Source organism: Desulfosporosinus sp. HMP52 (assembly GCF_000765145.1).
In the GTDB taxonomy this organism is placed as follows: Bacteria; Bacillota; Desulfitobacteriia; order Desulfitobacteriales; family Desulfitobacteriaceae; genus Desulfosporosinus.
The window spans coordinates 1-115,343 of record NZ_JMGA01000057.1; the positions used below are offsets into that span (position 1 = coordinate 1).

A 115,343-nucleotide genomic window follows, 5' to 3' on the forward strand; every position below is an offset into this window, starting at 1 on the left:
CCCCCCGTGATCTACACCACAGCCTTCGTCGGCGGCGTCAGAGGGGTATAAGAGCCAGGTTCCCACCAGGTACTACCCAGAGGTTTGGCGGAGCTCCCGCCCAAGCGAGTAGGCAAGCCTCGGAGTGCTGGGTATACGGATGTGGGCGAAGCCGCCTGACCCGAACGCATATACAGGTTTAAGGGGAATCAGCTGATTCCCCTTAAACCTGGGTCTCTATCCTGAAATCGCTATTACCGCCTATATTACACCTTAAATTAGATCTTGGCGATTTTCTCACGATTTCTCAAAACATTTTTAGTGGCATTACGGGTGTCTACTACGAGCTTGGCCTTCTCAACTACCCTCTCATAATCCACATCAGTATGATCTGTTAAGATTAAAACTGTATCTGCATCAGCTAAGGCTTCATCTGTCAAAGGCACGCTTTCTAAGTGAATTGTGCTTCCTCCATGGGGCTCAATCACCGGAATATATGGATCATGATAAGTGATATTGGCTCCTTGCTTGCGCAAGAGTTCAATAATTTTTAAGGCTGGGGATTCACGCATGTCATCAATATCTTTTTTATAGGCAACTCCGAGGACAAAGATATTGGAGTCCTTTAAGCTCTTGTTAACACTGTTCAAGGCCCGCATGACCTTATTAATCACATAATAAGAGACTTCTACATTAATTTCCCCTGCCAGCTCAATGAAGCGGGTGTGAAAATCATATTCCCTAGCTTTCCAGGTGAGGTAGAAGGGATCAATAGGAATACAGTGTCCTCCCACTCCGGGACCGGGGTAAAAGGTCTGAATCCCAAAGGGTTTTGTTCCGGCAGCTTCCACCACTTCCCAGATATCAATCCCCATGCGGTCGCAAAGCATCATTAACTCATTCACCATGGCAATATTCACTGCCCGATAAGTGTTTTCAAAGACTTTTGTCAATTCTGCAGCAGCCGGCGAAGAAACAGGTACAACGTTGCTGATTGTTTGATTGTAAAGAGCATAAGCAATCTCTAAGCAATAAGGCGTCATGCCGCCAACCACTTTAGAGGTGTTTTTCGTAGTAAAGCGTTTATTACCGGGATCGACCCGTTCCGGTGAGAAGGCCAGAAAGAAGTCCTGTCCTACTTTCAAGCCGGTTTTTTCCAGCAAAGGAAGAATAACTTGCTCTGTGGTTCCCGGATAGGTGGTGCTTTCCAAGGTTATGATTTGACCGGGACGCAGGCATTTTCTGATTTCTTCTGTGGATGCCTGAATATAGGAGATATCCGGATCTCGGGTAACTGTCAGCGGTGTGGGAACACAGATAATTACTACATCACATTCTGCTAATCTTGAAAAATCCGTGGTTGCCTGTAACAACCCCTTATCAATCATTGCCTTGAGGTCTTCGTCTTTGACATCCCCGATATAGTTGTCCGCAGCGTTTACACGAGCAACCCGGGCCGAGTTAATGTCAAACCCTAGTACCGGAAAGCCAACCTTCCCTTTTTCAACAGCTAATGGTAGGCCCACATAGCCTAAACCGATAACGCCAATCTTTGCTTGATGTTTTTCTATTTTTTCTTTAAGAGTTTTGGCAATGACATCTTCATTGGTAATCACATTTTTAACGGTTAACATTTCTGTTTTCCCCCTTACTGATTAACGACTACTTTTTCTGTTTTCTTACGGAAGGCCGGAATAACTGTCTGCAACAGCTTGATGACTTCATCTCTGGTTAAAAAGCTACCCCGTTCTCGAATAATATGGGTTAACTCTTCCAGGAGCTTAACATCAATGTTATTGGGCTTGGCAACGAAGATTCTACTATGTTTAGTTGAAGTGACTCCCTCTTCAGCCGTCAACAACTCTTCAAAGAGCTTTTCCCCCGGCCGAATTCCTGTGAATTGTATCTTAATATCAACATCCGGTTCAAACCCAGAAAGCCGAATTAAGTCTTTAGCCAAGTCTACAATCTTAACAGGTTTCCCCATATCCAAGATAAAGATCTCTCCGCCCCGAGCCATAGCTCCGGCTTGGATAACTAACTGAGCTGCCTCAGGGATTGTCATAAAGTAACGCACCATATCAGGATGGGTGACCGTAACAGGACCGCCTTGGGCAATTTGCCGTTTAAAGGTAGGAATTACGCTGCCACGACTTCCCAATACATTCCCAAACCTAACTGCGACAAATTTTGTCTGAGAACGAAGGTCTAAACTTTGAATAATCATTTCTGACGTACGTTTTGTGGCCCCCATAACGCTTGTTGGGTTAACCGCCTTGTCTGTAGAAATTGAAACAAAAGTCTTTACTTTTACTTCGTCAGCAGCTTCCGCTAAATTTTGTGTACCGACAACATTATTTTTAAGCGCTTCCTCCGGGTTTCTTTCCATCAAAGGAACATGTTTATGAGCCGCTGCGTGGAAGACAACCCCGGGCTTATAGCGTTCGAAAATTAAGAAGACTTTTTCCCGATCTTTAATATCCAAGATCTCTGTAATATAGTCAATTCCAGGGTGCTCAGAGCGCAATTCTTGTTCGATGTCAAAAATGGTATTTTCCCCATGCCCCAGTAAGACCATCCTCCCAGGATTAAACCTGGCGATTTGACGACAGATTTCCGAACCGATTGAACCCCCTGCTCCGGTAATAATCACCGTCTCTCCTGCAACATAGCCAGCTACTTCCTCTAAATCGACTGAAACCGGGTCTCGACCAAGTAAATCCTCTACTTGAACTTGGCGAATCGGTTTAACATTCATGTCACCGCTGATAATGTCATAGACGCCGGGCATAATTTTTAGAATTACCCCTAATTTTTCGCAGATTTGGACAATCTCGCGAACCGCCTCCCCTGATGCAGAGGGCATAGCAATAATAACTTCATCCACATTATGTCCTTTTACAACCCGGGCAATATCTATACGGGTACCCAAAACAGGAATACCTAACAACTGGAGCTTCTGTTTTGAATGGTTATCATCGATAAACCCAATCGGACGCCCATCCCGATAGTTCCGGTTTTTTAATTCCCGAGCCGCTAATACCCCGGCATCCCCCGCCCCAACAATGAGCACCTGCTTTTGGGAGCCTGGAACATGGCGATCAAAGGCGTTTTCCTGCAAGATCCGCCAGATGAACCTGGATCCTCCAATTAAAAAGACCATAGCCAACCAAAGAAGCACCGCCGCAGTATGGGGCATCCTAACATAGGAAAGGGTGTCTGCATTTGATAAACCATAAAAATAAACTGCCGCAACAGTTCCGCCGGTTCCAACGGAAACCGCATAAACAATAGAGAGCAACTCCCCGGTACTTGCATACTGCCAGAGGCGGTTATATAGCCCAAAGACATAGAAAACAGCCAGATATAAAATAGTTCCCCCAATGGCTGTGTGATAATAGGTCTGATAATAATCTAGAGGTATGCCTTCTTCAAAGCGCAAATAAAAACTGCCGAAAGCTGCCAAGTTGATTAACAAAGCATCAATCAGCATTAAAATCAACGTTCGTTTGCGGAATAACACGTAGCTCAACCCTTTCTCGATAAACCAACATTAAACTTTATCGTTCTAAAGTTTACTACAACTTACCTGCTTTTACAACTAAAACAGAGGACCGGGGCGTAAGGACTGAATGCCAATTAGGTAATAAATTCAGGCATAAAGTTGATCAATCTACTATAAAAAACAATTATGTAAAAGCGATTTCAGAATCACGTAGATATGCATGTTTATGAACTATAGTTTATCATACCCCTTAGTTCTATGCATAGACAAATAAGAATGAGCTGCTTGTCATTAAAGACCGCAGCCCATTTTTCTTACTGTATTGTACTCTCGCCGGTAATCAACCACCGGGAGTTTTGTTTTATTAGATTGACCCGTACTTGGACAATCTGTTCATGCTCTTCTCCAACGGGAGTGCCATCCGTTAGACTATAATCTCTAGCTGTGTATCGATAATCGACTCTCAAGGTGGCTGTATTATCCGTGACACTTTCTACATCAATTTGATCAAAGACTATTTGGCTTACATCCAGCCCTATTCCCTGAACCAAATATTCTTCTGCCCGGCGGGCATGTTTCTCAAACAAATCCCCCGTATACGCTTTGCCAAGTTTCAGACGGAAGGTCGCCATATCCGTTGATTTCCAAGCTCCAAAAAAGGTTCCGATGTTTTGTTTATAGTCAGTGATAACTTGTTGGGTCAAAAGTGATTGTTTATTGGAAAGAGTATGTGAATCGCTTTCAGTTAAGTTATCTGCCGCCAAATTCGAGTCCGGGATTAATGTCTGATTCGGATCACTAACTGTACCGGAAACTGTTTGTATCTTATCTTGGCCACGTAATTTGGAGATGAATGAGGTTGGGGAACCCGAATTCGTGAGTAAAGACACACCCAGTGTCCCGAAAAGCACACCAACACCTAACGCCAATACTCCAATCAGATAATTCATTTTACGCATAAAGACCAGAATCTCCTTCAAATGATTTTTATTAGTATCTTGACCAAAGGAAGGAGATGTTAGACATTTAGCTGAGAATATTTGTTATTCTACTGAAAATGCCCTCCAAACAACAAGACCAGCCTGCTAAAGACTGGTCTTGGGTGATGAAACATATTCAGTTTTTGCCATCTTGTTAGTATAAACCTCGCCATAACCAGGTTAATTCCTACTAACCAAAATGTTTATTAATTTTTTAGATTTTCGAAATATTATTTTTTTCCGCTTTCCCCCCAGCTTTTACGGATCTGTTAATCCATAAACTAACCAATTTGATGGATCAATCTATCTAAAATCCGAGTATAGTGCTCATCGACTCCACTGATGAGCTTTTGACATAAAAATTAAATACAAGAGGCCATTGTGCACCTTGAATACAATTTAGTGTAGTCCTTTTAACCTATAGTGCTGCAGATAAGCTTCATACCATTCCTAGATTTCTTGCTTTAACAGATGCCTAAATTATGTTCGTTTGGTTGCAAATGGCGTCGCCCCGTATATTTTGGAACTTGTGTCATTACGCAATAGGTGAGCATCGAGATCATGAATTCCTTGGTGGAACTGTTCAATTCGAGTTTTATCCTTCGAATCAAAGGCATCGATTCCACTATTCAAAAGTACATCCAGATAGCCTGTAAAAGCTGCTGCCTTAGCAATATTCGCTTCGTTCTTATATTGCTTGTCCAATAATGTCTTATGGAAAACAATATACTTCTTAATATCTTCCTCATTCATCTGTGGACCTGCTGCCGGTCCATAGAGATAACCATCCACATACTGGTGGACATTCCATGCAGATCCAAAAGCTAATGTTTTAGCATCATTACTTAATGCAGCTTCTCCAAAGTAGCTAGCGATAGACGGCGCCATGTCTATCTGCTTAGTGTCCGGCTCTTTATACTTATTCTTTGATCCGGAATCATTTTGTGGAGGTGCATTGAGAGTATTAGGTACTGTTGTTGTAGGTGTTGTAGGTGTTGTTTCCGCCGCTCCTTGTGCTGTAGGTGGAGCAGTCCCTTCCGGCAACATTGTGCCATTACTACCGCTAATGTTTTTATCATCAACGGTTGGTGTTTGAATAACTACCTGATCTGTGATAGCACTTTGCTGCCGGAAAACTTTCCAGACGCTAGGGCCATATACCCCCGCTGCAACAACAGCTCCTGCAAGAACTAACGTTCCTGCTAAGGTTACTATCCTCTTTTTGTCGATTGGTATCATTAGTCTCTTCCCTCCTTTAGTCTTTTTTGGTACAAGTGCATTCTACCAATTATTGGAAGAAAAGAGTGTCGTTTTCGCTGTAGAGTTTGGTCCATTTTCCGTTCTGAATTTCCATTAAAATCCACAAGACCTCTTGCTGTCCATATAATTCGCGATTAAGGTCCAGCATTATTGAAAATAATTTGCTAATTACTCGCCTAAAGTGTTGACGTTAATATAGAAAACTTGACTGGCCCTAGGCGCAGGCGGCTGTCTTAGGTGCACTGATGCTTCAGACGACGACGAAGACACTGTCTTCGCACGGATTAAACCTTCTTGCAGCACCGTCTTCGCACGGATTAAGCCTTCTTGCAGCACCGTCTTCGCACGAATTAGCCTTCAATTTTTATTCATCATTGATGCCTCCTAGCGACATGAAAGTCTGGTAAGTAAATAGAAAAACCTCACCTTAAGCGGCGAGGTCATGATTTTGATAACTTTTGACTACTTTTAACTACTTTTAACTAGTTTTATCTGCTTTCCTAACAATGTCCCGCAGATAATTAATCAGATCCTCAGAAAGATCTCCTCGCCGCAAGGCATAATCGATGGTTGCTTCCACAAACCCCAGTTTGTCTCCAACATCATATCTGCGACCCTCAAACTCATAAGCGAGTATTTCCTGAAATCGACCGAGTTCTTTAATACCGTCTGTCAGCTGTACTTCTCCGCCCCTGCCCGCCGGTAATTCCTCTAGAATATTGAATATCTCCGGATTTAGGATGTAACGTCCCATGATGGCTAAACGAGTTTCCGGCGCTTCCTCCGGACGGGGTTTCTCCACCATATTCTTGGCTCTGTATAGTCGATCGGCGAATTTTTCTCCATCGACTATCCCGTATTTGATTGTGTCCTCATAGGGAACCTCTTGTACCCCGACAATACTTGCTCCGTAGCGCTGGTAATGATTAATCATTTGCTTTAATGCCGGTACTTCAGAGTAAATTACGTCATCTCCTAAGAGAACTGCAAAAGGCTCATTGCCAATAAATTTTCGAGCACTATAGATTGCGTGGCCTAAGCCTAAGGCTTCTTTTTGCCGAACGTAATAGATATCAGCCATTCGAGCAATATCCTGAACAAGGTCTAAGAGCTCATCTTTGGAGTTTTTTTCCAAAAACCCTTCGAGTTCCATAGAGCGGTCAAAGTGATCCTCTATAGCACGTTTGTTTCGTCCTGTTACGATAATTATGTCTTCTATGCCGGATTGGATAGCTTCCTCTACAATGTGCTGAATTGTTGGCTTATCCACAATCGGCAGCATCTCTTTCGGTTGGGCTTTAGTGGCCGGTAAAAATCGAGTTCCCAACCCAGCTGCCGGTATCACTGCTTTACGAATTCTACGCATGCTAATGTCTCCTTTCATCCACATTAAGCTTCCTCTTTATAGGGAGCCATCTGGCTTCAGTTACCCAAGCCTGATGTTAAAATAATCAAGATGATCACCAATAGTGCACTTATTAATTATATCTTTCAGTTGTAAAATAATTCGCTCTTTCTTTCACAGATAGAATTTCGACATAAGATATTAATTACCTTCCGTATTAGAAATATATGTAAAAATATATAAAATATGTGGTTTTTCATCATGATTCACCAAAATACACTGTGAATATTTCCCTAAGTCTAAGTTGACGGCAAAAGCGACCTCCTTACGATGAAACTGAAAGGCGACCGCTTTTTAAGATAATTTCTTATGAAGTTTTAGTGCACCTCGGTTTTGGGACCTCCAGCTTTGCGCAGACAAAAAAAACGCAAGGTCAAATCTAATCAGCACCTTGCGTTTTAATATAGTCTCTCTTGATTATTTACTTTTCTGTAGCAACTTCAAGCTTTTCCAGCACTTGATCCACCAGACCATATTCTTTGGCTTCTTCCGCAGTCATGTAATAATCACGTTCTGTATCCTTTTCAACCTTTTCAATAGGTTGACCGGTTCTCTCGGCAAGAATTTTATTCATTTTTGCTTTAGTTCTTAGCAGTTGCTTGGCATGTATTTCAATTTCTGTCGCTTGTCCGGAAAGTCCATGCCCGCCGATTAAGGGCTGATGAATCAAGACCTCCGAGTTTGGTAAAGCGACTCGTTTTCCCTTTGTTCCACTTGCCAGCAGAAAGGCCCCCATGCTTGCAGCCATTCCAATACAAATTGTCCGCACATCAGAGCGAATGTATTGCATAGTGTCATAAATAGCCATTCCCGCTGTGATAGAACCCCCAGGGCTATTAATATAAAGATTAATGTCCTTCTCCGGATCTTCAGCTTCGAGGAAAAGCATTTGTGCCACGACTAGGTTAGCAACATCGTCATCAATGCCACCCCCCAGGAAAATAATCCGATCTTTGAGAAGACGGGAGTATATATCGTAGGAGCGTTCCCCACGATTTGTTTGTTCAACTACCATTGGAACCAGATAACCCATTTTCAATTCCCCCTATTTACTCTTATTTAGGCGTCCTTACTTTAACTATTATATTCTTGCCGATTAACTTTATTTTAGTACAAAAGGTCAGTTAAGGTCAAATGATTTGTTGTAAAAACCTCCACTAACCATATATTTTATTAGTTTCGTCAAATAACCTACCGTGATCTCCGCCAAGGAGAAGAAGTTATCATCAACGCCTACTTGTTGTAATTCGCCCCTAAAGTAGTAGAAGTTTTTATTGAGTCGTTTCTGTTGTGCAGTTAAGTACTTTAAACTTAACCAAAAAGGTGGTCCCCTGTGGGCTTGTTTGGATAGTGATCCTTGCCTTGTGCCGTGCAGCAATTCCATAACAGACTGCTAGACCTAATCCGGTTCCTGATTCTTTGGTAGTGAAGAAAGGGGTTCCTAATTTATCAATTATCTCCGTTTTAATGCCCATTCCTTGATCTTCTATGGATAAGATCACTTCGTTGTTCAGCGTATGAGTTTTAATTTTAAGTAAACCGCCTTGGTTCATAGCTTCTAGCCCATTTCGAGCTAAGTTAAGAATCATCTGACGAATCTCCTTATCATCCAATCTTAGATCCGGTATCAGCTCTAATTCTGTCTTTACGCTTTTGTCATTTCTAATTGCATCTACCTGCACAAGAGGAAGGATGCTGTTAATGATGTCGTTAAGATTATGTAGGGCAACTTCAGTGACTTTAGTTCGGCTGATCGCCAGAAATTCGGTGATGATTTGATTAGCCCGATCAATTTCACTAATCATAAGCGGAATATAGTTAGAGTACTTTTCAGTATTCTTGCCACTACCTAAAAGTTGCAAAAATCCTCTGACAGTTGTCATAGGATTTCTTACTTCATGCCCAATACTAGCGGCCATTTCCCCGACGAGATTCATTTGTTCCATGCGCAACATTTCTTTCTCTATTTTCTTTTGTGCAGTAACATCTTTAACAATCGTTGATGCCCCTATAATCTGCTCAAGATGGTTTATGATGGGGGAAACTGTCAAATAAACATTAATGATTTGTCCGTCTTTTCTTACCCGAGTCGTCTCGTAATGCGAAACTGATCGCCCTTGAGAAATAGTTGACAAAATACCATCTAACTCATATTGATGATCCGGAGGAAATAATATTCTAACCGACTCTCCGAGGATTTCGTTTTTAGAATAACCATAAATGCACTCCGCTCCCCGATTCCAATCCGTAATTTTACCATCCAGGTCCATCCCAATAATACCGTCTTCCGTGGACTCCACTATGGAGGCCAGGCGATAAATTTTACTTTCTATTTGTTTGCGATCACTTACTTCACGCATGAGCTTTTGATTTATTTCTTCCAATTCCTTTGTGCGATCTTTGACTAACCGCTCCAAGGAGTTTTGATGTAAAAAGTCCTTAACTTGGGAATTATTAAGGGTTATTGATAAAAGCCAAGCTACAAATAAAACTAATAATGTATTAATATAATGTCCATTCTTAATTAAAGAGTCCGGTTGATAATACTGTATTCCTGCAACGACAACGACGTAAGATAGAAAATAAGCCCCAAAACTCAACTTCGGGCTCAAATTGAAGAAAACTGCAACTAAAAAACAACCAATGACGTAAACTGTTAGCTGCCCATGAATCCTCTGGTCAATCCATCCGGAGATAACCGCACACATGAATAAGCAAAAAAGGGCAAAAAAGATCTCATAAAGGTTATGATAAGGCTTAACATCCTTTACGGTTTGCAGATTAGTACTCCAATATAATATTGTAATTAAGATCATTACAAGGCCTAGTGTAATATGGGAATAAAAAAGCCACACATAACCGGGAGTGCTAAGCCATAAACCTTCTTGAAAATTTTTATAATCAGTAAACAGAAAAACAAAATCTAGGCAAAGAAGCACAATTGCTAAAATTCGCAGACGAAAATAATTATTTAGAACTTTAGTCTTAATAAATTCCTTTTGCAGTTCATGGGGAATAAAGTTCATATTTAATTTGTCATAAGTTACCATTATCGACTCCTTAAATTACAATAGTAATTGGTTATTATGATCGATCTTATTCTTTAATTCTCTAAAATCCCTAACAATCCTTCTTCGTTTCTTTAAATGAAACGATATTTTTACACCGCCAAAGCTTTAACCATCTGCTTTCTGAGGAATATAATGGAATATACTTTAGAAAGGCGGTCGAATCAGAAGTGGCTCAATCAAAAACCCAGCCTCCGCAAAATCCGCCCTATTTTATGCCCTATCCATTAAACTCTAATTCACGAACTTATAAACCTTTAAGCACACATAGTTCTCCAACTGTTTGTGCACCGCTTCGCCGTCCGATACCGGCGTTTGCGCCAGGATATTGGGAATTGTTAACACCCGCTTTTGGTGGAGCTGCGGTCGCATTCTTTTTAAGTCTTTTTACCGAGGGAAAGAAGGAAAATCATCATAATCCTTATGAAGGAACTCTTTTAAAAATCAGTCTGATTGGATATTCAATCTTTGCTTTGGCAGCAGCTTATTATGCAATTACAAAGGTCGTAAAAGAATCTCGGCCCTCTTATAATCATCTATTTACACCCATTGCTATAGTACTGGTGGGAGTCATACTACTTTTCACCTCTGAATACCTTCTTCTCTACCGATATTTGCCTTCCAGTTTTGAAGGCGAGGTGGGAGATGACTTATGCTTCCAATATCTCTCTTTCTTATATTTTAGCTCGACAACAATTGCTACCGCTGGTTTAGGTGACATTCAGCCGAGAAATTTAACAGCACGTGCCTTGATTGGTATCGAGATTATGTTCTACTTGTTTGTGATGGCAACAGCTCTGCCCCTCCTTCTAGTAGAAAAAATCAACTAGCAACAGACTGGCAAATTATTTCTCCTAAATACCTTTTTAACATGTATTCAGTATACATGTTAAAAAGGTATTTTTATTAAGGTGCCAATAAAGGTATCATTAGAAGGAATTTAATAAAAATTTTAAGGAGGGCATTAACGGATGTTACAATGGCGTAAATCTAATGATGTTTTAGGAACTGCAAATCGAGGAAATCCAAGTGAATCAGGACTATGTACTCTATGTCGGGCCGATTGCCAAGGGAAATGTGAAAACTGGATGTCAAGCCTCAAAGGCAGAAAAATGTTGTACCCACGGGATTTTGGTACAGTTACTGCCGGTAGTTCAAACACGACTCATATCGGCGTAAATTATAATTCCCTTCGTATTCAAGGGTTTAATTATGGGGCATATGGTTTACCAGGCGCTTTGACAAATAGTGCCGATGATTGCATTTTCCCTAATGTAACTACTGAAACAGAATTTGGTGCCCAAGTTAAGACTAAGGTTAGAGTACCTATTATGACCGGAGCTTTGGGCTCTACCTTCATTGCTGCCAAGTACTGGGATTCCTTTGCTATCGGTGCTGCCTTAGTCGGGTTCCCGATCGTTGTCGGCGAAAACGTTGTCGGGGTTGATAAAGAGTCTGTACTGGAAAACGGAAAAATTATCAAAGCCCCTGAATTAGACCGTCGAATTCAAACCTATCTCAATTATTACGATGGGTATGGAGCTATCATTGTTCAAATGAATGTTGAAGATACTCGCAATGGAGTAGCTGAATATATTATTAATAAATATGGGAACGATGTTATCCTTGAGTTGAAATGGGGACAAGGAGCAAAAGACATTGGCGGAGAAATTCAGGTAACCAGCCTAGACTACGCTCTGTTCTTAAAAAATAGAGGTTATGTGGTTGATCCCGATCCCACTAAACCCGAGGTGCAAGAAGCTTTTAAAAATGGTGCCCTTAAGTCTTTTGCACGCCACAGCCGCCTGGGGTATACCGATCTTTCCAATTATGATGAGGTTCGAGCCGATTTCATGAAATCCGTAGATTATCTCAGAAGTTTAGGTTACAAACGAATCTCTCTTAAGACAGGATCTTATGGGATGGAAGCTTTGGCTGCCTCTATCAAATTGGCGACTGACGCTCAACTTGATCTGTTAACTATTGACGGTTCCGGCGGCGGTACTGGCATGAGCCCATGGAATATGATGGAGACTTGGGGGGTTCCTTCCATCCTTCTCCACGCAAAAGCTTATGAATATGCCAGTATTCTCGCGGCTAAAGGCCACAAAGTTGTCGATATGGCCTTTGCCGGCGGTTTAGCGAGAGAGGATCATATCTTTAAGGCCTTAGCTTTGGGGGCACCCTTTACGAAATTAGTATGTATGGGTAGAGGGGTCATGATCCCAGCATTTGTCGGTGCGAACATTGAGGGAGCCCTTCATCCGGAACGTAAAGACCTATTGAATGGCAACTGGGATAGCCTGCCAAAGACTGTGCTGGAACACGGCTCGAAAGCTGAAGAAATTTTTGCGGGCTACTATGATATTCAAAATAAAATTGGTGCAGATGCCATGAAAAAGATCCCTTATGGTGCTATTGCAGTCTGGACATTAGCGGATAAACTAGCCGGTGGTCTGCAGCAATTCATGGCCGGAGCGCGCAAGTTTTCACTCAGTCAAATCGCTCGAACAGATATTTCCTCTGCTAACCGGGAGACAGAGATTGAAACAGGCATTCCTTTTATTACTGATTTCCAAGATGAGTTTGCTAAAAAAATCTTAAATAGTTAGTTAATGCTTTAATAGCTCTAGCTCCTACTCTAAGACGGGCAGGTAATACAAAAAGTTCTCCCAAATTGCGGGAGAACTTTTTTGTATTACGGTCGATTTTCACTATTAACTTTTTTTACGTGTAAATCGACTAAGGAACTCTTTAATTCCTCCCTGTTTTTCAGTTGGTTCCTGCACCTTAAGATCGCTCAATTGACCCCTGACCTCTCCTGGCATATTAGGGCCTGGGTAGTTTGAGTTTGGGAAGGTCATTCCTCTTTTCTGCATAAAGCGCTCCAGGCCTCTCATGGGCACTGGGCTTTGTCCCATAGTATGCCTAAGGTTTAAAGCATTAGGATTATCAAACAGCTTAAATCCTCTGATTGACATTCTTCACCCTCCTTCTTAATTAATCTCAGCTTACAAGGAATACAAAAACGGGCTCCCTAGCCATCAGGAAGCCCCGTCCTTTAGATAACTTAGAAGATAACTCATAAAGCAATGAGGATTAAAATCGTCATAGAGATAAGTTTGAGGCTAGAATACAATTCCCATTGCGATGAGGAGCAAAATAATAACAACTACAACCGCAATGCCAGCTCCCAGACCGCCAGTTCCGCCAGTTCCGAATGCCATTTTAAATCCCCCTTTCATTCTTTCTACAGTATACGAATCACTTTAGAAATTGTTAACATTTGGATATACTACATTTATTTTCTTTACACCATTTTTAGCTAGATTGCTTCTAAAGTTGAGTGCCTCCTATCCACCTAAAGCGGGAATCTTCGGATTAAATAAAAGACAAGACCGTTCCCATAATGAGAACGATCTTTACATCTCTGAACTATTTTTGCTCCAATTATTTTTATGATACCTTTGAACTCTGATAATATCCCCTTCTTGTTTAGCAATTAAAGTATTATAAAGCGTTTTCTCCACTCGCTCCCGTTCTTATTGTATAGACATTTTCGATTGAGGATACAAAGATTTTACCATCACCAATCTCCCCGGTTCGGGCTATTTTTGTAATTATTTCAATGACCTTATCAACATCCATATCTGGCACAACAACTTCTATTTTCACCTTTGGAATGAGGTGAATTGTATACTCTACCCCTCGATAGACCTGGGTATTCCCTTTTTGTTTTCCACATCCGATTACTTGAGTCACAGTTAAACCGTTGACCCCGTTAGACCCTAACGCATCCTTGACATTGTCTAATTTCCCGGGTCGTATAATAGCCTCAATCTTTTTCATACTAAATCCTCCATTGATTCATTTTGCTTGTAACCAAGCACTTAGGAATTTCCTAACTTAGAGGTTAAATAAACTCTGAATAAGCAGTTTCTCCGTGCAGTGATAGATCTAAACCATTGGCCTCTTGTTCTTCATTTACCCGCAGCTTGGTTACCAGACCAATAACTTTTAAAATTATGAATGTAGCCGCGATAGCAAACACTACTGTCACTAAAACACTTGTCGCTTGTATTCCTAACTGAGCAGGATTTCCGTAAAGCAGTCCATCAGCGCCGGCGGAATTAATTGTTTTCGTCGCAAAGATTCCTGTTGCCAGAGCTCCCCAGGTGCCTCCGATTCCATGACATCCAAAAGCATCTAGCGCATCATCATAGCCGAATTTTGCTTTGAGTATACTGATAGCAATGTAACAAACTAAGCCACCAATTAAACCTATTACTATTGAGGAGAGGGGGGTTACGAATCCGCAAGCCGGAGTGATAGCAACTAAACCGCTAATAGCTCCACTGGCTACACCGAGCATCGTGGTTTTTCCCCTATGCATTCGTTCTACTAAGGCCCACGAGACTGCAGCTGCAGCGGCAGCTGTATTCGTATTAACAAAAACCATACCTGCTAAACCATTAGCACCCAAGGCACTCCCGGCATTAAAGCCAAACCAGCCAAACCACAGGAGCCCGGCACCTAAAACCGTCATTGGCAGGTGATGGGGTGCCATGGATTCTTTACCCAGGCCTTTACGCTTTCCAAGGACTAAGGCAGCAATTAAGGCGGAGTATCCCGAGCTAATGTGAACCACATTTCCTCCTGCGAAATCAAGTGCTCCAAGATTTCTTAAGAAACCGCCAATACCCCAAACCCAGTGTGCTACAGGATCATAGACAAAGGTTGCCCATAAAAGAATAAATAATATAAATGCTGGAAACCGCATCCGTTCCGCAATTGAGCCGCTAATTAAGGCAGGGGTTATTACAGCAAACATCATTTGAAATGCCATAAAGACAATTGCGGGAAGAGTAGCAGCATAGTCTGGATTAGGATCCATTCCAACTCCATTTAACCCTAACCAATCCAGCCCTCCAATTAAACCATGTTGATCTGTTCCAAAAGCTAAGGTGAACCCTATTAAAATCCATTGCAGCGAAATAAGTCCGATAGTAATCCAACTATGCATAAATGTACCAAGAACATTCTTTTTACGAACCATACCTCCATAGAAAAGCGCCAAACCCGGGGTCATCAGCAAAACCATAGCTGAGGATAGTAGTATAAAGGCTGTATCTCCCGTATCCATAATTTCTCCTCCTTACTTAAGAAAACTAGTTACACCATGCCCACCCATAGGGGTATTCTTAGTCCCACTTAGTCCCACTTATTTTTCCAGAAAAAATCCGAGAATGACCAATACATTTCGATTGCCTAAGGCAATCTGACTTAATCTAGGCTTAAGAAACAGGCAATTACCCTGTCAAAACTAAAGGCGCTTTGAGAGTACTCTTTACGAGTATCTCAAAGCGCCATTGCTTTGCCTAACTTCTAGATATGATTTTTGGTTGTGCACAACCTTATGATAGGTATTCTAGCATAAAGGTCAAACCAATTACAATACTTTCTTCCTAAGAATCCTGTATACCTACCAGAACAGGGGTCAGATGCCGGAGGACAGAGGTTAATTATCTAGCGAACAAGAGAGTGGGCAAGGTCTCTATTTTAATTGCTTAATAGATGTGTGGTATATAATTCATCAATGCAGGCATGACGAAGGGGTTATAGATAAACTCTAAGAATAGAAATAAGATAAGCCCTACAAAGCCGCCGATCATTGAACCATTGATCCGAATCCATTGCAGGTCATTCCCGGCTTTATCTTGGACAAACTGATTGAGATCCTGATCCGTGTACTCTGCTAACGTCTCCCTTACCATGTTTCCGATGACATGATGCTCATTGTATATCACTCGACAAAGGATATCCACGAGAAAGGAATTGGCCTCCTGGCAAAAAGCTTGATCGTTTTGAAGGTTATACCAGATTTTTGCCATATAGTGCTTAAGCAAGTGCTCCAGCACAGTTGGCTCCATGGTTTTCGATGGGATAATTGCAGACTTTATGGCTGTACTAATAACAGTTTCTAAGAAGCGCTCTGTCAACGGGTCAGCTAAGACTGATTCTTTCCAAGTATCGACCCAAGTGAAAAATTCAGGATCCTTGGCCAACAACTCTATTTCTTCCATCAGCTTGTCCTTTAAACTAAGACGCAAAGGATTATTATGGTCTTTTAATCTGCGTAAGGTTAAAAGCAATTCAACCTGCAAAGCGTCGGCGGCTTCATCAAGATTTAAGCCGTCTGACATTTCAACAAAGCCTAACAGAGTACGAAATATTGCTCCTCCGTTGCTTACTTTCTCTTGTTTTATTTTTTCAAGGTATTTCACAATAATTTGCCGTGTTTCCACTTGAGACGCTTTATCCCATAATCCTTCTGCTATCTGATCCAGGATTTGATCCATATATCCTTTATTTAAAGCCCATCGGCTGCCATCCTGCAGCCTAACCGCTAAGTTCCAGGCCTGAGCATTAGCTTGTAAATAGGCTGTAAGCCTTTTTGCTAATTGATCGGGGGCTTGTTTCTCTAAATATCCCTGAAGATAGGGAGTCAGTTTCTCCGCCAGATATTCAGAACCACCTTGCCGATCAAGGTATTTAATAAGGGAATCCATAAAGGGAAGCTTTTCAATCTTCTGACGGATAAGATCCATTCGCAAAAGCTCAGATTGAACCATGGAAGCAACAGCTTCAATAACCTTTTCTCGGTTCCGAGGAATAAGCGCTGTGTGAAAACCCCAGCCCAGGGGCTTTTGAAAAATCGCTGTAACTGCAAACCAATCTGCAATTCCCCCTACCAATGCTGCTTCTAAAACAAAATTCACCAGCCTGATCTTCAAGTCATTGGGATTGTAGTGTTGGATTACTGCTGCAGTAATAAAGAGTATAAAAACCGTTGCTAAAGTGAGATTAGCTTTTTTGTGATAATTCATTATCGTAACACCATCCCAAGTATGTAAATCAACATTCCTGCTAAACCACCCACAACTGAACCATTAATCCTGATCATCTGCAGGTCGTTGCCTGCTTTATCCTCAATCAACTCAATCAGCTTGTCATCGGTCAAAGGGTCTAAGCCTTCACGAACAATGCGCCCGATGGCATTATGATGGATATTAATCTGTTTATCAAGGAAGCTCTTGACTTCTTGATTAACCATCCCTCTCAGATCATTATTTTGTTTAAACTTTTCCAGAAGTATAGGCCAGTTGTTGTTTAAATAGCCAGTTTCTAGGGGGCCAGCAAAAATATCTTTTACCGCTAAGGTTTTCAGCCCCGAATCTAAGGCTGCAAAAATCAAGCCATCAACTCGTTCTTGAAGTAAAGTCTTAGTTTTAAGTTCCAAAGCAAATTTAAGAAGTAAATCCCTTAACCACTTTTGCACTGTCCCATCCTCTAAAGTCACTTTAACCTTTGCTTGCAGCCCTTGGGCAAGCTCAGCTGAGGATGGGAGAAACATACCTATCATTTTTCTTGTTGAGTTATTATCTTCATACCTTTTCAAGGCTGCTTCAATCATATCTTTCAAGGTCTCTTGAACCGCAGGTTGATCTATGATGCCGGAGATTGTATGGCAAATAGATTGCAAAATATTATCTATATCCCGGTGTTCCATTGAAAACTCAATAACCTCGGCCAAGGTTGCGGATAGATTCAAATCTCTTAGGTTATCATTAAGCAATTCTTTAATTTGTCGTCTGAGTTCTTCTTGATCCTCCCGGTTCCGGATAGCTTGCAGCAAATTAACCAGCATATCACTCATCTTTGCTTGAACTTCCTGCTCCTGGAAAACATGCAGCAATACGCCGGAAAAATCCCAGGCCGAGAGTTTACGTTTAAGCAGCTCCTGTGAGATTAATTCATTTTGTACCATATCTGCTAAAGCTGCAAAAATGCGTTCTCGGTTCTGAGGAATAATCTCAGTCCGCAAAATCCTACTGGGGCGAATACCCAGCGGACGCCGAAAAAGAGCTGTTACCGCAAACCAATCAGCCAGCCCTCCAATCATCCCTGCACTGCAGCCACTTGAGATAAGTCCTCCAATAACGCTCCCTTGAAGATAAAAGGGATAGCTTACGAAGAAGCCTAGAGTAATACCTCCCAGAGTCAGATTTGCACTCCGAGTATTATTTTTCTTGATCATTTCTTTCACCTACAAAACTTTATCGACAATTCAAGGTTCTTCAACTTATTTTAATCTATTTTGCAATAGAGTACCAGTTGATCAAGGAAAAGGTTGATTACATTAGGTCTCTAGTCTAATCCCTCCGGTAAATATCCTTGACTGCGTTACAGAGTTAAGAGTTAATACTAGGCTTTCCTATCAGTAGCAATAACTTAGCTTGCAGTTCTCTTTCAGAGAAAAAAGACTCTAGCCTAATATTTAATTTAGCCAGAGTCTTTTTTGTGCTTTGTCTTTATTATGTTAAAAGCTTAAGCTTACTCATAAACCTTTTCTTCACTTAAATGGGCATTTAGGGCATCCTCTTCAATGAGCCGATGATTCAATAATTCTGTTTTTAATTCTTTATAATATTCATGTTGAATAATCAAATCCATAACTTCATTAGTTCCTGTCCATATCATGATTAGCCGTATATCCCGCAATAACCTTTCTATGGGAAATACATTTGTATAACCTATCCCTCCCATTATTTGCATAGCATTGTTGACCACATCCCAAGCTGTGCTTGTTGCAAATTTTTTGGCCTCTGAGACTAAGCGTCTGCCCTGAGCTGCAGGAACTCCAGAGTCAATAGCTCTGGCTGTCGTGTAAACTAAAGCACGAGCAGCATCCAAGCGAGTTATTGAATCCGCAACCTTAAAGCTCACTGCTTGAAAATCTTTGATTGTATGATTAAAGGCCTTACGCTTAGTACTATATGCCGTTGCTACTTGGAGTGCGGCTCTTGCCATTCCTAAAGCCCCCGCCGCACTTGTCATTCTTTCTGGAATCATCATCTGATAAAAGATCTCAGCGGCTCTGTTTTCTTGGCCTAAGAGATTCATGCCGGGAATCCGGACATCTTTAAAGATAACTCTCCCTGCTCCCCCACCTCTAGTACCCATTAGTCCATAAACATGCCCTACTTCTACTCCAGGGCCACGGTCAACGATGAAGGCACTCATGCTTTCATGAGATTTTCCCTCTGGGTTGGTCTTGGCATAAACCATGAAATAATCTGCACCTTCAGCACCCACCACAAATCTCTTTTGCCCGTTAAGAATAAAGTCTGCTCCATCGCGTACAGCCACAGTAGTAGCGCCAAAGAAGTCTGATCCCCCCCGAGGTTCTGTCAGGGCTTCGGCAGTATAGATTTTTCCTTCTAAGGTTGGCTTGAGGTACCGCTGCTTTAAGTCTTCCGAACCAAAACGAGCTAACGCCTCTCCAACAATGGACGGGAGTGAATAAAGGCACGCAAGGCTTGTTCCTAGAATCCCGATTTCCTCTAATACTCCAACTTCGTCAACCCAATTTAGGCCCCGGCCGCCATACTCCTGAGGAAAACGCAAGCCCAAGAGATTAGCCCGGCCCAGATCCTTTAGGTATTCTACCGGGTAGACGACTTTTTCTTCGTCCATATCCAGAATCAACTGCTTGGGAACTTTTTCTTTAACGAAGGCTATGGCCTCATTTTGTAGTTCTTTCTGGGCCTCAGTCAAGAGAAAATCAAACATTTGAATACCCTCCTTCTTTACAGATATTTACACAGATACCTTTCTCATTGATAAGTCCATTAGTCATAAAATTAATGACTGTCTGTTAGTCTTCCACGGCAACATTTGCGTTTTTGTCCTTACATTTCTTAAGTAAGTCCGTAAATTGTTGCTGATAGTCTAATAATTCTCCTTTCAAGAGAGTCATCTCTTGGATCTTCTCGTCAAGCTCCCGGAGCCGCTTTTCTCCGTAAGCTACAGCTCGTTCCAGCTGAAGCCCTTCTGTACGATCAATGTCATAGAGATCGATCATTTCCTTGATTTCGGCTAGAGAAAAACCTAGCCTTTTACCTCGCAGAATTAAGATTAAGCGGGCCCTTTCCCGTGGTCCATATAAGCGCTGGCTCATCTTTTCCAGGTGTACTGGAGTGAGCAAACCCATCTCCTCGTAATAACGAATAGTTCTGGGGGTAATACATAGTTCTTGAGCCAAACTAGAAATACTCACAAGGGGCTGACCAACCAAATAATTGCACTCCTTTCATAATCAATTAGGCGAGTAATATTATAAATATTCTGACACCAGTTTACGTTAACGTCAAGCGTTTTTTCTAGGCGGAAGCTGTCCTTCTCTCTCCGAGACAGGTGCCCGTTCTTGTGTCTGATTTTTGGGTCTCGGTGAAAGTAAGGGGCTAATTGCCCCATTGTATCTAACAGGTTATTTACAAAACCATCGGATGATTTTACTGATAAATATTTCATAATCAGTGCTTAACTTATACGTAAATCTTGGAAAATTGGGGAACTATAAATAAAGTTCTACCCCCAATGAAGCAGATTAACTAGCCTATTCACCTTTAACTAAGGAGGACATCATGTGTAACAACCCATTACTTAAGGATCCCTATCAGCAATTGGATGACTATATTGACAGCATCCCCTATAAAAAAGAAAACCTTATTCTAATTCTTCATAGAGCTCAAGAGATTTTCGGCTATTTACCCGATAAAGTTCAATGGCACATTGCTCAGAAGTTGGATCTCCCCTCGGCTAAAATTTATGGTGTTGTGAGTTTTTATTCCTTCTTTACTATGAAGCCCCGTGGGAAACATGTGGCGAATGTTTGTATGGGGACTGCTTGCTTTGTCCGGGGATCTGAAAAGTTGCAAAAGGAAGTTGAAAGCCAGTTAGGGATTAAAACCGGACAGACCACTGAGGATCAGCTTTTCTCTTTGGATTCGGTACGATGTATTGGGGCCTGTGGCCTGGCTCCTGTCATGACAGTGGACGGAAAAGTCCATGGACGATTAGAAACTACTGCAGACATAAAACAAGCCCTTGCCAAATATCGCCCTGAAGGAACGCCTGAAGAGGCAAAAGGCAGCAATAGTAATATTTGAGCGGGGTGCAATTCTTGGAATGGTAGAAGGAAGGGATCCAAATGAAACTCAAAGACACTGGAGAACTTAATGAATTGAAAAGGCAAAGCCTTGTTCTTCTTAAAAATCGGCGTATTTCCAGCCCCCTAACAACCCTTGAGGCCCTAGGAAAACCACGACACATTATGGTTTGCGGAGGAACCGGCTGCCATGCTTCTGACAGCCCGGAAATTGCAGCTTTACTTAAAGAGGAACTTAATCAACGAGGGTTATCTGATCAAGTTGAAGTACTGCAGACAGGTTGTTTTGGCTTCTGCGAAAAAGGCCCAATTCTTGAAATCCATCCTGACAATATTATGTATGTCCAAGTTTCTACCACAGATGTTGCTGATATTGTTGAGGAACACTTCATTCAAGGAAAACAAGTGGAACGTCTTCTCTATGTTGACCCCAGCTCGGAACAGCGTTTATCCTCAGATTTCCCCTTTTATCACAGTCAGCTTCGCATTGCCCTGCGCAATTGCAGCTATATTGCTCCTGAGGACATTCGAGAATATATAGCCGCCGATGGATACCAGGCCTTAGCTAAAGTCCTTTTCAACATGTCTCCTGCTTCAGTCATTGAAGAAATCAAAAAAAGCGGCCTCCGGGGGCGGGGTGGCGGAGGCTTCCCTACCGGGGTAAAGTGGGAATTGACCAGTCAAGGGGAAGCTGCTCAACGCTACATTATTTGTAATGCGGATGAAGGGGATCCGGGTGCCTTCATGGACCGCTCTATCCTGGAGGGGGATCCTCATAGCGTCTTAGAGGCCATGCTTATTGCCGGCTCAGCCATTGGGGCAACTCATGGGTTTATCTACATACGGGCGGAATACCCCCTGGCCATTCACCGCTTAGAAATTGCCATTAACCAAGCCAGAGAGTATGGCTTGCTGGGGGAAAAGATATTAGGCAGTGATTTCAGTTTCGATGTTGACATTAAATATGGAGCCGGGGCTTTTGTATGTGGAGAAGAAACTGCCTTGATTCATTCCATCGAAGGTGCTCGCGGAGAACCTTCTGTCAAACCTCCCTTCCCTGCTCAAGAAGGTCTGTGGGGTAAACCAACTTGTGTGAACAATGTGGAGACCTTTGCTAATATCCCTCCCATTATTTTAAGAGGTTCGGACTGGTTTGCAGGGATTGGCACGGAAAAAAGCAAGGGAACTAAGGTATTTGCCTTAGCCGGAAAAGTTAACAATGTGGGGCTGGTTGAAGTCCCGATGGGAACCACCCTCCGCCAAATAATTTTTGATATTGGCGGAGGAATCAAGAATCATAAGAGTTTCAAAGCAGCGCAAACCGGGGGGCCTTCAGGCGGATGTATCCCAACCAAATATTTAGACACTCCAATTGACTATGAGTCTTTAATCTCCATTGGCTCTATGATGGGTTCCGGGGGATTAATTGTTATGGATGATAGCGATTGTATGGTCAATATCGCTAAATTCTTTCTGGAGTTCACTGTAGACGAATCTTGTGGTCGATGTACGGCCTGCAGAGTAGGTACAAAACGCCTTCACGAAATTCTGACTAAAATAACGGAGGGCAAAGGGACTTTAGATGATTTAGATAGTTTAGAGCAACTTAGCAAAATTATTAAGGATACCTCTCTTTGTGGACTCGGCCAAAGTGCTCCTAACCCCATTCTTTCTACGATAGAGTATTTTAGAGACGAATACCTGGCTCATATAGTTGATAAATCCTGTCCGGCTGGAGTCTGTAAGAGTTTAGTCAAATATAAGATTACTGATAAATGCAAGGGTTGTACTCTTTGCACCAAACATTGTCCGGCAAATTGCATTAGCGGTTCCGTCAAGGAACCTCACATCATCGACGAAGAGCGCTGTCTCAAGTGCGGTGTATGTATGGAAAAATGCCGCTTTGGTGCCATTGTACACCATTAAGTTACCCCCAAAGGAGGACTCTGTCATGGATATACAACTTACAATCAATGACATATCGCTTACTGTTCCGGCAGGAATGTCCATCTTAGATGCAGCCAGAACTATTAACATTGATATTCCAACCTTATGCTATCTCAATCTTCATGAGATGAGACTAAATAATCATATTGCTTCCTGCCGAGTCTGTGTTGTCGAAGTTGAAGGCCGGCGAAATCTTGCGCCAGCCTGTTCTACTCCTGTATTTGACGGTATGGTGGTTAAGACAGATACTCAGCGTGCTATACTGGGCAGAAGAACTATGGTGGAACTCCTGCTCTCAGATCACCCAAAATCATGTTTAACTTGTCCTAAAAATCTGGATTGTGACCTTCAGGCTCTGGCTGCTGATTTAGGAGTCCGAAATATTACTTATGAAGGGGAAGAATCCGAATTTTCGATTGATAAATCCAGTCTGGCGATTATTCGAGACCCCAACAAATGTATTCGCTGTCGACGCTGTGAAACAATGTGCAACGACGTTCAAACTGTAGGGGTCTATTCAGCGGTAGGCCGGGGCTTTGAAACAGTTGTTAAAACCGCCTTTGATCTGCCTCTTCACGATACGTCATGCACATTTTGCGGACAATGTGTAGCTGTCTGCCCTACCGGTGCCTTAATGGAACTCGATCAAGTGGATAAGGTCTGGAAGGCCCTTAACGATCCAACCCGTTATGTCATTGTTGAAACAGCTCCTGCTGTCCGTGTCGCCCTTGGAGAAGGCTTCGGTCTGGAACCGGGAACCATTGTAACGGGAAAGATGGTCGCCGCACTTCGCCGGCTGGGCTTTGATAGGGTTTTTGATACGGAATTTGGAGCAGATGTGACGATTATGGAAGAAGCTACGGAGCTTATCCATCGTATAGAACACGGCGGACGCCTACCCATTCTGACAAGTTGTTGCCCCGCTTGGGTGAAATTTTTCGAACATCAATTCCCGGATTTATTGGACATCCCCTCAACCTGCAAATCTCCGCATCAAATGTTAGGAGTCTTATCTAAAAGCTATTACGCGGAAACTTATGGTATTGATCCTCAGAAAATCACCGTAGTCTCGATTATGCCTTGTATTGCAAAAAAATACGAAGCAGCTCGTCCTGAGCTGGGCCAAGACCCCGTCACCCCGGATGTGGATATTGTCATCACAACCCGGGAACTTTCCCGAATGATCCGGGAAGCGGGAATTCATTTTGATCTTCTTAAAGAAGAAGATTTTGATCATCCCTTAGGGGAATCCACCGGGGCTGCCGTGGTATTCGGAACAACCGGAGGAGTTATTGAAGCAGCTTTAAGAACTGCTTATGAATGGTTGACGGGAAAACCCTTAGAAAATGTGGAATTTGAACCTCTTCGAGGGATGGACGGAATCAAGGAAGCCGTTATTCCCATCGGGGAGCGTGACTTCCGCATTGCGGTTACTCATGGCCTAGGGAATGCTCGAACCATTCTTGAGAAGATTCAATCAGGGGAAAGTCATTATGATGCTATCGAGATAATGGCTTGCCCCGGAGGTTGTATCGGAGGAGGAGGACAACCCTATCACCATGGAAACCTGGAAATCCTTGAGGCCCGTGCTAATGCCATTTATCAAGAAGATCGCTCCAAACCTTTGCGCAAATCCCATGAGAACCCGGCAGTTCTCAAGTTATATCAGGATTATATCGGCGAACCTTATGGGGAAAAAGCCCATCAATTACTTCATACTAGCTTTACTAAACGCCCCAAAATCTAAAATCCCACCCTTAGACTGGCTGTCTCAAACTTGTAAAGCTTTAAAACTCATTTCACATCTCCCACATTTACTTCTATAACGTCAGCGCAAAAGCGGTCTCTTTCACTTCCCTAGTGTGAAAACAGACCGCTTTTTATTGAAATACTCGTTTTGAATTTTTGGAGTTAAGCTTTCGCACCCCCCTGTGTTTTTATATTTTTAAGGTTATGATAAACTCTAAGAGTAATTATTTGAAAAGTGGTGGAAATATGCAACACAAATTCTCTAGGACAGAGCTTATAATTGGCCCTTCCGGTCAAGAAAAACTACAGCAAAGCAGTGTGATGATATTTGGGATTGGGGGGGTTGGCTCATTTACAGTAGAGGCATTGGCCCGTGCCGGAATTGGTCACTTAATTCTGGTTGACTTTGATGATATATGTCTGACCAATATTAACCGTCAACTACACGCTCTCCATTCCACAGTCGGAGAGGCCAAAGTGGAGGTTATGAAACGTCGAGTGCTAGAAATTAATCCATCTGCCAAAATCGAAACTTTTAAAGAGTTCTATTCAGTGACAGATGCCGACCGTTTTCTGGATAGAAATCTAAGCTACGTCGTTGATGCAATTGACACTGTATCCAGCAAAGTTAGTTTAGCCAAAGAATGTATACTTCGGGGTATACCCTTCATCTCCAGTATGGGGGCCGGTAATCGCCTTACCGCCGAGAACTACAGAGTTGCTGACCTCTCTAAGACAAGCGGGGATCCCCTGGCTAAAGCTATGCGTAAACTTCTGCGTAAAGAAGGTATCACTAAAGGGGTAAAAGTTGTATTTAGTCCCGACCTGCCGTTAACCCCCTTCACTTCAGATGCCAATTGTACAACAAATTGTATCTGCCCAAGCGGAGATGCCCACTGTGCTGTGAAACGTCAGATTCCTGGAAGCATTTCGTTTGTCCCGTCTGTTGTGGGTCTCCTTATTGCTGGAGAGGTTATTCGGGATTTACTAAGCAAAGAGAAGACTGCCCAAGTTTAAGCCGTTGGAGAATTGTTTACGTTGGAGTTAAATTTGGCTTGTTTTCTCACCATAGTTTTAAATACCAAGAGAAAGATTCCTAAATCAACGAGTATATCCCCTATACTAAACACTTGTTTGCCTATTCCTATAATGGACAGATAAAAGCGATCCGCTAGGAAACTTAGGTGTGTCATTGAAGTCATCAGTCCATGAGTCCCCTGACCTTCCAGTAAGGCTTTGCGAATTTCTTCCGGAAGAAACGAAGGATCTACCGGCATTACCCCTCCATTCAGACCAATTACGATAGTATTCAAAAAAATACCTAGAGCAATCCAGTTCATACCCGGACATGCTCTATTTCGCCATGTGAAAAACAGTAATAAAGAATAGGATCCTGTACTAAGCAATTGAGTGAGCCAATTTGAAGCGAGCCCAATTTCTTTAACAGCGACCCAGTAGAGACCACTTTGAATTATAAGGGCGACAGGAACCAACCAAGATTCTCGTAGAGCAAGCTGACCTAAGCGACTAAGTTTTCCCCCTCTAAACAAACTGAATAACAAGGCAATAATTAAGGTTTCGATTAGCATATTTCACCTCTTGGACTAGGATAAAGCTGGTTGCACGTGTTCTGCATGAACTTTCAAGGCTACTTCATCTGTAACCACATCGCAGAAAATCTCTACAAGCTTGGGATCCAGCTGTGTTCCGGCAACTCGTTTTAATTCCGCTATTGCTTCAGAATGCGTACTTCCTTTGCGGTAACTACGATCCGAAGTGATCGCGTCATAGGTATCAGCAACTGCAATGACCCGTGATTCTAATGGAATCTCCTCACCTTGAATCCCATCAGGATACCCTTTTCCATCGAAACGTTCGTGATGATGACGTACAACTTGACCTATATCAAATAAGAATTTAATACCTTTAATAATTGTTTGTCCAATCACAGGATGACTACGAATTGCTTCCCACTCAGTATCAACAAGTTTTCCCTCTTTATTTAAGATCATTTCGCTAACGCCTATTTTGCCGACATCATGCAACACAGCAGCGTATTTAAGAAACTCAATTTTTTCCTCACTCATTTTGATTGCCTCTCCGATAGCAACGGCTAGTTTACCAACTCTCGCAGAGTGTCCACTGGTATATTTGTCTTTTGCCTCTAATGCTTGTACTAAAGCCTCGACTGTATCAAGATAATTTTCTCGCATATCGATATAGAGTTGAAAAGAGTGTCTAGACACTAAAAGTGGAATAAACAGCAAAAATAGCCCCAGCGGACCCCAGTTTTTGTAAAGTAATGCCAGTAAAAAACCCAGCGGAACGAGTGCCATAAAATTGGGGAGTGCCCATCTAATATTTACCAGCCAGATTTCCCAGGGAGATTTTCCGGTTGACAAACCTAAGATGATTGCTACAATAGTCATATTTATAATCATATAAACAACTGCTGCCATTAGATAAAAAAAGATTGCTTCAAAATTGAACTGAAACAACGGGTCTTTAGACAAACTAATTATTGCATAGGCCGCTGCAAAAGCTAAAACATATTGTGATGCATTGAAAACCCGTTTGTACAGCGGTTGTTCTAATCCCGCTTTTCCAAAAATAAGCAGGCATGATAACGTAATGATAATTAGAGTCACGCCTAGTGGAAATAAAATTAACGATGAAAGAAAGATGGAATAACTTACAGTTACGTACCCTCCTTTGGGGAGTGCAACAGGTAAAGACTCACATGCTACGGCGAGAATCCCAAAGACTAATAAATTTATTAGCTGAGTAATATTCCAATCAATATTAATCACATTCCAAACTAGAATTATGGTTGCAGAGGCAGTAATCACTGAAAAAAATGCTTTTACTCTCAAACTTTCCATTAGCCACCTCTAAAATATGTTTGGCCGACTACTCTACAACTAAAACTTACGGCGATTACCTGCAGTATAGAGTAATCTTGAATTGCTCAGTAGGATTACTATTCTACCACTTAAAGCTTGCGCCACCGGCGAGTACGAGAGTAACAAGAACAGAGATTGCTTTGAATAATTTGCTCATATCGGTAAACCTCCTTGATTTTTTTATCAAAAGGACAGTATTACCGCTTCGCTCTCTTTCCGTTCCGCTGTTTTTTTCGCTTCGCTATAGTGAAATAAAACAGATGTACTCTAGAATCTAATTGTTAAGTTGGTCGGCCAAAATTAGTAAATTAATTGCCGCTGAGAAACCTCAGCTTTCGATTAACAGCGTCAAGAGTCGCCTTAACGACGGCTTCTCGATCATCATTTTTAACTAAGGCACATCCCGTAAGAGATTGTTCACCTGTAGAAGCAATTAAAGTTATTGAGACCAGGGCAATCTGTTGTTTGGCAAGTTGGGTTATCCCAACATCTTCAGTGACAAATAAAAGTTTCCCTAAAGTGAGGGGCTCTAAAGCCTTTAAGGTAGCCTCAACAAACAGCCGCAATTTATTATGTGCGGAAGAAGGACCTTCAGCCAACCCTTCAATTAACTTATCTCCCTTTAGCAATTCCACTTTCACTTCTGCCATGCCGTTAACAGTTCTAAGGGTTACACCTACCAATTTAGGGCGGGCAGAAACTTCTACAACCGAAGTCCCTTCTTCATCCTCTTCTACTTGAGCTACACTTATTTTCTTATGGTCAATTTGCAAATCAAATTGAGCAGCCAAAATCGATTCAACATCCCGAACGATCTGCTTAGGTGCTCGTCCTGCCCCGGCAAGAATATGTACCTCTTCAATTATCCCTTGATTATTAATATTAATGCGAGCAGCAACTACAGATTTAATCTGTTTAATGGCCTGCTCCCAATCTTTAATTTGATAAGGCGTTTCTGACATGAAAACACTCCTTAGTTTCTGATTCCTATTTAAATGTAATTGAATATTTTCGACGTCTATTTCCATTTTCCTCTATTCCTACCAGAGAAAAATCCTAAATTCTTGCAATATGGCAAACTTTCTATATTCTAATAATAAATTTGAATGCAAAAAATCAGTCCCCTTTACATTTTTGTAAAGGGGACTGACCATCTTGAAGGAACTTATTGGCTTTTATGCCATAAACAGCTTAATATCTTCTTCAACACTGGAGATTCCCGCTATCCCAAAGTTCTCCACTAAAACTTTAACCACATTCGGAGACAAGAAACCCGGCAGGGTTGGTCCCAGGTGAATGTTCTTTACACCTAAGTGGAGTAAGGCTAACAGCACTATGACTGCTTTTTGCTCATACCAGGCAATGTTATAGGAAATTGGTAGTTTGTTGACATCATCAAGGCCAAATACTTCTTTAAGCTTCAAGGCAATTACTGCTAAAGAATAAGAGTCATTACATTGTCCGGCATCCAGTACTCTTGGAATACCCCCGATGTCACCAAGGTTTAATTTATTGTATTTATATTTTGCGCATCCTGCTGTGAGGATTACAGTGTCTTGAGGCAGGGCTTTAGCAAAATCTGTATAATAGTCTCTGCTCTTCATGCGTCCGTCACAGCCAGCCATAACGAAAAATCGCTTAATTGCTCCGGATTTTACTGCATCGACAACTTTATCTGCCAGAGCCATTACTTGATTGTGAGCAAATCCTCCAACAATTTCTCCGGTTTCAATTTCTGTTGGAGAAGGACAGCTTTTAGCATGGGCAATTAATGCGGAAAAATCCTTGGCTTTTCCCTCGGTACGATCGGGAATATGCTTAACTCCTTCAAAGCCTACAACTCCGGTAGTATAGACTCGATCCTTATAAGATTCTTTCGGCGGAACAAGACAGTTAGTCGTCAAGAAGACCGGTCCGTTAAAAGAGTCAAATTCTTTGTCTTGCTTATACCAGGCGTTTCCGTAATTACCTACAAAGTGATCATACTTTTTAAAGGCCGGATAGTAATGGGCTGGGAGCATTTCTCCATGGGTATACACATCAACCCCGGTTCCTTGAGTTTGGATTAGTAATTCTTCGAGATCCTTCAAGTCATGTCCGCTGATCAGAATAGCTGGGTTATTTCTGACTCCGATATTGACTTTTGTGAGCTCAGGATTTCCGTAAGTGGTAGTATTAGCCTTATCTAAGAGGGCCATGACATCGACACCGAATTTTCCAGCTTCTAGGACGAGGGCCACCAGGTCACCGGCTTCAAGTGTATCATCAAGGGTAGCTGCCAAGGCTTTTTCAATGAAAGCAAAGATACCGCTCTCTTGATACTCAAGGGTATAGGCATGCTCAGCATAGGCGGCCATCCCTTTTAGTCCATAGGTAAGCAACTCGCGAAGTGATCGAACATCTTCATTTGCCGTTGCTAAAACTCCAATTACTGCAGCCTTAGTCTCAAATTGAGCTGCCTCCTCAGTCCAAGTTGCTGCATCGTGCAGATTCGCGGAAATAGTACCACCAGCTTTGATAATATCTTGTTTAAGTCCATCACGTAAGACAAGACCCTCTTGGATTCGTTCTACAAAACGACTTTTATCAAAGTTTGCATTGGTAATAGTGATGAAGAGGCTCTCCATAATGAATTTATCAATATCTGGTCGGACAAGATTAATTTCTCTGGCTTGAACAGCATAAAGGGCGATTCCTTTCAAGGTGTAAATCAAAAGATCTTGTAAGTTAGCAACATTCTCAGTTTTCCCGCAGACTCCTTTAATTGTACAACCGGTTCCCTTTGCTGTTTCTTGACATTGATAACAAAACATACTCATTTTTGTTCCCCCTAATGTTTTTTTATTTAAATTCTGTTTAACTCTCGTTGACTAAGGTTAGTATATAGTAATTTCTAGAAAAACACTGTGATTAGAAGCCAAGTTCCTGTGTGAGATAAATCACATTTACTTAGATTCTTAGCTTTGCTTGCTTACAAAGTTCCTAGCATTTTATTTCGTGTCGATTTATAATTAGAGTGAATTTTTTCTAGAACCAAGCTAAACTCTTCAAAATCTGTCCAAGGTATTTTAGTGCAATAGCAGTGCTAACCTAATTTTGAATATCTATGTATTGACTGGAGGAAGGAATACATGACAGAAGATCTAAAGAAACCCCAGATAGCTGACAATGTTTATCTTGCTGAGGGCTGTAGAGTGATTGGAGATGTCCAGATTGGTGAACAATCCAGTGTTTGGTATAACTCCGTCATCAGAGGTGACCTGGCGAAAATCAGCATTGGTAAATGTTCCAATATCCAGGATTTAGTCGCTATTCACGTTAATAAAAATCAGCCCGTAACCATTGAGGATTATGTTACAATCGGTCATTCAGCCATTCTTCATGGCTGCACCATCGGCAAGGGATCTCTGATTGGCATGGGAGCCATTGTTCTTGATGGTGCTGTTCTCGATGAGGAAACATCTGTTGCTGCCGGAACCCTTGTGCCCGGCAATAAGACTTATCCTCCCCGTGTAATGCTGATGGGAGTTCCAGCGAGAGTAGTAAGAGATCTTACTGCAAATGAGATATCAGCTATGCGGGAAGCAGCAGAGCGTTATGTCGCTAAGGCTGAAGTTGCTTTGGGTCAGAAATAAGTATTTGGTCTAAAAGACAAATTAGGCGTCCTCCTTCACTTTATCAGTGAAGGAGGACGCCTTTTTTAAGGTGCCTATTCCTGATTCATACCTTTTCGGCTAAGTTCATTAGATAGCCCCTTTAGCTGGTTTTGTTAACTCACTTATAAAAAGATCTATTAATGAGGGATCAAATTGTTTCCCGCTTCCTTGTTTTAACTCCTGGATAGCTTCTTCTTTAGACTTGGCTGGTCGATATGGCCGACTATGGGTCATTACATCATAGGCATCCACTATCGCAACCAATCGTGAAAGCACCGGTATTTGATCCCCTTTTAATCCACGCGGATAACCGGATCCATCCCAGTGTTCACGGAGAGCCAAAATTGCTTTAGCGACAACTAATTCGTCGATAGATTGGGCCATACGAAAGCCAATTTCACTATGCCTTTGCATGATTTCCCATTCTTGATTGGTCAATTCGGTACCCTTCCCTAAAATTTCTTTGGGAATGCCGACCTTACCTATATCATGAAGCCTTGTCATCAAGTTTAAATTATCCAGATCAAGTGACCCCGGGCTCAATTCAGCTGCCTTCGCCAAATTAAAGGCCAAATATCCTACCCTCTCAACATGTCCGGGGTCTTCGAAAAACCTTTTATGCAGTTCTCTTTCTACACTTAGGATCAGTCGATTACGTACATCCTTACTTTTCAACAATTTGTCACTGTACATTCTATTTTCTGCGACGCCAAATAAATCCGAAATATTCTTTGTGAATTTTTTCTGAGTCGCCATACCTAATGAAACACTAAGCTCAGTCGGTAATCCTTCCTGCTGTTTACAACTGGCAATTATTCGTTCTGCCACTTTTTCACAAGCCTCACTGTCTGTACTGGGTAACAGGATTAAGAATTCATCCCCTCCCCAACGGGCCACTATATCAGTTTTCCTAGTACATTGCAGCAGTACCTTTGCCAGGCGTATTAAAAGTTCATCCCCCTGAATATGCCCAAATACATCGTTCGATAATTTTAGGCCATTTAAATCCGCCATGATAACACTTAGAGGGAAGGTATCCTCCATTTGAAGATCTTCCAACCAGTTTTCAATATAGGCCCGATTGTGCAAGGACGTAAGTTTATCGTGGAAACTCAAAAAAGCAACTTGTTCCTGTGCCTTATGTTTCTCTGTAACATCAGTAAGTATCAACATACATAGAAGATTATCATCTTCATAGCTTGGGGGAATTGGTTTCAGTTCGATAGAAAGATATTGATCTTCTCTTTTTATAACTTTAGGCAGTTTACTAATGGTCTGCTGTAATATCTCTTGTTCTGTGGATTCTAAGACTGTTCTGAAAACCTCTGCAAAAAGAGCATTTTGTTCTTCATCTGCGCTTCTAAGTAAATCAAGGATATTCAGTCGGCTAATTTTAAAGCCAAATATTTTCTCACATTCTACACTGTATTCTCTATTAATAATTAGATCCTGCCCAAAAGTGAGAAAACCTTGACCAGCGTTATTTAAAATGTTCTTGATCTCATTTTCTCTTTGCAAAAGATTACGGGCCTGAATATCGCTGATTTTAAAAATTCGCCGGGTAAAGGTTAGCAGTTTTTCGTAATTTGCTACAATTAACTTGTAATCTGTAAGAAACTCATTTCCCTCATACTTACCTTCAGCTATATCTAATAACGCCTGTTCTAGAACCCGTAGTTCCTTATCAAACAATTGTCTCTGAAAATCTCTCTCAATCATTAGAGAAGTCCTTTCTATATTTTATTAGCTGGGAACATGGTTTCCTACTCTAAACCTGAAAGCCAACCACTGTGATATCATCTCTTTGAGATTCCTCTTGACGAAAGTCAATTAATGCCTGATTAACAAGGTTTCGTTGTTGTAGGCTACTAAGATTACCGCATTTCTCTAGCAACGATGAAAATCGTGTTCGCCCATATGAATGGTTTTTTGACCCTCCATTCTGGTCAAGAAAACCATCAGTTGTCATATAAAAGAAATCGTCTTTTGAGAACTCGACAACCCAATCCTTAAATGTTTGGTTGGGATCTGATCTCAGGTAACCAATACTATGCCGATCTCCTTGGATCCTACGAACACCTCCTGGACCTTTATGGTACAAATCAATTTTAGCCCCTGCAAATACTAAGGTGTTCTCTTGATATATACATATTCCTATATCCAAACCATCATCCGTAATACAAGAACCCTGTTTGTTCATTGCCGATCTCATTCTGAGATTGAGTTCCTTGATAATTTCACTTGGACTCAACTGTTGCTCTTCCTTAACAATATGATCAAGAACGGGGGCTACCGCCATGGTCATTAAAGCTCCAGGCACTCCATGACCGGTACAATCCGCCACTGCCAGAATAACTTTATTGTCCATTTTACGAAGCCAATAAAAGTCACCGCCTACAATGTCTCTTGGCTGCCACAAAACGAAACTGCTCTTAAATGCTTCACTCATCTCTTGATCTGAGGCAATGATCGTCTCTTGTAGTTTCTTCGCGTAGTCGATGCTATCCATAATCTTGATATTTTGTTCTTTTAGCTCCTGAGTTCTTTCGGTAACCTGTCGTTCAAGCTCCTGGCTTATCTTAATAGCTCGTTTGAGAGGATTAGCTATTCGAGTGGAAACCAGATAGAAGACAAAAGTTATCAGTACAAGAACTAGCACTGCAGCAAGAATAGTATTGGTCATAATGGTCTGTAAAAATCCAATGGTCTCTTTTCTGGGAACCTGTAAAACTAACTGCCAGTCAGTCGATTTTAGGGTCTGATGCACAAGGTCAATAAGTTCACCGTCAGAGTTCTGGTATTCCATAATTTCAGGTTGATCCATGCCGTGATTAACATCATTTAAAACCATTTGACAAATATCTGCCGGCAATATATCTCCTAGTTGCTTCCCCTGATCTTCTAAATTAGCTGCCAGGTGAATCTTCCCCAAGCTGTCCACCAGCCAGATAGTACCGATTTCCCCATATCTATAAGAGGATAATTCCTTGGAAATATCTCCCAAATCTAATCCCACACCGGTTACACCGATAGGTTGTTCAGGATTCCCCATTAAGGCATCGATGAAGACATAGGTGTTTTTCCGTTCTTTGTTGTAATCAATATTTACATAGATAGGATTCTTTGACCGGATCATTTCAAAAAACCACTTATCCTCTGGATTAGCTTCAGATAATCTACCTGCTACTCCACCTTCGGCCCAATAAGTATGTGTCTTTACACTGGCCAAGAAAGTATTGCTGTAATCATAATCCTTTGCTATGCTGTTTAACTGTTTTAAGGCTAATTCTCGAGCATTGAGATCAATTTCCCCGTTGGAAACCCATTCCATCAAAAAAGGATCCCGAGCCATTATTAAGGATGTTTCCTTAGCTCTGGCCATCCTGCCGTCTATTTTGCTGGCTGCTGACTGAACGATAAAAAATAAATCCTTGGTCTTAAGCTTTTCAATCACTGCCTTTTTTGTAATGTTATAGCTCAAGGAACCTGTCAAAAGCATTGATAGTGCAATACTAAGACAAGCCAATATAATAACCCACATTGTCCCTTTGTCATATAGGCCCGATCTCTTTATCTCGTTCACTTTCCTACTCCTGTCCTACCGTCATATTATTCTTCATGCCCATCTAATGAATCATATTTTATTATTCCTTCTCTGCCTCTGGAATAATTTCAAAGGGAAAGGTCATATCTTCTTTAAATTCTTCAGCGCATTCAACTTCACTTTCATTTTCCATATCACAGTACCAATTAAGTTGTATACTAACCCCTCGTTGAAATGCTTTCTCAAAGCTTTCAAGCAGCATCATGATACACTTGGAACTACTGGTATTCACATAACTAAGGCGAACTTCAACGTGAATCTCTTGAGGATTAGTGGCCAAATAAGAATCTATCCAATTAAACACTGGATCATAGAATTTAAAGGCATTCTCAGGATATGACTGTCCTTTAAGAACCAGCGTGCTCTTATCCGAATCAAAATCTATTAGGGGAGTTGCTTTTGTTGACTCTATTAATAGCTTTTCCATAGTATCCACCTCTCATTAAACCATAACTGTAAGGGTAAAGAACGCTAAGTCCTGCATATCCCCCATGGAATAATGCAAAGGCTTGCTGGATTTTCTGGCTATATCAATGAGACCCAGACCTGCTCCGGTGCTTCCGGGCGGGAGATCTTTTTTTCTTTGTTCTTTATAACACTTTTTGAGCTGGTCTTTATCTAAGGGAATTAAAGCGTCCAGGGCATTTGCCAACTTATCCGCATCAGTTTTCTCGACTAAATTTCCCGAGCAGATGAAATACCCGTCTTCGTTTCTTCCGATAGTAACAATTCCTGAACTATATATCTGATCATAAAAGTCACTCCCTAGCTTGGATAAAGCATACTTTTTAATATTGTGAGTGATTTCTACGAAAATCGCGAAAACATTATAGATATCATTTCGGGGGCGATCCTCTGCCTTCATATGTTCCATAATAGCTTCTCCAAGCTCCTCAATGATACCTTGGGAAAAACGACCAGAAAAGCTGATCAAAATTCCACGAGAACCTAGTGTGCTTTGTAAATCTAAGAGCATCTTTTCGTCAAACATTTTAATCCTCCTTAGCTCAAACCTCAATATCATGCATCTTTCGACGCGAGTTATTACTATTCCTGCATATTTTTGTTAGTTGTTTTTAAATACCGTTAAGAATCGGCCAAGAAATAAATGAAATTTGTTCAGTTAAGCCAAGAAATTTAATCTTCCTATAAATCACTTCGTAGTACAAAGATCTGCTCTTTTATTCAAAGGTTTTTGGCAGGCAAAAAATAAATCGTTCTGTATAAAAGATACAGGACGATTTATCAGGAAAGGCGGCTGAAAATCCCGAACAAACCTCATCCAATATTACAGCGAAGGCTTATTAGGTCTTTTGAACCGAGTAAACACGTTAGTCATGGATACTAAAAAGGAACTATCAGTATTTCCTACTTGTTCTGCTGAATATATCCCATCAATTTCATTGATGTCTTCAATAATTTGTTCCATATCAATTTTCCGAAAGGGCGTCCTTACTTTATATTCAAGGGTAGTTCTATTGTAATCTTCTTTCAACAAAGTCATAGAAATGTTTTGGGGAACTATACTGTGGGATTCAAGAAGGCGATTAATGTCTTTTACTTTACAAGTTCCGTTAATAGCTTCAACTTTTATAGTTTGACTATTCCTGAAAAAGTATGTTTCCACAGAACGTTCTAAGGTAAGAAAAACTAGAAGTGTTACAAAAAATGATGAGAAATAAAATCCGGCTCCCGCCGCTAACCCTATTGCCGCAACTACCCATAAAGAAGCTGCTGTCGTTAAGCCTTTAACTGATGTCTTATCTCTTAATATTGTACCTGCTCCCAAAAAGCCTATACCGGAAACAACTTGGGCTGCCAGTCGAGCAGGGTCTTTATTCACTGTCGCAAAGTCATTGAATCCATACATTGATAAGATCATTACTAAAGCAGAGCCTAAGGATACTAAAATATGAGTCCTAAATCCTGCGGGACTATCATTCTTTTCTCTCTCAAAACCGACAACACCGCCAAATACACATGCTATAAAAAGTCTCAATGCCATCTCATACTCTGTAATATACATTTAAATTCTTCACCTCTTTTCCAAATGGAGGATTATTCTGGTTTTTACAGAAGCGACCCAAACTTGCATTTTTGTTAGTTTAATATATCTATACGCTAAAACATCCTATAATTCCTTTTATTACTTAAGGAGCATAATAGAGTTTTTTAATAGAGGCTTGAGATTATTATTCAATTTCCAAACCAATAGGACAATGATCTGAACCCATGACTTCATTATAAATAACTGCAGCTTTCAATCGATCTTTTAAGATTTCAGATACACAGAAGTAATCAATGCGCCATCCCGCATTATTGGCTCTTGCATTGAACATATAAGACCACCAAGTATAGGCATTTGTCTTATCCGGATAAAAATACCTAAATGTATCTATAAAGCCACTCTTAATGATTTCTCCGAATTTATTTCTTTCTTCCATTGAAAACCCAGCATTTTTTCTATTTGAACTTGGATTTTTAAGGTCGATTTCCTCATGGGCAACATTCAAGTCTCCACAGAAGATGACGGGTTTGTTTTTTTCAAGATCTTTAATGAACTTTAAAAATTCTTCTTCCCATTTCATTCTGTATTCCAATCGTGCTAACCCTCTTTGAGAATTTGGAGTATATACTGTTACTACATAGTGTTTTTCGAATTCCAGAGTTATAACTCTTCCTTCTTTATCATGCTCTTCCTGGCCTATTCCATAGATAATCTTCATCGGTTCGTTCTTAGTGAAAATGGCCGTTCCTGAGTAGCCCTTTTTTTGAGCAAAATTCCAATACTGATAATAGCCCTCCAAATTAAAGGGGATTTGATCTTCCTGAACTTTCGTTTCCTGAAGGCAAAAAATATCCGCATTTTCCTTCTCGAAAAAGTCCAAAAACCCATTTTTTACACAAGCCCTAATTCCATTAACATTCCATGAAATTAATTTCATAATCTTAGTTCTCCTCTTATTTTTTAAGTCTGGTTGCCAAAAATATAAATCTAATTTTTAAGTTTTTCGGCTGGTCTACTCTTTATTTTAGTATACCGCAATTTTATGTATATTTAATATACTAAAAAAAGCCAAAGGTGTTTTCTTTTGATACTTAAAGAACACTAACCAGAACTACTTACACTATGCCCTTAAATAAAAAGTAGATTTTAATCATAAAGAAAACCTAGCTGGCACCTGACTGTATAACAAAAACAGCCCTGTTTTAGGGCTGCTTCTGATTTAAAATATGTCTCTAACCTGACTGTATTAAGACCTTGGGTACAATTACTTAAAAATATTATTGGCTATAACAACTCGTTGGATTTGGTTCGTCCCTTCATATATTTGCATAACCTTTGCATCACGCATATATTTCTCCACACCATATTCTCTTAGGTAACCATATCCGCCGAGTATCTGAACAACATTGGTCGTAACTTTCATGGCAACATCAGCCGCAAAGCACTTGGCATAGGATGCTACGTGACTAAAGGGCAGATTCTCCTGGGCCAGATAACAGGCTTTATAGGTAAGCAGGCGGGCAGCTTCAATTTCCATAGCCATATCAGCAAGCATGAATCTTATAGCTTGAAACTTTCCGATTTCTTGTCCAAAGGCAACTCGTTCTTTGCAATATTTTACAGCTGCTTCATAGGCTCCCTGGGCAATTCCAACCGCTTCAGCTGCAACTGATGGACGAGATAGATCGAGAGCCTTCATTAAGATCTTAAAGCCCTCCCCCTCTTCTCCCAGTCGATTTGCAACCGGTACCCGCACATCTTCAAAAATTACTTGACGGGTATCCGAAGTGCGTATTCCCATTTTCTTTTCCTCTGGTCCTACGGAAATACCGGGAGTATTACGATCAACAATGAAACCAATGATCCCTTTATAACGAAGCTCTTTGTTCGTAGTACCAAATACCGTATAAATATCAGCAACTCCACCATTAGTAATAAACTGCTTGGTACCATTTAGTACATAAAAATCTCCATCTCTTTTAGCGGTTAATGAAATCCCGGCTGTGTCCGAACCGGCTCCTGGTTCGGTAAGACAAAATGCCCCTAATTTTCCCGCATTTAAACGATCATAATAGTATTTTTTTTGTTCATAGGTACCGGCAACATTGACAGGCTGTGCAGAAAGTAAACAACTAGCTGCCATAGTTGCCCCTATTCCACCACATCCTCGACTAAGTTCCTCAGTTACAAGGATTTGGGTGAGAATATCCGCTCCGGGTCCATCAAATTCTTCAGGTACTCCAATTGTAAGCAACCCAACTTCGTGCATCTTATTTACGATTTCTAATGGGAATTCTTCTTTTTCATCATATTCTAGAATAACCGGCAAAATCTCTTTATCGACGAACTTACGTGCTGTCACACGCATTGTTTCTTGTTCCTCAGTTAGTGAAAAATCCATGATAATCCCCCTCCTTTGTTTCAACGAAACGCCATTCCTATAGTTAAAGTGCAAATTAATATCCGGAAAAATTAAAGGTTTCTTGGCTTTCCCTCGCCTCCTTAAGAATTTGATGGATTCCCGATCATAGTCCCTTGGAAAATATATGCAAATTTGTTGCCACATCTATTACTAGTTGATTACCGGCTGAAACGGATAATTCTAATTAGGACTTGCACAAACTAAAAAGCTTTGGCAAACTTAACAATAACTTACTTAAACTAACCAAATCAGAAATTCTCCCCATTAATTATCTCTCTAGTGCGGAAGGCATGATCACCGCAATGTTGCGGCTTATCCAGAAAGGAATGAAATGCAGCATGTCCAACAGCTTATTATGGAATCTAACTCTTAATATTGCTCTATTGGTGCTCATTGCCAATCTCTTAACTAAGCTTAAAATTGTAAGACGCATGCTATTAGAAAAAAAGGGTAGTTTTTGTGGACAGGCAGCCCTAGCAATAGGTTTCGGTCTTTTTTGTATCCTCTCCACCTACACAGGTGTTCAACTTGAGGGAGTAATTGTAAATACTCGTGTTATCGGAGCATTGGCTGGAGGTATCTTGGGAGGGCCGGTTGTTGGCATCGGGGCGGGGTTAATCGGAGGCATCCACCGTTACTTTTATGATATTGAAAAATTCACCTCAGTAGCCTGTGCTCTTGCTACTTTGTCGGCGGGCATTTTAGGTGCTGTCTTTTCCCCTCACTTCCAGCGGGGAAAATGGAATCAATCTGCTCTTTTCGCTATTACCGCCCTATCCGAGATCATACAAATGGTCTTGATCCTGCTCCTTTGCCGCCCCTTTGATATTGCTTTGAGTGTAGTCAAAACTATAGCCCTGCCTATGATTCTATTGAATTCCTTTGGGATGCTAATCTTTATGGCAACTTTTAAGAATATTTTTATTGAAAAGGATCAAGAATCTGCCAGCAAGATGAGCCTTGCCCTGTCAATTGCTGAACAATGTCTACCTTATCTACGAAAAGGTCTTTCTAGTAGGGAAGACTTGAAAAGTGCAGTATCTATTATTCTCTCCTCTGCAATATGCTCCAGTGTCTTAATCACTGACCGCCAGCAAATTCTTGCTTGGGGACAGACGGACAGCGATCTTAATGTTGATGAATTTAATGAGCTCCCACTGCCTGCAAAACAAGCTATGGAAGAAAATCAGTTTGTGACCTTTACTGAAACCAGAAATAATCCTAGTTTAAACGGGATTCTTCGCCATCACACCATCATTGCTGCACCACTCACCAAACTAGATCAACCCGTGGGATGCCTTATGGTATTTGTAAAACGACGCTGGATTAACCTGGAGGCGGACATTAGCTTTGTCCAAGGCCTTGCCACCCTCTTCTCTACTCAATTAGAACTATCTGAAATTGATTATCAAAAGGGTCTGCGCCAAAGAGCAGAGTTTTCATCTCTCCAATCTCAAATAAATCCTCACTTTCTGTATAACTCTCTGAATACCCTCTCTTGTATATGTCGAGAAAATCCCTCTAGAGCCAGAGAGCTTCTTATGGCCCTGGCAACGTATTTCCGTCAAACACTTGACACTGACCGGTGTATGATTAGCCTCAAAGAAGAATTAGCCCATGTTAATAACTATCTAATTTTAGAGAAGGCCCGTTTTGAAGAAAAGCTGGATGTTACAATCGACATTCCTGATTATATAGATTGTCTGGTTCCTACCCTAATACTTCAACCAATTGTGGAAAACGCGGTTAAGTATGGTGCTGATTCTCAGGGTCGCCGCTGTATTAGTATCGTTGCACGGCAGGTTCCGGGTTGCGTCACCATTACAGTCTCTGACGGCGGGCCAGGTTTCCCTCCGGATGTTTTAGAAAGACTTCACAGTATCACCTCAGATGGTAACCACATAGGTCTTTTTAACGTTCAGAAGCGCCTGAAAAGCATTTATGGGGAAGAAGATCATCTTTGTATTACCTGCAGCTCTAATGGATCTATAGTAGAGTTAAAGATAACTGACGCTAAAGAAGATGCTTATAGAGCGGAACGAAAGGAGTCTGCTTAATGAGGATTGCCGTCATAGACGATGAACGCCCAGCCAGAAGTGAACTTATGCACCAACTACTGGAGATCATTCCCGAAGCTATAATATCTGAAGCCGACAGCGGCTCTGCAGCACTTGAAATAATGAGTAAGGAAACTTTTGATTTGGTGTTTATCGATATTAATCTGGGTGATATAGAAGGAACTGTCCTGGCTTCAACCGTTCAGCAACTAATGCCTAAAGCCCACATTATCTTTGCCACAGCTTATTCTCAATATGCCCTTCTTGCTTTTGAGATCGGTGTCTCCAATTATATCCTTAAGCCCTTTGAAAAAAGCCGCCTTGAGAAAATCGTGGCTAAATGCCGCAAGGAATCAGAGGCCTCCTGCACTAAAACCCTTTCCAACCGGCTTCCGGTCAACTGCAATCGGCGAATCATTTTAGTGGATATAAGCTCCATAGTTTATATAGAGACCGATAATCGAAGTTGTGTAATACACACTAAAAATGGGGATCTGACAGAAAACCTTGCAATACGAGAGTACGAAAAACGGCTCTTCGGACACCGCTTCTTTCGAATCCATAAAAGCTATCTGGTTAACTTGGAAGAGGTTCGGGAGATATTCCCATGGCATAACAACAGTTTCGCTCTAAAGATGGTAGGCTATGAAGACCAAATTCTGCCTGTGGGGCGTGAAAAGATTAAAGAGCTGAAACAAATCTTGAAAATATAAACCTAAATTTAAAAGCATGATAACCGCCGGGGCCTCCAGAAGGAGGGCCGGCGGTTTTTTTGGTATTCCAATTCAACCGTTTAACCCCCCGATTACGTTGATTAGGCACTGAGTATTACATTTAAAACAAAAGTTATTCAATTATGTCAATTCGGATGGTAGACTTCATTAAAAATTCAAAATTAAGACGCAACAATGTTTACATCAAATTATTCTGTTCATAAGGGGGGGGTTCAGTTTAGCAAGCTCCACAGACAACAATTATTTTGATTAGGAGGTTAATTTTATGGAAGCAGGTTTCAGTTCATTAATTGTAATGCTCGTGGCCCTTATAGTTCTTGTGGTATCAATTATCAAGCTTAAAGTTCATCCAGTCTTTGCTCTGATCATTGTAGCAATTGGTTCTGCTATTGCCTTTGGAATACCTCTGAAGGATGTAATTAGTACCGTAACAGGTGGATTCGGAGGAACCATTGGGAATATCGGTATTGTCATTATTCTTGGCTGTACGATGGGCGTAATTCTTGAACAAACAAGTGGAGCTCTAGTACTTGCCAATACTATCTTAAAGATAGTCGGCAAAAAGCGTTCAAGCCTTGCCATGGCTATTTCCGGTTATCTGGTATCTATCCCTGTATTCAGTGATTCTGCTATTGTCATCCTTTCGCCTGTTGCTCGTGCACTTTCCGCCCGTGGTGGAGTTCCGCTTTTTGGCTTGCTGGGTGCTCTAAATGCCGGAATCTTGGCAACACACACCATGGTTCCTCCAACTCCCGGCCCTCTTGCTGCTGCCGGTACTTTGGGGGCAGACGTTGGCTTAGTCATCGCTTTTGGTCTTATATCCGCCTTTGCTTATACTACTGCTGCAAATTTATACTGTAATTCAAATTACTGTCGTGCCAAGTATCCTCACGTCTCCAAGATGACTAATGTTGAAACAGTTGTTGGAGAGGACTTCACTATCCAAACTGATAAGAAGCTTCCCAGCGCTGCTCTGACCTTTGCTGTTATTCTGGTTCCTGTTATCTTAATCTGTGCAAACTCTTTTGCTACCATGGCTCTTCCCAAGGGTGCATCTATCCTTCCCTACCTGGGCTTCATCGGACACCCCATTCCCGCTTTATCCGTCGGTGTTATTCTCGCTCTGTTCTTGGATACAAGCATCTTCAGTAAGGATCAGGTCTATGCCTGGTTTGACAGAGCTGTTGAAAGCTCAGGGTTTATTATTCTGGCTACCGGTGCGGCGGGAGCGTTCGGAGCTGTTCTTAAAGCCTCAGGCGTTGGTGCCTACCTGGGCATGCTAATCGCTTCAACTCCCTTGCCGGCTGTGTTCGTGCCCTTCCTAGTCGCCTTGCTCCTTTCCGTCTCCAACGGTTCGGCAACGGTGTCTCTCCTAACAGGTTCTGCCATAATTTTGCCACTGCTGCCATCTTTGGGTATCCATCCTGTGATTGGCACCCTAGCTATAGCAGCGGGTTCATCCTTCTTCTATCATGCTAATGCCAGCCACTTCTGGGTCGTTGTCAAGTCCAATGATCTCTCTATGAAAGAAGGTTATGCCTTAGTCTCAGTGGGTTCGGCAATAGGAAGTGTAGCTGCTATTTTAGCCGTTTGGGCTATGTCTTTCTTCCTGACTGTATAGTTTTGTAACAATCATTTGACTATTTTAGAAACATGCTTCCTAAACTTTTGATACCCCGAATTTTTTGGATATGATAATTATCCAAAAAATTCGGGGTATTCTTCATATTTAATGCCTAGAAAATAACTAAAAGCCTTGAGACCACTGTCAGGCACTCAAGGCTTTGTTAATGATGATATTTTTTATCATTCACTATCACACAGATGTTTTCTTCGGTAAGCTTTAGGAGTCATGTTCATCTGCTGTACAAAAACACGATTAAAATATGACGGATCTGTAAAGCCACACTCACTAGAAATTCGATAGGCAGGATAATCCGTTGTTTCTAATAGTTTACACGCATACTCTATCTTTAATTTATTGACATAATCTATATAGCTGACTCCTACTTCTTTTTTAAAGATACGGCTGAAATACTGTGGATTTAGAAATACCTTCGATGAAACTAATTGCAGAGGTAACTTTTGTTTAAAGTTATCATGAATGTATTTTAATGATTTCTCGATAAGATAGATCTGATCTGTTTGTTGTTCCACAATTTCCTCGTCAGGATCAATCTTGTTGTCCGCAACCGTTGCTAATAAGTCGTGAAATACCTGTTTGAAGACAGAGGGTTTGATTGGTTTCAAGAGGTAGTCCTGAACACGGAGCCGGATTGCTGTTTGAGCATAGGAAAAATCCGAACAGGCTGATAGAATCACGACAGATACTTGGGGGAGGAATTTTTTTATTTCCTGGAGGGCCTGCAAACCATCCATCTCAGGAATGAGTATATCCATTATTATGACGTCCGGACGGTATTGTTTGGCAAGTTTGACGGCTTGAATACCGTTATCACAGGTGATCAGTTTATCTTTAGGGTCAAGCTCTTCTGCTACAATCGATTTAAGAAATTCTAATTCCAGTAATTCATCTTCTACAATTAAAACTACGCTCATCCCTATCTCCTCGCATTAGGTTTGGTGGGAATCGAGATGGTGACAGTACTTCCACTATAGTCGGACTTTGCGATTTTCAAACCGTAATTCTCTCCGAAATATCGTTTCAAGCGGTTGTCCGTGCTGCGGAACCCTATGCCCAGTTTATTCTCCGAATCGTGCAAGCTTTGTAAGACTTCCTTAGGAAAACCATTACCATTATCCATGACCGAAATATTAATATCATTTTTATATTTTTCAGCGGTAATTTTGATCTTACCCCCATCCCTTTTAGGAGTAATGCCATGGATAAGTGCATTCTCAACAACCGGTTGGATGATCATGTTTGGTATTCTATAGGGCTTAATATTATCAGCAATATCAATATCATATTCTAAACGATTTTTAAATCGTATCTTCTGAATATAAAGGTATTTTTCAATGTTATCTATCTCTGCCCCTATGGTGTGTAACTCATCGTCTTGTTTCAAATTATAGCGCAATAAATCTGAGAGACAGTAAATTAGTTCTTCTGTTGTATGAGACTTTTCGAAATAGGCAATTCGGGCAATAGAATTTAGGGTATTAAATAAGAAATGAGGGTTAATGAGCAAGGACATATTTTTAGCTTCAAGATCGATAATCTTTTTTTCCAGCATTTCTTTTTCAATAGATAAACGAGCAATCGCTTTATCTGCGGTGTTAATACTTTGTGAAAAATCATAGCTTATGTTTTGGGTAATATGGTTGCAAATCTGTTCGTGAATTCCAATTTTATTTTCTTCAATCGTCCGTATTGCCGCAATTGATTTAGCGATAAACTCCGGTGCTAGTTCTTTCTCCTTCGCCAATTCGTTTATATCAATCAGATACTTCTGATACTCACTGTCTGTTGAGTAAACCTGGGCTCCAACAACATAACCTATGGTTTGGTTATTAATCTCAACCGGCAAAAGCATATTTGCTAGTCCATACCGGCAGTTGAAGCGTAATTTTTTTCCTGGTTCTAATTTTGAAATATAGTCCGAACATATCCGCGCCTCATCTTCCTGGCAAATAAATTTACAGAAATCAGGAGACGGATTAAACTCAAGCAATATTTGTCCATTAGTATCAATCAGTTGCAGGGATATATTGGACAGTGATAGTAGTCCGCTATAACGGGAATACAGATTGGCATCTAATAAGTTTTTTAAGGTTTCATTTGTCTTGTCCATGGTTTTAGCAAAACTTCCTTCTCAATGATTGATTCTAATTTCTCTTAGCGGATAACAGCTTCTTAGATTGAAGTTTTTTCAGATTCCTGTTGAGTTATGCTTGTCAATCTGCCCCTAATAAATAAAAAAGAATCAACCACTGTCTCTACAGTAGTTCAATTCATTAGATACATCAGAACCCGGCATTTCATAAAAGGATCTTGTAACATAACCACTTTTTTTGCCGCTACAGGCAGATATATGTCACAGATTCGGAACATTTCAATTCATAATACAACACCGACATTAAAATGTAAATAAAACGAAGGTCAAAACCTCGATAAGAGATTTGACCTTCGTAACATTCTGTCTTATAGGTTATTAAGCTTTTTTGCCACCGGGAAGCATCATTTCTACGTCACCGTGTGGACGAGGAATGACATGAACAGAGATTAATTCTCCAACTCGTTGAGCGGCAGCAGCACCGGCATCGGTAGCAGCTTTAACGGCTCCAACGTCTCCTCTTACCATAACGGTTACTAAGGCACCACCGACTTTTTCATAACCCATCAGTGTAACGTTGGCTGCTTTAACCATAGCGTCTGCTGCTTCAATTGCTCCTACCATACCTCTGGTTTCAATTAATCCTAAAGCGTCTGATTTATTCATTGTTGTTTCCTCCTAATAATTTTATTTTAGAATCGTTATTCTTGAACTTGATGTGAGAGCCATAGCATTTGCTTCTTCAGTGTCGATGTGAAACTCAAGGGCTGAAGTATTGGTAGCTCTGATGACGACATTCGAGTAGGTTCCTCCTCGAAGTCCGTCTATTTGAATGGTTACCCTATCCCCATCCTTTACCCCAAAGTTTTTAGCATCTTCCAGGCTCATGTGAATATGCCGCTGGGCAATTACCAGACCTTGGGTAAGAAGGATACTTCCTTTGGGACCAATGAGGGTGACTCCCGGGGTTCCTTGCAGGTCTCCCGACAGCCTCACCGGAGCGGTTATACCAAGTTTAAAGCAATCTGCCTGGAGTATTTCCACCTGTGATTCACTTCTCGCCGGCCCCAGGATACGCACTTTTTCAATAGCACCTTTGGGACCAGCTATGATCAGAGTTTCTTTACAAGCATACTGCATAGGTTGAGATAAATCCTTGGTCTTTGTCAATTGGTATCCTGCCCCAAATAAGGTTTCTAAATCTGCTTGGGACAGATGAATATGACGGTTTGATATTCCTACCGGTATTGAACTTAAGTCCTTGTTCAAATAACCCCCCTCTTTGATTGCTTCCAGCACCAGTGCTGCTAACTCCTCATAGTTCGCCACTTTTAGTTATCACCTCTTTTTTTCAGCATGGAAATGACTTCATTCACAACGCTCATGATCTGATCGTCACTGATGGCACTAGGCATGCCACTTTGTGTATCGCAAGCTGAATAGGCGGGGGTTTGATTTTCGGTAACATCTTTGATTCCGTAGGCAACACGTTTTATATTGATTAAGTGCATGGGGGTTACATTGTCGGAGGTTGCACTTCCGCCCCAAGTACCGCAACCCAGTGTAAAGGATGGAGAAAGACCTGTACTTGCGCCTACGCCGCCCTGACTGGAGGCTGTATTGACCAAGATCCTAAATACAGGTTTTTCAGCAAATTTAAGGGCCATTTCAGGATTTTGAGTATGAATGGAAAGGCTGTGTCCGACACCACCGTTATTTAAGAGTTTAATGCACAGCTCACAAGCTTCTTCCCAGTCTTTTACGGTATAAAATGCCAATACGGTGGTTAGTTTTTCATAAGATAAGGGGTATTCTTCACCCACACCGTGTTGTTCTCCCAACAGGACTTTAGTACCGGCTGGAATGGTTATGCCCGCGCCTTCTGCAATAACCGCTGCTGATCTGCCTACCATTTTGGCGTTCATGGCATGATTACGAGTAAACAGATTTTTGGCAACTTTGCTTGTTTCCTCAGGTGTCATGAAGTAGCCGCCCTGACGTTTGAACTCTTCCATGACCTGGTCACGTAGGCATTCTTCAACAATAACCGATTGCTCGGAAGCGCAGATAGTTCCATTGTCAAAAGTTTTGCTGGCGATAATATTTCGGACTGCTTTCGGGATATCGGCAGTTCTCTCAATATAAGCCGGAACGTTGCCCGGTCCAACACCTAAGGCTGGTTTTCCGGCGCTGTAGGCCGCTTTTACCATGGCTGAGCCACCTGTGGCAATAATCAAGGCGACTTCATTACATTTCATCAGCTCATTGGTGGCACCCATGGAGGGTTTAGAGATGCACCCAATAATATTGGCCGGAGCACCTGCAGCGACGGCAGCATCATTCATTAGTCTTGCTGCTTGGAGGGTGCATTTTAGAGCCGAAGGATGGGGGGAGAATACAATCCCGTTGCGGGACTTAATAGCAATAATCGATTTATAGATAGTCGTAGATGTGGGATTCGTTGATGGGATAATTCCCATCAGTAGTCCTACCGGTTCAGCAATTTCGATAAGTTTGTTGACCTTATCATCTTTGATGACTCCAATGGTTTGCATGGGTTTGATGAATTCGTAGAGTTCTGTTGAAGCAAAACGATTTTTAAAGATCTTATCCTCTACTTTACCAAAGCCTGTTTCCTCTACTGCCATTTTTGCCAGTGAAATTGCATTCTCCTCAGCTACTTTGACCATATTTTGGATGATTTTATCAATCTGCTCAGCATTAAATTTTGCCAGCTCACATTGGGCTTGTTTAGCTTGACGAGCAATATTTCTGGTCTCTTGTACGGATTGTAAATCATAATCAAAGTTTTCCAATTTACTATTCCTTCCTCACACTGTCTTAGCTTTTTAAACACTTTTTACTGTTTGTACTCGTGCCTGGATTATTCTTAGTTTGTAATTTCCTCTATCCCCTAAGATCAGCCCAGTTTGCCGGGTAGGTTACATAAAAGAGTTTAGCATAATCTGATGAACTCCAGGTTACTTTAGAACCTTTAGGTACTAGGAGGGCATCACCCTGATGAGCATGATAAGTCTCTCCATTAATGGTGATGGACAGGCTTCCTTCGAGAACTACATCTATCTCTTCATAGTCTAACTCCCACTCAAAGGTGGATTTCTCGATGGTCAAAAAACCTGCGCTCATCTTAGATTCATCTTTACTGATTACTTCACGATAAGCTACGTTGGTACCGGGACTACCAGTGTCAAAGGTCTCAAGCTTTACGGTTCTACCTTTTACAACTTTCAGCCCGCTTTTTGATTCTCGATCACTGCTAAAAGGTGATTCGGGAGATGATGCAGGGATATTTGCCATGAGCTTGTTGGTTAATACAGCTTTGACAACTTGAAAGATCATTTCCGGGTCAATCTCGTTTTCACCGCCGCTTTTTTGCGGTTCGTTGTTTTTAGAAATTGGATTACCTACTGTCGTTGGATTTGCCGTTGATTCTGTCGTCGTAAATTCAATTCCCAGATCTCTAGCCAGATCCTTAGCTGCCAGTGTAATAATAGTATTACTGTCAACGAAGTATTGTTTTTGCCCCTTTTTTGCTGCATCTTTTACTTCGTTTGCACTAATAAGTTTTTTCAAGGCCGCACCTCCTTTCGCTGGAATTATTTATAAAAGTTATGGGATTAGCTTAGATTAGAACAAGGATTCCCATAATCTGTCGGAGGGCGCAGGGATTATCTCAGTATCCACTAACAAGCCTTTTTCCATGGCGATAGCCTTTCCAGCCTCGATGCTTGCTTCTACGGCACCTACATCCCCGGTAAAGGTGAAGTAAGCTTTGCCCCCCAGCCCGCTGCCTAAACGCAGCTCCAGAGCTTGGACATCGGCAGCTTTGAGGGCTGCATCAGCTGAGATAATCATGGAGGCCATTGAAAAGCATTCCATAATTCCCAAAGCCCCGGTTCCATCCGGCATAGAAGTTGCTGTTATGGCAGGAAAGACCCCCGGATGAACATTAGCAAGAACAAAGCTGTCTACCAGATATTCCCCAGCTGTTTCTACACCGACTCCGACTGAGCTTTCCACGGCAGCAACATCCCCTTTAATGATAGCGATATACTTGCCGGGACAAACGGGGGTTGCACTAACCACTTCAACGTAGGCAGTTTTAAGCATCAAGTCTGTGGCATTTATCCCTCTAGCAATACTGGTAAGCTCAATCATACCTATTGCACTATACATTACGAACCCACCTTTATCAAAATAGAATTGTCCTTAATTTCTTTCACAGTTCCGTTTAAGCTAGCGTGAACCGTTGCTCCTAGACTGCCATCCGGAATTTTACCGATAAGCTGTCCGGCTTTTACCTTTTCGCCAACTGCGACAGTAGGTATTGCCGCTGCCCCAATGTGTTGTCGAAGGGGGATCCGAATGGTTTTAGGCCGAAATTCAACCTGAGTCAGAGGTGCCGGCTTATCGAAAGTTGTTAAGCCGATTTTGATAATTAAACGTTTACTTGGGATAAGGCGGTATTCTCTGCTAGACCTGGCTTGGAAATCCATCTGAACAGGCTGATACTTGATCCCTTGTTCTGCCAGCTTTTGCTTGTACAAACTATTGACGGATCTGGGATGTAGATTGACAGGACAGGAGTATAATTCACAGGCATTGCATTCGCAGCATAATTGAGCAATTTGTTGTTCTTTAACATCTTCAAGATTGTAACTTAAGGCTCGCATGACTTTATGAGGCTGCATATTATGACCCAGCAAATAACGAGGGCACAAATCAGTGCACATGCGACATTGTTCACAGGCCGTTTTGCCTATTACTCTGGCTCGCTCAAGACTTACTGTTTTTTTACGGATCAGAAAGTGGTCTTTCTTGAGCAGTACATAACCTTTGCTTTTTTTAGTGACATAACCATCAAGACTTTCCATCACCGAGCCCATCATGGGACCGCCGTCTATTACCGCATAGTCATCCAGATTTTTAACTCCACATTGTGCGATAACATCACGGATAGCCGTCCCCACCGGAACTTTTAGGGTCAGGCGCTGGGGGACATCCCCAGCGACAGTAATGTAGGTTTCTGTCACAGGTTTTCCTTCCAGGGCGTTCCAGATATTGAGGGCCGTCTCCGAATTGATAACGACACAGCCGACTTTCAGAGGAATAGACACTTCCGGAACAATTCTTTGAGTCAGCTCATGAACCAAAACCTGCTCATCGCCGGCGGGATAAATATCTCTTAGTTCCATAACTTCCATGTAATTGGAAAGTCCCAAAGCAGCAATTCTTTCTCTCATGAGAACTATGACCTTTTTGTGTTTGCCTTTTATGCCGATGATAGCTTTGCGAGCTTCGATGTATTTCCCGGCTGCTTCCATTCCTTTAATGATTTGATCAGGAAACATCTCCATCAGCTGCTGATCCACTCTTAGCAGAGGTTCACATTCAGCTCCATTAAGCAAAATATATTCAGCTTTAGAAGTTAGTTTAGCGTGAGTCGGAAATCCGGCTCCTCCAGCCCCAATAACCCCTGCATCCTTAACAATGTTTAGTAGATCCAACGTCTACCACCTCCGGTTTCATTAAAACGTACAGTCTTCGTCGATAATTCCTACAATTGCGGAATCAATGGGAATATCTTCACGGTCGAACATTTTACGGGCTGAGCTGCCGTTACAGACAAGTACTCGCTCTCCTATGCCGGCGCCGATGGTGTCGGCAGCTATCATGATCCGTCCGGCATCAATGCCGCCCAGGACCTCTATCAACATGAATTTCAGACCTATGAGGGAATCGGCTTTGCGCGTCGACCATATACTATCAATTACTTTTGCTGCAATCATCGAATTTCACCGACTTTATCTTTATTTAATTTATACTGAATCTCATTAATGGCGGCCTCTACCGATGCCGTATCTCCAAAGATAGCAATCATAATCAGATTCTGGGGACAATGCCCTTTGATGTCTTCGACTGTTACTCCGGCAGCTTTTTCTGCAACATCGGCGGCAAAAACCATATCAATCAAACGACCTTGCACCAAACCCACAGCATCATAGTTCTCAATAGGGATTGTAGAAGCCGAGCCTTTGCGCCGAAAGAGAATATCTAAGGTCCCACTGGACGGGGATTTTATAATTCGGTATTCCATGGTTAAACCTCACTCCTGCCTATAGTTCTTCTTGAGTGCAGTTAAGGGCAATCCCCAAAGGGGTTACAAACATAGGATTCTGAGGTTTATAGGTAGGAAGTTTAGTTTGTTTGGCAATGATATCTTCAATTCCCTCCAAGCAACAGGTGCCGCCTACCAGATATAGTTCTTTTACGGAATATTTTTTAATGTGACGACTGATAATGGTTGAGACTTTTTCTATAACCGGTCGGATTACCGGAATCAATTCTCGATGGTTTTTAAAATCACGTTTATAGACATCTGCTTCGTCAAAGCTCATTTTGTAGGCTCCGGAAATAACCAGGGAAAAATGAGTACCGCCTGTCGGCTCATCTGCAACGTAAATCACTTTGCCATCTTTCAAGATGGCAATCCCTGTTGTTCCTCCACCAATATCAATAATTGCCCCATCTTTAATTTTCAGTACGGCGTTAGCTGCCGTTGGTTCATCTAAGATATTAGTAATTTCAAAACCTGCTGCCTGTACTACATTTTTAATGGCTCCTGAGTCTAGGGTATCAGTTCCTGGGGGCAGGGCTGCTGCCGCATAAATCAGTTCAGTGCCAAGCTTTTCTTCAATTTCTTGTTTTAACTCTTTGACAATGCGAATAGCACCTATATAGTCCACCACCATGCCATCTTTAACCACACTGGCAAAGCGATATGCCCCGGCAACCGGTTGATAATTTTCATCAAGGACAGCCAAAACGATATAGGCAGTTCCCAAATCAACACCTGTATAATAAACTGAGGATTTGTTGATTATGGGTGTTTCAATAACTTTCTCAAAATCACTAACAAGCTGGTCGCAGTATAGAAAGGTTGAATTTACTGTGTCCATTTCTTCCCCCCCAAGCATTTCCAGATCATCATGCCGAGTATATTAATGATCAGATTAACTGAATCAATTAAATCTTGTCGTGAGCAGCTTTGCTTTTCTTCATTCCAGTAGGCTTCTAAGATTGCTGGTTCGATCTCTCGTAGGGAGGCGCGCAAGTAGTTTAACAGAGCAATTTCTTTGCTATTCTCCGATTCAACTTGAAACTCACTAAGGTCAACTTGCTTTTCCAGCTTAGCGGAACGATCGCTGATTTCTTCTTCTGACCATCCCCAGAATTGAATTTTTTCCGAGGTAATCTGCCCTCGTTCAGCCTTTTTCACATTTTGGAAGCATTTTCCCAGTTCTATGACTTCCTCAGACAGGATAGCATTTCCGAAATGGAATAGTTCCGCGGCGATTAGCAGAAATAACGACTCCAGACAATCTATTTTGCCTAGCAATCTAAGAATCATCCAACTTTCCCTTGATTGTGCCTGGTTGGATGTGTCACTAGGTTGTTGCTTGTCAACATTTGCCTGATTCTGAACCAGCGTAACACGTCGATCCACAAGAAATTGACGAGCTCCGGGTGTAATCTTGGTATCCGGTTCTAGAGAATAAGTTGTAAAGGGCTCTCGTCTGTATAAATCTCGCAGTTCCATCTCTGTGATGAATTTCATTGCCTCACCTCACCTTCCTTAAATCTCTTTATAAATCTCCCGGACTATCATTTCTGCAAACTAGAATTCAGAAAATATATATTGTTTCAAGGCTTCTACGCCGTTATTGTCTTTTAAAGAAATTCTGAAGTAAGGCTCGTTGACCCCAATTCTTTTCAACTGTTGAATACTCAAATCGTCGAATTCCTGAGCCACATCGATCTTAGTAATCACTCCAAGTACAGGACAGTTAAAGGATTTGGCGAAAGCGGGGGGATATACTTCAATTAATTTAGATTGATCAACAAGAATCAGTAAATGAGATGCGGTTTGAGCAGTGGCAATTAGGTATTTGTACATCGAGGGGTTTTCTAAATAGGAGCTTGGTGTATCAATGGTGTTTTTCCCGTAGATGATATCCTGGGTCTTTTTTAGCGGCCTGCTGGATTCGTTTAAAACATTGGCTAGAGTGGATTTTCCGGATTGGGTTGGCCCTACGATCATAATGCGCTTCTTCATGTGCGTGTAATTTTGGCCGGGGTAAAACCCAACAAAGTTTCTAAAGTATCATTAATCGCACCCATTGCTGTTTCAACACTGGCTACATCACCGGAAATAATCAGGGCACCTGTAAAACGATCCAGAAAACCAATCTCTACATCAGAGGCCTTTGTGGCAATGTCTGCAGCTATAATAGCCGTCTCGCCTGGAGTAAGGGTTGATATCCCGATGGCTCCTGTTTCCTCAATGCCCAGACGTTCATAGATATCTTGGACAGGTGATGCTATGATGTGAGCCAGAGTGACTTGCTTGCCTGGTACAGATTCCTGGATAATTCGTTTTCTGTCAAACTCATCGGCCATACTCATATTATCCCTCCTGTCCCCTATCATCATTAATGTCTGATAACTTCCGCCTGAAAGTCATACCCTTTGATTAACTCTTCGATTTTATCTAATTCTTCCGGTTTGTAGCTTAAATCTTCGGTGATCGAGTAGTTCATGTCTAATTGCTTGTATTTGTTGATTCCTAATTTATGATAGGGGAGCAAGTCAACACCCTGAAAGTTCCTGTAGTTTCTAAAGGGCTTTAGATATTCCAAGGTTTTGAGGATGGTTTCCTCACTATCATTTAATCCCTTAAGGAGAGGCATCCGAACCTTGACATTAAAACCCCGGCGGATGAGTTCTCTTAAATTGTCCAGGATACGTTCATTCCGTACTCCGGTAAGTTCATGATGCCGATCAGAATCAATGTGCTTAATATCATAGAGAAACAAATCCGTAAATTGGGCTATCATGAGCAGGGAATCCTGTTTTACATAGCCTGAGGTTTCAATGGCAGTGTGAATACCTAAGCGCTTGCATTCAGTTAGGAGGTTGGTGGCAAATTCCGGTTGGGCTGTGACTTCCCCTCCCCCAAGAGTCACTCCTCCACCTGAACTCAGGTAGAAGAGCATATCTTGCTGGATGATCTCCAGAACTTCGGAAATTGTTTTGTCCAAACCGACAATGGAGAGTGCCTGTTTAGGACAGACTGTTTCGCATTTTCGGCAACCAATACAATCGATGCTGCGATTTACTTTATGCCTAGTTGTTTTAGGGTTAGTTTGTCGCAGTCTTTCTTCGTCCTGGAAATAATGGATTTGGACGGGACATTCAGTAATACAGAGGCCACAATCAATGCAAAGATCCTCTTTGAACATGACTTGATACTTTCTTTCAAGCCCCTCAGGATTTGAACACCATTTACATCTGAGGGGACAGCCTTTGAAGAAAATTAATGTTCTAACCCCCGGTCCATCATAAATGGAGTATTTCTGGACATTGAAGATTCTCGCTTTTCTTTCCAAGATTTTAACGGTTTCTGTACTCATAATGTCCCCATCCCTAGTATTCTCCATCTTGCGGCTCATCAAGGTCTAAGTCTATAGCGAATTAAAAATGCTCTAAGACGGTTCTGCTTATTATTTCGTCCTGAACTTCTTTGCACAGTTCCACGAAGTAAGCGCTGTATCCGGCGACACGAATAATTAAGTCTCTGTACTTGTCCGGTTCAATTTGGGCTTTCTTTAAGACTTCGTTGTCAACATAGCTGAACTGCATTTGGCCATTGCCGAGGATAGATGCTGTTCGCAGTAAGGTGATTAAGCCATTTTCTCCTTCAGGGGTTTCCAGAATGCCCCTCAGAAGTTTAAAGTTATGCACCATACCTACATTCATTGATTCGTTGCTCAACTTACTGACGGATTTGATGATAGCCGTTGGGCCTAATTTGTCCGCCCCCTGTGTCGGGCTGATTCCGTCTGAGAGAGGTGTCCACGCCAGTCTTCCATTAGCTGTTGCACCGGTAATTTCTCCGATAGGCGTGTTATTGGAAATAGACAGGGTACCATGAGTTAAGTGAGAGTACAGCATTTTAAAGGTGTGATGAATCCGCTCTGTCCAAATGATGATATCTGAAGCTATTTCATCGACATAATCATCGTCGTTCCCGTATTTTGGTGCATTGAGACAATCTGTCCGAATGGCTTCGTACCCTTCGAAATTCGCATCTACAGCGTCCCTGATTTGTTTCAGCGTATACTTCTTGTCTTCAAAGACCAACTTTTTAATCGCAGCCATAGAATCGGCGTAGGTTCCTAAACCGGAGAAGATAAGTCCAGGTCCATAATTAATGAGAGCTCCTCCGTGAGTAACATCGGTTCCTTTTTCCATACAGCCTTCTACCAAGAGAGACATCAGCGGTTTGGGGGCCAGGTCTCGGTGTACTCTCTGACTAACAATAGTTCCGATGGCAGACAAACGAATAATATGCTCAAGCTGTTGCTTGCAGGCAGCATCAAATTCTTCGTAGGTCTTGATGTTGTCCAGATCTCCTGTGTCAATTCCTTGCATGGTGCCATGCCATTTCATCATACCGCGGTTGAGAACAAATTCTATGGCAATGGGCCATTGAGTATAGCCAGTGGATGTCCATTGATAAATTCTGCCGGATTTTTGTGGCTCAACACAACCCATTAGACAATAATCTCGTGAATCTTCAATGGAGAACCCTTTAGCTAACATCATTTTTATATGTGTATCATCAAAGTGACAGGCAGGGAAGCCCAGTCCCGCTTTAACCACATCAACGATTTTCTTTAAATACTCTTGGGGGGACTTATTATGAATCCGACAAGCTAATGAAGGTTGATACATCTTTGTGAATCGAACTGCATCCATGATCAGATAGGTCAGTTCATTAGTTGCATCACCACCGGTTCTCTTCTGTCCGCCAATGGTCAAGTTGATAAACGGTTGATAGCCGGCGAAATATTTAGCCCCAAGTTCACTGGAAAGCCACATAACTTCAGAGCATTTTATTAAGAAGCTGCTTATTAATTCAAAGGCTTCGAGTTTATTTATTCTGCCGGCTTCCATATCGGCTTTGAACATGGGGTAGATATATTGATCTAAACGTCCAAGAGAAATACCCGTCTGATTTTCTTCCACTACAAACAGCGATTGAAGTGTCCAGACAGACTGAAGTGCTTCCTGGAAAGTGCTGGGAGGATTGGCGGGTACCCGGGTTAAAACATCGGAAATCTTGTAAAGTTCTTTTTGTCGAGCTGAGTCATACTCTCTGCCTGCCAGCTCTCTGGCATAATCCGACAGCCGTTTGGCATAAGTCAGAATTCCATCGCATGTTTCGATCTCTGCTTTATAGAAATAAATCTTATCAATGTCCTCTGGATTTTCCATGGACAATTTGCTCAATTTGTCAACGGCTTCCTGTCTTACTCCATTAATCCCTTTTTTAACGAGTATGACATCATAACCCGGGCAAGTGTCCCCACCACCATTTACCTGATGGTAAGAAAGATCACTGACGAAGGATTCCCCCGAAAAAGACCACACTCCGGCATCTTCATATTGTTGCTGACATATTTCATCTAAGCTTCTGCCTTCCCAGTAGGGGAAGATTTCTTCTCGCAAAATCCGCTTATCTTCCTCACTGATTTGAAAGGGATCCTGCGCCCGGGTTGACATGGTGTCCAATTCATCCCGAATCCAGCGCCAGGCGATATCCGGGGATACTGCACCCGCTCTCGCTTTTCCGCAGGGATGACCCACAATCAATTCATCATTTTGAATCACCAAGGGAGCTGTCTCACAAGCTTTTCTAAAGCACTTAGCCCGCAGGAGAATTTTAGGCAACCCCGCATTTTCTTTAGTCACTTGGGTGAAGGCCCGAGCCCGATAGGTACTGACACTTGGCTTTACTTTTAAATAAGCTGCTTTTAGTCGTTCTAAACGAGGTGTTAACCCTGTAATTTCCCCTTCATAGACTGGGGATTTTGTCACACTGTTTGTTGTTGCAGGGTGTGTGGCCAGCCCCTTGGAAATACCCTCAAACAGTTTCATAACCAGAGCTTTTTCATCTTGTGACAAGTGTTTTGTGGCATCTGCAAATTTAGTTGAGAACTCTTTTATATCCAACGTTTATTCCTCCTTCTTACGTTATAAATAGGTGATTGTCTATTTTTTAGTTTAGGTGAGTTGTTTAAGTAATTTTTCGAGCAGTCCCACCAGATCATTGGAACTCTGATCAGCGAAACAACTAGTCTCACTTACTTTAGCGTCTTTACCCACCTGTGTGCCATTGGTTATATCCTCTAGCTGACGTACACCATAACCGACTTTTCGAATATTAATTAAGTTCATTGGAGTTACATTATCGGAAGTGTACCCCCCGCCTGCTGCTCCAGAGCCTAAGGTTAGTGCTGGGAAGAGATTGGTTGTCGCTCCTATCCCGCCTAAGGTGGCGGGAGTATTTACGAGCACTCTTGATACAGGTTTTTTTAAGGCAAACTCTCGAATTACCTCTTCATTTCTAGAATGAATAATTAGAGTATGTCCCCGCCCCTCATTGACAAGCAATTCTATGCATTTTTCACAAGCGTTGATCCAATCTTTTTCTACATAAAATGCCAGAACCGGGCAAAGCTTTTCTCTTGAATAAGGATTGCTGGAAGAGACAAATTTTTGTTCCGAAACTAAAACTTTGGTATCTTCCGGAACACATATACCGATTTGATGAGCTAACTCAACAGCGGTCTTTCCTACTATTTCGGGATTCAAACTGTCATCAGGCCTAAAAAACAACTTACTAAGTTGTTCTGCCTCTTGTCCATTCATGAAGTAAGCGCCGGTTTTCTTGAGTTCACGCCTTACTTCATCGGCAATACAGTCTTCGGCGACAATAGATTGTTCCGATGCTGAGACGATTCCGTTATCAAAAGTTCTGCTAAGGACAATATCTGCCACTGCCTTTTGTATATCTGCGGAACGTTCAATAAAAGCAGGTCCGTTACCCGGGCCGCCATAAATCGTTGGCTTTCCCGAGGTATATGCGGCTTTAACCATCTTAGGCACACCTGTAATCAAGATAAGGGATGTGTCTTTGTGGTTCATTAAAGCAACTGTTCCGTCTACAGCAATCGTTCGCAGATACCCGATGGCTCCATTTGGCAAACCTTTTTCCTCTGCAGCTCGAATTAATATATCCAGCACCTTAGCGATGGTTTTTTTAGCCTTGGGATGAGGTGCAAAAACAATTGCATTGCCAGACTTTATGGCAATCAAGGTTTTGTATATTGTGGTTGAGGCAGGGTTTGTAGAAGGTGGCAAGGCAGCAATAACTCCAACAGGTACGCCTATATCTATGGTTTTATTTTCTTTGTCTTCCCTAATAATACCGACAACTTTCATATCTCTGATCTTCTTATAGAGAAAATCACTAGCAAAAATATTTTTAACCAGCTTGTCCGGCCACTTGCCAAAGCCAGTTTCTTCTTGAGACAGAATTGCCAGTTCTCTGGCATATTTGTACACCGTCTCAGCCATATGGCCAACAATTTTGTCTAGCATTTCCTGAGAGAAAGTTGCCAGTATCTTTTGGGCCTCACGGGCATTTTCCACAAGAATTCGAGCCTCTTGGACGGAGAGCAAATCGTTGTCTATTCTATTCATATTTTCAATCACTCCCCTTTCCAACCGCTGAATTATAATGCTTAAGTGCCCTTTTTACCAATCAAGAACATATCTGGCGATAATTTTTTCAACGTCTGGGTGCGGCCTGGCAATGACATTGGAGGAATAGATTTTCCCGACTTTGCTAGCTTCTTTAACGCCAGCCTCGACTGCTGCTTTCACTGCTCCCACATCGCCGCGGATTACTACAGAAATCAAACCGGAAGCCACATTCTCATATCCTACCAATTCCACATCTGCAGCTTTGCACATTGCATCCGCCGCCTCCAGCACCGAAACCAGGCCATACGTTTCTATGAACCCTAAGGCACCATTTGTGTCCACGCGGACTCCCCTTTCAAAAATCAATGATTACTCTTCATCAATGTCATGAACCGAAACTATCTTGCCTACCCGGCTGACGGGACGCGGCATTACATGGGAGGCTGTCACTTCGCCTATGGCTGCTGCTGCCGCTGCACCACTTTCTACAGCCGATCTCACTGCTGCTACGCTTCCTTTAACCATTACTGTAACAAGTCCCGAACCCACATTTTCATAAGAAACAAGAACAACATCAGCTGCTTTACACATAACATCAGCTGCTTGAATTGCCGGTACCATACCTCTGGTTTCTACAAGACCCAGGGCTTCTTCCCCAAAGTATTTCATCGAAACAACCCCACTTTTCTATAATTTAACGCTCAAGGATTGTCGCATTGTTGTCTTTTTGTACAAATTATGTACTTTTATAATATCTCATAGGGATATTATTTTTTTGAAGAATCAATATGTCTAATTGCATTATTATATCCAGCCAAAATATTTTATTGGACTAAGAAGTTTTTTTTGCACTTTATTGACTAATATCCTTATTCCTTAGCGTACAATTAGCATAGTACTTGCAAAGTTGTTATTTTAAAAAGCAGTAAAGCCAATTACACTAATGGCTTTACTGCTTTTTAAGTCTTGTACAATCTTATTTAATAGCTTCGTTTAACCATAAGAATACAACATTCCAAATGCATTGATTTTGTTATTTTTTTTTGCTAAAGTTAATTACAAATAATCACAAAATCCAAGTACACTTAAACTTGGTGGAGATATGTATGGAAATGGAAGAACTGGTTCAGGAAAAGTTGCGACAGGCTTTTCACGACGAAAGAATTGTGTTCGACAAATCAAGATTTGCCGGTGGGCTTACTAACTACAATTATATAATGGTTATTAATGGTATCGAGTATGTTATCCGGCAGCCTGGCGGCATGACCGAACAAATTATTGATCGTAAGATTGAAAGGGTCAATAACCATATTGCCTCAGAGTTAGGTGTGAACTCTGATTGCATTTATTTTGATGAATCAAGCGGAATCAAGATAAGCATCTATATCAAGAACAGTTGCAATATGGCACAGGCTAATCCCGGTTCTTTTCATAATCTAGAATCCGTATGCGACATCATGAAAAAAATACATTCCTTTCCCAGAGGTTTTACAAATCATTTTGATTGGCAAAAGGAGCTCTCTAAGTACGAAGGGATTATCCAACAATTACACGGGAGTTTTTTCTTTGACTATCAAGCCTTAAAGGAACAGCTAATCTTTTTTGTTCAAAAAAATATAAATAGTACAATTCTTGTGCCATGTCACAATGACACTGTGCCGGAAAACTTTATAATGGATGACAATGGCCGGACGTATCTGGTAGACTGGGAATATTCCGGAATGAACGATCCTTGCTGGGACGTAGCCGCCTATATTCTTGAATCAAAACTAAACGAAGAAGCCATCCAGTATTTAGTTAAAAACTACTTTGGCTATCCACTTACCACAATGGAGGAACTTAAAATAAAAGGCTTTATGATGGCCCAAGATTTACTTTGGACAGTTTGGGCCTTAATCAGGCATTACAACGGCGAAGATTTTCTGGATTACTGCCGTTTTAGGTATGAACGCTTTCGTAAAAATATCAGACTTGTCAACCAATCTCCCCATTGCTCTATAGCCAGTATGGTTACTGGATCAAGTGATTCTTAGCTTCAGAAAAACATTGGGACATTCTTATTGAACTTTACACGATCTGATACCCTGCCTGTCATACGGGCAGGGTTTATTTTTATTCAAGCAACTACTCAAGCTGAATAAAGAATACCCCCATGAACTGAGGGGCTTGAATACCACAAAATAAGAGCGCCTGTCTAGGCGCTCTCAACATAATACCCTTTGTTTCTACTTTTTGCTTCATACAATATTTGATCAGCTTTGTTCAGGAGATCATCGTACTTAAGGGTCCAGTCCTCAATCCATAAAAGTCCGCCCGAAATCGTTATAGGCTTGAGGGAACTGTCTGGAAATGCAAGTAAATCTTTAGTCAAGCCCTGGTAAAAGTTATCCATTTCCATCCTTATGGCATTCCTGTTCTCAAAGCCAAATAAGAATAGAACAAATTCATCTCCGGAACGTCTCCCCAAAATACTAGATGTTCCTCCTATTTTAGAAAGATGTGATACCGCTCTATTAATATATGAGTCTCCCCATTGATGCCCATAAGTGTCATTGATTTTCTTAAGATAATCAAGATCAAACATGATAAGTGCGGCTGTGTCCTGTGAGCCGGCACTTTCTATAAGGTTCTCAATACGGCGTTGAACTGCCTTTCTATTGTAGATCATGGTCAGAGGATCATAATCCCGTTCCATTTTAATCTTATTTTTCTCCAAAATCTCTTGTGTCACATCGCTTACAACACCCATAGTGCTATTCTCGTTTTTTACCAATTTTACCTTGACGTATTTGATGGGTTCCGTGGATATTTGGTAAACATTCTCATCCTCTTTTTCCGGATGATTAAATTTCTGCCGGATATGAGCTATAAACTTCTCTTTGTTCTGAATAATCTCAGCCATGAGAGCACTGTCTATTTCAAGAATTACTGGCAATTGATCTGTCATAAATACATGGCTGGAATCACGTTTAATCTCAAAAACACCAATTGGAAAATCAGCCAGATCGATTATTTTTGACATCTTCACGGTAGACTCAAGCAATTCATTATTGGCATTTTCCATTGCGCTGGACAAACCATCAATTTCGGTCAACCCCGTTGGATTAAGTTTAAGCGCTTTGTTGTTAGCACTTTCTTTCACCTGCTTAACGAGTTGAGTTATTGGTTTCGTGAATCGATAGCTGATGAAATACCCTCCAACTATTCCAATTGCGATGGATGCCAATAGGGACATTCCTAGGATTTGTTGGATTTTACGGACATAATTAAGAAGATGATTTTCTGTCATTAGGCCTACTAAGTACCAAGACTCTTCCTCAAAGGGTGTATTAAATTTGTAAAGTCCTATTCGTTCCAGACAAGCGTATATCTTTTCTTCACTGTTGTGATTTTCTACACGATAAATATTTCGATTCTTATCTACTTCAGTCAAAGCGAATGATTCATCTCCTCTGATCATCCGTTTTTGTAAGGCACCGACCATTAAAATCGGCTGAATTTTGTTAGCTCCTTCATTGCTGTATCCGATCAAATACCCCATTGAATCCCTGGGCTGTAAGTCTATGGCGGGCAAAAATTGATTAAAGTAATTCACAGATATTTCTACACCTATGATACCTCGTAAGACGTTATCCCCATCAAAAAGCGGCATTGTGTAAGTTATTATAGGCAAATCATCAGGAAAAAGTTTAAAAGGCGGACTCCAATAGCCCAACAAGTTGGCATTAAAGGTTAGAGGAGCCTTAGAAAACGGCTTCTCAAAGAACTCACTGTTACTCTCATCAAATTTCATGTCATATTTCCAGGATTGATCCATTGGGATTTTTTGTTTTTTTGCCAAATCCGAAGGTCCAAGAATCAGGTATAAATCTTTACTTGAATAATCATTCCAAAGTGGATCATAGTCACGAATATACAGAGCCGGATACTTAGCCAATTCTTCTTCTTTTAAAATAATAAAGGCGCCTGTAGTCTGAGTCGTCCTCAGCATATTTATCAATTCGTCAATTGATTCATCGAAAAAGGCCTTACTCGATGATGTATCAGAGAGATTTCTGGAAAACTTATTGATAAAGGGGGTCATATTAGTCCAGCGGTTTTTCATTTCCCTCTGTACGCTATCATTGCGATTGTGAACTTTATCATAAAAAGACTGATAAGCATTTTCTTGGGCCTGACTGAGAACCCCTCCTGCTATCAGGGTGCCTGTCAAAAGAATTGCTTGAATAACGATTAGTGCAATAACAAAACTGGTCATACGAAATAATATTGACTTTTTATCCATCCCAATTTTCTTCATTACAAGCTTTTCTTTCATCACTCACCCAAAATCAAAGACCCTTCTTTTTTTATTTGCCCATACCATCTGTCAAATTGGGAATCTGAAACTAAAGAATCAATAACTTTTGTGCGGTCCTCTCCGTTTGCGACATCTCTATCCAACAATTCCAGATCTCTTGTAATTTTATTGGACAAATTACTTTCCAGCAGCAATCGCATCTCATAGCTTCCCTTAAAGGGTTTGTTGAAATACAAGGTGTGTGTTTTAAACATTTGGAGTGTCGAGTCTATCATCTTAGGGATAGCACTATTGCTTTGACCTATTTTGTTTTGTTCTTCAAGCAACAACTTACCATCTAACGATTCATTCATAACCGGAAAGTACCCGGTGGAAACTGCAAATTCGATGTTCTGGGAAGGTTCAGTAAACCACTTCAGGAAGACCCCGGCAGCAAACTCATGGGCCTTGTCACTCTTAGTCACACACATCCCAGCACCTTGCTGAAAAGCATAGGGCTTACCCTTGCCAAAATAAGGATAAGGCAATGTCATAGGTTCAATGGTATAAACTTCATCCTGCTGCACCGTCACTTCTGCGGGAAAGTAACCGGATCCAGCCGTAGAACCTGTATAAGCCAGCACAGTGCCGGTTTTTGCGTCATCAGAGCTAAAACGACCGCTTTTTTCAAAATAACCTTTTATGTAAGGAATATAATAGTAATCCCAAATAGTCCTGGCCACGTCTTCAGTAAAATTCAGGCGAACTGAGTCATCTTCGAAGCTGTAGATTTCCCTTCCCAGCTGCATTCCTGATAAAAGCATATAATTAGCGCTGGAATCGATCCCCAAAAATGCCTTACCTGTATGTTCCCTGTACAACTCGGAAATCTCAATTAAGCCTTCCCAGGTCTTCAACTTTTGGATATCTGCACCTGTTTCTTGAGAAAATTCGTCCCAAAATGTCTTGTTGACATACAATATCTCAGAGGATTTGGCGATGGGGAGAATCTTCAAATGTTGTTCTTTTCCAAAGCGCCCCTCCTTCAAGAACTCTGCTCTATAGCGTTCTAATTCCTCTTTAGAGAAAAGTTCCTCCAGGTTTGCCAGTTCTGTAACCATTTGGATTCGATAGGCATTGTCCGGATAGGCCATAAAAATATCTGGTAACCGTTGGGAACCGATATTTTTATTGGCAGCGTCGTAAACTGCGTTGGCAAGTTGCTCTACATCGCCTAAACTTTGTGCATCCACGACGATCCCTCTTTTCACCCCTACTGTTTCGTTAAAATCTGCCACTAAGGCATCAAATTTATCTTTGATATGACCATTATAATAATGCCATACAATAACTGTAACCGGTTTCGAAGGATCTAATGGTTCTTTGTCATCCTCAATGAGATTACACCCGGGAAGGAGTAGTAACATTGCAGCTATTACGAATAGAATCAGCCCTTTTCCCCTCATATGAAGCCCCCATTACATATATTTGCACATGTTTATTACTATATTGTACCATTCAATCCCCCTGCTTTCTACAAGATCATTCGTTTTATTCCAATATGTTTGGGACTAGGAATGTATAGTATCGGCATTATGTCAAATACTACCATGTGTATTCTGAGGAATTGGAAGGGAAATCTCCTTGAAGCTACACACTTTGTTATTACTAAGCATCCCGTCTTTCATATTATTTGTAGGAATTACCTTGATTTCGGCAAAACTTCCGTCTTCTATCCCGGAACAAGCTGTAGCGGGAAAGCTCATCTGGCAAAAAAACAACTGCGTGAGCTGTCACACTCTATTTGGACACGGTGGCTATGAAGCAGACGATTTAACTCACATTACTGATGCGGAGACTACGGAATACCTTATCGACTTTCTTGTTGAGGCTCCTGTTATGCGCCCTCATAAATACGCCCGTCATCCGGCCTTGGATCAAATTGATGCCGAGAACTTAGTAAACTATCTGGAATTTCTTAACACTATACCCACTTTGGGATGGCCTCCTCAGCAAGAGCAAGTGGAGGATGACTCATGAATCAATCCATCACCTCAAAGCAGCAATTTTTGGCCCAAATAATTAGTCGTAGGTATTGTTTATCCGCAGTATGCTTATTTGCCCTGCAAAGCGTTGTGGCCTTGATGGGAGCACTGGATTTAGTGATATCCGATTTACCTTCGCCTATCCCCTTTGAGTACGGAAGAGCAATCCATCTGGGGTTGGCAGATTTTTGGCCACTCATCGGTACCATGGGTATGGTTTACTTTTTCATGACGGCTGAGCTTAATCGTGAGATCCATTCTCCCAGGTTAGCCCGCTGGCAATACTGGGTAGTTATGTTATTTACTCTCTCTATCTTTGGAACCCTGGCCCTAAGACTAGGTAATGGACGGGAATTCCTCGAAGGAAAACCTATTTTTTACCTCGGCATATGTCTGGCACTAACTCTGGCCTCATACAATCTCATCCGAACCTTATTAACGGATAGACAAAACATTACTCCGGCTGCTGCGACTATGACCGTGGGAATGATCTTTCTGTTGTTGCTGTTGCTGCCTAACACAATAACTTTCAACAACCCAATCGTAGATGAAGCTACCAAGTTTTGGGTTGTTCATTTATGGGAAGAAATGGCCTTTGAATTGACCTCAGTGGGTTTCATTGCCACTTTTTTCATTGTTTCCGGTCTGGCTAATCGTACCCAAATTGAAAAATGGCTTTACTTAGAAGCCTCTTTGGCAATAATCGGGGGATTATATGGTACCGGACATCATTATTACTGGATCGGATTTCCTGCCATCTGGTTAATTCTGGGCTCGTTGGTAAGTCTGGTAGAAGTTATTCCCGTAGGGATGTTAGTACATATGACTTATAAAGGCTTAAAATCAAAAGAAATCCACAATCGGCGAGAAAAGCTTACATTGTGGTTGTTGCTTAGCAGCGTATTTTATCATGTAACTGGTGCATCTCTTCTCGGCTTATTTCTCACCATACCTTGGGTTAATCTATATATGCACGGAACGTATTTTACTTCCGGTCATGCTCATCTAGCCTTATTTGGAAGCTTAGGATTTGTAGTCTTAGCAGGGTGTTATTATGTCCTGAGCCAAGGGAGTGAACCAACACTCCAAGAGTATAAGGGGGGAGTTCTGGCTGTGATAATTCTCAATATTGGCCTGATAATTATGTCCTCAGCTCTTCTGGCTGCCGGCCTCAAAGAGACTTATCTATGGCGGATCTTGGGTATGGATTTTATGGATGCCCATCTGCTCCTTAATCCCTATTTGATCCTACGGGTACTGGGTGGGACTATGTTTACATTGGGAGATCTTCTATTATCCTGGTACATTTTTAAGGCTTGGCGGGAGACAAACTTATAAGTAGTGAAGGCAAACAATACAACGTCAGTTGCGAGGTTAAAAAATGCAGATTACCATAACAAGTTCATTCTGGTTGTTGCTGTTAATCCTATTGATAGCTCTTCAATTACTTCTGGTAATTATCCTTATTACAAAGCCCTTTTTGCGCTATGTCATAGGGTTCCAGATCAAGGGTTTTTCTGACAGACTCCTTTCCGACAAATACACTCAAAATCTCATGGAATTGTGGCCAGCAGGAAAACGCATTTCAGTCTTAAATATTCTGGAAATAGGCTTTCGAGCTAAGAATGGAAAAATCATAACACGTCCTCTTGGTTCCCCTAAGCATTTTCCCGGCTTTGACAGTCTCATGTTTGCTCCACAAATTATGACAAGACTCTCTTTACCTGAAGGTACTCAGATAGACATGCAGGTAACCATTGGTCCAAAAGCTTATAAGCCTATGACTCTTGATATCCCTATAATAATTGGGGCTATGGCTTATGGCATAGCACTTAGTGAAGAAGCCAAAAGAGCTTTAGCTAGAGCTGCTAAAACTCTAAAGACTTCCACCTGCTCTGGGGAAGGTCCCTTTTTGCCAGAGGAGCGAATGGAAGCAGGAAAATTCACATTGCAAATTTCCCGCTGGGCTTGGGGGGCTCGGACTCAGGAACAAATTGACTCTGCCGATATGTTGGAGGTTCAAATGGGGCAAGGCGCTGATATGGGGGCAGTCACTATAGCTGCTGTTGAGTTTCAAGGTCGGGCTCAAGAACTCTCGGGCTTAGCACCTGATGAAATGGCTATTGCCTTTCCTGCACCCCCCGGTGTTCAAAAACAAAGAGATTGGCCTAATTTCATGAAAAATCTACGTGAAAAGGCTAACGGTATTCCTATTGCCTTAAAACTTATGGCAACCGGACACCTTGAGGATGATTTGGCCGCAGCAATTAAATTAAAGTTTGATGCAGTCATTATTGATGGTGCACAAGGTGGCTCCCACGCCACTACCCCTATCAAACAAGATGATTTTGGCATACCCAGTCTCTTTGCTTTAGTTCGAGCTGTACGTTTTTTGGAGAAAGAACGAGCTCGAGACCGAATAAGCTTAATTATTGCCGGAGGATTCTTTACTCCCGGAGAGTGTCTAAAAGCTATTGCTCTAGGTGCGGATGCAATCTACATGGCTACTGTTCCTCTCCTTGCCTTGACTCATAGCCAGGTCAGTAAAGTAATACCCTGGGAGCCCCCTACCACATTGGTGTTTTATGACTCCCCCGCTAAGAGTAAACTTGACATTGAACAGGCATCGACAAGTGTCGTTAACGTTATAACCTCTATGGTTTTGGAAATGGAAGAAGGCATGCGTGCTCTTGGAAAGGCGTCCTTAAAGGAGCTCAATGCTGATGACCTGGTTGCCTTGGATTCTTTGAGTGCTGAAGTAACCGGAGTGAAGAGAATATACTAGTAGGGTGCGTTATCATAACGCACCCTACATTTTTAACTAGTAAATTTTATGGTTAAAACCTAAGTCGCCAATCACGTTAAGGGTACAATGGCATTAGATTTATAGACTTCAATAAAACTCTCTACCAGGACAGGGTCAAACTGGGTACCAGAACATCTTTCCAATTCTTCTATTGCCTGTTCCATTGTTCTTGGTTGCGATCTATAAGTTCGTGGGGAAGTAATCGCGTCAACAGTATCTGCAACACTTACGATTCTGGCTAAAAATGGAATAGAATCTCCCTTTAAGCCTTCTGGATAACCTCTACCATCAAAATGCTCATGATGATATTTTATAATTGGTAAAATTCCACGGGCAAATTTTAACTTAGAACATATTTCCGCACCACGCCCGGGATGAGATTTCATAACAGACCATTCATCTTCTGTTAGGGCAGAAGGCTTATTTAAAATAGCATCGGGAATACCTATTTTACCAATGTCATGTAAGATTGCTGCCCTCCATAGATTAACCTTTTCCTTATCACTTAATCCTAGGTTCTCTGCAAGCGCCATAGCAAACTCCGCGACTCTTTCCGAATGTCCATGTGTATTGGTATCCTTAGACTCAAGGGTCAGAGTAAGTGTGAAGATGATATTTTGCGACTCATCTAAGGCTAACAGGGATTCATTCAAATTCTTATTGGCATTTGAAAGTTCTTGATTCGTTTTCTCAAGCTTTATGTTCTGTTGTTCAATCGTCTTTCCACTTATAAAATCCTTAACCTTTGCAGAATAGAGAATTCTTGAAAGAAAAACAGCCAGTATTAGTAAAACTGTAATGTTAATATAGTGACCTCTTAGTACATCCGGATCAGCTTGCGCGTATGTTATTCCGATGATAAAAATTACATAAGAAATTAAATACATAATTATGTTGAACAAAGGCTTTTGATAATTGACAATAGCAAAAAAAAGAGAGCTTAGAACAAATACTGTTATTTGTCCATTCATATACTGGTCTGCTATTGAAGACATAATTGTTCCAATTAAAGTAAGATAACTAAAAGAGGTAACAAAAAACCGCTTCTCCCCATATTTATCCAAAGGAGACTGAAGTCGGGCAAAAAATGAATAAATTATTACTAAAAGTGTTTCTATGGTTAGGAAAAGATGACTGAAAAACAATAACCTGTAACCAGGCACACCTTCCCAAAGTCCTTTATTATAATTGAGATAATCTGTGAAAATTAGAACTAAAAAAACAAAAAGCAGTAAATTACTTAAGTGCTTTGAACGATTATAATTAATATTAATGAGTTCTCTATCGAATTCCGTTTTCTGACCTTCATTCATGCTATTCTTTAGAAAACCCAAATTAATTATAGTTCTTAACATATTCTCCATCCTTTTCCAAAATCGACATTTTGCGCTATAATGTTACACAATACTCTATGTAATTCTAGGCCATTGTTATAATTCCTTCTTTTCTTTGCAAAATGTTTACAACTGCTTCACTTCAAAAAACCTACGCTTTTCATATTTAAAATAATCTTCCCAAAGTATTCTTTTGTCAAATCAGGCCAATCAAAACCAACGTTTCTCAAAAAATTAATAGTCATTACAGAATTAAGCTGAATAGAAGGAGCAAAATTTAACGTTCCCTTCACACTTATTTCTGTAACTATCCCTTGGACAATCTCTTTTTCCTTTTCAAATTGTGCTAAGTAATTAATAATATCTAAAAACTCTTTTGAAGCTATACATTTGATATTTATTCCATAATTTTTGGTTATTTTTATAAGATTATTCATTTTAATTGTTTTGTGGTTGTATAAATGGAACACAAGCGGTTTTGGAGAACTACTTTGTAAGATGGAGATTATGGCCCTGGCGCAAGAGTCTACAGGTGTAAACTCAATGAATTCATCGACAATATTGTTAGGAAGAAGCCCAATTGTAAAAATGCTTTTCAGTTTTCTATAAAATGCATTCTCTTCAATGTTGCGCTGAAATCGACCGTCAGAGATACGGCCAGTCAAAATTCCTACTCTAAATATTGTCGCTTTCAAACCCTTTTTTACCGCTTCCAATATAAGGCTTTCTGCCTCGAATTTACTTCTCACATAAACATTGCTTTTGTAGTCCTGACCATTGTATAAGTCATTTTCAGTAAAGTCTTTTATATATACTTTCTCGCTCATATAGTTACCTGAGACACTGGTGGTAGAGATAAAGCTCAAATGCAGATCATTTTCACTGCAAAAATCAACTATTTCCTGAGTTCCTTTAACATTTATTCGTTCGAAATCTGAATAACTACCATAATGCTTGACCATAGCAGCAGCATGGATCACAGATGTTACATTTCCAACTAATTCTTGATACTCATCTGATGAAAGTCCAAATCTTTTCTTGGTGATATCCCCGTTCACCAGAATAACTCTTTGATTCAATTCACTGGCGGCTTGAGGAAAGTAGAAGTAAAGCAAATCTCTAAATCTTCTTTCAAAGTCTGCCCCTCGCACTATACAATATACTTTAACCAGTTGATTATTTAATAGCTCTTTCAGTATATGCATACCTAGAAATCCTGTCGCTCCCGTTAATAAGATTTCCCCAGTGTTAACCTCTCCTTGAACAATAAACCCATTTAATACTTCAAAATAACTCGGAATATGATTCACATAAACACTTGCCTTTTTGTTTTGATGGGTAATATAACCTCGTTCCCTTATCTCTAAGGAAATGCTTCTAATGGTGGGATGTTCGTAAAATTCTTGGACAGAGATCTTCCAAGCTTCTGATAACGAGGAGGAGAGTATTTCTAAAATTGCCAAAGAATCTCCACCGAGCTCAAAAAAATTATCATCGATTCCTATTTTGGTTACATTAAGAGTTTTACTCCATATATCAGCCATGCATTGCTCGATATGATCCCGTGGTGCAACATATTCACTAGCCTTATCATCTTCGCTCCAATTAGGATTTGGCAATGATTTACGATCAACTTTCCCGTTGGGGGTTAAAGGAAGTGCCGGTAACCAAATAAACCGATTGGGAATCATATATTCAGGCAAGTAACCCAACATATGTTGTCGTAACTCAGATACGGGCAGTTCTATGCTGCCAACCAGAAAGGCACAAAGTAGTGCTCTATCTAGATGTTGATATGTGGTAACAACGGCTTGTTTAACATCTTGATTTTTCAGAAGACATTCTTCTATCTCACTCAATTCAATACGAAATCCTCTGATTTTAACCTGATTATCATTTCGTCCAATATATTCGATCTCGCCATTTTCCAGCCACTTTCCTAAGTCACCGGTTTTATACATTCTCGTCCCTGGGAAAAAGGGGTCGGGTAAAAATTTCTCATTAGTTAACTCAGGCCTGTTAAGATAACCCCGTGCAACGCCTTCCCCTGCAATAAATATTTCACCTAACATGCCGATGGAAACAGGCATCTGATATTTATCTAGAATATAAAACTTGGTATTCCCTATAGGTCTTCCGATGGTAATTTGGTCTGCATCATCAAGTCTTTTTGTTGAAGCCCAGATTGTTGTCTCTGTCGGTCCATACATATTGTAGATCTGAGCTTTCGTAACCTTTTTAAGTCGTGATAATACGGATTGGGGGAAAACTTCACCCCCAACCAATATTAGCGACAACTCATTTAGACAAGTTGAGGAATTCAACATTATGTTCAACCTTGCAGGAGTAGCTTGTAGCACGTCCACTTGGTATCTGACTATCAAATCAGATAACAAGCTTGGGGTAGCCAGTTCCTCGTTACTGGCTATTATCACTTTCAGACCTACAATTAGAGGTAATAATGTTTCCATGAAAAATATATCAAAAGATAGAGTAGTTGTAGAAATTATCGTCTTATAGGTAAAGTTAATTTCCCTAGTAATAGAATGGATAAAATTGCTTATGGCCCTATGCTCGATCATTACACCTTTAGGCGTTCCAGTCGACCCTGAGGTATAAATAAGATAGGCCAAGTCATTGGGCCTCAGGGTACAGACTAAGCCATCCGTAATGCCTTCCCATATTTCCGAATTACTAAGATCAATAACTTCTACCTCTGTCTTCAAGTGATTATGCTTAGAACAATTAGTCAAGAGGAATCGACAATTACTATCTTTTAGCATATGCTCAATTCTTTCTCGGGGATAGCTGGGATCAATAGGCAAATAAGCTGCTCCAGACTTTAATATGCCCAATATTCCAACAACCAGATCAAAGGATCGTTCCACGCTAAAACCAACTATCTCCTCTTTGCCGACACCTTTCTTTAACAAGAACCTGGCTAATTTATTTGATCTATCATTTAATTCCTGATAGGTTAATTGATTATTTTCGAAAACAAGAGCAATTTTTTCAGGAATTTTTCTTACGGTTCTCTCAACCAAATCAATGACAGTTTTTTCTGGTTGGAATTCCATTTCCGTTTGGTTAAACATACTAAGAATTAGTTGCTGTTCTGAGTCAGACAACATATTCAGATTACCAACACTTTTATTTGGGTATTTTATACCATCTTGAACAAGGTTTAATAAAGACCTGTTGATATCCTCTATCTCCGCTTCTTTCAGAACATCTATAGAGTAATCATAGTCTAAATGAAATAAGCCAATACTTTTCATATCATTGATATTCACGCGCAAAGCATTGACTTCTTGACCATTGAAGTGCGGTTCTAATTCAAATCCGAGTTGACCCGAATCCAGATTTGCGTTAAGAAAAGTCAATGTAAAATCAAATAAGTCATCATCATATTTTTGTGTATCCCGAAATTGTTTAAGAATATTCAAATAAGGATAGCTACTATACCTTAACATTGTAAGCCATTCGATATTCAAATAATTTAAATAGTCGTTAAAGCTTAAGGCAGGATTTAGTTTAACTATAAAAGGTAAATTATTAAAAAATGCTCCTATAGTATTTTTTTCTTTTAGAGTAGTTCTATTTAAGACAGTAGATCCGATTACAATTTGCTCTCGGCCCTCTTTCTTCCAGAAATAAATTGATAAAACTGAACAAAAAAGAATAAATGGAGAAATCTTGTGTTGGTTACACAACTCATTTATCCTTGAAGAAATTTCTCGCGGTATAGGGTAACTCTTTCTTCTAGCGTCAAGACTACTAGATCCTCTTCTCATAAACAAATTTGTATCAAACATCGTGCTAATTTTTTGCTGCCAATAATCCCTGTCAGTTAAAAACCTCGAAGAAGATAAATACGAATATTCCTTTTTTATATATTCAACATAAGAAGGTTCATTAATTTCAAGACCCACTTCACCGACTGAGTTATTACAATTATTTGCAATCTTATTTGCAATCTTATTTACAAGTAGAATAATCGCCCAAAAATCAACAATAATATGATGACATTTTATAAACAATCCACTTTCGTTGCCACTAAACTTAAGCATAGCAAAATAACAAAGATCTGAATCATAAAATTGAAATGCTCTTTTGGTAACATCTTGAGCCCACTGATAGTAATCTTCCAAACCTTTGTTATAACTAAAATCCAGTAGTTCAATGTGATGCTCATTGTATTCCGGAAAGTATTGAACAATCTCATTAGAATCATTCTTCAGCCGAGTACGCAACGCATCATTTTGCATTATAACTAGGTTAATCGCATTATTTAAAAGACGGTAATCCAATTGGCCCTTAAACCGTATTGTAATTCCTAAATTGACATAACTAGGGTTAGGGTAAAACTTTTCTATGATTGAGATTGATTTCTGGGCACTAGTTAGAGGATAGGTGTTTATCTCTTTTTTCATGCTGATACCTACCTTGCGTACTTCAGATATGAAAATGCTTATGATTTTTTTGCCTATGTAAGATTTAAGCCAATTGTTTTTTATCAACTTTTCCAGTGGGATTTTTAGGCAAACTAGTTAAAATAACGACTTGCTTAGGGCATTTAAAATTTGCTAAATGTTTACGACAATGAAGTATGAATTCAGTTGGTTCAGCTGTAACTCCCGGCTTTAATACTATAAAAGCTTTCGGTACTTCGCCCCTGTCTTTGTCAGGGGTTCCAATAACTGCTGCCTCTAAGATTTGGGGATGATAATAGAGACATTGTTCTACTTCACTGGGATAAACATTCAACCCTCCTACAAGTATCATGTCTTTCTTTCTACCAACAATATATACAAAACCGTCTTCATCGATCTTAGCTAAATCTCCGGTGTGAAACCACCCTGCCTTTAATGCTTCAGCAGTTTCCTCGGGTAGATTCAAATAACCTTGCATTACATTAGGCCCTTGAATACAAAATTCTCCGACTTCTCCTTGAGGGAGATCTTGATCTTGGTCATTTACGATCTTCACTTTAACACCATCTAAAGCAGGTCCTACGGACCCAGGTTTATTGGCCTTAGGTGATCCAACACAAGCAACAGCCTCAGTAGGTCCGCTTGCTTCGACTAAGTTTATACCATATCTCTCCATGAATACATTTGAAACTTCTAGGGGAAGTGGTGCTCCACCGCTCACGCAAATTCTTAAGGAAGAGATATTGAAATTCTGATCCTGAGAAGGAATAGCCAACAAGGCAGAATACATAGCTGGAACTGCAGAGAGGAAGCTTATTTTCTTAATGGTTATTTCATTAAGAACTGCGCTTGGTATGAAACGAGGTAAAATTGTTATAGTTCCACCTAACCAAATTGGCATTAACATATTTGTCAATTGAGAAAAGATATGTGAAAGGGGAATAATGCATAAACTATGGTCTTCTGTTTTTAAATCCAATCTTTTAATACTGGCATTGATAAGAAATATGTGACTGCCATGAGATAAGAGGGCCCCTTTTGGTCTGCCGCTTGTACCGGATGTATAGATACAAACTGCTAAATCCTTTTCTTCTACATTCCTATCAACTGGCTCTGCTTCTTTTTTAAGAAGCTCTTCAAACGAAGCAATTCCCTCTTCTTTTGTCCCACCGATTGCGATTATGTCTAAATCAGATTTCTCAGCTCTTACCTCTCTAATCATAGGCAGCAATTCCTGATCTATTATTAGCAATTTGACTTCAGCATCATTTAAGACGTAATGTATTTCATCAGCTTTATATAAAGGGTTTAGTGGCACTACAGTACCGGCTGCTCGAAGAATTGCAAAATAAATCCGAACAAAATTGGGGCAATTACCCAGGATTACGGCAACTTTATCACTTGGTTTCAACCCCAAATCCATGAGCCCTTGAGCTAGGTTGTTCACTTCCTTATCTAATTGACCGTACGTAATACTCTCATTTTCATAATGCATGACGGTCTTATTTGGAAGTATTTGAGCGGTTTTACTTAAGATTCTATCAATAGACTTAACATTTTCCATAATTCATTCCTCCTAGTATTTTATCCTGAATAATTTTCATTAAATTACCGATGGTTCTAATTTTAAATAGCTCTTCATTACTAATTGCTATTCCAAACTCATCCTCTATGGCATTAACTAAGACTGGGATATCCAACGAATCAGCGCCTAGGTCATCGATGACTCTTGTTCGTTCATTTAATTCTCCTTCGTAAATAAACTGCTGGTCAACAATTATTTTGATTCTTGCTAAGATCATCCCTTTTTGAACCTCCTAAATGGATTCACTCTTCCTCGTATATTACATCAGTATAACAATTACTACATACCTTTCTGATCCTGAGTATCCTCCAGCTCGTATCCTATCTAATTATATCAGAAGGTGGGTTTTTAGGAAGTATACGCCAAAATTTTATAAAAAAAACAGCCCTTTCAGGACTGTTAATAGAATTTTAATCAACTGAGATAACTAGATTATTATTTATATAAATGACAAGCAACAAAGTGTCCTGGAGAAATTTCTTTAAACACTGGCTCATTGAGCTTACATTCATCAAGTTCCTTAAAACATCGGGAACAGAAGCGGCAGCCTGCGGGAGGGTTAATCGGACTGGGTACATCTCCCTGCAGAATAATTCGTTCCTTCTTATGCTCAGGATTTATTACTGGGATTGCAGATAGTAAAGCTTGAGTATAGGGGTGCATAGGGTTAGCATAAAGCTCCTTTTTAGGTGCAATCTCCACCAACTTACCCAGATACATTACCCCCACACGGTCACTGATATGTTTAACCACGTTTAAGCCATGGGCGATAAACAGATAGGTAAGCCCAAACTCTTCCTTCAAATCACTTAGGAGATTTAACACCTGGGCTTGAATGGATACATCGAGAGCTGAAACCGGTTCGTCACAGACAATCAGCTTTGGTTCCACTGCCAATGCACGGGCGATACCTACACGCTGGCGCTGACCGCCGGAGAATTCGTGAGGGTAGCGATTACGTTGGTGACGAGCTAGTCCTACACAGTTCAAGAGATAAATAACCCGTTCTTCAACTTTATTCTTCGGCAGGAGATTGTTGATGACAATCGGTTCAGCAATAATATCTCCTATTGTCATTCTAGGATTTAGAGAAGCATAAGGATCCTGAAAGATCATCTGGATATCTTTGCAATAGGAACGGCGCTTTTCTTCATTAAGAACTGTTAAATCCTTACCTTCAAATAATATCTTACCATTTGTCGGTCTATAGAGATTTACAAGAATTTTGCCAAGGGTTGTTTTACCACAGCCAGATTCTCCAACCAGGCCAAAGGCTTCCGTTTTGTTAATGGTAAACGACACTCCATCAACTGCTTTTAAGGCAGTTAGTGGCTTACCAAAAAAATTAGTGTCAATAATGAAATGCTTTGAAAGGTTTTGAATATCCATCAACACTTCGTTCATTTTATAGCCGATCCCCCTTCCATTGCGCCGACAGAAGGTGAGGTTGCACTTATGCCACCACAAGTTATACTTTCTGATTCGTATAAAAAGCAGCGCACCTTGCGTCCCGACATTTCTCTCAGCTCAGGGATTTCTTTAGTACAGCGTTCCATACTGTGATCGCAGCGATCGGAGAAAGCACATCCCGACGGCATATTGAGGGGGTTGGGAACCATGCCTTTAATCATATACAAGCGCTCATCACTGTCATCGTCAATTTGAGGAATAGATTGCAGCAATCCCACTGTATATGGATGTAAAGGACGTTCAAACAAGCTTCTGACATCTGCCTCTTCCACAATCTTTCCACAGTACATAACAATAACCCGATCGGCTGCTTCGGAAACCACGCCTAAATCATGAGTAATTAATAAAACAGCCATATTGAACTTTTCTCTCATACGATAGAGCAATTCCAGGATCTGGGCTTGAATTGTGACATCTAACGCAGTAGTAGGCTCGTCTGCTATTAACAGCTCGGGCTCGCAGGCCAGAGCCATTGCTGTCATTACCCGCTGACGCATACCGCCGCTCATCTGATGAGGAAAATCGTTGGCCCGTTGGGCCGCTGAAGGTATTCCTACCGTATCCAGCATTTCAATTGTCCGAGCCAAAGCCTCTTTTTTAGAGATCTGCATATGGGTCATGATGCTTTCCATAATCTGATCTTTAATGCGCCAGACAGGATTCAGGGAAGTCATTGGTTCCTGAAAAATCATGGATATATTGTTACCCCGAATTTTTTTCAGTTCTTTCTTACTCATCTTATTTAAATCCTGAGATTTAAAGAGGATTTCCCCATCGGCAATTCTGCCGGGCTTCTGTAAAAGACCCATAATGGAAAGGGATGTCACACTTTTTCCTGAACCGGACTCCCCGACAATGGCCAGAATTTCGCCTTTATCTATCGTAAAGCTGATATTATCTACTGCCTTGACAATCCCTCGTTTCAGCTTAAACTCTGTACTTAAATTTTTAACTTCCAGCAACATCCTGTACACCGCCCTTATTTTATTCTGGATTTGGGATCAATGGCATCCCGCAGCCCGTCCCCGAGCAAGTTAAAGGCCAGCACAGTAATCGTGATGGCGATACCGGGGAAAATCAGTGTATAAGGCGCGGTAAAAATAAAGCCTCTCGCCCGGCCAAGCATGTCACCCCACTCAGCGAATGGAGGCTGAACGCCCAGACCCAAAAAACCAAGAGCTGCGGTATCCAGCACTGCGCTAGAAATACCTAAAGTAGCTCTGACGACAATCACAGAAATGACATTCGGCAAAATATGCTTATAGATAATGCGACTTGATTTATTTCCAATGACTTTAGCTGCTTGTACAAAATCATTCTCTTTAACCGAGAGAATACTGCCTCGTACAATCCGCGCATATTCCGGAATGGACACCAGGCCAATGGCAATGATCGCTTTGTCTAATCCTTTACCTAAGGCCGCCATAAAAGCAATTGCCAGCAAAATGGAGGGTATAGCCAACATCATATCCATTACCCTCATAATAATAGTATCTGTCTTACCGCCTCGATAACCTGCAATAGCACCCAGAATAACACCAATCGTCAGGGAAATAGCAACAGCTGCAACCCCTACGAAAAGAGATATTTTCGTCCCATCAAGAATTCGGCTGAACATATCTCGCCCTAGTTGATCTGTCCCAAACCAATGGGTGGAATTAGGAGGAGTAAAGGCATTACTCATATCGGAATAGTTAGGATCATAAGGCAGGATTTGTTTGCCCATCAGCTCACTGACCCAGACAGTAAGAGCTATAAGAACTAGGAATGCAATTATTATCAGGCCGACTACTGCAGCTTTGTTCTGTCTAAGAGTTTCCCACATGACTTTCAGCTGCGATTCCGGTTTTTCCACGTATTCTGCAGCCTGCAGCGAATTTTCATTCGGATTCGAATTATCCTTTGTCTTCATACAAGCTACACCTCTTTCTTAGAATATTTAATACGCGGATCAAGGAATCCATAAATCACATCGACTAATAAATTCATCAAAACAAAGATAGTAGCTACAAGCAAGACCACGCCCTGTACTACAGGGAAATCGGACTTGAGAATACAGGCCACAGTATAGGCACCAATTCCCGGCCAGGAGAAAACCGTTTCCGTGAGTACAGCTCCACCGAGTAAACTTCCGAGCTGCAAACCAATAACTGTTATGATGGGAATTAAGCCGTTGCGTAAAGCATGTCTGACAATTACGCGGCTTTCATCAATTCCTTTAGCTCTGGCAGTACGAATATAATCCTGCTGCAAGGTATCTAACATGCTGGAACGAGTCATTCTAGTAATGATGGCCATGGAATACATGGCTAGAGCGCTGGCAGGCAAGATTATGTGCCGCAAAGCGTCTTTAAAGGAATCCATGTTACCGGTGATCAGACTGTCCACTAAATAAAATCCTGTAACCCTGATAGGCTGTAAAAGCGGATCAATCCTCCCATTGGAGGGAAGCCAGTGTAAAACCCCCGAAAAAAGGATGATGAGCAGAATACCTAGCCAGAAAATCGGCATGGACACTCCGACCAGCGCCAACAACATACCGGCATTATCGAAAATAGAGTTCTTTTTAACAGCAGAAATCACACCTATAATGATGCCAAATAAGGAGGCCAGGACGATTGCTACAAGAGCCAACTCGATGGTTGCAGGAAAACGAGTAAAAATCTCTTTAGTAACTGAGGTTTTGGTATAGTAGGAAGTACCCAAGTCGCCTGTCAGTGCGCCTTTAAGATAATTGAAATATTGCAGGTAGATTGGATCATTCAGGCCATTAGCCTGACGCCATGCCTCTACAGTTTGCTGCGTTGCGTGCTGTCCCAAAACAATCGGGGCGGGATCAGGTGAAAACACGCGCATGATGAGAAAAACAATAATGGATACCCCTATCAGCACGGGAATTAACATCAAGATTCGTTTAATGATATATTTGAGCATCAGCAACAACCTTTCGACAAAAACAAAACCGGGAACCGGAGTTATCCGGTTCTCGGCAGTCTTAAATTATTTAGAAGTATACAAAGATCTTATTTCTTCGCTACCCCGGCAAACGGAGTGATGCCAGTCATGTGGAAATAGAAGTTCTCAACGTTAGGCTTGTAGGCACAAAGAGTTTGGGCGTGGGAAATTGGGAGCCATGCAGCATCAGTTGCTGCAATTTTTTCCAGTTGAGTGTAAATTGCATTTCGATCTGCCCCTGCAGGAGTCGTTAGACCTTTGGCAATTAAGCCGTTGAATTGATCATTTTTGTAGAGAGCGATGTTCATGGTTGGGTCATCAACAGATAAGAGGTATAAGAAGTTGTCCGGATCCCCATTATCCCCGATCCAACCATAGAAAGCTAAGTCATAATCTCCGGCTTTAAGTTTTTGTTTGTAGGTGGTCCAGTCGAAGGAGTCGATAGTTACTGTAACACCAACTTTAGAAAGGTAACCTTGAATTGCTTCAGCCAGTGATTGTCCTGTTGCAGCATTATAAGGTCTTGGGTTGGTATAAGTGATCATGTGTATTGAAGTCAAGCCAGCCTCTTTCAAGGTCTTAGCTGCAGCTGTTGGATCATAAGCTACTTGGGCGATACTCTTGTCATAACCTTCCATAAAGGTTGGCAAAATAGAAGTCGCCGGTTCAGAATAACCTTGATATAGGCTCTTTACTAGTTCTGGAACATTGATAGCCTGAGAGACTGCTGCGCGAACCTTTGCATCATTGAAAGGCTTTTTAGAAGTATTGTAAGCCATATAGTTGATATTCATTCCAGGAGCCTGGAAGATCTTATTGCCAGCATCTGTGATTTGCTTAACAACTGTGGAATCAATGCCATCAATGATATCAGCTTCACCATTGTTTAAGGCAACAACACGAGCAGAGTTGTCTTTGATGAATTTAAAGATAACATTTTTAGTAATAGCCTTGGTACCCCAGTATTCTTCATTGCGATCTAAAACTATGTTTTGGTCTTTTTCCCATTTGACAAATTTGTATGGGCCGGTACCGACTGGTGCCTGGTTAACATTATTGTTATTATCTTTTAAGGCCTTGGGACTGATAATTGGAGCAGCCATAATCATTGCTAAATTATTCAGCAACGGTGTGCTGGGAGATGTCAAATTAATTTTAACTGTTTTAGCGTCAACAACCTCAACATTTTTTACAGAACCGTAAACGAAAGGCGCATAGGCCATATCTTCGGTCACTTGAGGAGGCAACTGACGGTCGATGTTAAACTTTACGGCTTCTGCATTAAAGTCAGTGCCATCATGGAATTTAACGCCCTCTTGAAGGTGGAAGGTATAGGTAAGGCCGTCCGGACTAATTTCCCAGCTTTTCGCTAATGAGGGTTCTACTTTAGTTGAATCCTGGTTGTACTTTAAGAGACCTTCATAAATGTTGCTCATTACCTTTGCTGACTCACCGTCGTCAACAAGCGCAGGATCCAATCCTCTAGGCTCAGCACCCTGAGCATAAATCAGGGTATCGCTGGCTTTTGGTGCAGTGCTGCCCTCGGAGCTTGCTTTGCTGCCTCCACAACCCGTCAAGGAAACTAGGATAAGGGTTGCAGATAGAGCAAGGGCCATGATTTTCTTAACTTTTCTCATTTTCTTCCTCCTACTTTTTCTTTGAATTAGAAAATATTTCATATTTTCTGTGAATTTTTGGTACCACCCTTAAATGTTTTCCCTAATTATAACAAAATGGCTTGATCAACTAAAGAAATAAAAAAGAGAAAAAGTAGAATTGATTCTTACATGTCGAATCTAAAGAGATGATAATCCCCTAAGGATCCTTCCTTAGGGGATTATCATAAAATCAGATCCAACAATATCTATTCTTCGGTCTTCCTATCTTTTGATAACTTGGAATTGACTGCACCTTACCATTTTGCACAAGATAGGTAAGATATCGGTACACTGTCGGAACAGCCAACGATAATTCTTTGGCTATCTGTTCCACTGTAGTAGGTTGTTGGCAGTCAGTAAGATATCGCTCTATATAGGAAAGGGTCGATTTGCTAATCCCTTTAGTAACAAAGACTTCGTACTGCATTTTTGGTGATGCCTGAACTGCCTTGGTCATATCTAACAACCGCATATGCAATTGGACGCGAGCAATTAGGTCTGGTGCTTTCACGGGTTTAAGGGCAAAATCGGTGGCCCCTGCATCTAAAAAACGATCGGCAATTTCCTGTCTTTCATCGACTGTCAGTACTAGAATAGGTATTTGCTGATCTTTTTCGCGGATCAAGCGAACTGTTTCTAACCCATCCATTTCTGGCATATGATAGTCCACTAAAATGATATCCGCTCCATGACTTAGGAACCCCTTAATTCCTGCTCTCCCATTGGGATAGGCAACGGGATCCCATCCTGCAAATGTAAATATTTCACTTAAAGTATAGCGCAATGACTGCTCATCATCCATAATTATTATTCTCATTGGCTTTCTCCCAGTGGCAGGGTTATCCATACCTTTGTTCCCTGACCGACTTCACTTTTTATATTAACATGTCCCTCATGTCCTTCCGCAACCTGTCGCACAAAAGCCAAACCAAATCCGGGGTGGTTTTTAGTGCTGTATCCTGTCTTCCAAATTCGTTTTACATCATTTTCCGAAATACCGTAGCCATTGTCTTCCACTTCTAATTTAACAGAATTCCCCAATGTTTTGGCGCGTAAAACAACCCTTCCGTTCTCTCGATCTTGAATGGCATCCAAGGCGTTATCAATTAAATTTATAATTGCCCGAGTTAATCTGATTTTATTAATGTATAGATTTGATTGAGGCTCTCCATCCAATTCAATATCAACAGATAAATTTGTGCCGCTTAAACGACTGGCCCGAATATAATCGATTAGCTCTTTAAGTTCACACCAATTCTTCCGATCCTCGTACAAAATTTCCGAAACCATTTTGCTCATTGAATTAATGGAGCCATAGATAGTTTGACAGTATTCCTTCAGCTTAGGATCAGGCCAGCGGGTCTCCATCAATGACACCAATCCCTCAATAGTAGCCAGGGGAGTTTTAAGATCATGGACAAGATGGAGGACTTCACGTCCTGAGCGAGATTCATTAGCTTCAAGCTTGGCACGAAGCAAATCTTGCGAGATTGTCCACCTTTCCATATATAAAATCAAGTAAATCCATAAAGTTATTGCGCTGGCAACAAAAATAAAAAATAACACATTGGCATAAAGTGTTAGAACTTGACCAAATCCGATTTGTATAGCAACTTGTTTTATTTTAATAGATAATGAACCTTGTCCGAAACCATACGGCGTCAGAAAAGGAACCTGATTTAACCAGGCAACGCCAAAAATTAATTGGGAGAAAACCAATAGTTTCATCCCCATATTTAATTTTTGTTTGCTCAATGCCTGCATCACCACAATCGATATCCAAAGAAAAATATCAGTAGCTCCAAAACTATAGTTTAAAGGAGTAAGTTGATTTACGATTATATAAGCAAGAGGAACTGCTGTCAGAGGAATGATGGTTTTGAATCTCGGGCAATTTAAAGCCTCCGCCATCCCGTCACCTAACATTACGACACTTAGGAACTGAGGAATTGAAACAATGGTATTAATTGACACAATGAGAAAAGCATTAAACATTAACGCACTACCATCTGTTTTCTGGTTCATCGTTTGGAGTAATTGATCTAATCCGATGAGCTGTGGCTTTAACCAATAAGGAATTAAGATGCCCAGCAGAAAAAATCCAATCCCTATCCATATCTTCCTTGATTTAATAACTCTTCCCACGGAATTACCATCCTTTCTCCTTAGATTATTATAACATGTAATCAAAATACAGATAATTTTATTTCTGCCGTGGCCGTCCTTAAAATTTTTTGATAATTGCCAAGGTGTTCTAGCTTATAATTAATTCAGCGCAGACCTCCAGCAAAGTAGAATAAGGGCTCCTACAAGATTCTGCTCAGGTACTTCTTATATCTTAGTTTAAATAATTATAAAAAAAGCTTTGAAACCATTAATCTTTATGGTCTCAAAGCTTTATTAATTATGTTCATTTTAAGCTTCAGCTTAAATAGCTAAAACAAAAGGCAATTTCTTTTAGCAATTTTTTAGATTGCGATACTATAGCTTCCGGCGGGTACGGCGTCAAAAAGTTTAGTCCCAAAAATAGGCCATAGTACATACCTTAGTATATAAATGAAAGACATCCGCAGTTTAATCTCCCATTAGAAGGGCTGGCAAACACTATGATAATTGGCATACCCAGAGCACTTCTATATCACAAATATAAGCACCTCTGGAAAAGTTTTTTTAAGGAATTAGGCATTGATTATATCCTTAGTCCGGATACAAACAAAGAAATTCTTCGCAAAGGTTCAGCCTACTCTATTGATGAATCTTGCTTATCTTCTAAGATCTACCTGGGGCATGTGGAATGGTTGTTGGATAAATGTGACTATATTCTCATTCCCCGCTTTTCAGATTATAGTAGAAATGGCACGGTATGTCCCAAGTTTCTGGCCATTTATGATGTAGTAGCCAATATTTTCAGAGACAGATCTATAAATTTATTATCCTATAGCATTAATCCGAAGGTTACTCATGTTGAAATGGCCGCCTTTCTTAAATTGGGCAAGATTCTGAACAAAAAGAAGTCTCAAAGTTTATATGCCTACCTGAACGCCAAACAAGTAGAAAAAAAGGCTCATTTGCTAGAGATAACTGAACAAGAGCGTCTACTCCAAGAAAATAAGCTGAAAATTTTAGTGCTAGCTCACCGCTACAATATTTTTGACAAATATATCGGAGAACCTATCCTCAACATTCTGAGAGAGCAAGAAACTGTTCCGATTATTGGCGATATCGCTCCCCAAAAAGAGGCCATAGCCAATTATGCCCAGATCAGCGAGACATTGCCCTGGGTCTGCAATAGGGAGCTTGTCGGCTCCATACCCATTTATAAAGACCGTGTCGATGGTATTATCCTTATGAGTGCCTTTCCTTGTGGACCGGACTCCCTGGTTAATGAGATCCTTATCCGAAGAATCAAGGATAAACCCATTCTTAATCTCATGATTGACGGACAAGAGGGAAAAGCCGGAATGGAGACCCGTTTGGAAAGTTTTATCGATATTATCCGGTTTAAAAAGGATGAACAGAATGGAAGAAATTAAGGCCAGCTATCCTCAGCTAGGGAATTATTGCACTCCCCTAGAGCTCTTATTCACTGAAGGATTTGATGTCAAGTATATTGTTCCTCCACCTATCACTAAAAAAACCTTAGCCTTAGGAAGCCGTTACAGCCCCGACTACGTTTGTGCACCTTTTAAATATCACCTGGGAAACTTTATCGAGACGATTGAGGCAGGTGCAAACACCCTTGTCCAAACCGGCGGAGTATGCCGGTTACAATATTACGGAGAACTTCACGAGCAAATTCTTCAGGATTTAGGCTATAGAGTTAATTTCGTAAACATGTCCAAGGTTCAAGACACTAATCCTCTTACCTTTTACAATGGATTAAAAGAGATAAACCCTCAGATGTCTTTGCAAAAAATCGGAAAAATTCTGCCTATTGTTTTAAAGATGTTTGAATACATCGACGAGGCAGAAAACTTTATCCGCAAGAACATTGGTTTCGAAAGCAACAAGGGAGCTTTTGAGAAAGTCCATGCTGACTTTCTGGGAGATCTGCGCAGAGTCCGTAAAAAGAAAGAGCTTAAGAACACTTACCGGGACTATATGAAGCTTTTCAAGGGAATCGAAATAAACAAGCCTGCTGATCCTCTTAAAGTAGGAATCATCGGAGAATACTACACCATAATGGAGCCCTTTAGTAATCATTATCTCGAGAAAGAACTGGCCCAAATGGGTATTGTGGTTGACAGATGGATGAATGTAACCAACACTTTGATCCACTATCCCAAAAAGCAAATACAAAAACGCATAAAAAACTATGCCGAATATCCCTGGGTAGCTACCAGCATGGCAACCATAGACCGAGCTTTAGAGTTTGCCAGAAAGGGTTATGATGGCATCATTCATGTCAAGTCCTTCGGCTGTACTCCGGAAATCGATGCCATGCCGATTCTCCAGAATATCAGTAAAGATTATAAAATTCCGATTCTCTATTTTACCTTTGACACTCAAACCAGTGAAACAGGGTTCAATACTCGTCTTGAAGCTTTTTATGACATGATCATCATGAGAAAGGAAACAAAGAAATGAGCAAAGGGTATTTAGGCATCGATATTGGCTCAATTTCTACAAAAGGGGTGATCATCGATGAAAATAACAATATTAAAGCAAGTGAGTATTTGTGGACAGAGGGCGACCCTCTGAAAGCTGTCAAAAGGCTATTGTCCACTCTAAAACTCCAACTTGCCGACAGTCAAATAAGAATTGTCACCGTCGGAACTACAGGCAGTGCCCGCAAACTGATAGGAGCAATGACGGGGGCTAGTGTAGTAAAAAACGAAATAACCGCCCACGCCATCGGGGCAATGTCTATCCACCCTGAGGTCCGTACGATTATCGAAATAGGCGGTCAGGATTCAAAAATAATTCTAATCGAAAACGGTATTGTTATCGATTATGCGATGAATACTCTTTGCGCTGCCGGAACCGGCTCCTTCCTCTCCAGCCAGGCACAGCGCCTGCACATTAATATTGAGGATTTCGGAAGAATTGCCCTGCAGTCTACTAAAGCAACACCTATTGCCGCCCGCTGCACTGTTTTTGCAGAATCTGATCTCGTGCATAAAGCCCAAATTGGTCATAAGAAAGAAGATATTGTTGCCGGCTTATGCAAGGCCGTCGTTGCCAACTATCTTAATAACGTGGGTAAGGGAAAAAAAATCATTTCTCCTGTTGTTTTCCAAGGTGGCGTAAGCAAGAACATCGGTGTTGTTAAAGCCTTTGAGGAATTACTCGGAATGCCCGTCGCAGTAGATCCTAATAGTCATTTGACCGGTGCTCTTGGGGTAGCGTTGCTAGCAAAAAAATCAAGAGTCGAAAAGGATTTCTTCTTTGACATCACTGATATCGAATTTAAAACAGTTGGCTACGACTGCAAAAAGTGTTCTAACAACTGTGAAATTATCTGCATCTATAGAGAAGATCAAATCATTGATGCTTGGGGGAATAAATGTGAAAACGGAGCAGTCCACTAAATTTCTGCCTCATGATATAAGTGAACTCCTTGAAAGTTGAACATCAAGGCTTCAGGGGGAGTCTACCACCAAGGTATAATAAGGAACACCCACTTGCAGAAGTGGGTGTCTTTAACTTGATCAACATTAGGTATTCGACTTAATATCTGAGTTTTTGCTAGGTTTTAGTCTCCCCTAATCCCTTTCGACACACTTAACGTACCCCGTCCACGGAAATGATAGGACTCTCCAAATGCGGCACCACCTAAAATCAAAATCGCACCAAATATTTGAACCATACTTAGCTGTTCGTTAAGAATAATTGCTGAGAACACCAGAGCAGATAAAGGGTCAATATAACTGCAGATGGCCACCGATTGGGCTGGGAGCTCATGAATTGAAGAAAAATACAAATAACAACCAACTCCAGTATTAACCATCCCGAGAATTAAAATGGGCATAATGCTTGACCGGGTTATAGAAATTGTACCTTCATGCATCCAAAAAGTGTATAAAGCTACTATCGTACAGGCGGTAATCAGTTGAACTAGGGTAATTTCCAGTCCGTCAAGTTCTTTCACCTTTTTATTGGAAATTATCATTGCAGCATAAAGCAACGCAGAAATTATTCCGCACATCAGTCCCCAAGACATTCCCCCTGTTAAAAAATCCGAACCGTTTACGAACACCATCCCCGAAGCAACCATGGTAATCCCAATCATTTTGTTGACCGTCATTTTTTCCTGGAATATGTAAGGTGCAGCTGCAATTACAATCACAGGTCCACAATAGTAGGCAAGAGTCGCGGTACTGACACTGGTTAACCGATAGGCCTCAAATAAAAATATCCAACTTAGCCCCATAGAAAATCCAGAACCCAGCAAATAAAACCATTGCTTTTTAATCTGCTCAAAATGGGGCTTTTTCCCTCCGACTATAAAAACAAGGCCCAAGAACAGACTGCCAATAATGGTTCTTGATAAGACTATTTCCGAACTGCTGAGCAAAATATAACTGGCCACTATGCCATTTGAACCAAAAATAAGCAGCGACAATATATATTTCAGGTATGATCTCGTCATGAATTCCGCTTTCCTTTCGAACTTCTTTTCCTATTGTATTAATCTAACACGCCCTGCTTCTGTTGTGTAGCCTAAAAGTACTATACGAGAAAATTCTCTTTTCCTAATCATGAAAATTCAAGATAGCTTTTCTAAACAGTGTTAGCAGCAAGATGTCATTCAGTTTGGCAAAAAAACGCAAAAATCAAGACAGCCCTGAGAAACAGGGCTGTCTTAAATCTATGCTTAGACTTTAAACTTATGTATACTTTCCAATAACTCAGCAGCCATATTAGAAAGGCTTTGACTCGAAGCTGCGATCTGTTCCATAGAAGCAGTTTGTTCTTGGGTAGCCGCAGAGACGGTATGAGCCCGGTCTGCTGTACTGACGCAAATATCGGAAACTTCTTGAACTGAAACCGTGATTTGCTGGCTGCCACTAGCCATATGTTGGATTGCCCCAGAGATTTCTCTCACTTTCTCTGATACCTGGTTGATTAAACCAGCAATGTCTGCAAAAGCAACTCCAGCATTATTGACAACTTCTGTACCTACTTTTACCTCGTGGGTTCCTGCATTCATAGCAGCAATCGCTTTTTTAGTATCTTCTTGAACTTCACGAATCATTGCGGCAATCTGCTTGGTTGCTTCCTGAGACTGTTCGGCTAATTTTCGCACTTCTTCTGCTACAACTGCAAAGCCTCTACCGTTTTCTCCGGCTCGGGCAGCTTCAATAGCTGCATTTAAGGCAAGAAGATTGGTTTGAGCAGAGATTTCGGATATTGTTGTAACAATCTGATCGATCTCAGTGGATTTTTCTCCTAACTCAGCAACAACTTCCGCTGAGGTCATAACGGTTTTTTCAATATTTGTCATCTGATCGACTGCTGAATTGATGGCTTTTCCTCCGTTTAGGGCTGATTGATCTGTTTTATCCGATAATGCGGCAACATCGTTGGTGTTAGCCGCTATTTGTTGAATACTTACTGACATCTGCTCTACGATTCTAGAGGTTTCGTTGATTGCTGCTACCTGCTTTTCCGCTCCATCAGCCACCTCACTAATTGCATTAGCAACCTGGGCATTAGCATGAGCTGATTGTTCAGCCCCCGCAGATAGTTCTTCTGATGAAGAGGTTACCATATCGGCAGAGTCAGAAACTTGTTTTACCAAATTCCTCATGTTTTCTAACATTGTATTTATCGCTACACCAAGCCGACCTACTTCATCCTTTGAATTAACATTGACTTTATCTATGGCTAGATTTCCTTCTGCTACTTGCTGTATTCGATTTACCATTTCTCGAAGAGGATTTGTGATAATTCTAGAAACAATCAACCCAACTGTTACAGATATAATTAGTGCAGCTATGGTAATGACTATAATCATTTCTTTTGCCATATCGCTGCCGGAAATAGCCTTATCCTTTGCCTCATCAGCTTTTTTACTTTTATATTCAGCTAGCTCATTAAGAGAATTATTCACATCCATCATGAGGGGAACTGCATTTTGCGAGAACTCGTTATAAGCAATACTTTTTTGTCCACTAGCAGCTAACATCAATGCCTTTTCATGCTCAACTCCATAAGCATCAAGGTTATTTCTTATGGCCGTTAACTTTTCCAGCTCAAAAGAATCAAGGGTTGTTGTTTCATATTGACCCAAGAGAGATACTATTTCTTTTATCTGTTCCTGGATTTCATTTAAAGACTGTTTCTCGCTTTCCTTGTCTAAGTCGGTCAACATTATTTTCATGGATAACTCTTCAACCAATCTGTTGTCCGCCCGTATTTGATTAAGCCATTTTACCGGTAGTAAATTGTTACTATACATATCTGTTATGCTTAAACTTACGGTATGGGTATAACGATTACCTACCAACCCTACTCCTAAGATAAAGAGACTCATAAGAATGATTAGACTCATAATTTTTTTAGCAGTACTATTTCGAATTGTTTGCATAGGAACCCTCCAGTTTTTTGTTTGTTAACTCATTCATATCGATAAACCAAGTATGTATTTGACTCGTGAAATTGTATTGGGCCCTTTTTAATAATACCGTTTAATAAATTTGATGATCATTTATCAGATAGCTATTATTCGATTGCACCTTTTTCCCGCACGATAAACGTCACTCACCTAAATATTACTTAGAAATTTCAACATGTTATAGCAGTTCTTATCCTCCTTCAAAACTTGTTCTGCTAATTATACTAAAGAAAAATAAAAATCCCCTGAACAAAGACTGAATCTTTGCTGAGGATTTCTATTTTCGGGGCTTTTCTATCGTTGTTTTTACAAACAAAGGTCACACCACACCATAACCAAGACCAAAAAACAAATTTGCTTTAGGCTTCCTTTTTCCTTAACTTGAAGTATACATAAAAACTAGTACCTGCAGGCCCAGTTTCAACACTTATTCTTCCGTTGTGACGTGCAACTATGCCATAACATACCGCCAACCCTAAACCAGTACCTTGCTCTTTGGTCGTATAAAATGGTGTGCCTAATTTCTCAAGTGTACTTTGTTCAATTCCATTACCTTGATCCGTTACGACTAGGGCTACTTCACTTTTAGTAGTAAAAGTTTTTATTTGTAAAAGTCCGCCTTTAGACATTGCTTCAAATCCATTTCGAACAAGATTTAATAACAACTGACGAATTTCCCCAATATTAAGTTGTAAATCCGCAACAGTATTTAACTCAGTAGTTAGTAATTTATCGTTGGTATTTGCATCCGCCTGGATCAACGGCAATGTAGATGTGATTATATCGTTAATATTATGCCATACCAACATAGTTGGTTTGTTTCTATTGATGGAAAGAAACTCCGAGAGAATTGAATTTGCTCGATCAAGTTCTTCTATCATAAGGTCAAAAAATTCTTTATCCTTTGACTCTTGCTTTTTCTTAAGCAATTGCAAAAAGCCTTTTACCGTTGTCATTGGATTTCGAACCTCATGACTAATACTAGCTGCCATTTCACCGATCAAATTTAATCTGTCAAGTTTGACCATCTCCATTTCAGCTCGTTTTCGGTCTAAGATTTCCTGTGTAAGTAATTCATTAACTGCTTGTAATTCTTTAGTTCGCTCTTTAACTAAATCCTCAAGATAATACTTATGCCGCAGATCCTGATGCTTAAGCTTAAAAAGCAAGAAGGATATAAAATATGATATTAAAACTACTGAAAAAGTATTTATATAGTTTCCCTGGCGTATGTCCGGATTCTCTTGATTAATAGTTAAAAAAATTGTTAACGTAGCAAATGATGAACCATACAAAAAAGCTTTGACCTTTAGGTTATAGTTGGAGATTACGGCTACAATAAGGCATCCGATTATGTAAACTGTAACTTGCCCATGGATCTTTTGATCGATACCAGAGACTACTGTTGTTTCGAATAGGAGAAAAAAAGAATAAAACACGACGTAAAATTTGTGAGCTAAAGTTATCTCATTGGCGGTTTGAACTATTATTCTATTGGAAGCAAAAATACATAGAATTGACACCAACCCCAAACTGACATGAGAAAGGAATAGATAATAATAACTATTATTAATAGTCCAAAGACCCCTGGTTATGTTTAGATAATCGATAAAAAGCAACACCAAGTTTAAAAAGAACATTATAATTGAAAACTTTCGTGTTAGATTAAAATTTTGATAGGTTATTATCTTTTCAATGGCGTTTTCATTTTCTTCCTTTATCTGTTGTAACTGTAACAAATGTAGTACCTCTCTTACTTTATCTCTCACAACAGATATTCAATTCAATTATCGTTTATCCTCTTTTTTATCCCTTTTCGTTTTCTCTACATGGCTTTATTTTGAAGGATAGGTTACTTGCTTCCGATATTGGTTCCCTGTACGGCAACTTATAATATCTATGTTAACAACATATTATATCTGGAAAGCTGACTCGCTGAAGTCATCAGTCAAATCCTCGGTACCTGGCCTCTTCGCCCTGGTTGCAGTCAGCGCATTCTCCTCGGGAAGTTCCCGGAGGATAATTGCCGGGGTAGCTCAACCCAACCCAGGAAAAAACCAACTCGGGCAGCGTAGTTCATCCAGTTTTAATTTAATAACATCCCCTTAAGTTCATGCCACTTGCAATTAATATTGTTTACATTAACAAGCATATTAGACATGTCAGCGTTCTGAGCTTGAATCGAAGCCAAGAATTCCTCATTTGTGGCTGAATGCTGTTCGGCTATTGCTGATATACTCCCTATTTGATCATTTATTTTAACGAAATTTCCAAATACCTGTTGAGTTATTCCAGACTCCTTTTTCAACAATTGATTTTCTTGATTATTGGTATCCTTTAGCTCATTAAAAAATTGAGTCACATCCAATATTAAATCATTTCCTAATTCAATTGCACTAACGCCAGACTTTATCTGAGTTGTTGCAAGATTCACTTTATCTATAATATTTTGGGTTACCCTGCTAATACTTGCAGCAGTTGCTGCACTTTCCTCTGCAAGCTTTCTAACTTCTTCAGCAACAACTGCAAAGCCCCTGCCGTTCTCTCCCGCTCTGGCTGCTTCAATGCTCGCGTTTAGGGCAAGTAAATTTGTCTGACTTGCAATTTGCGTGATTCCCTCTAAAAACAAACTTATTTCATCAATGCTGACTTTAAGAACTTCAACTGTTTCCATGGCTGTAAGAACAGACGTACTCACCGTCTTCATCTGGATATTCATTTGATTAATTTTATTTGAGCTATCCTCAACTTTGATAACCATATTACCGGAAGTTTTTGCAACGATGTCAGATATTTTATTATTCTCAGCTACTAGTGTTTTGGCATTTAACATATTGTAGTTGATATCCTCTATGTTTACTGCTTGTTCCTGAACTCCTACTGCTACTTCCGTCATGGCGACCACTATGTGGTCATTCGACTGTTTTATTGCTTCAATATTTTTGCTAAAACTGCTTAATTCGAGATCAAACACTGTTGATACTTCACTAACCTTATGCATCGTAAGCTGCAACTTATCTAGTAATTCCCCGGTCTCTTTTTCTTTGGAGACGACCGAATCAACCAGATCTCTTCCCCATTTTGTCAGGTAAAATATTAGAATTACAGACACATTGAAATATACAAGAGGCCTTGTTAGCCCTGAAGCAGGGCTAGTAGTATTTGTCAACGCTAAGGGATGCATGACATACGTTGTAATTATTATTGTGTCTATGACTCCTCCAACAATTAATACGAGCGCCTTTTCAAAATATAGAGCCGACATTGAAAAAGCTAGCATCAATAACATGAAACTACCAATACTAGGACTTTGGATATTTGTTTGTAAGGCGATTAATGATATTACAATACTAAATACGCCACCTTTAACCTGTTCCTTGATCGGAACAAAGTAAACGGATGTACTGATTACCAGAACGATAAGCACTTTTACTGAATTCGTAAAAAACAAAGTGTCAAATCCATTATAAATAAGACTTTCGAGCAAAATTAAAATATCCGCACCATAGATAACACTTAAATTGACTTTACTCACTCTTTTTAGATCATATCCCGTTGCAGTTATATGCAAGTTAAATTCCCCTTCTTTTTGAGACATATTTCACATGGCACTTTTTAAGTAAACCCCATGTTTCATCCTAAACGCCCTTAAATATATCATTAAAATTTAAATTAAACAATAGCCTCCATTAATTTGACATTGTAAATCAAATCTATACACAAATTGTAATTCTCCAAAATGCTGAAGAAAGTAGTCTGTTGGCTTCAACCCTATGTTAAATATTAAGACAGGTATCACCTGCCTGCGGTCTCCAAATTAAGCGCATAACTACGTGAGGTGATGCTAATCATAATAGAATTTATAATGGACAGTATAAAATTGATTTCATTCTAGAATGCAAAAAAGCCTTGAGCAGTACATATTCATGTACCTCAAGGCTTCCGTTTTTATGTATCTCCACCACATTCGAGGGTTTGATTGGTGGAGGCGAGGGGACTTGCACCCCTGTATCGAAGAACGACCACAAAAGCGTCTACGCGTGTGTCCTTTAATTTAAGTTTCGCCAGTCTTGACTCCTAAAGGCAAGGATTCAGTTCAGGCTAGCTCGATGATCTTAGCTAATGTCTCCGAGCATTGACATTAGAGCGTCCTACTTAATTGACACTCTGACCCTTCATCGTAGGTTCTGAAGGCAGAATGCTAGCGGCACTTAGGCAGCTAGAGCGTAATTGTTTTCGTTAACTATTTTTGCCCACCGTTTAACGAGACCAGGTGGAATCTCGACGCGCAACTCTTGCCACCGCTTCCCCGAGCGAGTCTAAAACGCCCCCGTAAAAATTAACTACAAACATAGTATACCACATTTTTGTTTAAAGCAAAGTGAATAACCCTGGAATAATTACTTCTTTATGGAAAAGACATTCTGGGAACGATTAATCTTACGGAAGTTTAAGATTAAATGTTTTTTCTTTTATCCTAAACAAGTTACTGCCCATTCCAAATTTACATATATCACTTATATTATATAAACAGATTAATTTTCAATAATTTTTATTCCGATCTCTTAAGGCACGCTCTATATCACGTTTTCCTTCACGTTCCGCAAGAGCCTGACGTTTATCATAATTTTTCTTCCCTTGACCAACAGCCAATTCGACTTTGGCCATCCCTTTCTTTAAATATATTTTAATCGGGATCAAGGTTAGCCCTTGCTGCTGAATTTTACCGATTAGTTTACTTATTTCCGCCCGGTGAAGTAGCAGTTTACGAGGCCTAAGGGGATCGTGATTGAATCGGTTACCCTGTTCATAGGGGCTGATATGCAGCTGGTGAACCCAAATTTCACCCTCGTCTAATTTTGCATAGCTGTCCTTTAAATTAACCCGTCCATTACGAATAGATTTAATTTCAGTTCCGGTGAGAATAATCCCAGCTTCGATTCTATCCTCAATATAATAATCGTGGAACGCCTTACGATTTTCGGCAACAACTTTAATTCCTCCAGAAGGCATATTAATCCTCCTCTCATCAAGTACTTCAGTATAACACAAACTTCCTATTATAACCAAATGTTAAGAATCGACGACCTAATACTTTAGACAACCTCTAGCTAATAACACAAGCCAAAATCGTTTAGCAATGAGAATCTAGAATTACCCTATAGCTCCAATTCCTTCGAAATCCCCTGCATCCCCTCTAAGCCTAATCCTAAAAACTCCTCTAACGTAAGTCCCAGCTCACTGCAGCTGAGAATCTGCTGTCGATTTGCCCCCTTGGCAAAGGCCTTTTGATCGAATTTCTTAAGGAGGAAAGGCACATCTACCCCTGAAAGCTTCTTATCCGGTCGGATAAGAGCCCCGGCTACAATCAGCCCCGTCATAGGGTCTGTTGCATAAAGAGCCTTATCCAACAAGGAGTTGCGGGGTAGCCCGTGCCTCTCATTGTGTACTTTTACAGCATAAATAAGGTCTTGAGGGAAACCTAGGCTCTCTAAAATTTCCGCTCCTTTAAGCGAATGGACTTCAGGCTGTTCTTTGGTATCCTCATAATCAATATCATGGAGCAGGCCGGCCATTCCCCACAAATCAGGATCTTGATCAAAATGCTTGGCTAAACGAATAAGGACTGCTTCTGTTGATATCATATGTTTTAGTAGATTTTTATTATCCACATACTTCGTTAATTCTGCGTATGCTTCTGCTCTTGTCATCATTGATTAATCCCGCTTCCTTTCATTTCAAGAACTTTCCCTTTCCTCACAGGACAAGTTCTTGCCAACTCATGTATCTAAGACACAATCAAACTATATCCATTAGTCTGATTCAATGTCGTTTTTAATCGTGATTGTATTTCTTCTGATCAAACTGTTGAAGAAACTTATGAACCTTTAAAAAAACTTCTTCGCGTTCTTGACCAAGCGTTAAAATATGTCCGGATTTTTCCCAATAGATTACCTCAGGATTGACCTGTCTGATTTTCTTCCTAATAATCTCTACACTGACAGGTTTAACGGTTAAATCTTTAGTGCTTTGCATTAATAATGACGGACACTTTATTGTCTGAAGTTTATTGCGTACTTGACGAATCCCTTTATTCAAAGAAATTAAGGCATCCACCGGAACCCGTTCATAGACAAAACGCTCAGCTAGTGGGTCATGTTTTAACAATGCTGGTTTATCCTTTTCCGCTTTTTTAGGATTTAACTTTTTTCCTCTCCAAGAAAACGGTTTATTCTTCTCAACAAAGGTCATAAATGGCTTAATGAGCCGAACGAAACGAGTTCTCCTGTCCGCCAGAACCATGGGGGCATTCATACTGATAAGTCCATCGATTAGACCCAGAGTCCCCAGATGAAGAGTCAATAGTCCTCCCATGGATAATCCTACTCCAATTACAGTATCACAAGTTTCTCTAAGCTTTCTAACCCCACCGACTGCGTCTTTAGTCCAATCCTCCCAACCGGTTGTTGCCATCTGTTCCGGAGTTGTCCCATGACCCGACAGTTGGACTCCCAGGATTGTCCATCCGAGCTGGGCTAAGCGTTCACCCATCAACCTCACTTCTGAAGGGGATCCGGAAAAACCATGAATCAGCAGGCAGCCCACATGATTGCCCGGAAAAAAGAAGGGCTCTACTAAGCGTCTTTGTGGTTCCATCCAATACACTCCTCCTAACCGATTTCGTGATTCATTCTTTGAGTTCGATTATTGTGTCGGTATCGAGAGAATCCATAAGATTATGCCCTAAGGCAGCTTTTTGGCCTTCACCTGAAGTAAAAATTATTATAATAATGCCGTATATATCACCCTAGAAAGCAAGTAGGCTTTGCACTTATTCTATCAACTAGATTAACCGGATACAAATAAATAGCACAGAAGGGCACCTCATACGAAGTACCCCTCTTTGTTGGCTTTATAGCTTAACTACGAAACGATGGCTAACCCCAAAGAACTTAGCAAAAAGACAGCTGCTAAAACACCCGTAGCTTTAGCAAATAATTCGTCCATGCCTTTCTTCTTGCCGAAAATAGCCTCTCCAGCACCAGTAATAGCTCCTGATAATCCTGCACTTCTTCCGGACTGTAGCAAGACAGCTGCAATCAGCCCTATCGAACTGAGTATTAAAAGAATTATTAATGCAATTTGCAAAATAACTCACCCCCTAAGATACCCTTCTCATAGATCACTGTAACTTTATAAATGCTCAACAGGCTCATTTTAGCACAAGCCTAGTCAAAACTCAATAAATCTTCGACTTGCGCAATCTATCTAGCCAAAGCTTTCCGTCCACGATAGACGGCGCTTTCGCCCAGTTCCTCCTCAATTCGAAGGAGTTCGTTGTACTTGGCAACTCGCTCTGTCCGTGCCGGAGCTCCTGTTTTGATCATGCCGGCATTGACTGCAACTGCAACATGCGCCAAGGTTACATCCTCGGTCTCCCCGGAACGATGGGAAATCACTGAAGTATAACCGGCTCTTTTAGCCATTTCAATAGCGTCCAGAGTTTCCGTTAGAGTTCCGATTTGGTTAAGTTTAATGAGAATGGAATTGGCACATTTCTCTTCAATTCCTCGGGCCAGGCGTTTAGGGTTGGTTACAAACAAATCATCTCCGATAAGCTGAACTTTATCTCCTAAGCGCTTAGTAAGTTTATGCCACCCTTCCCAGTCCTCTTCATCTAAACCGTCTTCAATAGAAAGGATCGGGTAACGCTCAATCAAGCCCTCATAGTAATCAATCATTTCGTCAGAAGTTTTCTTAACCCCTTCGCCGGCAAGGTTGTATGTTCCATTCTCATAAAGTTCTGTTGCTGCCACATCAAGGGCCAAGGCAACATCATCACCAGGCTGATAGCCTGCCCGTTGAATTGCGTCAACTATGCATAACAAAGCATCCTCATTAGACTCAAGGCTAGGTGCAAACCCACCTTCATCACCTATTGCAGTTGCCAGGGATTTTTCCTTGAGAACTGCCTTCAGACTGTGATAAACTTCTGTTCCCATACGCAGAGCCTCTGCGAAGCTGGAAGCTCCAACAGGCATAATCATGAATTCTTGAATATCCACATTGTTATCGGCATGTTTGCCACCGTTAAGGATATTCATTAAGGGTACCGGAAGTTCTTTGGCGTTGACGCCCCCTAGGTATTGATAGAGAGGAATTCCTAATGACTCCGCCGCTGCTTTGGCAGCTGCTAAGGATACGCCGAGAATGGCATTAGCTCCCAGTTTCCCCTTGTTCTCCGTTTCATCAAGTTCAATTAACAGACGATCCAGACCGGGTTGGTCAAATGGATTTAGTCCCTCAACTTCCGGAGCGATAGTCAAATTAACATTTTCAACTGCTTTCAGTACCCCTTTACCCATGTAACGGGTATCGTCGGCATCCCGAAGTTCGACTGCTTCAAAAGCACCTGTAGATGCGCCTGAAGGAACTGCTGCGCGACCTATTACTCCATCCGTAAGTACAACATCAACTTCTACTGTAGGATTTCCGCGGGAATCCAGAATCTCCCGTGCATAAACATCTGTAATAAAACTCATTGATTAATATCCCCCTTTTTTTATTAGAAATCTCATACTGAGAAGTTCTAGCTTAAAGCAACTTAAACCTTAACATCTGGCAATCTTAATTCTATCGATTAAGTAATGGATATTAGAAACCCAAATTAATGCTTCCTAAATCAAAATTCCATTAACGATTTCCCCGTCATTTCATTAGGTATAGGTATTTGAAGTAGTTTTAAAATTGTCGGGGCTATATCACATAATGCTCCACCCCCACGCAGTGCTTGTCCTTTGAACCTTTCATCTGCAAGAATGAAGGGCACACAGTTCGTGGAGTGAGCGGTTATCGGCAACAGTGTCTGGGGATCTAGTTTCTCCTCAGCGTTCCCATGATCCGCTGTCACGATGAGAGTTCCCTCATGTTTCCGGAGCTCATCATAGATCTGACCTAAACATTGATCGATCACCTCTACTGCTTTGACGGTTGCATCAAACACACCCGTATGTCCAACCATATCTGGGTTAGCAAAATTTAGAATGATCACGTCATAAGTCGACTCTCTAATTTTTTCAAGAACAGTCTGGGTTAATTCTGGAGCACTCATTTCTGGCTTTAGGTTATAAGTAGCGACTTTTGGCGATGGAATGAGGATACGCTCTTCCTTGGGATAGGGTTCTTCAAGCCCGCCATTAAAGAAGAAGGTGACATGGGCATATTTTTCTGTCTCAGCAATTCTTAACTGTTTTAGCCCTTGATCAGAAAGCACTTCACCTAAAGTATTATCCAAGTTTTGTTGAGGAAATGCTACAGGTGCCGGAATAGTTTCCTCATATTGAGTCATACAAACGAAATGAACCTGTGGATGATTGGAGCGCTCAAATTCAGAGAACCCTTCATCAACAAAAGCATGAGTTATTTCACGGGCACGATCCGAACGGAAGTTATAGAAAATTACACTATCCCCTTCTTGAACCTGGCCCACAGGGTTTCCTTCTTCATCATCAATCACTGTAGGTATTACAAACTCATCCGTCACACGGGTATCATAGGAAATCTCAACAGCAGATAAGGCCCCGGCTGCATGTTTGCCTTCACCATTGACTATCGCCTGATAGCCTTTTTCTAAGCGATCCCAACGTTTGTCCCGATCCATTACATAGTAACGACCACTGACTGACGCTATTTTCCCTACTCCCAGTTCTTTAATCTTCCCTTCCAGTTGGCAAATATATTCTTTGGCACTTTGAGGCAAGACATCTCGTCCATCAAGAATTGCATGGATATAAACCTCTGTCAACTCCTGTTTCTTAGCCATTTCCAGAAGTGCAAATAAGTGATCGATATGAGAATGAACTCCGCCATTGGAGAGTAAACCCATTAGGTGAAGCCTCTTATTATGCACTCGAGCTCTGTCCATAGCTTCCAGCAAGACTGGGTTTTTAAACATGGTTCCATCTTGAATCCCTTTATGTATTCGAGTTAATTCTTGATATACCACCCTACCTGCCCCGATGTTCAGGTGACCTACTTCTGAATTACCCATTTGGCCATTTGGCAATCCTACGGCTTCACCGGATGCCTGAAGAGTGGTATAGGGGTATTCTCCTTCAAGACGCTTGAAGTTTGGAATATTTGCTGAGGCAATTGCATTTCCCTCATTGGTTTCCCGACAACCCCACCCATCTAAAATCATAAGGAAAACCGGTTTGATGTCCATTTTATATCCTTCCTCGCAAGCCTACATGGGACTTGCATTTTTGATAAGTTTCCCAAAACTAAGCGGATCAAGACTTGCTCCGCCGACTAAAGCCCCATCTACATCAGGCTCCTGCATTAGTTCCCCAATATTTTCTGCTTTGACACTGCCTCCATAGAGTATAGGAACATTCTCTGAGGCAGGTCCCATTAGCTCTGTCAAAGTCCCACGAATATTAGCACACATCTCTTGGGCATCATTACTGGATGCGGTCTTACCGGTGCCAATCGCCCAAATAGGCTCATAGGCCACAATTATCCGCTTCAGATCATCTTTGGATATTCCGGAAAGAGCACTGTCAACTTGGTTTTTGACCCACTCGGCTGCCTTCCCCTCTTCACGAAGTTTCAAATTTTCCCCGCAACAAAAGATAGGAGTTAACCCCACCGCCAATGCCTGCTGAACTTTCTTAGCAATGTCCTGATCCGTTTCTCCAAACATTTCCCGGCGTTCAGAGTGACCGAGTATAACGTATGTACAGGCGACATCAAGCAGCATACGCCCTGATATCTCTCCGGTATAGGCGCCTTCTTCCCCCCAGGCCATATTTTGTGCACCCAGATGGACAATACTTTCTTCCAACTCGTTTTTTAGAGCATGGAGAGCCGTAAACGGAGCACAGAGGACAACATCTAGGTCTGTAACATCCTTAACTTCCTCTAAAAACTTTATGGCATAGTCCTCTGCTTCACTGACAGTTTTAAACATTTTCCAGTTGCCGGCAATAACCCTTCGTCGATTAGCCACTTACAATACCTCCTTTTGTAAAGCCTAGGCCTCTTCTAATGCAGCAACACCTGGTAAGATCTTGCCCTCTAAAAATTCAAGTGAAGCTCCGCCGCCTGTGGAGATATGGGTCATGCGCTCGGCAACCTTCATCTTTTCCACAGCTGCCACAGAATCTCCTCCACCTACAATCGTGATTCCCCCGCAGGCCGCAACTGCTTGAGCGACCTTCTCTGTTCCTTTAGCGAAGGCTTCTATTTCAAAAACCCCCATGGGGCCATTCCAAATCACGGTGCGCGCTGTGGAAATGCGAGCTTCAAACTTGTCAGCAGTAGCAGCGCCTATGTCTAAGGCCATTTCTTCCTCTTGGATTTCTGAGACTTCTACTGTACGATGAGCAGCATCGGTTTGGAAAGCAGTCGCTGCGACAACATCTATCGGTAATTCAAGTTCGACTCCTTTAGACTTTGCCTTTTCAATAAGCTGCTTAGCCAAATCTACCTTTTCCTCTTCGAGAAGGGATTTTCCCACGTTATATCCTTGGGCCTTCAAGAAGGTATTGGCCATCCCCCCACCAATGATTAAAGCGTCAACCTTTTCCAGAAGATTTTCGATGACTCCAATTTTATCACTTACTTTTGCTCCCCCAATGATTGCAACAAAAGGACGTTCTGGTCGTTCTAAAGCGTTACCCATAAATTCAACTTCTTTTTGCATTAGCAAGCCACAAACCGCCGGAATGTAGTGGGTTACCCCTTCCGTTGAAGCATGAGCACGGTGTGCCGTTCCAAAAGCGTCGTTAACAAACAACTCCGCCAACCCAGCTAACTCTCTGGCAAAGGAAGGGTCGTTTTTCTCCTCTTCTCCATGGAAGCGAACATTCTCCAATAAGAGGACTTGCCCATCTTGCAGCTTACTAACTGGTTCCATGGCCAAATCTCCACGACAGTCTTTTGCGAAAACTACCTCCTGCGCTAACAAATTACTAAGATGTTTGGCGACAGGCGCTAAAGAATACTTGGGATTAACCTGGCCTTTAGGACGCCCCAGATGGGAAGCAAGAATCACTCTTGCTCCTTCCTTTACTAAATACAAAATCGTTGGCAAGGAGGCTTTAATTCGTTTATCGTTGGTAATTTCTCCTTGTTCATTTAACGGTACATTGAAATCCACTCGAACAAGTACTCGTTTTCCACGCACTTCTACGTCTTTTACACTCTTTTTATTCATGCCAAAATCCCCTTTCACTTGACCCAAGGGTTCGGGGCCGTAGTTTTTCCACCCTAATAATCAATTCCCAATTCCGGCTAAGATGTTCCCAGAACCCAATAGCTTCGGTTCACCTTAACTTGATTCAAACCTCTAGTCAATCTGTAACACCAGATAAATATGTATTAGTATACCAAAAGTTCCTACTCTTATGAACTTTAATTAGCCTATTTTGTATCATTCTCTAAATAAATCCAGTTTCCTGCCATAAAACAGTGTCCATTTACAGTGACTATTTAGAAACTTCCCTTGAGCGGTAACCTTTTCAGTAAATTAATCTTCCCAATCCTTACTTCGTTCAACAGCCTTCTGCCAACCTCGGTAAAGTTTAATTCTCCTCTCCTCTGACATATCCGGTTTAAAGCAACGATCCATTCTCCAGTTTGAGCAAATTTCCCCTTGATTCTTCCAAAAGCCTACTCCCAGGCCAGCTAGATAGGCCGCTCCTAAGGCAGTAGTCTCGATAACTTCAGGTCGTTCTACCTTCACTCCTAAGAGGTCTGCTTGGAACTGCATTAATAAATTATTTGCTACCGCACCCCCATCGACTCTCAATGTCTGGAGGGTTATCTGGGCATCCTTTTCCATTGCTCCTAAAACATCTTTTGTCTGATAAGCCATCGCTTCCAAGGTAGCCCGAATCAGATGGGCCTGCTCCGTCCCCCGAGTCAAGCCAAAAATTGCGCCCCGAGCACGCATATTCCAGTGTGGGGCACCAAGTCCCGTAAAAGCCGGAACTACATAGACCCCATCAGTATCCTCAACTGTACTCGCCATATACTCAGAATCCTGAGCTTTTTCTATCATCTTCAGTCCATCCCTCAGCCATTGGATTCCAGCCCCGGCGATGAAAACACTGCCCTCCAAAGCATACTCAACCTTTCCGTTCAATCCCCAAGCTATGGTTGTAAGCAGGCCACTTTGGGATACAACAGCCCGTTCTCCTGTGTTCATCAGCATAAAACAGCCCGTTCCATAGGTATTCTTAGCCATCCCCGGTTCAAAACACATTTGCCCAAACAGAGCCGCCTGTTGATCGCCGGCAATTCCGGAGATAGGAATTGAGGCATCGCCGAAGAGATTGATTTCCGCTTTCCCGTATATCCAACTTGAGGGTTTCACTTCCGGGAGCATGCTTCTAGGGATGCCCAGCTCAGCGAGGATTTCCTCAGACCAAGCTAAGTCATAAATATTAAACAATAAGGTTCGAGAAGCGTTAGAGTAATCCGTCACATGAACTTGGCCCTTCGTCAATTTCCAGATTAGCCAGGTATCTATAGTGCCGAGCAAAAGCTCTCCCTGATTTGCTTTTTCTCTGGCACCATCAACTTGATCCAATATCCATTTAACTTTAGTTCCTGAAAAATAGGCATCTAAAACTAAACCGGTCTGCGAGCGGATCAATTCTTCCCATCCTCTAGCTTTCAGATCCTCTACAATCTCTGTTGTACGGCGACACTGCCAGACAATTGCCGGAGAAATCGGTTTTCCTGTGGCCTTATCCCATACAACAACTGTCTCTCGTTGATTAGTGATCCCTATACCTGCAATATCCCCGGGGGAGACTCCTGTCTTAGCTAAGAGTTCTGCAATAACCCCGTATTGTGTACTCCAAATTTCCTCTGCATCTTGCTCCACCCACCCCGGTTTCGGATAAAATTGAGTAAATTCTTTTTGTGAAATTCCAACCGGTTTACTCTCATGGTTAAACAAAATTGCTCGACAACTCGTAGTACCTTGATCTAAGGCTAAGATATAGGTTCTTGGCATTCCAATCTTCTCCCCCTTTTTGCAGGCTGTTACTTGGCCAAAGAGCAAACAGCCATTTAATATGGCTGCTTATTCCTTAATTATACTATACTTCATGCTTCAGCGAGTCGTCGATTGCCTGTTTGGACATACAAAAGTGTTTCAGCCACATTTACAAGATGATCCCCCATGCGCTCAATGGTTCGGGCAATCACCAGGCATAAACCTAATTGGCCATCATGGCTGCTGGCTTGACTCCCTTTAACTAAGGCTGACTTAAAATTGTCGTAAGCTTGATCTAATACATCGTCTTCATCTGCTAAGTCCATCAGGATTTCTTTATCCCCTTTTAAGATATCCACCGTGTGCTCTATCATCTGGAGTAGTTGGTTGGCCATCTGTTGAATATCCCCCGGCCAATTTCGCTCTGGCTTTAGCTCACTCAGTTCAGCCAGATCACAAGCGTAATCAGCAGACCGTTCAAGTTCCTGGGCCATTCGCTGAAATCCCAAAATCCACCTTAAGTCTTGGCTTCTTAATTGTTGCAAACTCATGATATCAAAACTTTGATTGACGATGTTATCCCGAAGCTGATCAATTGCCTTATCCTGTTCTTTCCAATCCTGTACAGTACCTCCCTTTTCCAAAGCCTCAATTGCAGCACATAAATGCCTTTGGACAGCTTCTGCCAACTCCACTGTCATTACACGCAAATTCATTAAAACTCGATCATAACCTGATGTTCTAAGCATTCCTATGAATCACACCTCTTTCTGTAATGCCTGCCTGATGCCAAACTCCTGCGTGCAAAGTAGCAGAGAATTCGATTAGATTATTATATAGAGCCTTATACGGAGTGGAAACCTTCCCTTCAGTCATTAATTATATTTTCTGATAATTATTACTCACAGTTTTGTTGCTTCAGCCTAATTTCAACGGGGCCCTTCGAACCCCCAAGGAATAACTGGGTTTAGAAAGAGCGTTACTTACCGGCCAAGAATCGTACACACTTTTTATCAATCAATAATCCAACTTCTTCTTTTAAAGCGAACTTTGGGCCCTCAAAAGGATTAAGGTGATCAACGATAATTGTTCTGCCTTGCACAAGTACCTCAGCCCTGGCAGTATTGCCCAAGATATAAAAATTCTCTAAGGTTCCGTATAGCTTTATCCCCTCTGCATCCTCAATTTGAGAGAATTGATCTTTGCCGACTGACAAAATATGCTCCGGTCGAATACAGATTTCAGTTTCCTTATCTCCTATACCAACTAGGGAGCTGGGCAGGAAATTATAAGTTCCTATAAATTGAGCCACAAATTTATTAGCAGGCCTATGATAAATTTCTTCAGGGGTACCATACTGCATGACTTCCCCGGCGTTAATAACTACGATTCGGTCTGACATAACTAAGGCTTCTAATTGATCATGGGTTACAAAAATCGTGGTAATTCCCATCTTCTTTTGCACATCTCGAATCAGGACTCTAGCGCTCTCTCTTACCTTTGCATCAACGGCACTCAATGGTTCATCTAAGAGCAGCAAATCTGGCTTTACCACCAGAGCTCGAGCCAAGGCTACCCTTTGTTGCTGCCCTCCCGACATTTGGTGGGGATAGTTGTTTTCCTTACCCGAAATACTGAGAATATCCATAATTTCTTCGACTTGTTTTCTGATCTCTTGGGTAGGTATCTTTTTAATTTTAAGTCCAAAGGCAATATTCTCAAAGGCCGTCATGTTAGGAAAAAGGGCATATGACTGAAAAACCATACCAATATTCTGTACCTTCTTATTCTGCCCTTCAATAATTTCCCGACCATTAACAATAACCTTACCTCCGTCGGCACGTTCTAAGCCAGCAACGATTCTAAGAAGAGTTGTTTTTCCACATCCACTGGGACCTAATAACGTGACAAATTCCCCTTTTTCGATTTCCAGTTCAATTCCTTTCAAGACCTGACGGCCCTGAAAACTCTTATCTATGTTGACAAACTGAACATAGCTCACCAATCATACCCCCACATCCTAAACTCATTCTTATTTCTATGTTTCAATTATTATTCTCCAATCACGACATCAACAAAGTAACCATAAAGTACGAAACTACTAAGGCATTGGCAAAGTGACCGTCAACCTTTTGAATCTTATATAAATATATCTGAATGGTCTCATAGTTGTCACTACTAATGAATTAATGCTATGGTAATAGAAATAAGGCTATTGTTGGTTTTTCCGAGCATAAGGGGCAGTCATGAAAGCACTAAGTTCATTCACTCTGAACGCAAATGTGAAAACCGCTCCGGATAATTTGTAATTGCTATATCCGCACCTGAAACAATGGCACGTTCAATTTCCCATTCCTCGTTGACAGTCCACGTATGTACTCCGATTCCTCGCAAATGGCATTCTCCTACTAATTCAGGGCTTATAAAGGCATAGTGGGGATGCAGATGACTGGCTCCCATATCCTGCGCATATACCCAAGGCGAGATTAGACCACACTCATAAAGCAAACCCGTTTTAAGATAGGGAAAGTCCTTAATCACTTCGACAACGGTTCTATGTTCAAACGAAGAAATTATACTTTGATTTGTCACATTATATTTTTCCAACAGGCCAGCTACCTGAGGGACAATTCCTGGGTATTGTATCAGACCTGTTTTGATCTCCACATTTAAGATAAGAGACTTCTTATCTTGGAGCATCTCCAATAATTCTTCTAAGGTTGGAATTGGGGCATAGGTCTTAAAGCCAACTCCAAAATTAAGGTTCTTTAGTTCCTTGAGTGAGTAATCTTTGACCCAACCAATTCCATCACTGGTTCGATCAACCCGTTCATCATGAATGACCACAACTTCTCGGTCCCTCGACATTTGCACATCGAATTCAAAACCATCCACTCCTAGCTTCAGCCCTTTGTCAAAGGAAATCAACGTATTTTCCGGAGCTGTGCCCGCAGCACCTCGATGACCTAAAATCTTCATCTAACTTCTCCTAACAGCCCGCAATGGCATTATGATCATAACATATCCTTGTTAGTTAGTTTATCGTTATTGAAAAATAACATTTATAGAAGTGTTTTTCTAAGATCTTAGACAATACCCAACACAACTTTAGCAATATTAACTGTATGTCCATCCACTTGATACAAGAGATTTATTGAATCTAAGGTAGCATGGCGATACATTTCTTCGATTTTTAGGTTACCTTCTTGGCTGTTCGGTTGTGGGCATTGGGCGAGAAAATTAAACTGTAAGTTTCTTTGGATTCGAGAGGTTTCCGGATGCTCACGTATTACTTCCGCCGCGGTTTGAGAATCCCATAGAGTGAGAGCCTGCATTACCTTAGCATAGTTACAGCGTACACGTTGATATAGCTCATCAAGATGTTTCCAGTTTTCTGCAGGAACTTTCATGGTTTCACGAGGCAATTTCTTAGCTAAAAGAGCCATGGCCATTACTGCATCTCCGATATACTCAAATTCCTTTGCTATAAACTGGATTTTCATACTCTCTTCAGCTTGCTCATCTGTAAGTCCTCTCTGAGAAAGGACAGCCAGAAAACGCATAGTATGTCGGTAATACCAATCCACTCCCTCTTCAACCTTGAAGATCTCTTCCACTAAATTATCACTATTGGCCAGGAGAATAGCAGGAATTTTTTGCATCATTCTTGTCCCAATAAAATCACCTAAAGCTAGCATTTCACCGTTCGCCTGTTTAAGGGCTACCGTCGGGACTTCTATCGACACTTCATCGATCACTTGAAACTTTAAAGGGCTGTCTTTTTCCCCTCGATCCGGAACCATATGCTTCAGGCCTTTGGCTATAAGGCCATTGAGGGGGAAGAAAATTATCACCATCAAGACTGCAAATATTAAATGAGCATTGGCGACCTGTCGCTGTAAATTCCCCGTTGTCCATTGGATGAGCTGAGACAATTGTGACAAAAATGGATACATCAGCACTGCTGCCAATACCTTATAACCCGTGTTAGCTAAAGCTGTACGTTTAGCGTCCATTTTTTGAGCCGTTAAACTTGTCAGCAGGGTTGTCACCGTTCCTCCTATATGAGCTCCAATCACCAAAGGGACAATCGCCTGCAGTTCTAATAGACCTTGCCCGGCAAGAGACATCATAATCGCAAAAACTGCAGTACTGCTCTGGACTATAGTTGTTAAGAGCAGTCCTACAATGATTGCTAGCAAGGGATGACTTCCCAATTGAGCAAGAAAGCCAAAGACTTCCGGAATATTTCGCAGGGGAGCTGAAGCGTTTGACATATTAGACATCCCTACAAAGATCAAGCCAAAACCTATCAGAGAATGTCCTAAATGCTTCCACTGCTTCTTACCTGAAAAATAAAGAACAAAGCCAATAAAGATGGCCCCTAGAGCTATATCGAAAATCTGAAAGGCTATGAGTTGAATAGAGATTGAGGTTCCTACAGCCGAGCCTAATACCATTCCTAATGCCTGGCCCAGACTCATCATTCCCGCATTGACGAACTCCACCACCAATACTGTGGTGGCTGCACTGCTTTGAAAAGCAACTGTCATAACCATACCCAGCAGAACAGCCATAAAGGGCTTCTTCGTCAGTGATTGAAGAATTTGCTTAAGTCGATGTGCAGCAAACTTTTGCAAGGCATCAGAGGCGGTCTGTACCCCATACATAAAAAGACCCAACCCGCCCAAGAAAACTAAAATTGTACCCATCCAACCTATAAGTTTTCAACTCCTTATGTCATCCCAAAATTAAAATTCCCTAATAAGCTCACTTTAAGTCAACTACTCCTGAAGGATAATTTCATTTCTAAATACTATGAAAAAAAGCCCCAAATAAACCTGCCTAAAACAGATTAATTTGGGGCTTTCTCTATAACTCCAGCCTTAAATATCAAGTTCAGAATTGCTTGACATTGTTCGCTGTATATAGTATACCCATTCTCATAAATTAGCAATTAATTATTTGGGGCATACCCCCGTATTCCCAACCTCTTAATTTGAAACTAAGTCCTTCTAATATCTCTTCCTCACCGAAGTTGCTCCAATACCTAACTCATCTCGATACTTGGCAACTGTGCGTCGAGAAATTTCCATATCCCTAGCCTTGAGCATTTCCGCTAGTTTCTGATCGGAATATGGAGATTTAGGATTTTCCGAAGCGATGATGTCACGCAGAACGAGTTTAATCACATCCGTGGTTACCCCGGAGTCATTATTATTACCTCGACCCATACTGTTGGCAAAGAAGAACTTGAATTCGAAAACCCCCCGGGGAGTTTGGACATATTTGTGAGCAGTTGCTCTGCTGACTGTTGACTCATGAACTCCAATTTCTTCAGCAATATCTCTTAGGGTGAGGGGCCTTAGATGACGAATCCCATTACGAAGGAAATCACTTTGCCACTTGACAATAGCATCTGCGACTTTATAAAGAGTGAGCCGCCGCTGTTCTATGCTACGAATAAGCCAGGCAGCTGCATTTAGTTTTTGTTCCACGAATTTACGTGTATCACTTCCCTCCTCCTGAGATAAGGCATCTCGGTAAGCCTTATTCACTCCTAAACGAGGGACAGTGATATCATTAACCAGGATTATGAACTCTCCTTCAATTTCTTCAATGACTACATCCGGAACGATATAGCGTACTTCACCCGGGCCAGAAAAACGAAGTCCAGGCTTTGGATCCAGCTTTCGGATAACATCAGCTAACTCTTGAACCCTACTTAAAGAAATTTTTAAGGAATGAGCAATTCGTTGCAGCCGTCCCGCGGCTAGATCTTCCAGGTGTTTAATAAACTCTGGTAGTTCAGGCGGACAGTCGGGTAGAATTGGTAATTGGAGCAATAAACATTCCTCTAGATTCCGAGCCCCTACACCCAAGGGATCCAGACTCTGAACTGCCGCCAATGCTCTTTCCGCCTCAACCTGTGAAACATCCATTTCACGAGCTACATCCTCGATTGAGACTGTGAGATATCCCTTTTCATTCAAATTCCCAACAATATACTCGGCGACTTCTAAAGAACATGTGACTTTTTGGACATGCAGTTGTTCAAGCAAATGCTCTAACAGAGTAGGCGCAGCTGCCACAAAAGGATCAAACCGTTGTTTGTCATCGGTGATCACTCTTTCTTGGCGCACCCTATTTTCATCCTGATCATGGATATAATCCTGCCAGTCTACTTCCCATTTGTCAGCGGCCGGGCTTTCCTCCACTACCGCAGGGGGCTCTGCTTCAACCTTAATGTCCATACTTTCTTCTAGATTCTCCAGTAAAGGATTCTCTAAAAGCTGTTCCTCAACATACGTGGAAAGGTCAAGTGCGGACAACTGCAAAATAGTAATTGCTTGCCGCAACTCTGGAGTCATAATGAGTTTTTGAGTTTGCTCGAGACTCAGACCATATCCTAACCGCACCTTATTCCCCCCTATACTGATTTGAAAATAATCCTAGCTATATCTTAGTCCCTATTTTCTGGTTCCTGATTCGATCTGCAAGCTCATCGATCTTACGCATACGATGATTGACACCAGACTTACCCACCTTTGGTCTTAGCATATCTCCCAGTTCCTTAAGGCTGGCTTCAGAGTATGCTAAGCGAAGTTCAGCTATTTCCCGCAAGGTAGGCGGTAAAGACTGAAGCCCTACCGTATCTGCAATGAATTGAATGTTCTCCAATTGACGTACCGCAGCATCGACAATTTTATCGAGATTAGCAGTCTCACAATTAACGAGACGGTTCACTTGATTTCGCACATCTTTAAGAACTCGGACATTTTCAAATTCCAGGAGGGCATGATGTGCTCCAATAAAGCCTATGAAATCCACAATATGTTCACTCTCTTTGAGATATACAACATACCAATTCTTTCGCATACTTACTTTGGCACCTAGTTTGAATCTATTGATCAGTTGACATAATTCTTGGGCATGTTGTTCATCATTACTGACAATTTCAAGATGATAGGTGCCTTCAGGATTATTGATAGATCCCCCCGCTAAAAAGGCTCCTCTCAAATAGGCCTTTTGATCACAACGCTTCTTGATAAGACTTGGCGCAATTCCCAGGTAAATCTGCCCCTGATTATCAAGCAGCCCTAAGTTCTGAAGGTCCTCTAACCCCCGGGGATGGATTCTAACCAGATATGAGTTGTTCTTACGCAGCCTTAGCTTACGTCGTACTACAATGTCCACCTGGCGTTTTAGAACATCCTTGGCTAAGCGATAGATCTTACGAGCAACCGGCGCACTCTCCGTAATTACATTCAAGGTGAATTGTTGGTTTGAACTAATTTGGAGTGTTCCATCCATGCGAACCAAAGCGGCTAATTCCGCTAAATCACAGCAAGGTTTCTCGCTGCCTAAACGAGCAAGCTCTTCTTTCGTAACAGCACTAAAGGACACAATATCTAGCCCCCTTAATCGTGGTTCGATCTTCGAAGTTCGTTATTCGAGCACGAAACGAATCCGGGATCGATAATCACACTAGGGTTTATCCGATGACTACCAGCCGTAAGACTCCTATAAGTGGGAGATAACGGCTGCTACGTCCCTGGATAAGTTCTTCTAAGCTTCAGATGGAGTAAGTATTCCTCTTAGGCAAACACCATCTGAAGCTAAGAATCACTTGATCCTAGCAGTTCAACAAACTTCCTAAATACTAAGTATCTTCTATATCTCTTTACGGAGCTTTCGGGTGAGCAAATATGAATCGATCAGAGCAATACGCTCTCCCATTGGTTTTAGGCGAAAAAGCAGGCGGATTAGTTCCCTTGCTAACCGATCCGAATCGTGACGCACCACATTTCTCTCTTGCACTAAATTCGCTTCGAAATATTTAGCTCCTAAATGCTGAACCATTTTGGGATCAGCCATAACCGGAGCAGCTTCTTCCTTACTATAGCGCTTTAAAAGTGGGGCGGTTATTTCGCCACGTGAAGCAAGAACTGCATCGACAAAGCCTGAACCACAGTGGTCTATTATTGCTTGAAGATGATCCGAGACTTTGTAGCCATCCGTCTCCCCTTTTTCTGTCATAACATTACAGACATAAACACAAGGAGCACTGGCTTCCCTGATTTTTTCTCTGAGCCCTAAGACTAATAGGTTAGGCAAAACACTGGTATAGAGACTTCCCGGCCCTAAAACTATCAGGTCTGCCTCTTCAATTGCCTTTAAAGCATCAGGCAAAGGAGCACAATTACTAGGTTCTAGGTAAACTCTCTTAATTTTTCCTTCAGTAGTTCGGATCGTTGTTTCCCCAACAACACGAGTTCCGTCTTCTAAATCAGCGGTCAAAACCACTTGTTCCAAAGTGGTAGGAAAAACCTTTCCACGAATAGCAAAGACTTTACTGACTTGTTCAATTCCCTTTTGAAAATCCCCAAAAGTATCCGTTAACCCTGCTAAAAGCAAATTCCCTAAACTATGACCCTTTAGAGCTCCACTTTCAAAACGGTAGGAAAAGAGCGTATTCATAGTATCCTCTGTCTCTGCCAAGGCTACCATGCAGTTGCGCACATCCCCCGGGGGCTGAATTCCTAATTCGTCACGCAGCTTTCCCGAACTTCCTCCATCATCAGAAACCGTAACAATTGCTGTGAGATTGCAAGTGTATTTCTTCAGGCCACGCAAGAGAGCAGAAAGCCCCGTTCCGCCGCCAACCACTACAATTCTCGGTCCTCTGCGTAAATGATGCCGCGAATAGATCCTATCCACAATTCTAATTTCGTTTTCTGGGATTACCGTAGAGATTATCGAATAAAGCATTCGTTTAAAACCAACGATGATGGCAATAACCCCCAAAGTGCTGATAATTGCCCCTGTTGGCACGGTAGTATGCTTTGTACTGCCCGTCAAACGGTAAATAACTTCTCGAAATTGCAGCTCTGCATAGCCGATAGCCACTCCGTCGTTCATGACGGAAAAGCCTGTTGCAAAAAGGAAGATTCCCAACACTGCGAGAATGAACCACCTTTTCACCTTCAAATCAGGGTAAAGCCATTTTAGATAACGATATATCTGTTCGTATTTTTTGGAGTTCATAGCGTTTTTCCACGCTTTTGGTTCTTTGTGGCATCCCGATGAGTTACCCTGATCGAATAATCACGTTCTATTAAAAAACTCCCTACTCTTTCCGCAATAGCAACGGAGCGATGTTGTCCACCCGTACAGCCAATCCCTATAACCAAGTGGGTCTTTCCTTCTTTAATATAATTAGGCAGGATGTATTCTAATAAATCCAAGTATTTTTCCATAAATTCTCTGGCCATTTGATTGCCAAAGACATACTCTCGAACGGATTCATGTTCTCCCGTAAAAGGGCGTAATGCTTCTACGTAAAAGGGGTTTGGCAGAAACCGCACATCCATGACTAGATCCGCATCCATTGGTATTCCATATTTAAAGCCAAACGATATAACTGAAACAGCCATTTGTCCCAAACCCTGAGTTTTGCAGAACAGCTCTGCAACTTGACTGCGAAGTTGTTGGGCACTTAAGTTCGTTGTATCAATAATATTATCTGCGCGAATTCGTAATTCTTCCAATTGCTGACGTTCTGCCTGAATCCCATCTAATACTCGCCCCTGAGGAGAAAGGGGATGCCTGCGCCTTGATTCCTTATAACGACGAATTAAGGTTTCATCTGAGGCATCCAGGAAGAGTACTTCCAGCCGAAAGCCTTCCTTCTCTAAATTATTTAATGCTTCACTAAGGGAGGAAAAAAACTCTCCACCCCGCAAATCACAGACGATTGCTGCTTTAGAGACCTTTCCCCTAGACTGAGCACAAAGCTCAGCAAATTTAACCAGAAAAGAAGGGGGTAAATTATCCACACAGAAAAATCCTTGATCTTCAAGACTTTGCATAGCTTGAGTTCGACCGGCTCCCGATAAACCAGTAATAACAATTAGTTCAAGCCCTTGTTTATTCATTCATTTCACCTCCTCTTATTATATTATGGTTGCTCCTTTACCGATAAAACTTTTCCAGCTTGCTCTTGAGCAATATTTAGGGCCTCCTCAGGAGTGTTGTTACCTGTCAAAACATTATTCCACGCCTGATTTTGCAAAGGAATCAGTTTCCATTCCTGACTGTTTCCCTCCAAAGACCAGGCCTTGGCTAGTGCTTTACTTGCCTGAGGAAAGACACCTTTCTGAGCTTCTGGACGTCCGTAAAAGCTCATGTTAGCGGGAAGAAGACTTCCTGCATTCAGCATTGCTTCTTCAGCTTCCGGGGTGAGCAATGCTTTTTCAACGATTTGAATCGCAGGGATCATTCCGGGGGTGGATTTAATGGCTGAATTAGCAATCCCCAGCGTGGTTCCAATGAGACCTTGCCCTTGTCCCCCCGTCAAATCGGAGAGAGGAATACTTCCCCATGGTACATTTAGTTGAGTCAAATACTTGGCCAGACTTGCACCTGCTATTAAATACGGCGTCTGTCCATTAGCAAATGCTGCAGGCGCCGTTGGGTCAATACGTAAAAGCTTAGCGTTTTTCCAGGTTAAGAGTTGTTGAATAAACAACAAATTATTCGGATCG

At 41.2% G+C, this 115,343-nt stretch carries 96 protein-coding genes and 1 other RNA gene (1 of these 97 running past the window's edge); 17 read left to right on the top strand and 80 right to left on the bottom strand.

Annotation, left to right across the window (positions count from 1 at the left end):
• Positions 1–257: 257 nt before the first annotated feature.
• The 7 genes from DP73_RS18560 to DP73_RS18590 all read right to left on the bottom strand — a co-directional run bounded on the left by DP73_RS18560 (position 258) and on the right by DP73_RS18590 (position 10,179).
• Positions 258–1,613, bottom strand: a complete 1,356-nt coding sequence (locus DP73_RS18560) for a nucleotide sugar dehydrogenase (protein ID WP_034601593.1) — start codon at positions 1,611–1,613, stop codon at positions 258–260.
• Positions 1,614–1,627: 14 nt separating this feature from the next.
• The gene (locus DP73_RS18565) at positions 1,628–3,502 is read right to left on the bottom strand and encodes a nucleoside-diphosphate sugar epimerase/dehydratase (RefSeq protein ID WP_081963099.1); all 1,875 of its coding nucleotides are present in this window, start codon (positions 3,500–3,502) and stop codon (positions 1,628–1,630) included.
• Between the two features lie 296 nt (positions 3,503–3,798).
• Positions 3,799–4,443 (bottom strand): hypothetical protein, encoded by a 645-nt coding sequence (locus tag DP73_RS18570; RefSeq protein WP_034601594.1) that lies wholly within the window; start codon positions 4,441–4,443, stop codon positions 3,799–3,801.
• A 501-nt stretch (positions 4,444–4,944) separates the two neighbouring features.
• Entirely contained in the window at positions 4,945–5,703 is a 759-nt protein-coding gene (locus tag DP73_RS18575; protein ID WP_034601595.1) for a hypothetical protein, read from the bottom strand.
• 499 nt (positions 5,704–6,202) lie between these two features.
• Positions 6,203–7,090 (bottom strand): UTP--glucose-1-phosphate uridylyltransferase GalU, encoded by an 888-nt coding sequence (gene galU, locus DP73_RS18580; protein ID WP_205623415.1) that lies wholly within the window; start codon positions 7,088–7,090, stop codon positions 6,203–6,205.
• A 460-nt stretch (positions 7,091–7,550) separates the two neighbouring features.
• Positions 7,551–8,162: an ATP-dependent Clp endopeptidase proteolytic subunit ClpP gene (gene clpP / locus DP73_RS18585; protein ID WP_014905063.1), complete on the bottom strand. Its 612-nt coding sequence runs from the start codon at positions 8,160–8,162 to the stop codon at positions 7,551–7,553.
• 238 nt (positions 8,163–8,400) lie between these two features.
• A complete protein-coding gene (locus DP73_RS18590; protein ID WP_034601596.1) occupies positions 8,401–10,179 on the bottom strand; it encodes a PAS domain S-box protein in 1,779 nt (592 codons plus the stop codon).
• A 188-nt stretch (positions 10,180–10,367) separates the two neighbouring features.
• Between DP73_RS18590 and DP73_RS18595 the strand changes: the two genes are divergently transcribed.
• Both DP73_RS18595 and DP73_RS18600 read left to right on the top strand, forming a co-directional pair.
• Positions 10,368–11,027, top strand: coding sequence for a potassium channel family protein (locus DP73_RS18595; protein WP_034601597.1), 660 nt, complete (start codon positions 10,368–10,370; stop codon positions 11,025–11,027).
• A 141-nt stretch (positions 11,028–11,168) separates the two neighbouring features.
• Positions 11,169–12,809, top strand: coding sequence for a glutamate synthase-related protein (locus DP73_RS18600; RefSeq protein ID WP_034601599.1), 1,641 nt, complete (start codon positions 11,169–11,171; stop codon positions 12,807–12,809).
• 105 nt (positions 12,810–12,914) lie between these two features.
• Here the strand turns inward: DP73_RS18600 and DP73_RS18605 are convergent, their stop codons facing one another.
• The 7 genes from DP73_RS18605 to DP73_RS18635 form a co-directional block, all read right to left on the bottom strand.
• On the bottom strand, positions 12,915–13,178 hold the full coding sequence (locus DP73_RS18605) for a hypothetical protein (protein WP_034601600.1): 264 nt from the start codon (positions 13,176–13,178) through the stop codon (positions 12,915–12,917).
• A 529-nt stretch (positions 13,179–13,707) separates the two neighbouring features.
• The gene (locus DP73_RS18610; RefSeq protein WP_034601602.1) at positions 13,708–14,046 is read right to left on the bottom strand and encodes a P-II family nitrogen regulator; all 339 of its coding nucleotides are present in this window, start codon (positions 14,044–14,046) and stop codon (positions 13,708–13,710) included.
• Positions 14,047–14,110: 64 nt separating this feature from the next.
• Positions 14,111–15,340, bottom strand: coding sequence for an ammonium transporter (locus tag DP73_RS18615; RefSeq protein ID WP_034601603.1), 1,230 nt, complete (start codon positions 15,338–15,340; stop codon positions 14,111–14,113).
• A 424-nt stretch (positions 15,341–15,764) separates the two neighbouring features.
• On the bottom strand, positions 15,765–17,084 hold the full coding sequence (locus tag DP73_RS18620; protein WP_034601604.1) for a DUF445 domain-containing protein: 1,320 nt from the start codon (positions 17,082–17,084) through the stop codon (positions 15,765–15,767).
• Positions 17,084–18,295, bottom strand: coding sequence for a DUF445 domain-containing protein (locus tag DP73_RS18625; protein ID WP_034601606.1), 1,212 nt, complete (start codon positions 18,293–18,295; stop codon positions 17,084–17,086). The genes DP73_RS18620 and DP73_RS18625 overlap by 1 nt, the downstream gene beginning before the upstream one ends.
• A gap of 296 nt (positions 18,296–18,591) precedes the next feature.
• On the bottom strand, positions 18,592–19,830 hold the full coding sequence (locus tag DP73_RS18630) for an acyl-CoA dehydrogenase family protein (RefSeq protein ID WP_034601607.1): 1,239 nt from the start codon (positions 19,828–19,830) through the stop codon (positions 18,592–18,594).
• An 85-nt stretch (positions 19,831–19,915) separates the two neighbouring features.
• Positions 19,916–20,335: a MerR family DNA-binding transcriptional regulator gene (locus DP73_RS18635; protein WP_034601610.1), complete on the bottom strand. Its 420-nt coding sequence runs from the start codon at positions 20,333–20,335 to the stop codon at positions 19,916–19,918.
• A gap of 349 nt (positions 20,336–20,684) precedes the next feature.
• Between DP73_RS18635 and DP73_RS18640 the strand changes: the two genes are divergently transcribed.
• The 4 genes from DP73_RS18640 to DP73_RS18655 all read left to right on the top strand — a co-directional run bounded on the left by DP73_RS18640 (position 20,685) and on the right by DP73_RS18655 (position 25,921).
• Positions 20,685–21,209: an NAD(P)H-dependent oxidoreductase subunit E gene (locus DP73_RS18640; protein ID WP_034601612.1), complete on the top strand. Its 525-nt coding sequence runs from the start codon at positions 20,685–20,687 to the stop codon at positions 21,207–21,209.
• A 41-nt stretch (positions 21,210–21,250) separates the two neighbouring features.
• The gene (locus tag DP73_RS18645; protein ID WP_034601613.1) at positions 21,251–23,134 is read left to right on the top strand and encodes an NADH-quinone oxidoreductase subunit NuoF; all 1,884 of its coding nucleotides are present in this window, start codon (positions 21,251–21,253) and stop codon (positions 23,132–23,134) included.
• Between the two features lie 25 nt (positions 23,135–23,159).
• Positions 23,160–24,902 (top strand): NADH-dependent [FeFe] hydrogenase, group A6, encoded by a 1,743-nt coding sequence (locus tag DP73_RS18650; protein ID WP_034601614.1) that lies wholly within the window; start codon positions 23,160–23,162, stop codon positions 24,900–24,902.
• A gap of 248 nt (positions 24,903–25,150) precedes the next feature.
• The gene (locus DP73_RS18655; RefSeq protein ID WP_034601615.1) at positions 25,151–25,921 is read left to right on the top strand and encodes a tRNA threonylcarbamoyladenosine dehydratase; all 771 of its coding nucleotides are present in this window, start codon (positions 25,151–25,153) and stop codon (positions 25,919–25,921) included.
• On the opposite strand, the gene DP73_RS18660 is transcribed toward DP73_RS18655, so the two are convergent.
• The 4 genes from DP73_RS18660 to hcp all read right to left on the bottom strand — a co-directional run bounded on the left by DP73_RS18660 (position 25,918) and on the right by hcp (position 30,626).
• A complete protein-coding gene (locus tag DP73_RS18660; protein WP_034601616.1) occupies positions 25,918–26,493 on the bottom strand; it encodes a DUF5317 domain-containing protein in 576 nt (191 codons plus the stop codon). The genes DP73_RS18655 and DP73_RS18660 overlap by 4 nt on opposite strands.
• Positions 26,494–26,508: 15 nt before the next feature.
• A complete protein-coding gene (locus DP73_RS18665; protein ID WP_034601618.1) occupies positions 26,509–27,786 on the bottom strand; it encodes an HD-GYP domain-containing protein in 1,278 nt (425 codons plus the stop codon).
• A 329-nt stretch (positions 27,787–28,115) separates the two neighbouring features.
• Positions 28,116–28,769, bottom strand: a complete 654-nt coding sequence (locus DP73_RS18670; protein WP_034601619.1) for a hypothetical protein — start codon at positions 28,767–28,769, stop codon at positions 28,116–28,118.
• A 213-nt stretch (positions 28,770–28,982) separates the two neighbouring features.
• A complete protein-coding gene (hcp, locus tag DP73_RS18675) occupies positions 28,983–30,626 on the bottom strand; it encodes a hydroxylamine reductase (protein ID WP_034601620.1) in 1,644 nt (547 codons plus the stop codon).
• Positions 30,627–30,938: 312 nt separating this feature from the next.
• On the opposite strand from hcp, the gene DP73_RS18680 reads away from it, so the two are divergent.
• Positions 30,939–31,442, top strand: coding sequence for a gamma carbonic anhydrase family protein (locus DP73_RS18680; RefSeq protein WP_034601621.1), 504 nt, complete (start codon positions 30,939–30,941; stop codon positions 31,440–31,442).
• Between the two features lie 108 nt (positions 31,443–31,550).
• Here DP73_RS18680 and DP73_RS18685 read toward each other — a convergent pair whose 3' ends face one another.
• The 7 genes from DP73_RS18685 to DP73_RS18715 all read right to left on the bottom strand — a co-directional run bounded on the left by DP73_RS18685 (position 31,551) and on the right by DP73_RS18715 (position 39,476).
• Entirely contained in the window at positions 31,551–33,182 is a 1,632-nt protein-coding gene (locus DP73_RS18685; RefSeq protein ID WP_034601622.1) for a diguanylate cyclase, read from the bottom strand.
• Between the two features lie 49 nt (positions 33,183–33,231).
• Positions 33,232–35,046 carry a SpoIIE family protein phosphatase gene (locus tag DP73_RS18690; protein ID WP_034601623.1) on the bottom strand — a complete coding sequence of 605 codons (1,815 nt, stop codon included), beginning with the start codon at positions 35,044–35,046 and terminating at the stop codon, positions 33,232–33,234.
• 61 nt (positions 35,047–35,107) lie between these two features.
• Positions 35,108–35,494: a DUF1987 domain-containing protein gene (locus tag DP73_RS18695; RefSeq protein ID WP_034601624.1), complete on the bottom strand. Its 387-nt coding sequence runs from the start codon at positions 35,492–35,494 to the stop codon at positions 35,108–35,110.
• Positions 35,495–35,509: 15 nt separating this feature from the next.
• Positions 35,510–36,058, bottom strand: coding sequence for a SiaB family protein kinase (locus tag DP73_RS18700; RefSeq protein ID WP_034601625.1), 549 nt, complete (start codon positions 36,056–36,058; stop codon positions 35,510–35,512).
• Between the two features lie 297 nt (positions 36,059–36,355).
• Positions 36,356–37,093, bottom strand: a complete 738-nt coding sequence (locus tag DP73_RS18705; protein ID WP_034601626.1) for an MgtC/SapB family protein — start codon at positions 37,091–37,093, stop codon at positions 36,356–36,358.
• 166 nt (positions 37,094–37,259) lie between these two features.
• A complete protein-coding gene (locus tag DP73_RS18710; protein WP_034601627.1) occupies positions 37,260–38,012 on the bottom strand; it encodes an exodeoxyribonuclease III in 753 nt (250 codons plus the stop codon).
• Between the two features lie 327 nt (positions 38,013–38,339).
• Positions 38,340–39,476 (bottom strand): acyl-CoA dehydrogenase family protein, encoded by a 1,137-nt coding sequence (locus DP73_RS18715; protein WP_034601630.1) that lies wholly within the window; start codon positions 39,474–39,476, stop codon positions 38,340–38,342.
• Between the two features lie 359 nt (positions 39,477–39,835).
• On the opposite strand from DP73_RS18715, the gene DP73_RS18720 reads away from it, so the two are divergent.
• The 3 genes from DP73_RS18720 to DP73_RS18730 all read left to right on the top strand — a co-directional run bounded on the left by DP73_RS18720 (position 39,836) and on the right by DP73_RS18730 (position 43,909).
• On the top strand, positions 39,836–41,554 hold the full coding sequence (locus DP73_RS18720; protein ID WP_052090873.1) for a LytS/YhcK type 5TM receptor domain-containing protein: 1,719 nt from the start codon (positions 39,836–39,838) through the stop codon (positions 41,552–41,554).
• Complete coding sequence (locus DP73_RS18725) at positions 41,554–42,267, top strand: LytTR family DNA-binding domain-containing protein (RefSeq protein WP_034601631.1); 714 nt, start codon at positions 41,554–41,556, stop codon at positions 42,265–42,267. The genes DP73_RS18720 and DP73_RS18725 overlap by 1 nt, the downstream gene beginning before the upstream one ends.
• 286 nt (positions 42,268–42,553) lie before the next feature.
• Complete coding sequence (locus tag DP73_RS18730) at positions 42,554–43,909, top strand: SLC13 family permease (protein ID WP_034601632.1); 1,356 nt, start codon at positions 42,554–42,556, stop codon at positions 43,907–43,909.
• A 185-nt stretch (positions 43,910–44,094) separates the two neighbouring features.
• Here the strand turns inward: DP73_RS18730 and DP73_RS18735 are convergent, their stop codons facing one another.
• From DP73_RS18735 to DP73_RS18825, 19 genes are all read right to left on the bottom strand, one after another.
• Positions 44,095–44,847: a response regulator gene (locus DP73_RS18735; protein ID WP_034601633.1), complete on the bottom strand. Its 753-nt coding sequence runs from the start codon at positions 44,845–44,847 to the stop codon at positions 44,095–44,097.
• A 2-nt stretch (positions 44,848–44,849) separates the two neighbouring features.
• Positions 44,850–46,043, bottom strand: coding sequence for a histidine kinase (locus tag DP73_RS18740; protein ID WP_034601635.1), 1,194 nt, complete (start codon positions 46,041–46,043; stop codon positions 44,850–44,852).
• 360 nt (positions 46,044–46,403) lie between these two features.
• On the bottom strand, positions 46,404–46,691 hold the full coding sequence (eutM, locus tag DP73_RS18745; protein WP_014905094.1) for an ethanolamine utilization microcompartment protein EutM: 288 nt from the start codon (positions 46,689–46,691) through the stop codon (positions 46,404–46,406).
• A 21-nt stretch (positions 46,692–46,712) separates the two neighbouring features.
• Positions 46,713–47,354, bottom strand: a complete 642-nt coding sequence (locus tag DP73_RS18750; protein ID WP_034601637.1) for a phosphate propanoyltransferase — start codon at positions 47,352–47,354, stop codon at positions 46,713–46,715.
• A gap of 2 nt (positions 47,355–47,356) precedes the next feature.
• The gene (locus tag DP73_RS18755) at positions 47,357–48,841 is read right to left on the bottom strand and encodes an acetaldehyde dehydrogenase (acetylating) (protein ID WP_081963100.1); all 1,485 of its coding nucleotides are present in this window, start codon (positions 48,839–48,841) and stop codon (positions 47,357–47,359) included.
• Between the two features lie 91 nt (positions 48,842–48,932).
• Positions 48,933–49,619 carry a cupin domain-containing protein gene (locus DP73_RS18760; protein ID WP_034601639.1) on the bottom strand — a complete coding sequence of 229 codons (687 nt, stop codon included), beginning with the start codon at positions 49,617–49,619 and terminating at the stop codon, positions 48,933–48,935.
• 54 nt (positions 49,620–49,673) lie between these two features.
• Positions 49,674–50,222 (bottom strand): BMC domain-containing protein, encoded by a 549-nt coding sequence (locus tag DP73_RS18765; RefSeq protein WP_034601641.1) that lies wholly within the window; start codon positions 50,220–50,222, stop codon positions 49,674–49,676.
• Positions 50,222–51,553: a 4Fe-4S dicluster domain-containing protein gene (locus DP73_RS18770; protein ID WP_034601642.1), complete on the bottom strand. Its 1,332-nt coding sequence runs from the start codon at positions 51,551–51,553 to the stop codon at positions 50,222–50,224. The genes DP73_RS18765 and DP73_RS18770 overlap by 1 nt, the downstream gene beginning before the upstream one ends.
• Positions 51,554–51,574: 21 nt before the next feature.
• On the bottom strand, positions 51,575–51,835 hold the full coding sequence (locus DP73_RS18775; protein ID WP_014905100.1) for a EutN/CcmL family microcompartment protein: 261 nt from the start codon (positions 51,833–51,835) through the stop codon (positions 51,575–51,577).
• Positions 51,832–52,143, bottom strand: coding sequence for a BMC domain-containing protein (locus tag DP73_RS18780; protein WP_014905101.1), 312 nt, complete (start codon positions 52,141–52,143; stop codon positions 51,832–51,834). Before DP73_RS18780 ends, DP73_RS18775 begins: the two co-directional genes overlap by 4 nt.
• Before the next feature lie 19 nt (positions 52,144–52,162).
• Positions 52,163–53,005 (bottom strand): ethanolamine utilization protein EutJ, encoded by an 843-nt coding sequence (gene eutJ / locus DP73_RS18785; RefSeq protein WP_014905102.1) that lies wholly within the window; start codon positions 53,003–53,005, stop codon positions 52,163–52,165.
• Positions 52,993–53,664, bottom strand: coding sequence for an ethanolamine utilization cobalamin adenosyltransferase (locus DP73_RS18790; protein WP_034601644.1), 672 nt, complete (start codon positions 53,662–53,664; stop codon positions 52,993–52,995). The genes eutJ and DP73_RS18790 overlap by 13 nt, the downstream gene beginning before the upstream one ends.
• A 60-nt stretch (positions 53,665–53,724) precedes the next feature.
• Positions 53,725–54,162: a EutP/PduV family microcompartment system protein gene (locus DP73_RS18795; RefSeq protein WP_034601645.1), complete on the bottom strand. Its 438-nt coding sequence runs from the start codon at positions 54,160–54,162 to the stop codon at positions 53,725–53,727.
• Positions 54,159–54,506 (bottom strand): BMC domain-containing protein, encoded by a 348-nt coding sequence (locus DP73_RS18800; RefSeq protein WP_205623416.1) that lies wholly within the window; start codon positions 54,504–54,506, stop codon positions 54,159–54,161. Before DP73_RS18800 ends, DP73_RS18795 begins: the two co-directional genes overlap by 4 nt.
• A 32-nt stretch (positions 54,507–54,538) precedes the next feature.
• Positions 54,539–55,519, bottom strand: a complete 981-nt coding sequence (gene cutD / locus DP73_RS18805) for a choline TMA-lyase-activating enzyme (RefSeq protein ID WP_034601649.1) — start codon at positions 55,517–55,519, stop codon at positions 54,539–54,541.
• A gap of 61 nt (positions 55,520–55,580) precedes the next feature.
• Positions 55,581–58,124, bottom strand: a complete 2,544-nt coding sequence (gene cutC / locus DP73_RS18810) for a choline trimethylamine-lyase (RefSeq protein WP_034601650.1) — start codon at positions 58,122–58,124, stop codon at positions 55,581–55,583.
• Positions 58,125–58,175: 51 nt separating this feature from the next.
• On the bottom strand, positions 58,176–59,657 hold the full coding sequence (locus DP73_RS18815) for an acetaldehyde dehydrogenase (acetylating) (RefSeq protein WP_052090857.1): 1,482 nt from the start codon (positions 59,655–59,657) through the stop codon (positions 58,176–58,178).
• A 54-nt stretch (positions 59,658–59,711) separates the two neighbouring features.
• Positions 59,712–60,002 (bottom strand): BMC domain-containing protein, encoded by a 291-nt coding sequence (locus tag DP73_RS18820; RefSeq protein ID WP_014905109.1) that lies wholly within the window; start codon positions 60,000–60,002, stop codon positions 59,712–59,714.
• 27 nt (positions 60,003–60,029) lie between these two features.
• The gene (locus tag DP73_RS18825; protein WP_014905110.1) at positions 60,030–60,329 is read right to left on the bottom strand and encodes a BMC domain-containing protein; all 300 of its coding nucleotides are present in this window, start codon (positions 60,327–60,329) and stop codon (positions 60,030–60,032) included.
• Between the two features lie 437 nt (positions 60,330–60,766).
• On the opposite strand from DP73_RS18825, the gene DP73_RS18830 reads away from it, so the two are divergent.
• Complete coding sequence (locus tag DP73_RS18830) at positions 60,767–61,693, top strand: choline kinase family protein (protein WP_034601651.1); 927 nt, start codon at positions 60,767–60,769, stop codon at positions 61,691–61,693.
• A gap of 161 nt (positions 61,694–61,854) precedes the next feature.
• Here the strand turns inward: DP73_RS18830 and DP73_RS18835 are convergent, their stop codons facing one another.
• Together DP73_RS18835 and DP73_RS18840 are read right to left on the bottom strand one after the other, a co-directional pair.
• Positions 61,855–63,978: a diguanylate cyclase gene (locus DP73_RS18835; RefSeq protein ID WP_052090860.1), complete on the bottom strand. Its 2,124-nt coding sequence runs from the start codon at positions 63,976–63,978 to the stop codon at positions 61,855–61,857.
• Positions 63,978–65,405 (bottom strand): extracellular solute-binding protein, encoded by a 1,428-nt coding sequence (locus tag DP73_RS18840; RefSeq protein WP_034601652.1) that lies wholly within the window; start codon positions 65,403–65,405, stop codon positions 63,978–63,980. Before DP73_RS18840 ends, DP73_RS18835 begins: the two co-directional genes overlap by 1 nt.
• A gap of 178 nt (positions 65,406–65,583) precedes the next feature.
• Here DP73_RS18840 and DP73_RS18845 point away from each other — a divergent pair, with 178 nt between their 5' ends.
• From DP73_RS18845 to DP73_RS18855, 3 genes are read left to right on the top strand one after another with little or no spacing between them, the layout of a single operon-like run.
• Entirely contained in the window at positions 65,584–65,979 is a 396-nt protein-coding gene (locus tag DP73_RS18845) for a c-type cytochrome (RefSeq protein ID WP_034601653.1), read from the top strand.
• The gene (locus tag DP73_RS18850) at positions 65,976–67,322 is read left to right on the top strand and encodes a cbb3-type cytochrome c oxidase subunit I (protein WP_034601655.1); all 1,347 of its coding nucleotides are present in this window, start codon (positions 65,976–65,978) and stop codon (positions 67,320–67,322) included. The genes DP73_RS18845 and DP73_RS18850 overlap by 4 nt, the downstream gene beginning before the upstream one ends.
• A gap of 43 nt (positions 67,323–67,365) precedes the next feature.
• Positions 67,366–68,769 carry an FMN-binding glutamate synthase family protein gene (locus DP73_RS18855; protein WP_034601656.1) on the top strand — a complete coding sequence of 468 codons (1,404 nt, stop codon included), beginning with the start codon at positions 67,366–67,368 and terminating at the stop codon, positions 68,767–68,769.
• A 71-nt stretch (positions 68,770–68,840) separates the two neighbouring features.
• Here the strand turns inward: DP73_RS18855 and DP73_RS18860 are convergent, their stop codons facing one another.
• The 11 genes from DP73_RS18860 to DP73_RS18910 form a co-directional block, all read right to left on the bottom strand.
• The gene (locus DP73_RS18860; protein WP_052090862.1) at positions 68,841–70,145 is read right to left on the bottom strand and encodes an HD domain-containing phosphohydrolase; all 1,305 of its coding nucleotides are present in this window, start codon (positions 70,143–70,145) and stop codon (positions 68,841–68,843) included.
• A 116-nt stretch (positions 70,146–70,261) separates the two neighbouring features.
• The gene (locus tag DP73_RS18865; RefSeq protein ID WP_034601657.1) at positions 70,262–74,557 is read right to left on the bottom strand and encodes a non-ribosomal peptide synthetase; all 4,296 of its coding nucleotides are present in this window, start codon (positions 74,555–74,557) and stop codon (positions 70,262–70,264) included.
• 64 nt (positions 74,558–74,621) lie between these two features.
• Positions 74,622–76,121, bottom strand: coding sequence for a long-chain fatty acid--CoA ligase (locus tag DP73_RS18870; RefSeq protein WP_034601658.1), 1,500 nt, complete (start codon positions 76,119–76,121; stop codon positions 74,622–74,624).
• Entirely contained in the window at positions 76,108–76,359 is a 252-nt protein-coding gene (locus DP73_RS18875; protein ID WP_034601659.1) for an acyl carrier protein, read from the bottom strand. Before DP73_RS18875 ends, DP73_RS18870 begins: the two co-directional genes overlap by 14 nt.
• A gap of 218 nt (positions 76,360–76,577) precedes the next feature.
• Positions 76,578–77,546 (bottom strand): dipeptide ABC transporter ATP-binding protein, encoded by a 969-nt coding sequence (locus DP73_RS18880; protein ID WP_034601661.1) that lies wholly within the window; start codon positions 77,544–77,546, stop codon positions 76,578–76,580.
• Positions 77,543–78,577, bottom strand: coding sequence for an ABC transporter ATP-binding protein (locus DP73_RS18885; RefSeq protein WP_034601663.1), 1,035 nt, complete (start codon positions 78,575–78,577; stop codon positions 77,543–77,545). The genes DP73_RS18880 and DP73_RS18885 overlap by 4 nt, the downstream gene beginning before the upstream one ends.
• A gap of 14 nt (positions 78,578–78,591) precedes the next feature.
• On the bottom strand, positions 78,592–79,524 hold the full coding sequence (locus tag DP73_RS18890; protein WP_034601664.1) for an ABC transporter permease: 933 nt from the start codon (positions 79,522–79,524) through the stop codon (positions 78,592–78,594).
• Positions 79,525–79,529: 5 nt separating this feature from the next.
• Positions 79,530–80,546, bottom strand: coding sequence for an ABC transporter permease (locus DP73_RS18895; RefSeq protein WP_034601665.1), 1,017 nt, complete (start codon positions 80,544–80,546; stop codon positions 79,530–79,532).
• A gap of 89 nt (positions 80,547–80,635) precedes the next feature.
• A complete protein-coding gene (locus tag DP73_RS18900; protein ID WP_034601666.1) occupies positions 80,636–82,204 on the bottom strand; it encodes an ABC transporter substrate-binding protein in 1,569 nt (522 codons plus the stop codon).
• A gap of 211 nt (positions 82,205–82,415) precedes the next feature.
• Positions 82,416–83,042: a response regulator gene (locus DP73_RS18905; protein WP_034601670.1), complete on the bottom strand. Its 627-nt coding sequence runs from the start codon at positions 83,040–83,042 to the stop codon at positions 82,416–82,418.
• The gene (locus DP73_RS18910) at positions 83,039–84,370 is read right to left on the bottom strand and encodes a HAMP domain-containing sensor histidine kinase (RefSeq protein ID WP_034601672.1); all 1,332 of its coding nucleotides are present in this window, start codon (positions 84,368–84,370) and stop codon (positions 83,039–83,041) included. Before DP73_RS18910 ends, DP73_RS18905 begins: the two co-directional genes overlap by 4 nt.
• Positions 84,371–84,831: 461 nt before the next feature.
• On the opposite strand from DP73_RS18910, the gene DP73_RS18915 reads away from it, so the two are divergent.
• The 3 genes from DP73_RS18915 to DP73_RS18925 are packed head-to-tail and all read left to right on the top strand — an operon-like array spanning position 84,832 to position 87,756.
• The gene (locus tag DP73_RS18915) at positions 84,832–85,758 is read left to right on the top strand and encodes an acyl-CoA dehydratase activase-related protein (protein WP_052090863.1); all 927 of its coding nucleotides are present in this window, start codon (positions 84,832–84,834) and stop codon (positions 85,756–85,758) included.
• Positions 85,745–86,812 carry a hypothetical protein gene (locus DP73_RS18920; RefSeq protein WP_052090865.1) on the top strand — a complete coding sequence of 356 codons (1,068 nt, stop codon included), beginning with the start codon at positions 85,745–85,747 and terminating at the stop codon, positions 86,810–86,812. The genes DP73_RS18915 and DP73_RS18920 overlap by 14 nt, the downstream gene beginning before the upstream one ends.
• Positions 86,809–87,756, top strand: coding sequence for an acyl-CoA dehydratase activase (locus DP73_RS18925; RefSeq protein WP_034601675.1), 948 nt, complete (start codon positions 86,809–86,811; stop codon positions 87,754–87,756). The genes DP73_RS18920 and DP73_RS18925 overlap by 4 nt, the downstream gene beginning before the upstream one ends.
• 164 nt (positions 87,757–87,920) lie before the next feature.
• Here DP73_RS18925 and DP73_RS18930 read toward each other — a convergent pair whose 3' ends face one another.
• The 23 genes from DP73_RS18930 to DP73_RS19035 all read right to left on the bottom strand — a co-directional run.
• Positions 87,921–88,817, bottom strand: coding sequence for a DMT family transporter (locus DP73_RS18930; protein WP_034601676.1), 897 nt, complete (start codon positions 88,815–88,817; stop codon positions 87,921–87,923).
• Positions 88,818–89,042: 225 nt separating this feature from the next.
• Positions 89,043–90,758 (bottom strand): methyl-accepting chemotaxis protein, encoded by a 1,716-nt coding sequence (locus tag DP73_RS18935; RefSeq protein WP_034601678.1) that lies wholly within the window; start codon positions 90,756–90,758, stop codon positions 89,043–89,045.
• A 386-nt stretch (positions 90,759–91,144) separates the two neighbouring features.
• Positions 91,145–92,524 carry an ATP-binding protein gene (locus DP73_RS18940; RefSeq protein WP_165574436.1) on the bottom strand — a complete coding sequence of 460 codons (1,380 nt, stop codon included), beginning with the start codon at positions 92,522–92,524 and terminating at the stop codon, positions 91,145–91,147.
• Positions 92,525–92,871: 347 nt separating this feature from the next.
• The gene (locus DP73_RS18945; protein ID WP_034601681.1) at positions 92,872–94,383 is read right to left on the bottom strand and encodes a methyl-accepting chemotaxis protein; all 1,512 of its coding nucleotides are present in this window, start codon (positions 94,381–94,383) and stop codon (positions 92,872–92,874) included.
• A gap of 382 nt (positions 94,384–94,765) precedes the next feature.
• Positions 94,766–95,117: a transfer-messenger RNA gene (ssrA, locus tag DP73_RS22830) on the bottom strand.
• 210 nt (positions 95,118–95,327) lie between these two features.
• Positions 95,328–95,798, bottom strand: a complete 471-nt coding sequence (gene smpB / locus DP73_RS18950; RefSeq protein WP_014905203.1) for an SsrA-binding protein SmpB — start codon at positions 95,796–95,798, stop codon at positions 95,328–95,330.
• A gap of 146 nt (positions 95,799–95,944) precedes the next feature.
• Positions 95,945–96,496, bottom strand: a complete 552-nt coding sequence (locus DP73_RS18955; protein WP_034601776.1) for an HDIG domain-containing metalloprotein — start codon at positions 96,494–96,496, stop codon at positions 95,945–95,947.
• Between the two features lie 124 nt (positions 96,497–96,620).
• The gene (locus tag DP73_RS18960) at positions 96,621–97,442 is read right to left on the bottom strand and encodes an alpha/beta fold hydrolase (protein WP_034601682.1); all 822 of its coding nucleotides are present in this window, start codon (positions 97,440–97,442) and stop codon (positions 96,621–96,623) included.
• Positions 97,443–97,709: 267 nt separating this feature from the next.
• Entirely contained in the window at positions 97,710–97,934 is a 225-nt protein-coding gene (gene secG / locus DP73_RS18965; RefSeq protein ID WP_034601684.1) for a preprotein translocase subunit SecG, read from the bottom strand.
• 116 nt (positions 97,935–98,050) lie between these two features.
• Positions 98,051–99,328, bottom strand: a complete 1,278-nt coding sequence (eno, locus tag DP73_RS18970) for a phosphopyruvate hydratase (protein ID WP_034601685.1) — start codon at positions 99,326–99,328, stop codon at positions 98,051–98,053.
• Between the two features lie 140 nt (positions 99,329–99,468).
• Positions 99,469–101,010: a 2,3-bisphosphoglycerate-independent phosphoglycerate mutase gene (gpmI, locus tag DP73_RS18975; protein ID WP_081963102.1), complete on the bottom strand. Its 1,542-nt coding sequence runs from the start codon at positions 101,008–101,010 to the stop codon at positions 99,469–99,471.
• A 21-nt stretch (positions 101,011–101,031) separates the two neighbouring features.
• Positions 101,032–101,796 (bottom strand): triose-phosphate isomerase, encoded by a 765-nt coding sequence (gene tpiA, locus DP73_RS18980; protein WP_034601687.1) that lies wholly within the window; start codon positions 101,794–101,796, stop codon positions 101,032–101,034.
• 24 nt (positions 101,797–101,820) lie between these two features.
• Entirely contained in the window at positions 101,821–103,005 is a 1,185-nt protein-coding gene (locus DP73_RS18985) for a phosphoglycerate kinase (RefSeq protein WP_034601689.1), read from the bottom strand.
• A gap of 312 nt (positions 103,006–103,317) precedes the next feature.
• Positions 103,318–104,814: a glycerol kinase GlpK gene (gene glpK / locus DP73_RS18990; RefSeq protein ID WP_034601690.1), complete on the bottom strand. Its 1,497-nt coding sequence runs from the start codon at positions 104,812–104,814 to the stop codon at positions 103,318–103,320.
• 92 nt (positions 104,815–104,906) lie between these two features.
• The gene (locus tag DP73_RS18995) at positions 104,907–105,545 is read right to left on the bottom strand and encodes a phosphate uptake regulator PhoU (protein WP_034601692.1); all 639 of its coding nucleotides are present in this window, start codon (positions 105,543–105,545) and stop codon (positions 104,907–104,909) included.
• Positions 105,546–105,775: 230 nt separating this feature from the next.
• The gene (locus DP73_RS24340) at positions 105,776–106,798 is read right to left on the bottom strand and encodes an ABC transporter ATP-binding protein (RefSeq protein WP_034601693.1); all 1,023 of its coding nucleotides are present in this window, start codon (positions 106,796–106,798) and stop codon (positions 105,776–105,778) included.
• A gap of 263 nt (positions 106,799–107,061) precedes the next feature.
• Positions 107,062–107,775: a glycerophosphodiester phosphodiesterase gene (locus tag DP73_RS19005; protein ID WP_034601696.1), complete on the bottom strand. Its 714-nt coding sequence runs from the start codon at positions 107,773–107,775 to the stop codon at positions 107,062–107,064.
• Positions 107,776–107,882: 107 nt separating this feature from the next.
• Positions 107,883–109,508: a Na/Pi cotransporter family protein gene (locus tag DP73_RS19010; protein WP_034601698.1), complete on the bottom strand. Its 1,626-nt coding sequence runs from the start codon at positions 109,506–109,508 to the stop codon at positions 107,883–107,885.
• 303 nt (positions 109,509–109,811) lie between these two features.
• Positions 109,812–111,215, bottom strand: a complete 1,404-nt coding sequence (gene rpoN / locus DP73_RS19015) for an RNA polymerase factor sigma-54 (protein ID WP_034601699.1) — start codon at positions 111,213–111,215, stop codon at positions 109,812–109,814.
• A 37-nt stretch (positions 111,216–111,252) separates the two neighbouring features.
• Positions 111,253–112,203, bottom strand: coding sequence for a DNA-binding protein WhiA (whiA, locus tag DP73_RS19020; RefSeq protein WP_034601702.1), 951 nt, complete (start codon positions 112,201–112,203; stop codon positions 111,253–111,255).
• 267 nt (positions 112,204–112,470) lie between these two features.
• Positions 112,471–113,844, bottom strand: coding sequence for a gluconeogenesis factor YvcK family protein (locus tag DP73_RS19025; RefSeq protein WP_034601703.1), 1,374 nt, complete (start codon positions 113,842–113,844; stop codon positions 112,471–112,473).
• Positions 113,841–114,734 (bottom strand): RNase adapter RapZ, encoded by an 894-nt coding sequence (gene rapZ / locus DP73_RS19030; RefSeq protein ID WP_034601706.1) that lies wholly within the window; start codon positions 114,732–114,734, stop codon positions 113,841–113,843. The genes DP73_RS19025 and rapZ overlap by 4 nt, the downstream gene beginning before the upstream one ends.
• Before the next feature lie 23 nt (positions 114,735–114,757).
• Positions 114,758–115,343: the end of an extracellular solute-binding protein gene (locus tag DP73_RS19035; RefSeq protein ID WP_034601708.1), read on the bottom strand. 593 nt of this gene lie beyond the right edge of the window; the window shows 586 of its 1,179 coding nt (coding positions 594–1,179); the start codon falls outside the window, past its right edge; it ends in the stop codon at positions 114,758–114,760.

Bases quoted from the DNA above. Each gene is read 5' to 3' on its own strand.
- gpmI (WP_081963102.1), bottom strand. From the start codon at position 101,010: ATGGACATCAAACCGGTTTTCCTTATGATTTTAGATGGGTGGGGTTGT.
- DP73_RS18645 (WP_034601613.1), top strand. From the start codon at position 21,251: ATGAAACTCAAAGACACTGGAGAACTTAATGAATTGAAAAGGCAAAGC.
- cutD (WP_034601649.1), bottom strand. From the start codon at position 55,519: ATGAGTACAGAAACCGTTAAAATCTTGGAAAGAAAAGCGAGAATCTTC.
- DP73_RS18725 (WP_034601631.1), top strand. From the start codon at position 41,554: ATGAGGATTGCCGTCATAGACGATGAACGCCCAGCCAGAAGTGAACTT.
- DP73_RS18890 (WP_034601664.1), bottom strand. From the start codon at position 79,524: ATGAAGACAAAGGATAATTCGAATCCGAATGAAAATTCGCTGCAGGCT.
- eno (WP_034601685.1), bottom strand. From the start codon at position 99,328: ATGAGTTTTATTACAGATGTTTATGCACGGGAGATTCTGGATTCCCGC.
- DP73_RS18685 (WP_034601622.1), bottom strand. From the start codon at position 33,182: ATGATTGAGAGAGATTTTCAGAGACAATTGTTTGATAAGGAACTACGG.
- DP73_RS18700 (WP_034601625.1), bottom strand. From the start codon at position 36,058: ATGTTTGACGAAAAGATGCTCTTAGATTTACAAAGCACACTAGGTTCT.
- DP73_RS18660 (WP_034601616.1), bottom strand. From the start codon at position 26,493: ATGCTAATCGAAACCTTAATTATTGCCTTGTTATTCAGTTTGTTTAGA.
- DP73_RS18695 (WP_034601624.1), bottom strand. From the start codon at position 35,494: ATGGAAAAGCTATTAATAGAGTCAACAAAAGCAACTCCCCTAATAGAT.
- DP73_RS18870 (WP_034601658.1), bottom strand. From the start codon at position 76,121: ATGGAAAATGTTAAGTCTATTGATAGAATCTTAAGTAAAACCGCTCAA.
- DP73_RS18590 (WP_034601596.1), bottom strand. From the start codon at position 10,179: ATGGTAACTTATGACAAATTAAATATGAACTTTATTCCCCATGAACTG.
- DP73_RS19025 (WP_034601703.1), bottom strand. From the start codon at position 113,844: ATGAACTCCAAAAAATACGAACAGATATATCGTTATCTAAAATGGCTT.
- hcp (WP_034601620.1), bottom strand. From the start codon at position 30,626: ATGAGTATGTTTTGTTATCAATGTCAAGAAACAGCAAAGGGAACCGGT.
- DP73_RS18630 (WP_034601607.1), bottom strand. From the start codon at position 19,830: ATGTTTGATTTTCTCTTGACTGAGGCCCAGAAAGAACTACAAAATGAG.
- DP73_RS18930 (WP_034601676.1), bottom strand. From the start codon at position 88,817: ATGACGAGATCATACCTGAAATATATATTGTCGCTGCTTATTTTTGGT.
- DP73_RS19010 (WP_034601698.1), bottom strand. From the start codon at position 109,508: ATGGGTACAATTTTAGTTTTCTTGGGCGGGTTGGGTCTTTTTATGTAT.
- eutJ (WP_014905102.1), bottom strand. From the start codon at position 53,005: ATGGACACAGTAAATTCAACCTTTCTATACTGCGACCAGCTTGTTAGT.
- DP73_RS18920 (WP_052090865.1), top strand. From the start codon at position 85,745: ATGGAAGAAATTAAGGCCAGCTATCCTCAGCTAGGGAATTATTGCACT.
- DP73_RS18880 (WP_034601661.1), bottom strand. From the start codon at position 77,546: ATGAACGAAGTGTTGATGGATATTCAAAACCTTTCAAAGCATTTCATT.
- DP73_RS18740 (WP_034601635.1), bottom strand. From the start codon at position 46,043: ATGGACAAGACAAATGAAACCTTAAAAAACTTATTAGATGCCAATCTG.
- DP73_RS18825 (WP_014905110.1), bottom strand. From the start codon at position 60,329: ATGAAATACTTTGGGGAAGAAGCCCTGGGTCTTGTAGAAACCAGAGGT.
- DP73_RS18670 (WP_034601619.1), bottom strand. From the start codon at position 28,769: ATGTCAGAAACGCCTTATCAAATTAAAGATTGGGAGCAGGCCATTAAA.
- DP73_RS18705 (WP_034601626.1), bottom strand. From the start codon at position 37,093: ATGTATATTACAGAGTATGAGATGGCATTGAGACTTTTTATAGCATGT.
- DP73_RS18960 (WP_034601682.1), bottom strand. From the start codon at position 97,442: ATGGAACCACAAAGACGCTTAGTAGAGCCCTTCTTTTTTCCGGGCAAT.
- DP73_RS18795 (WP_034601645.1), bottom strand. From the start codon at position 54,162: ATGAAGAAGCGCATTATGATCGTAGGGCCAACCCAATCCGGAAAATCC.
- DP73_RS18815 (WP_052090857.1), bottom strand. From the start codon at position 59,657: ATGAATAGAATAGACAACGATTTGCTCTCCGTCCAAGAGGCTCGAATT.
- DP73_RS18840 (WP_034601652.1), bottom strand. From the start codon at position 65,405: ATGAGGGGAAAAGGGCTGATTCTATTCGTAATAGCTGCAATGTTACTA.
- DP73_RS18620 (WP_034601604.1), bottom strand. From the start codon at position 17,084: ATGAATTATCACAAAAAAGCTAATCTCACTTTAGCAACGGTTTTTATA.
- DP73_RS18765 (WP_034601641.1), bottom strand. From the start codon at position 50,222: ATGTATAGTGCAATAGGTATGATTGAGCTTACCAGTATTGCTAGAGGG.
- DP73_RS18865 (WP_034601657.1), bottom strand. From the start codon at position 74,557: ATGAAAAAAGAGATAAACACCTATCCTCTAACTAGTGCCCAGAAATCA.
- clpP (WP_014905063.1), bottom strand. From the start codon at position 8,162: ATGGGTTATCTGGTTCCAATGGTAGTTGAACAAACAAATCGTGGGGAA.
- DP73_RS18680 (WP_034601621.1), top strand. From the start codon at position 30,939: ATGACAGAAGATCTAAAGAAACCCCAGATAGCTGACAATGTTTATCTT.
- eutM (WP_014905094.1), bottom strand. From the start codon at position 46,691: ATGAATAAATCAGACGCTTTAGGATTAATTGAAACCAGAGGTATGGTA.
- DP73_RS18780 (WP_014905101.1), bottom strand. From the start codon at position 52,143: ATGGAATACCGAATTATAAAATCCCCGTCCAGTGGGACCTTAGATATT.
- DP73_RS18955 (WP_034601776.1), bottom strand. From the start codon at position 96,496: ATGACAAGAGCAGAAGCATACGCAGAATTAACGAAGTATGTGGATAAT.
- DP73_RS18665 (WP_034601618.1), bottom strand. From the start codon at position 27,786: ATGGAAAGTTTGAGAGTAAAAGCATTTTTTTCAGTGATTACTGCCTCT.
- DP73_RS18885 (WP_034601663.1), bottom strand. From the start codon at position 78,577: ATGTTGCTGGAAGTTAAAAATTTAAGTACAGAGTTTAAGCTGAAACGA.
- DP73_RS18935 (WP_034601678.1), bottom strand. From the start codon at position 90,758: ATGCAAACAATTCGAAATAGTACTGCTAAAAAAATTATGAGTCTAATC.
- DP73_RS18560 (WP_034601593.1), bottom strand. From the start codon at position 1,613: ATGTTAACCGTTAAAAATGTGATTACCAATGAAGATGTCATTGCCAAA.
- DP73_RS18625 (WP_034601606.1), bottom strand. From the start codon at position 18,295: ATGATCAAGAAAAATAATACTCGGAGTGCAAATCTGACTCTGGGAGGT.
- DP73_RS18905 (WP_034601670.1), bottom strand. From the start codon at position 83,042: ATGAGAATAATAATTATGGATGATGAGCAGTCATTGCGCTATACTTTA.
- DP73_RS18895 (WP_034601665.1), bottom strand. From the start codon at position 80,546: ATGCTCAAATATATCATTAAACGAATCTTGATGTTAATTCCCGTGCTG.
- DP73_RS18830 (WP_034601651.1), top strand. From the start codon at position 60,767: ATGGAAATGGAAGAACTGGTTCAGGAAAAGTTGCGACAGGCTTTTCAC.
- DP73_RS18995 (WP_034601692.1), bottom strand. From the start codon at position 105,545: ATGCTTAGAACATCAGGTTATGATCGAGTTTTAATGAATTTGCGTGTA.
- DP73_RS18605 (WP_034601600.1), bottom strand. From the start codon at position 13,178: ATGTCAATCAGAGGATTTAAGCTGTTTGATAATCCTAATGCTTTAAAC.
- DP73_RS18860 (WP_052090862.1), bottom strand. From the start codon at position 70,145: ATGTTAAGAACTATAATTAATTTGGGTTTTCTAAAGAATAGCATGAAT.
- galU (WP_205623415.1), bottom strand. From the start codon at position 7,090: ATGCGTAGAATTCGTAAAGCAGTGATACCGGCAGCTGGGTTGGGAACT.
- smpB (WP_014905203.1), bottom strand. From the start codon at position 95,798: ATGCCTTCTGGAGGAATTAAAGTTGTTGCCGAAAATCGTAAGGCGTTC.
- DP73_RS18710 (WP_034601627.1), bottom strand. From the start codon at position 38,012: ATGAAATTAATTTCATGGAATGTTAATGGAATTAGGGCTTGTGTAAAA.
- DP73_RS18790 (WP_034601644.1), bottom strand. From the start codon at position 53,664: ATGAAATTCATCACAGAGATGGAACTGCGAGATTTATACAGACGAGAG.
- DP73_RS18600 (WP_034601599.1), top strand. From the start codon at position 11,169: ATGTTACAATGGCGTAAATCTAATGATGTTTTAGGAACTGCAAATCGA.
- DP73_RS18855 (WP_034601656.1), top strand. From the start codon at position 67,366: ATGCAGATTACCATAACAAGTTCATTCTGGTTGTTGCTGTTAATCCTA.
- DP73_RS18775 (WP_014905100.1), bottom strand. From the start codon at position 51,835: ATGATTGCAGCAAAAGTAATTGATAGTATATGGTCGACGCGCAAAGCC.
- DP73_RS18800 (WP_205623416.1), bottom strand. From the start codon at position 54,506: ATGGCCGATGAGTTTGACAGAAAACGAATTATCCAGGAATCTGTACCA.
- DP73_RS18720 (WP_052090873.1), top strand. From the start codon at position 39,836: ATGTCCAACAGCTTATTATGGAATCTAACTCTTAATATTGCTCTATTG.
- DP73_RS18575 (WP_034601595.1), bottom strand. From the start codon at position 5,703: ATGATACCAATCGACAAAAAGAGGATAGTAACCTTAGCAGGAACGTTA.
- DP73_RS18610 (WP_034601602.1), bottom strand. From the start codon at position 14,046: ATGAAAAAGATTGAGGCTATTATACGACCCGGGAAATTAGACAATGTC.
- DP73_RS18900 (WP_034601666.1), bottom strand. From the start codon at position 82,204: ATGAGAAAAGTTAAGAAAATCATGGCCCTTGCTCTATCTGCAACCCTT.
- DP73_RS18650 (WP_034601614.1), top strand. From the start codon at position 23,160: ATGGATATACAACTTACAATCAATGACATATCGCTTACTGTTCCGGCA.
- DP73_RS18915 (WP_052090863.1), top strand. From the start codon at position 84,832: ATGATAATTGGCATACCCAGAGCACTTCTATATCACAAATATAAGCAC.
- DP73_RS18735 (WP_034601633.1), bottom strand. From the start codon at position 44,847: ATGAGCGTAGTTTTAATTGTAGAAGATGAATTACTGGAATTAGAATTT.
- DP73_RS18925 (WP_034601675.1), top strand. From the start codon at position 86,809: ATGAGCAAAGGGTATTTAGGCATCGATATTGGCTCAATTTCTACAAAA.
- DP73_RS19005 (WP_034601696.1), bottom strand. From the start codon at position 107,775: ATGAAGATTTTAGGTCATCGAGGTGCTGCGGGCACAGCTCCGGAAAAT.
- glpK (WP_034601690.1), bottom strand. From the start codon at position 104,814: ATGCCAAGAACCTATATCTTAGCCTTAGATCAAGGTACTACGAGTTGT.
- DP73_RS18715 (WP_034601630.1), bottom strand. From the start codon at position 39,476: ATGGATTTTTCACTAACTGAGGAACAAGAAACAATGCGTGTGACAGCA.
- DP73_RS18850 (WP_034601655.1), top strand. From the start codon at position 65,976: ATGAATCAATCCATCACCTCAAAGCAGCAATTTTTGGCCCAAATAATT.
- DP73_RS18730 (WP_034601632.1), top strand. From the start codon at position 42,554: ATGGAAGCAGGTTTCAGTTCATTAATTGTAATGCTCGTGGCCCTTATA.
- DP73_RS18615 (WP_034601603.1), bottom strand. From the start codon at position 15,340: ATGGATACGGGAGATACAGCCTTTATACTACTATCCTCAGCTATGGTT.
- DP73_RS18655 (WP_034601615.1), top strand. From the start codon at position 25,151: ATGCAACACAAATTCTCTAGGACAGAGCTTATAATTGGCCCTTCCGGT.
- DP73_RS18835 (WP_052090860.1), bottom strand. From the start codon at position 63,978: ATGAAAGAAAAGCTTGTAATGAAGAAAATTGGGATGGATAAAAAGTCA.
- DP73_RS18640 (WP_034601612.1), top strand. From the start codon at position 20,685: ATGTGTAACAACCCATTACTTAAGGATCCCTATCAGCAATTGGATGAC.
- rapZ (WP_034601706.1), bottom strand. From the start codon at position 114,734: ATGAATAAACAAGGGCTTGAACTAATTGTTATTACTGGTTTATCGGGA.
- DP73_RS18570 (WP_034601594.1), bottom strand. From the start codon at position 4,443: ATGCGTAAAATGAATTATCTGATTGGAGTATTGGCGTTAGGTGTTGGT.
- DP73_RS18985 (WP_034601689.1), bottom strand. From the start codon at position 103,005: ATGAATAAAAAGAGTGTAAAAGACGTAGAAGTGCGTGGAAAACGAGTA.
- DP73_RS18945 (WP_034601681.1), bottom strand. From the start codon at position 94,383: ATGTCTCAAAAAGAAGGGGAATTTAACTTGCATATAACTGCAACGGGA.
- DP73_RS18875 (WP_034601659.1), bottom strand. From the start codon at position 76,359: ATGATCTTAGCAAGAATCAAAATAATTGTTGACCAGCAGTTTATTTAC.